Annotated in this window: 98 protein-coding genes and 1 other RNA gene (1 of these 99 only partly in view); 53 read left to right on the forward strand and 46 right to left on the reverse strand. The window is 39.4% G+C overall.

What is annotated here, in order from left to right; genetic code table 11:
- The 4 genes from O0V13_RS04405 to guaA form a co-directional block, all read right to left on the reverse strand.
- Positions 1–905: the 5' portion of a M14 family metallopeptidase gene (locus O0V13_RS04405; RefSeq protein WP_268033780.1), read on the reverse strand. Its footprint begins 1855 nt before the window's first position; the window shows 905 of its 2760 coding nt (coding positions 1–905); the start codon lies at positions 903–905; its stop codon lies beyond the left edge, outside the window.
- Between the two features lie 137 nt (positions 906–1042).
- On the reverse strand, positions 1043–2335 hold the full coding sequence (gene hemL, locus O0V13_RS04410) for a glutamate-1-semialdehyde 2,1-aminomutase (RefSeq protein ID WP_268033781.1): 1293 nt from the start codon (positions 2333–2335) through the stop codon (positions 1043–1045).
- On the reverse strand, positions 2332–3984 hold the full coding sequence (locus O0V13_RS04415; RefSeq protein ID WP_268033782.1) for an ABC transporter substrate-binding protein: 1653 nt from the start codon (positions 3982–3984) through the stop codon (positions 2332–2334). The genes hemL and O0V13_RS04415 overlap by 4 nt, the downstream gene beginning before the upstream one ends.
- A 148-nt stretch (positions 3985–4132) precedes the next feature.
- Complete coding sequence (gene guaA / locus O0V13_RS04420) at positions 4133–5662, reverse strand: glutamine-hydrolyzing GMP synthase (protein WP_073570495.1); 1530 nt, start codon at positions 5660–5662, stop codon at positions 4133–4135.
- Between the two features lie 253 nt (positions 5663–5915).
- Here guaA and O0V13_RS04425 point away from each other — a divergent pair, with 253 nt between their 5' ends.
- A complete protein-coding gene (locus O0V13_RS04425) occupies positions 5916–7628 on the forward strand; it encodes a M28 family peptidase (RefSeq protein ID WP_268033783.1) in 1713 nt (570 codons plus the stop codon).
- 118 nt (positions 7629–7746) lie between these two features.
- Entirely contained in the window at positions 7747–8148 is a 402-nt protein-coding gene (locus O0V13_RS04430; protein WP_268033784.1) for a DUF4174 domain-containing protein, read from the forward strand.
- A 4-nt stretch (positions 8149–8152) separates the two neighbouring features.
- Here O0V13_RS04430 and O0V13_RS04435 read toward each other — a convergent pair whose 3' ends face one another.
- Complete coding sequence (locus tag O0V13_RS04435) at positions 8153–9049, reverse strand: phosphotriesterase family protein (RefSeq protein WP_268033785.1); 897 nt, start codon at positions 9047–9049, stop codon at positions 8153–8155.
- A gap of 336 nt (positions 9050–9385) precedes the next feature.
- Here O0V13_RS04435 and O0V13_RS04440 point away from each other — a divergent pair, with 336 nt between their 5' ends.
- Entirely contained in the window at positions 9386–9970 is a 585-nt protein-coding gene (locus O0V13_RS04440) for a hypothetical protein (RefSeq protein WP_268033786.1), read from the forward strand.
- A gap of 3 nt (positions 9971–9973) precedes the next feature.
- Here the strand turns inward: O0V13_RS04440 and O0V13_RS04445 are convergent, their stop codons facing one another.
- The 4 genes from O0V13_RS04445 to O0V13_RS04460 form a co-directional block, all read right to left on the reverse strand.
- Positions 9974–11155: a hypothetical protein gene (locus O0V13_RS04445; RefSeq protein ID WP_268033787.1), complete on the reverse strand. Its 1182-nt coding sequence runs from the start codon at positions 11153–11155 to the stop codon at positions 9974–9976.
- Positions 11156–11163: 8 nt separating this feature from the next.
- Entirely contained in the window at positions 11164–12300 is a 1137-nt protein-coding gene (locus tag O0V13_RS04450; RefSeq protein WP_268033788.1) for a hypothetical protein, read from the reverse strand.
- A 124-nt stretch (positions 12301–12424) separates the two neighbouring features.
- Positions 12425–13129 carry a GTP cyclohydrolase I FolE gene (gene folE / locus O0V13_RS04455; protein WP_073570501.1) on the reverse strand — a complete coding sequence of 235 codons (705 nt, stop codon included), beginning with the start codon at positions 13127–13129 and terminating at the stop codon, positions 12425–12427.
- Positions 13089–13499 carry a 6-pyruvoyl trahydropterin synthase family protein gene (locus tag O0V13_RS04460; RefSeq protein WP_268033789.1) on the reverse strand — a complete coding sequence of 137 codons (411 nt, stop codon included), beginning with the start codon at positions 13497–13499 and terminating at the stop codon, positions 13089–13091. The genes folE and O0V13_RS04460 overlap by 41 nt, the downstream gene beginning before the upstream one ends.
- A 300-nt stretch (positions 13500–13799) precedes the next feature.
- On the opposite strand from O0V13_RS04460, the gene O0V13_RS04465 reads away from it, so the two are divergent.
- The gene (locus O0V13_RS04465; protein ID WP_268033790.1) at positions 13800–14480 is read left to right on the forward strand and encodes a murein L,D-transpeptidase catalytic domain family protein; all 681 of its coding nucleotides are present in this window, start codon (positions 13800–13802) and stop codon (positions 14478–14480) included.
- Here O0V13_RS04465 and O0V13_RS04470 read toward each other — a convergent pair.
- The 5 genes from O0V13_RS04470 to O0V13_RS04490 all read right to left on the reverse strand — a co-directional run bounded on the left by O0V13_RS04470 (position 14477) and on the right by O0V13_RS04490 (position 20944).
- On the reverse strand, positions 14477–16132 hold the full coding sequence (locus tag O0V13_RS04470; protein ID WP_268033791.1) for a L,D-transpeptidase family protein: 1656 nt from the start codon (positions 16130–16132) through the stop codon (positions 14477–14479). The genes O0V13_RS04465 and O0V13_RS04470 overlap by 4 nt on opposite strands.
- 206 nt (positions 16133–16338) lie before the next feature.
- Positions 16339–17937 carry a L,D-transpeptidase family protein gene (locus O0V13_RS04475; RefSeq protein ID WP_268033792.1) on the reverse strand — a complete coding sequence of 533 codons (1599 nt, stop codon included), beginning with the start codon at positions 17935–17937 and terminating at the stop codon, positions 16339–16341.
- Positions 17938–17998: 61 nt separating this feature from the next.
- Positions 17999–18850 (reverse strand): 3-deoxy-8-phosphooctulonate synthase, encoded by an 852-nt coding sequence (gene kdsA, locus O0V13_RS04480; RefSeq protein WP_268033891.1) that lies wholly within the window; start codon positions 18848–18850, stop codon positions 17999–18001.
- The gene (locus O0V13_RS04485; protein ID WP_268033793.1) at positions 18843–19421 is read right to left on the reverse strand and encodes a KdsC family phosphatase; all 579 of its coding nucleotides are present in this window, start codon (positions 19419–19421) and stop codon (positions 18843–18845) included. Before O0V13_RS04485 ends, kdsA begins: the two co-directional genes overlap by 8 nt.
- Entirely contained in the window at positions 19403–20944 is a 1542-nt protein-coding gene (locus O0V13_RS04490; RefSeq protein WP_268033794.1) for a bifunctional GNAT family N-acetyltransferase/carbon-nitrogen hydrolase family protein, read from the reverse strand. Before O0V13_RS04490 ends, O0V13_RS04485 begins: the two co-directional genes overlap by 19 nt.
- A gap of 169 nt (positions 20945–21113) precedes the next feature.
- On the opposite strand from O0V13_RS04490, the gene O0V13_RS04495 reads away from it, so the two are divergent.
- The 4 genes from O0V13_RS04495 (at position 21114) to O0V13_RS04510 (ending at position 26237) form a co-directional block, all read left to right on the forward strand.
- Positions 21114–22022, forward strand: coding sequence for a mechanosensitive ion channel family protein (locus tag O0V13_RS04495; RefSeq protein WP_268033795.1), 909 nt, complete (start codon positions 21114–21116; stop codon positions 22020–22022).
- A gap of 23 nt (positions 22023–22045) precedes the next feature.
- Positions 22046–23515 (forward strand): potassium/proton antiporter, encoded by a 1470-nt coding sequence (locus O0V13_RS04500; protein WP_268033796.1) that lies wholly within the window; start codon positions 22046–22048, stop codon positions 23513–23515.
- Positions 23516–23584: 69 nt separating this feature from the next.
- Positions 23585–24511: a hypothetical protein gene (locus tag O0V13_RS04505; RefSeq protein WP_268033797.1), complete on the forward strand. Its 927-nt coding sequence runs from the start codon at positions 23585–23587 to the stop codon at positions 24509–24511.
- A gap of 73 nt (positions 24512–24584) precedes the next feature.
- A complete protein-coding gene (locus O0V13_RS04510) occupies positions 24585–26237 on the forward strand; it encodes a Na/Pi cotransporter family protein (RefSeq protein WP_268033798.1) in 1653 nt (550 codons plus the stop codon).
- Here O0V13_RS04510 and O0V13_RS04515 read toward each other — a convergent pair.
- Positions 26234–27058, reverse strand: a complete 825-nt coding sequence (locus O0V13_RS04515; RefSeq protein WP_268033799.1) for a universal stress protein — start codon at positions 27056–27058, stop codon at positions 26234–26236. The genes O0V13_RS04510 and O0V13_RS04515 overlap by 4 nt on opposite strands.
- A 101-nt stretch (positions 27059–27159) precedes the next feature.
- On the reverse strand, positions 27160–27621 hold the full coding sequence (locus O0V13_RS04520) for a GNAT family N-acetyltransferase (RefSeq protein WP_268033800.1): 462 nt from the start codon (positions 27619–27621) through the stop codon (positions 27160–27162).
- 70 nt (positions 27622–27691) lie between these two features.
- Here O0V13_RS04520 and O0V13_RS04525 point away from each other — a divergent pair, with 70 nt between their 5' ends.
- Positions 27692–28201: a RidA family protein gene (locus O0V13_RS04525; RefSeq protein WP_268033801.1), complete on the forward strand. Its 510-nt coding sequence runs from the start codon at positions 27692–27694 to the stop codon at positions 28199–28201.
- Between the two features lie 48 nt (positions 28202–28249).
- A complete protein-coding gene (locus tag O0V13_RS04530) occupies positions 28250–28768 on the forward strand; it encodes a hypothetical protein (protein WP_268033802.1) in 519 nt (172 codons plus the stop codon).
- A 445-nt stretch (positions 28769–29213) separates the two neighbouring features.
- Here O0V13_RS04530 and O0V13_RS04535 read toward each other — a convergent pair whose 3' ends face one another.
- Together O0V13_RS04535 and O0V13_RS04540 are read right to left on the reverse strand one after the other, a co-directional pair.
- Entirely contained in the window at positions 29214–32051 is a 2838-nt protein-coding gene (locus tag O0V13_RS04535) for a PD-(D/E)XK nuclease family protein (protein ID WP_268033803.1), read from the reverse strand.
- Positions 32048–35299, reverse strand: a complete 3252-nt coding sequence (locus O0V13_RS04540) for a UvrD-helicase domain-containing protein (RefSeq protein WP_268033804.1) — start codon at positions 35297–35299, stop codon at positions 32048–32050. Before O0V13_RS04540 ends, O0V13_RS04535 begins: the two co-directional genes overlap by 4 nt.
- Before the next feature lie 196 nt (positions 35300–35495).
- Here O0V13_RS04540 and O0V13_RS04545 point away from each other — a divergent pair, with 196 nt between their 5' ends.
- The 9 genes from O0V13_RS04545 to O0V13_RS04585 all read left to right on the forward strand — a co-directional run bounded on the left by O0V13_RS04545 (position 35496) and on the right by O0V13_RS04585 (position 47140).
- The gene (locus tag O0V13_RS04545; RefSeq protein ID WP_268033805.1) at positions 35496–36026 is read left to right on the forward strand and encodes a GNAT family N-acetyltransferase; all 531 of its coding nucleotides are present in this window, start codon (positions 35496–35498) and stop codon (positions 36024–36026) included.
- A gap of 173 nt (positions 36027–36199) precedes the next feature.
- Positions 36200–36844: a hypothetical protein gene (locus tag O0V13_RS04550; protein ID WP_268033806.1), complete on the forward strand. Its 645-nt coding sequence runs from the start codon at positions 36200–36202 to the stop codon at positions 36842–36844.
- Between the two features lie 151 nt (positions 36845–36995).
- Positions 36996–38888 (forward strand): tetratricopeptide repeat-containing sensor histidine kinase, encoded by a 1893-nt coding sequence (locus O0V13_RS04555; protein ID WP_268033807.1) that lies wholly within the window; start codon positions 36996–36998, stop codon positions 38886–38888.
- A 27-nt stretch (positions 38889–38915) separates the two neighbouring features.
- Positions 38916–39725 (forward strand): creatininase family protein, encoded by an 810-nt coding sequence (locus O0V13_RS04560; RefSeq protein ID WP_268033808.1) that lies wholly within the window; start codon positions 38916–38918, stop codon positions 39723–39725.
- Positions 39726–39774: 49 nt separating this feature from the next.
- Positions 39775–40335 carry a pentapeptide repeat-containing protein gene (locus tag O0V13_RS04565; RefSeq protein WP_268033809.1) on the forward strand — a complete coding sequence of 187 codons (561 nt, stop codon included), beginning with the start codon at positions 39775–39777 and terminating at the stop codon, positions 40333–40335.
- Between the two features lie 450 nt (positions 40336–40785).
- Positions 40786–43755: a DNA polymerase III subunit alpha gene (locus O0V13_RS04570; RefSeq protein ID WP_268033892.1), complete on the forward strand. Its 2970-nt coding sequence runs from the start codon at positions 40786–40788 to the stop codon at positions 43753–43755.
- A gap of 74 nt (positions 43756–43829) precedes the next feature.
- Positions 43830–44288, forward strand: a complete 459-nt coding sequence (gene parS, locus O0V13_RS04575; RefSeq protein WP_268033810.1) for a type II RES/Xre toxin-antitoxin system antitoxin — start codon at positions 43830–43832, stop codon at positions 44286–44288.
- A gap of 5 nt (positions 44289–44293) precedes the next feature.
- Positions 44294–44755, forward strand: a complete 462-nt coding sequence (locus O0V13_RS04580) for an RES family NAD+ phosphorylase (RefSeq protein WP_268033811.1) — start codon at positions 44294–44296, stop codon at positions 44753–44755.
- 171 nt (positions 44756–44926) lie between these two features.
- Positions 44927–47140 (forward strand): adenylate/guanylate cyclase domain-containing protein, encoded by a 2214-nt coding sequence (locus O0V13_RS04585; protein WP_268033812.1) that lies wholly within the window; start codon positions 44927–44929, stop codon positions 47138–47140.
- On the opposite strand, the gene O0V13_RS04590 is transcribed toward O0V13_RS04585, so the two are convergent.
- From O0V13_RS04590 to O0V13_RS04600, 3 genes are all read right to left on the reverse strand, one after another.
- Positions 47115–48329 (reverse strand): S8 family peptidase, encoded by a 1215-nt coding sequence (locus O0V13_RS04590; RefSeq protein WP_268033813.1) that lies wholly within the window; start codon positions 48327–48329, stop codon positions 47115–47117. The genes O0V13_RS04585 and O0V13_RS04590 overlap by 26 nt on opposite strands.
- Positions 48330–48407: 78 nt before the next feature.
- On the reverse strand, positions 48408–49763 hold the full coding sequence (locus O0V13_RS04595) for a S8 family peptidase (protein ID WP_268033814.1): 1356 nt from the start codon (positions 49761–49763) through the stop codon (positions 48408–48410).
- A gap of 110 nt (positions 49764–49873) precedes the next feature.
- Positions 49874–50758: a PPK2 family polyphosphate kinase gene (locus O0V13_RS04600; protein ID WP_268033815.1), complete on the reverse strand. Its 885-nt coding sequence runs from the start codon at positions 50756–50758 to the stop codon at positions 49874–49876.
- Between the two features lie 94 nt (positions 50759–50852).
- Between O0V13_RS04600 and O0V13_RS04605 the strand changes: the two genes are divergently transcribed.
- From O0V13_RS04605 to O0V13_RS04615, 3 genes are all read left to right on the forward strand, one after another.
- Complete coding sequence (locus O0V13_RS04605; RefSeq protein WP_268033816.1) at positions 50853–51986, forward strand: acyltransferase family protein; 1134 nt, start codon at positions 50853–50855, stop codon at positions 51984–51986.
- Between the two features lie 77 nt (positions 51987–52063).
- The gene (locus tag O0V13_RS04610) at positions 52064–53629 is read left to right on the forward strand and encodes a DUF4287 domain-containing protein (protein WP_268033817.1); all 1566 of its coding nucleotides are present in this window, start codon (positions 52064–52066) and stop codon (positions 53627–53629) included.
- A gap of 97 nt (positions 53630–53726) precedes the next feature.
- A complete protein-coding gene (locus O0V13_RS04615) occupies positions 53727–56012 on the forward strand; it encodes a S9 family peptidase (RefSeq protein WP_268033818.1) in 2286 nt (761 codons plus the stop codon).
- Positions 56013–56019: 7 nt separating this feature from the next.
- On the opposite strand, the gene O0V13_RS04620 is transcribed toward O0V13_RS04615, so the two are convergent.
- Positions 56020–56583, reverse strand: coding sequence for a DUF3109 family protein (locus O0V13_RS04620; protein ID WP_268033819.1), 564 nt, complete (start codon positions 56581–56583; stop codon positions 56020–56022).
- 271 nt (positions 56584–56854) lie between these two features.
- Here O0V13_RS04620 and rnpB point away from each other — a divergent pair.
- Together rnpB and O0V13_RS04630 are read left to right on the forward strand one after the other, a co-directional pair.
- Positions 56855–57249, forward strand: an RNA gene (rnpB, locus tag O0V13_RS04625) — RNase P RNA component class A.
- A gap of 16 nt (positions 57250–57265) precedes the next feature.
- A complete protein-coding gene (locus O0V13_RS04630; RefSeq protein ID WP_268033820.1) occupies positions 57266–58423 on the forward strand; it encodes a sigma-54-dependent transcriptional regulator in 1158 nt (385 codons plus the stop codon).
- A gap of 185 nt (positions 58424–58608) precedes the next feature.
- Here O0V13_RS04630 and O0V13_RS04635 read toward each other — a convergent pair whose 3' ends face one another.
- A complete protein-coding gene (locus O0V13_RS04635; protein ID WP_268033821.1) occupies positions 58609–59604 on the reverse strand; it encodes an acyl transferase in 996 nt (331 codons plus the stop codon).
- 65 nt (positions 59605–59669) lie between these two features.
- Between O0V13_RS04635 and O0V13_RS04640 the strand changes: the two genes are divergently transcribed.
- On the forward strand, positions 59670–60341 hold the full coding sequence (locus tag O0V13_RS04640) for a hypothetical protein (RefSeq protein WP_268033822.1): 672 nt from the start codon (positions 59670–59672) through the stop codon (positions 60339–60341).
- 58 nt (positions 60342–60399) lie between these two features.
- Here O0V13_RS04640 and O0V13_RS04645 read toward each other — a convergent pair whose 3' ends face one another.
- Entirely contained in the window at positions 60400–62814 is a 2415-nt protein-coding gene (locus O0V13_RS04645; RefSeq protein WP_268033823.1) for an alpha-ketoacid dehydrogenase subunit alpha/beta, read from the reverse strand.
- Between the two features lie 431 nt (positions 62815–63245).
- Here O0V13_RS04645 and ald point away from each other — a divergent pair, with 431 nt between their 5' ends.
- The 3 genes from ald (at position 63246) to O0V13_RS04660 (ending at position 65393) form a co-directional block, all read left to right on the forward strand.
- Entirely contained in the window at positions 63246–64358 is a 1113-nt protein-coding gene (gene ald / locus O0V13_RS04650) for an alanine dehydrogenase (protein ID WP_268033824.1), read from the forward strand.
- A gap of 253 nt (positions 64359–64611) precedes the next feature.
- Positions 64612–65043 carry a hypothetical protein gene (locus O0V13_RS04655; protein ID WP_268033825.1) on the forward strand — a complete coding sequence of 144 codons (432 nt, stop codon included), beginning with the start codon at positions 64612–64614 and terminating at the stop codon, positions 65041–65043.
- Between the two features lie 107 nt (positions 65044–65150).
- Positions 65151–65393 (forward strand): hypothetical protein, encoded by a 243-nt coding sequence (locus tag O0V13_RS04660; RefSeq protein ID WP_268033826.1) that lies wholly within the window; start codon positions 65151–65153, stop codon positions 65391–65393.
- A gap of 29 nt (positions 65394–65422) precedes the next feature.
- Here O0V13_RS04660 and O0V13_RS04665 read toward each other — a convergent pair whose 3' ends face one another.
- Together O0V13_RS04665 and O0V13_RS04670 are read right to left on the reverse strand one after the other, a co-directional pair.
- The gene (locus O0V13_RS04665; RefSeq protein WP_268033827.1) at positions 65423–66415 is read right to left on the reverse strand and encodes an SH3 domain-containing protein; all 993 of its coding nucleotides are present in this window, start codon (positions 66413–66415) and stop codon (positions 65423–65425) included.
- 328 nt (positions 66416–66743) lie between these two features.
- Positions 66744–67133, reverse strand: a complete 390-nt coding sequence (locus tag O0V13_RS04670) for a DUF302 domain-containing protein (RefSeq protein WP_268033828.1) — start codon at positions 67131–67133, stop codon at positions 66744–66746.
- A 269-nt stretch (positions 67134–67402) separates the two neighbouring features.
- Here O0V13_RS04670 and O0V13_RS04675 point away from each other — a divergent pair, with 269 nt between their 5' ends.
- Positions 67403–68113, forward strand: a complete 711-nt coding sequence (locus O0V13_RS04675) for a DUF502 domain-containing protein (RefSeq protein ID WP_268033829.1) — start codon at positions 67403–67405, stop codon at positions 68111–68113.
- Here O0V13_RS04675 and O0V13_RS04680 read toward each other — a convergent pair.
- Complete coding sequence (locus tag O0V13_RS04680) at positions 68092–68712, reverse strand: LysE family translocator (RefSeq protein ID WP_326492706.1); 621 nt, start codon at positions 68710–68712, stop codon at positions 68092–68094. The genes O0V13_RS04675 and O0V13_RS04680 overlap by 22 nt on opposite strands.
- Positions 68712–70262 carry a GH3 family domain-containing protein gene (locus O0V13_RS04685; RefSeq protein WP_268033894.1) on the reverse strand — a complete coding sequence of 517 codons (1551 nt, stop codon included), beginning with the start codon at positions 70260–70262 and terminating at the stop codon, positions 68712–68714. The genes O0V13_RS04680 and O0V13_RS04685 overlap by 1 nt, the downstream gene beginning before the upstream one ends.
- A gap of 49 nt (positions 70263–70311) precedes the next feature.
- Between O0V13_RS04685 and O0V13_RS04690 the strand changes: the two genes are divergently transcribed.
- The 14 genes from O0V13_RS04690 to O0V13_RS04755 all read left to right on the forward strand — a co-directional run bounded on the left by O0V13_RS04690 (position 70312) and on the right by O0V13_RS04755 (position 82117).
- Entirely contained in the window at positions 70312–70989 is a 678-nt protein-coding gene (locus tag O0V13_RS04690; protein ID WP_268033830.1) for a YggS family pyridoxal phosphate-dependent enzyme, read from the forward strand.
- A gap of 4 nt (positions 70990–70993) precedes the next feature.
- Positions 70994–71389 (forward strand): DUF423 domain-containing protein, encoded by a 396-nt coding sequence (locus O0V13_RS04695; protein WP_268033831.1) that lies wholly within the window; start codon positions 70994–70996, stop codon positions 71387–71389.
- A 76-nt stretch (positions 71390–71465) separates the two neighbouring features.
- Positions 71466–72671: a D-alanyl-D-alanine carboxypeptidase gene (locus O0V13_RS04700; RefSeq protein WP_268033832.1), complete on the forward strand. Its 1206-nt coding sequence runs from the start codon at positions 71466–71468 to the stop codon at positions 72669–72671.
- Positions 72672–72742: 71 nt separating this feature from the next.
- Positions 72743–73597 carry an alpha/beta fold hydrolase gene (locus tag O0V13_RS04705; RefSeq protein ID WP_268033833.1) on the forward strand — a complete coding sequence of 285 codons (855 nt, stop codon included), beginning with the start codon at positions 72743–72745 and terminating at the stop codon, positions 73595–73597.
- Positions 73594–74100, forward strand: a complete 507-nt coding sequence (locus O0V13_RS04710) for an RNA polymerase sigma factor (RefSeq protein WP_268033834.1) — start codon at positions 73594–73596, stop codon at positions 74098–74100. The genes O0V13_RS04705 and O0V13_RS04710 overlap by 4 nt, the downstream gene beginning before the upstream one ends.
- Complete coding sequence (locus O0V13_RS04715; RefSeq protein ID WP_268033835.1) at positions 74090–74677, forward strand: hypothetical protein; 588 nt, start codon at positions 74090–74092, stop codon at positions 74675–74677. Before O0V13_RS04710 ends, O0V13_RS04715 begins: the two co-directional genes overlap by 11 nt.
- A gap of 79 nt (positions 74678–74756) precedes the next feature.
- The gene (locus tag O0V13_RS04720; RefSeq protein ID WP_268033836.1) at positions 74757–75797 is read left to right on the forward strand and encodes a S66 peptidase family protein; all 1041 of its coding nucleotides are present in this window, start codon (positions 74757–74759) and stop codon (positions 75795–75797) included.
- 83 nt (positions 75798–75880) lie between these two features.
- Complete coding sequence (locus tag O0V13_RS04725) at positions 75881–76492, forward strand: SGNH/GDSL hydrolase family protein (RefSeq protein WP_268033837.1); 612 nt, start codon at positions 75881–75883, stop codon at positions 76490–76492.
- 16 nt (positions 76493–76508) lie between these two features.
- Positions 76509–77192 carry a DUF4377 domain-containing protein gene (locus O0V13_RS04730; RefSeq protein WP_268033838.1) on the forward strand — a complete coding sequence of 228 codons (684 nt, stop codon included), beginning with the start codon at positions 76509–76511 and terminating at the stop codon, positions 77190–77192.
- Between the two features lie 127 nt (positions 77193–77319).
- Positions 77320–77931 carry a fumarylacetoacetate hydrolase family protein gene (locus O0V13_RS04735; RefSeq protein WP_268033839.1) on the forward strand — a complete coding sequence of 204 codons (612 nt, stop codon included), beginning with the start codon at positions 77320–77322 and terminating at the stop codon, positions 77929–77931.
- A 28-nt stretch (positions 77932–77959) separates the two neighbouring features.
- On the forward strand, positions 77960–79795 hold the full coding sequence (locus tag O0V13_RS04740; RefSeq protein WP_268033840.1) for a M23 family metallopeptidase: 1836 nt from the start codon (positions 77960–77962) through the stop codon (positions 79793–79795).
- Positions 79796–79821: 26 nt separating this feature from the next.
- The gene (bcp, locus tag O0V13_RS04745; protein WP_268033841.1) at positions 79822–80271 is read left to right on the forward strand and encodes a thioredoxin-dependent thiol peroxidase; all 450 of its coding nucleotides are present in this window, start codon (positions 79822–79824) and stop codon (positions 80269–80271) included.
- Positions 80272–80279: 8 nt separating this feature from the next.
- On the forward strand, positions 80280–81131 hold the full coding sequence (locus O0V13_RS04750; protein ID WP_268033842.1) for a transketolase: 852 nt from the start codon (positions 80280–80282) through the stop codon (positions 81129–81131).
- A 23-nt stretch (positions 81132–81154) separates the two neighbouring features.
- Positions 81155–82117 carry a transketolase family protein gene (locus tag O0V13_RS04755; RefSeq protein ID WP_268033843.1) on the forward strand — a complete coding sequence of 321 codons (963 nt, stop codon included), beginning with the start codon at positions 81155–81157 and terminating at the stop codon, positions 82115–82117.
- 52 nt (positions 82118–82169) lie between these two features.
- Here the strand turns inward: O0V13_RS04755 and O0V13_RS04760 are convergent, their stop codons facing one another.
- Positions 82170–83294 (reverse strand): pentapeptide repeat-containing protein, encoded by a 1125-nt coding sequence (locus O0V13_RS04760; protein ID WP_268033844.1) that lies wholly within the window; start codon positions 83292–83294, stop codon positions 82170–82172.
- Positions 83295–83400: 106 nt separating this feature from the next.
- On the opposite strand from O0V13_RS04760, the gene O0V13_RS04765 reads away from it, so the two are divergent.
- From O0V13_RS04765 to O0V13_RS04800, 8 genes are all read left to right on the forward strand, one after another.
- Positions 83401–83952, forward strand: coding sequence for a GNAT family N-acetyltransferase (locus tag O0V13_RS04765; protein ID WP_268033845.1), 552 nt, complete (start codon positions 83401–83403; stop codon positions 83950–83952).
- 22 nt (positions 83953–83974) lie between these two features.
- Complete coding sequence (locus O0V13_RS04770; RefSeq protein WP_268033846.1) at positions 83975–85513, forward strand: glycoside hydrolase family 99-like domain-containing protein; 1539 nt, start codon at positions 83975–83977, stop codon at positions 85511–85513.
- A gap of 79 nt (positions 85514–85592) precedes the next feature.
- A complete protein-coding gene (locus O0V13_RS04775; protein ID WP_268033847.1) occupies positions 85593–86033 on the forward strand; it encodes a hypothetical protein in 441 nt (146 codons plus the stop codon).
- Positions 86034–86133: 100 nt separating this feature from the next.
- Positions 86134–89361, forward strand: coding sequence for a S41 family peptidase (locus O0V13_RS04780; protein WP_268033848.1), 3228 nt, complete (start codon positions 86134–86136; stop codon positions 89359–89361).
- Between the two features lie 110 nt (positions 89362–89471).
- A complete protein-coding gene (locus tag O0V13_RS04785; protein WP_268033849.1) occupies positions 89472–89975 on the forward strand; it encodes a hypothetical protein in 504 nt (167 codons plus the stop codon).
- A 17-nt stretch (positions 89976–89992) separates the two neighbouring features.
- On the forward strand, positions 89993–90385 hold the full coding sequence (locus tag O0V13_RS04790; RefSeq protein ID WP_268033850.1) for a hypothetical protein: 393 nt from the start codon (positions 89993–89995) through the stop codon (positions 90383–90385).
- Positions 90382–90771 carry a hypothetical protein gene (locus O0V13_RS04795; RefSeq protein ID WP_073570558.1) on the forward strand — a complete coding sequence of 130 codons (390 nt, stop codon included), beginning with the start codon at positions 90382–90384 and terminating at the stop codon, positions 90769–90771. The genes O0V13_RS04790 and O0V13_RS04795 overlap by 4 nt, the downstream gene beginning before the upstream one ends.
- Before the next feature lie 466 nt (positions 90772–91237).
- Entirely contained in the window at positions 91238–92617 is a 1380-nt protein-coding gene (locus tag O0V13_RS04800; protein WP_268033851.1) for a glycoside hydrolase family 30 protein, read from the forward strand.
- Positions 92618–93081: 464 nt separating this feature from the next.
- Here O0V13_RS04800 and O0V13_RS04805 read toward each other — a convergent pair whose 3' ends face one another.
- The 8 genes from O0V13_RS04805 to O0V13_RS04840 all read right to left on the reverse strand — a co-directional run bounded on the left by O0V13_RS04805 (position 93082) and on the right by O0V13_RS04840 (position 103619).
- Positions 93082–94689 carry a hypothetical protein gene (locus tag O0V13_RS04805; protein ID WP_268033852.1) on the reverse strand — a complete coding sequence of 536 codons (1608 nt, stop codon included), beginning with the start codon at positions 94687–94689 and terminating at the stop codon, positions 93082–93084.
- Complete coding sequence (locus O0V13_RS04810) at positions 94683–96866, reverse strand: hypothetical protein (RefSeq protein ID WP_268033853.1); 2184 nt, start codon at positions 96864–96866, stop codon at positions 94683–94685. Before O0V13_RS04810 ends, O0V13_RS04805 begins: the two co-directional genes overlap by 7 nt.
- Positions 96863–98002: a BatA domain-containing protein gene (locus O0V13_RS04815; protein ID WP_268033854.1), complete on the reverse strand. Its 1140-nt coding sequence runs from the start codon at positions 98000–98002 to the stop codon at positions 96863–96865. Before O0V13_RS04815 ends, O0V13_RS04810 begins: the two co-directional genes overlap by 4 nt.
- Positions 98002–98868, reverse strand: a complete 867-nt coding sequence (locus O0V13_RS04820) for a DUF58 domain-containing protein (protein ID WP_268033855.1) — start codon at positions 98866–98868, stop codon at positions 98002–98004. Before O0V13_RS04820 ends, O0V13_RS04815 begins: the two co-directional genes overlap by 1 nt.
- On the reverse strand, positions 98858–99850 hold the full coding sequence (locus O0V13_RS04825; protein WP_268033856.1) for an AAA family ATPase: 993 nt from the start codon (positions 99848–99850) through the stop codon (positions 98858–98860). Before O0V13_RS04825 ends, O0V13_RS04820 begins: the two co-directional genes overlap by 11 nt.
- Positions 99851–99857: 7 nt before the next feature.
- A complete protein-coding gene (locus O0V13_RS04830) occupies positions 99858–100478 on the reverse strand; it encodes a DUF4159 domain-containing protein (RefSeq protein WP_268033857.1) in 621 nt (206 codons plus the stop codon).
- A 165-nt stretch (positions 100479–100643) separates the two neighbouring features.
- Entirely contained in the window at positions 100644–101960 is a 1317-nt protein-coding gene (locus O0V13_RS04835; protein ID WP_268033858.1) for a TldD/PmbA family protein, read from the reverse strand.
- A 15-nt stretch (positions 101961–101975) separates the two neighbouring features.
- A complete protein-coding gene (locus O0V13_RS04840; protein WP_268033859.1) occupies positions 101976–103619 on the reverse strand; it encodes a TldD/PmbA family protein in 1644 nt (547 codons plus the stop codon).
- A gap of 404 nt (positions 103620–104023) precedes the next feature.
- Between O0V13_RS04840 and O0V13_RS04845 the strand changes: the two genes are divergently transcribed.
- Positions 104024–104737 (forward strand): hypothetical protein, encoded by a 714-nt coding sequence (locus O0V13_RS04845; protein WP_268033860.1) that lies wholly within the window; start codon positions 104024–104026, stop codon positions 104735–104737.
- Between the two features lie 94 nt (positions 104738–104831).
- Entirely contained in the window at positions 104832–106325 is a 1494-nt protein-coding gene (locus O0V13_RS04850; protein WP_268033861.1) for a rhamnogalacturonan acetylesterase, read from the forward strand.
- Positions 106326–106353: 28 nt separating this feature from the next.
- Here the strand turns inward: O0V13_RS04850 and O0V13_RS04855 are convergent, their stop codons facing one another.
- The 9 genes from O0V13_RS04855 to O0V13_RS04895 all read right to left on the reverse strand — a co-directional run bounded on the left by O0V13_RS04855 (position 106354) and on the right by O0V13_RS04895 (position 115257).
- Positions 106354–107265 carry a mechanosensitive ion channel family protein gene (locus O0V13_RS04855; protein ID WP_268033862.1) on the reverse strand — a complete coding sequence of 304 codons (912 nt, stop codon included), beginning with the start codon at positions 107263–107265 and terminating at the stop codon, positions 106354–106356.
- Between the two features lie 106 nt (positions 107266–107371).
- Positions 107372–108001, reverse strand: a complete 630-nt coding sequence (locus O0V13_RS04860; protein WP_268033863.1) for a carbonic anhydrase — start codon at positions 107999–108001, stop codon at positions 107372–107374.
- A gap of 187 nt (positions 108002–108188) precedes the next feature.
- Entirely contained in the window at positions 108189–108530 is a 342-nt protein-coding gene (locus tag O0V13_RS04865; protein ID WP_268033864.1) for an L-rhamnose mutarotase, read from the reverse strand.
- 4 nt (positions 108531–108534) lie between these two features.
- Entirely contained in the window at positions 108535–109350 is an 816-nt protein-coding gene (locus O0V13_RS04870; RefSeq protein WP_268033865.1) for a sugar phosphate isomerase/epimerase family protein, read from the reverse strand.
- Positions 109351–109352: 2 nt separating this feature from the next.
- Positions 109353–110375, reverse strand: coding sequence for a zinc-binding alcohol dehydrogenase family protein (locus O0V13_RS04875; RefSeq protein ID WP_268033866.1), 1023 nt, complete (start codon positions 110373–110375; stop codon positions 109353–109355).
- Positions 110376–110438: 63 nt separating this feature from the next.
- A complete protein-coding gene (locus tag O0V13_RS04880) occupies positions 110439–111371 on the reverse strand; it encodes an aldo/keto reductase (RefSeq protein WP_268033867.1) in 933 nt (310 codons plus the stop codon).
- 107 nt (positions 111372–111478) lie between these two features.
- On the reverse strand, positions 111479–112735 hold the full coding sequence (locus O0V13_RS04885) for a M14 family metallopeptidase (protein ID WP_268033868.1): 1257 nt from the start codon (positions 112733–112735) through the stop codon (positions 111479–111481).
- A 98-nt stretch (positions 112736–112833) separates the two neighbouring features.
- Entirely contained in the window at positions 112834–113460 is a 627-nt protein-coding gene (locus tag O0V13_RS04890) for a hypothetical protein (protein ID WP_268033869.1), read from the reverse strand.
- Positions 113461–113916: 456 nt separating this feature from the next.
- The gene (locus O0V13_RS04895; protein ID WP_268033870.1) at positions 113917–115257 is read right to left on the reverse strand and encodes a Gfo/Idh/MocA family protein; all 1341 of its coding nucleotides are present in this window, start codon (positions 115255–115257) and stop codon (positions 113917–113919) included.
- Positions 115258–115343 lie beyond the last annotated feature (86 nt).

Raw genomic sequence — 115343 nt, forward strand, 5'->3', positions numbered from 1 at the left:
GCCATAATTTGCCACTCTCCTATAGTCACAGGATCTACTTGCTCATTATATGGGCCTGTCCCTGTCGATATATAAAGCAAAGGCACAGACTCATGTAGATCCAACATCACTGTCGGATGCCATTCGTAGAAAATGTTGAAAATCGCCTTCGTTAATTCTTGAGAAACCTGCAAGCCATCTCGGTTATTGTCATGGTAAACATATGTTCCCCAATAAGGCGCAGACCTAGGGAAACCATCATCCCATTCAGTTCTTGCTTTGCTATAGCGATAATACCAATCAACCACTTTGTCTCTGCCATCAGGTTCTGATACTGGATTGATCAATACGATTACATTATCCAATATTTTTTTGATGCTTTTACCCTCACTGGTTACGAGTCGATAAGCTAATTCCATCAACATTTCTGGAGAACCCATTTCAGTAGAGTGCAGGCCACCATTCAGGTAGTAAACAGGTTTAGCTTTCCCGAAAATTTCTTCAGCTTTTTCTGAATCAATCTTTCTTGGATCTGCCAATTGAGCCAAATACTCCCGATAGGTATCCAAATCCTCCATACTTTCATCACTTCCGATCACAACCATATAGATTGGTCTTCCTTCCTCGGTAGTCCCGACTTGCTTCAAATTCAAATTGGGAGACGCATCTGCCAAAGCCTGATAATACCCATAAATCGAAGTAGTATTGTGCATGACACCCGGAGTTCCGATTATCTGTCCAAAATGCTTGGAAGGTGAAGGAATCGTAGGGTGCTCAACAACTCCCAATACCGAACTGGGTAGAAAGCGCGTATCAGTAGTATATTCTTTGATCTTGGCATTATAATCCTGATCAACTTGTTGGGCTTGAGCGAAAAAACTACTCCCTAAGAGACAGAGTCCTGCTCCCAGAATTTTTGAGTTCATAATCTGAAGGGTTCGTGGTTGACTTAATAGTCAGAATATAAGCCAAAAGATTAAAAAGCCCTTCAAATTTTGAACAAAAGGACAATCTTTAGTTTGGAAGAGGATATAAAAAAAGGCCGAATCAATCGGCCTCAATTTTAGGAATGAATCTCAATCATGCTTTCGCGATGAGCTTCCAGTATTTTATCAATTAGTTCATCTTTCAAAGCGGTAGAAAGGAACAAACTTTCAAATTGACTAGGTGCCAGGTAAATACCTCTTTTCAGCATTGCTTGGAAGTATTTCCCGAATAAAGCGGTATCCGATTTTTTTGCAGATTCAAAATCATAAACAGGCTGATCTGTGAAGAAAAGACAATACATACTTCCCAAATGATTGACTGTATAATTATGTCCTAACTCTTTGTTTATGTTCTCGATTCCTTCTGAAACCTTTTTTCCGATCTCATTCAGCTTCGAATAAACAGATTTTTGAGCGTTCAAGTGTCTCAACATCGCCAATCCTGCAGCCATAGCTATTGGATTACCTGAAAGAGTTCCAGCTTGATAAACCGGACCTGCTGGAGACACGTGCTCCATAATTTCCTTTTTACCTCCATAAGCTCCTACAGGCATACCACCCCCAATGATTTTACCCAGAGTAGTCATATCAGGAGTCACTCCGAAAAGCTCTTGCGCACCTCCTGGAGCCAATCTGAAGCCTGTCATTACTTCATCAAAAATCAATACGATTCCTTCTCGCGAACAGATTTCCCTCAATCCTTCCAAATAACCTGGCTTCGGCAAGGCCAATCCCATATTTCCCGGAACAGGCTCTAAAATCAAAGCTGCAATTTCTCCTTTGTTTGCTTCAACCAACTCTTCGATTGCTTCCAGAGAGTTATAGGGTGCCAAAAGTGTATCTTTTGCAGTTCCTTTGGTCACACCTGGCGAATCAGGATTCCCCATGGTAATTGCACCAGAACCAGCTGCAATCAAGAAGGAATCACCATGTCCATGGTAGTGACCTTCCATTTTGATAAACTTATCTCTTCCTGTATAGCCTCTTGCTACTCGGATAGCAGACATGGTAGCTTCAGTACCGGAATTCACCATTCTGACTTTCTCTACAGAAGGGACCATGCTTATAATCAACTCAGCAATCTCAATCTCTCTAGCTGTTGGTGCGCCAAATGAAGTCCCATTTTCCATAGCTTGAATCACCGCTTCTCTAATCAACGTGTGATTGTGGCCAATAATCATTGGTCCCCAGCTATTGATCAGCTCGATGTAGCGATTGTCATCTTCATCAAAGATGTATGCTCCATCAGCTCTTTTGATAAAAATAGGTTCACCCCCTACGGCTCTAAAGGCACGTACTGGTGAATTAACACCTCCTGGGATAAAATTTTGGGCATGGGCAAAAAGCCGCTTGCTTTCAGATATGTTCATTGATTTAATAGTGGTTTCAGTTCACCTGTTTCAATAGTAAAAACAGGTACATATTGATTGGAATTGCTATTTTGGAAATTAAAGCCCCATGTCAGTTTTCCAGGTTCAAAAACCTGCTGATCCAAGCTTCGCCTCAAATCAAATCCAAATGTAGGTTTCAAATTTTCAGAGACCCAATAAACTAACTCCCTACCCAAAATCGCATTCATGGTTGGGAAAGCCAAATTCCTTCCATAAAATTCTGATTTAAAAGAAGTCATTGCTTCTTTATCCAATGCAGGCGAGTTATTTGAAATGAAATAGAAATTGGGAAATTCCAACATCTCATAATTCGCAAAATTGAAGCCTAACCAAGAGTCCATTACCAAAATCGGCAGAATAGTAGTCACGGATTCTATTAAAGCCAAAGTAGGCTGAGCTATTGAAGGATCATCTGTAAGAAATATAACCTGATCAACATCCAAATTGACACTGTCTTTACCAGGTCTTACTCCCAAATCTGTCAAAAATGTGGCTGCATTTCGAGGATCTAATCTTTGGCTATCTACTATTTGAAAACCTTCCTGAGTAAGTCTTTCATTTAGCAATGCTGCCATTTTTTCATCTCTTGAGCTTCCACTATATCCAATGGCAACTCGATTTCCCCAAGCTTTACCTTTCAGGTTTTTGATGATTCCTTCTACCAAGTTTTGAGCGGAAGGTCTAAACAAATAGCTGTATTGCTTTCCAACAAAACGCTCACCCAAATTCGAAAGTGGATGCACAAATGGAATCTTTGCATTTTCTGCAAATGCACTCACTAAGTCAGACTCATCCGGATAAATAGGACCTAGAATCACATCAGCTTTCGCAACTGCCGGTTCCTGCAAAACACTTCTCAAATGATTCATATCCCTTTGAGAATCAAATGTTGAAAGATTGACATTTGCACCCTCCCTCTTCATTTTATTGACCGCAAAGCGAATCCCTTGGAACAACTCGTAAGTAAATGATGATGGAGAAATCTGACCATTTCCAGTATCAGTAAATGGAAGGATCACTACAATGTCCAACACATCGTCTTTTAATTGACCTGATGAAGCGTTTGCTCCAATTCCCTGCATTTCATAATACAAAGCCTTTTCCTCAGAGGACAAAACAGTTTTGCTTTTCAGGACAGTGCCCAACGCAGCCTTATATGCTGATTGATTTTCAAATTCTTTGAGATTACTTATCAAAAAATTAGGGCTTGATTTACTCAAATATTCGAAAGAAAGATCCTGAGCTTTTTCCTGCAAGGCAGGATCTTCGATTTTAGCAATTGCTCTAAGAGCCTCTAAGGCTTGATTATTTTGAAAATATGCTGTTGCTAAAAGGTACTCGGCATCCTGACTACCTTTCCAATTTCTAGAAACTAAAGGCTGAAGAAACTCAATAGCTTGTGCAGGTTGATTGGCACCAATGGCAGCCTCCCCAGCATGAAATGAAGCGTAATTGGCCAGGTTGCCATATTTTTCTACACTTGTAAATTCTTTGAAAGAGTTTAATGCGTCCCAATAACTCCGGGAATTCAATAGGACTTGAGCCCGCTGATAGCCCTCTGGAACGGACTGGGACCATGCTTCTAGACAAATCAAAAATACTGGAAGCAAAAGGAATAATTTTCTCATGAATCGAGGGTATGCGTCTGACAAGTGAGGCAAATTTACGCCATTATTTTCAAACCCAAAGTTTAGGCCAAAATACTCCAAAAAAGAAGACCCAAAGATTTCTCTTTGGGCCCAATTTCAAATTTTGAATAACAAATTGTAAATCCAATTATTCCCATTCAATCGTTGCAGGTGGCTTGGAAGAAATATCATATACTACTCTGTTAACACCTTTTACACGGTTGATGATTTCGTTGGAGATTTTCCCAAGAAACTCATACGGCAGGTGGATCCAGTCAGCAGTCATTCCATCTACAGATCCAACAGCTCTCAAAGCGACAACTTTTTCATAAGTTCTTTCATCTCCCATCACACCTACAGATTGGATAGGAAGAAGCATTGCTCCTGCCTGCCATACTTGGTCATATAAACCATGGTCTTTCAATCCCTTGATGAAAATATAATCTACCTCTTGCAAAGTTTTAACTTTCTCAGCAGTGATATCTCCCAAAATTCGGATACCCAATCCAGGTCCAGGGAAAGGATGTCTTCCGATAATCGTTTCTACGATTTCTAAAGCTCTACCCACTTCCCTTACCTCGTCTTTGAACAAGGTATTCAATGGCTCCACAACAGAGAGCTTCATGAAATCAGGCAACCCACCTACGTTATGGTGAGATTTGATAGTTGCAGAAGGACCTTTTACAGAAACAGATTCAATCACATCAGGATAGATAGTTCCTTGTCCTAGCCATTTTACCCCTTCAATTTTATGAGCTTCGTCGTCAAAAACTTCGATAAAAACTCGTCCGATTGCTTTTCTTTTAGCTTCAGGATCAGTCAATCCTTCTAGCGCTTTATAAAATCTGTCCTTGGCATCCACACCAATCACATTCAATCCCATGTGCTTGTAGGAATCCAAAACTTCTTCGAATTCATTTTTTCGCAACAAACCATTGTCAACGAAAACGCAAGTCAACTGATCTCCAATCGCTCTGTGGATCAAAGTAGCTGCTACAGAGGAATCAACACCTCCAGAAAGTCCCATCACTACTTTATCAGCACCGATTTTCTCTTTCAAATCAGCTACGGTGGAATCGATGAATACATCAGAAGTCCAATCCTGAGAACATCCACAAATTCCAACTACGAAGTTTCTCAACAAATTCTTCCCTTCCGTAGAGTGAGTTACTTCTGGGTGGAATTGAATTCCATATGTCTTTTCACCTTCAACTTTGAATGCTGCCACTTCAACTGAAGAAGTACTTGCAATAATTTCAAAGCCAGCTGGCAATTTTTTGATGGTATCACCATGAGACATCCAAACTTGGGAACCATGAGTCATCTCTTTTAACAAGTCATGATGCAAGTCAATATGATCCAAGTTCGCTCTTCCGTATTCACGGATGGTGGAAGGAAGAACCTCTCCCCCATATTTATGAGCTAATAATTGAGACCCGTAGCATACCCCAAGAAGAGGTAGCTTTCCGCGCAATGCATCCAGATCCAAGTCAGGAGCATCCGCTTCGCGGACACTACAAGGAGATCCTGAAAGGATTACACCTTTGATGTCGTCGGTAATCTCTGGAACCTTATTATAAGGATGAATTTCACAGTAAACATTCAGCTCTCTAACTCGTCGGGCGATAAGTTGTGTATACTGAGAGCCAAAATCTAGGATGAGGATTTGTTCTGCCATGCGCAAAGGTAAGCAGGCTAGACAAATTGACGAAGTGTTCTGCTAAATTTTACAGAATAATGTTTGGTTCTAAGAAATTGAAAGATTAGAAAATTGAAAAATTGGAAAATTCACCAGTTTTTGAAATCATGCTTTGGACATTGAACCAGATAGCTTGAACCAAGTGGGGCCCAAAGTTAATTTTTCAAACGGCTTCCATTTTCAAAGAAGTTATAGGTATTTAGAGCTCCCAAAACAAAAACCAGGCTTTGCCATGTATCATAGATTCGTTCCTCTATTCGCATTCATTTTTATTTCTCAAGTAGTTCTGGCCCAAAAAGCCCCCATTTTAAAGGAAGTGGATCCCTATTTCAAAATGATCAGACAGGAGTTCAAAGGAGATTTGGCTTATGAAACAGTTGCTTTTGTAGAGCAATATTGGAGAATTGCAGGAAATACGGGATTCAATAATTCAGTGGATTGGATTACAGAACATTTGGATGAAGACGGATATGTTTTGGAAGAAAATGCAGGTGTAGAAAGCAAACTAACCTATCGAATCGAAAAAAGAGAAATGAACCGCCCTACTTGGGAGCCTGTTTCTGCCAGCTTGAAAATCGTAGGGGACAATACGGATTTACTCAATTCAGTGAGTAATCGAAACATGATCTACACCTATTCTAGCTCTACGCCAAAAAGTGGTGTTCTGGCGGAAATCGTTTATATCCCAAACAAAGAAGCTTTAGAAACCAAAGATCTGAAGGGAAAGATCCTTTTTTCTGATAGCCTGAGCTATCGAATCCTCCAGCCAGCTATCAAAGAAAAAGGTGCTTTGGGAGCATTGACTTATGACATGCCTTCTTACTTACAGCCTGAGAAAAACACCACTTCCATTCAATTTCGAGGCTTGAGATATGAAGCAGATTCTCCCGCATGGGCATTGGCACTATCCTTTCAGGCAAAAGAGAAATTGAAAGCAGCTTTGGACAAAGGGAAAGTAGAAGTTCAAGTCGCTATTGAAACCAAGATTTACGAATCAGAGGAATTGACTGTCGTAGCAAATGTTTTGGGTTCGGAAAAACCTTTGGAAAGCCTAGTCTTTTCTGCCCATATCCAGGAGCCTGGTGCCAATGACAATGCAACTGGAGTGGGAACCCAATTGGAGATGGCCAAAATCACTGCTCAATTGACTCAGGAAAACAAATTGAATTTGGATAGAACATTGACATTCCTTTGGGGAGATGAAATCATATCTACCAGAAGATATATTCAGGAAGAAGAAAAAAGAGAACCAGAAATCCTTTGGGGCATCTCTTTGGACATGGTAGGAGAAAAAACCGATGTAACTGGTGGTACTTTCTTAATTGAAAAGATGCCGGATCCTAGTACCATTTGGACCAGAGGAAAGGATCAGCATTCCGAATGGGGTGGCCGTCCTCTGAAAAAAGAAGATATGAAACCTCATTACTTCAATGATTTCATTTTAAATGTTTTTGAAGCTCAAGGAAGCTATGCCAATTGGACTGTTAAAACCAATCCTTTTGAAGGTGGGTCAGATCATACCCCATTTCTTCAAGCAGATATTCCGGGATTATTACTTTGGCATTTTACGGACCAGTTTTACCACACGGATCAGGACCGCTTGGACAAAGTATCTCAGGAGACCATGAAAAATGTAGGAACAGCTGCCTTGGCAAGTGCTTATACTTTATTGAATGGGGATAAAAAAACATCAAAGCTGATGGCTAAAACTATCTTGGAAGATGCAAAACAGCGATTGGAAACTGAATACCAATTAAGCCTGAAGGAAATCAAAAGTGGAAGTTCCAAGGAGGAGGAAATGGATATTATAAATACTTGGAACGATTGGTATCAAAAAGCCTTAATGTCCATTTCAGACCTTTCTCCTGAATCCAATCAATCAAAGTCCGAATCCAAATTGAATAAAATTTCATCTAGCCTTACCAAAAAATTGGGAAGCCAATAAATCCAGCAATGGATCCCACCTTTTTGTGGATAAAATCAATCTTTTTTAAACCAAATCTCTTTGGGTTAGTTAGGTTGATATGGTCAATCTCAGACTTTTCTTTATCGCTTTTTTATACATGATCATTTCCCCAAGTAATGCTCAGAGTCTTTCTTCACATCGATGGAAGGATAGAGTCTTAGTGATTTATTCAACTGATTCTTCCAACTCTACCCTCCTCAATCAAATTAAAGAACTGAAAAAAGATGAGAAAGGATTACATGATCGCAAAATAGTAATCTATCAATCCATCAAGGGAAAGGTCAAACAAGGGATGACGGAAAATGGCAATTTGGAAGTCATCGAATTTGAAGGACTAAAAAGAAGGAAACCCTCCTCCGAATTTGAAATTCATTTAATCGGATTGGACGGTGGAGTTAAGCTTACTAAAATAGAATTATTGACGAATAAGGAACTCTTTGGCACCATTGATCAAATGCCTATGAGGATATCAGAAATGAAGCGAAGAAAAGACAATTGAAATTTTAATTTGGATTCGTTTCCCCAATTCCAAATGCCTTTTTTGGGTTTTCTATTAAAAGTAAATTCCATTCTTTTTGTGTCCATCCCACCTCACTTAATGCTGGCATTAACTTTTTAAAAATGCTAGTGAAAGGTTGTAAATTTCCACCATCTGGCTTCCCTGGATCGTACCAACCAGCATCATGTGAAATCAAAATATGATCTAAAATTCCATTTTCCTTTGCAAATTGAAGCCTCTCCACATACTCATCAGTGCCCCATCCAATCCCATCTAAACTAATCCAAACACCTTTTGCGGCGGCGATTTGATAGTTCTGAAAGTTTTGTTCTGCCTGAGCATGCACCCAAACAAAGGCGGATGGCCTGACTCCCATTTCTTCCAAAATCTCAACTTCCTGACGGGCTGTATTCCAGCTTCCGGTATGTGAGACAATTTGAAGCCCTGTTTGCAGATGCGTGATTCCTGCGGCCTTCACCAATTTAGCATCTACATCTCTCAAGGGTTCTTCTTCATTGACAGAAATCTTAATAAATCCCGGTTTGATTCCTGTTCCCTCTATCCCCTTATGAAATTCTGAAATCCACCTCTTCGCCAATTCCTTTTCACTTTCTTCAAATACAAAATCCGGTAAATATTTCCCTCCCACGGCACCGTAAAATCCTGTATTGGTTACAAATTGAATCCCTGATTTCTCACTTAATTCCTTCAGCAATATGGGATCTTTTGCTAAATAAGATGGAGTACAGTCGAATATGGTCTTTACCCCAAATTGCTTCACTTCAAGCAGATATGGAAGGACTTTATCGACGACGGATTCACGATTATATCGATTCAATAAAACTGAGTCAGCTCCAATAAAATCTACCAACATATGCTCATGGATCAAAGTCAATCCCATTGAATCAATGGGAAGCTTTCTATCTACTGTGTGTATTATTCTAATTTCCTGACTAGGGCTCTGTAACAGGAAGTTGAGGAAAAAGAATAGAAATAAGCCGTAATTCAAAGTGTGTAAGGGAGTTTTCCAGTTTAATTAATTGAGTTTTTCTAACAAAAACAAGGAATCATAGATAAGCTGCAATTCACTATTGAATTTGATATAAATTTTAATTTACTGATAGTTAACCACTTAAAAAACCTCAAATAATTTAGAAATACGTTAAGAAAACTAAACCCTATTTCTTTTTATAAACTTCTTGGATTTTCTTGCTTTCATATTTTAAAACCAAAACTTATGAAAGCTAAATTCTTTTTTATTGCAGTTATTTCTTTTTTGTCAGCAGGTATTTTTGCCTTTGGACAAGAAACAGACAAACCTAAATTCTCTTTGGGGCTGGGAGGAACAGTTGATTCAAATGTAGATCTATGGGGATTCAATTTGGATGCTGAATACGATATCTCTTTAGGTAAAAGATTCTCATTTGTCCCAGGAATCTCATTTTATCATTCAGTTGGTCAAACCTTTAAATATCCAGAGGGATACCCAGATAAGAATGAAGATTATTCCAGAGGTATTTTTCTAAGTTCTCTACTAAAGTATGATTTAATCCAACACAGGTCGGGCTTCAACTTGTCTCTGGGCATGGGACCAAGCTATCAATTTGGTAAAGACTCATTTCTGCTGGATCTGAATTATACCGGTCAAGGAGACCCTAATTTGATGCGATTTACAAGAAATAGATTATTATTAAAAATAGAATTGGAAGCAGAATGGAAAACCAAGAATCCAAAAATACGAAACGGAATGGCCCTTGGATTAGTTGGCACTCCCAATTTCTTTCCATGGTATGCTTCAGCGACTTATAAGGTAAAATTTTAAAGGTTACCTTAACTCATAAAAATAGAAGGTCTGGACATCTCTTTCGATGGCGTCCGGATCTTCTCCCATCTTCGCATTTACCGAATACAAAAGTTCTTTCTTCGACTCCAATTTGATGGGCCAGTCCCCCTCCCAAAGTTTTTGATCTTTTTTGAATATTTGATAATACTTTTTGTCCTTATACTTTTTCTCCAAGGAATTAAATTCCTCTCCGCCTACGATATTTTTTGGCAATGCATCAACCTCATCTTGTGGCGCTGCACCTTCGTATTGGGTCAATAAATATCCATTGGAAAATGTAAAATCAACATATTGAGAACTTGCCAGTGCTTTAAAAAAACCATCAAAATTTCTTTCCTCAGTCATAGGCTGAATCTGTTTGTAATTATCCCCTGGATCCAGAGACAAATATTGATTTAGAGATAGACCCGGTAAATCATATATATATAGCTCAGGAGAATTTGGAAACAAAGCATACATTTTATCACCTTCGAACCTAATCAAAGGGTCCAAAGCAATATATTTCCCGGGAGTGATAGCCATTTGGCTTGATTCAGGAATAGAATCAGATGCTATCACTTCATAAGTTTCCAGATTTCTAAGAGTAATAAATGGATAGCCTACACTGAAATTTTCAGATTTGTATAAATCTTCCATACTTTCCAATTCAGCTGAAAAAGTATATAAATAATCCTTATAAACTTCCGCGGCATTACTTCCTCCAATTCTTCTGGTCACTAAACCAAAGTCTATTTTCTTCTCCTCTATCAAATTAAAATCGAGATCATAAACGAATGAAGATGGATTAGTAATAATTAAGATTTTATCATCTCCGAAATAATCAGCCGTCGTAAAATATCTCGATTTATAGCTATCCTTCCCATCTCCAGTTCTATTGGCTACTTTCAAAATTTCTCCTTTGGAACCAACCCTCAGGAGTTCATCTGTCTGAAAATCATAAAACAAATACTCTGAACCATCATCTTTTACATCAATCAGATAAGGTTGAACTAGCCGATCTATCACGAGGCTGTCAACCAGAACCAACTCTGGGATTTGATTTTCAGATGTTAATTCATCCTCTTCCTTTTGTCCGGTACAAGCAAATGCCAAAATCACCCAAGCCAGGGTTTGAGATAAGGAAAATGTGGATTTTAGGATTTGTGAAATCCTTTTAGTTTTCATAAAAACAATCATTTCAACTCATAAAAATAAAGTGTCTGAACATCTTTTTCGACTGCATTGGGGTCTTCTCCAGGTTTGTAAGATGCAAAAATCAAATCTCTAAAACTTGATAATCTTACTCCCCAATCACCTTCCCACAATAACTTCCTCCCTTTGTATACCTGATAATTATTATTGAAACGAAATTTTCTGATTATCGCCCCGCTTTCTTCACTTCCAATGTTTTCCATTGTGATTTTAGCTAGCTCATCCGTTGGAATTCCATTCTTATATGCAGCCAGCATATAGTCATTGGAGAAAACAAAATCAACATAAGGACTAGCCTTCATAATAGAGATATATGCAGTAGGATCCTTCGTTTCAGAGGGCTCAGCCTCTTTGAAATTTTCCCCCAGTGTCAAAGACCAGGAATCAATAAGTTTCAAACTTGGAATATCATACACATAAATCTCTGGTGAATACGGGTATAGCATAAATAGCTTTCCTTCATGCAATTTGACTGTCGGTTCCATAGACATATAGAATCCAGGATCCTTAGCCATTTTACTTTCCTCTGGGATTGTATCCCGGTTAATTATTACAAAATCATCCATATCACGGATGGTAATAAAAGGGTAGGCTATGCTGTAATAATCAGCTTCCATAAGGGTTTGTCTATCCATTTCCTCTACTGAAAAAGTAAACAAATAATTACCAATAGTTTCAAAAGCTTTGCTCCCACCGATTGTCCTTGTAGATAACTCAAAGTCATTTTTTTTCTTATTCTTCAAGTTAAATTCTGAATCATAGGTATAAATCCCAGAAACAGTATGAACCAAAACTTCATCATCAACTCCAAATTTGGCTGCTAAAAAATAGCCTGCATCCATGCTGTTTTTTCCATCTTTAGCCAAATCAGCTGTTATCAAAATTTCACCTGATTTGCTTATTATTAAGAATTCGGAAGTCTTCCAATCATAAAATAAAAATTCAGAATGGTCGGGTTTAACATCCAATAAATTAGGCAGTGTCAGCCGATCTATGACCAAACTATCAACAATAACCAGTTCAGGAATAGCATCAGGGTCTATTTCAGTAGAATCCTCTTTGGATTGACATGAAAAAAAAGCTAAAAAAACAATGAATAGTAAAGTGTAGTATTTCATAAAAGCTTGTTTCTTAAAACTAAAGAACTATCCAAATAAAACGTAAGAGTGCTTTCCTAAAAAATCTAAAAATAAAAAGCCAGGCATTCCTACCTGGCTTTGTCGTTGGTCTAGTATGTCCCGCTTATTTTTCGAGACTAATGTATTTCAAAAACTCATTTCGAGCTTGTTCGTCTTTTTCAAACTTTCCTGAATAGAAAGAGGTAACTGTTGAGCTATTGGTATCCTGAACACCTCTGGAGCTAACACACATATGGTAAGCATCCATGATCACCGCCACATCTTCTGTTCCCAAAGCTTCTTTCAACTCATTTCCAATTTGCATGGTTAATCTTTCCTGAACTTGAGGTCTTTTCGCAAAATACTGGACGATTCTATTGATTTTGGAAAGTCCAATCACATTTCCATTTGAGATATAAGCTACGTGAGCTCTGCCATAAATTGGCACAAAGTGATGCTCGCAATGTGAATGGAACGTAATATCCTTCTCCACTAACATCTCATTGTACTTGTACTTGTTTTCAAAAAGTTTGGCAGTAGGCTTGTTTTTAGGGTTCAATCCTGCAAACACCTCTTTCACATACATTTTTGCTACTCTGTGAGGCGTACCTTTCAAGCTGTCATCAGTCAAATCCAACCCCAAAATATTCATGATTTCTCGGAAATGCTTCTCGATCAACTCAACTTTAAGATCATCGTCCATTTCGAAAGCATCCTCTCTGAGAGGAGTTTCTAAGGAGGTTCCAACATGTTCTTCACCGATTTCCTCAAATGAAGCGCGGGAGATGTTAATTCCCATCGTATTCAACAAAGTTTCTTTCTGTTTCATAAAGTCGAATTATTAACTCGAGTTTCCGATCAATTTTTTCCCTTAGAATATTCCAAATAACCACTGCAATGTTCTCAGCGGTTGGGTTAAGATTCGTGAATTCATCGGTATCCAGGTTTAAATTTTTGTGATCAAATTTTCTTAAAACATGCTCCTTGATCAAATCGCTGAGCAGTTTCATATCATATACGTATCCTGTTTCAGGATTGATTTCCCCTTTGAGGGTTACAATCAGTTCGTAATTATGTCCATGATAATGAGGATTGTTACATTTCCCGAAAACGGTCTGGTTTTTCTCCTCAGACCAATTCGGATTGTTTAATCTATGCGCTGCATTAAAATGCTCCTTACGAAATACTTTTACTTTCATTTACCTTTCCTGAACAGCAAGTGGCTCTATTTTGTTTAATTTTTACTCATTAAAATCTAAACAAATCTTCAAGTCCTTGCTTTCCAACAGATTAATTTGATTTAAAGAGGCGCAAAACTAACCATATTTCTCGGCTGAGCCAAGAATCTGATTTTTTCACCAAGAATGGAACGAAAAGCACCCCATTCTTAGTTCCCCTAATTAGTAACCCGGAATTCTGACAAGAATCATAAACTTCTACTAATCAGAATTTTGATCAAAACAATAATTGGCTTTAACTTTGCTATTCACCCTGAGCATATGCTAAAACTACCTATTCTGTTTCTGGTCTTCAGCTTACTCACCCTATCTGAACCGGAAATTCCGACTCATACCTATACCCCATCTACAGAGAAATCTGAAGGAGTTTATGATAGACTTCTTAATCTTTCAGCAGCCTTGCCTTCCAAGCAAGTGTTTGATTTGGCAGCAAATGGTTGGGAAAAACTCCAAGGAAACATTAACAACCCTATTTTAACCATCATTGATTTCAGCTTGCCTTCTACCGAAAAGCGTATGTGGGTCATTGATATGAATGCAGCAAAAGTTTTGTTGAACACAGTAGTTTCTCATGGAAGAAATTCAGGTCAATTGATGGCCAAATCCTTTTCCAATCAGCCTGAGTCTTTTAAAAGCAGTCTGGGTTTCTATAAAACCGCTGAAACTTATTTTGGTAAACATGGCTATTCACTTCGATTAGACGGTTTAGAAAAAGGATTCAATGATCAGGCTAGAAATCGTGCCATCGTCATTCATGGCGCGGATTATGCCAAAGAGGAATTTGCAGCAGCTACAGGTAGATTAGGTAGAAGCCTAGGTTGCCCAGCCCTTCCCTCTGAGATTTCAAAAGAAGCGATCGATTATATCAAAGAAGGATCATTGCTTTTTGTATTTGGCAACGACCCTTCCTATCTGCAGGCCTCAGCTTTACTTCAGCCTTAAGCTTTCTTCATGGCTTCTAGCACTTCGGTATCTCTTTTATAAACATCAGGTCTAAAATGGGCTTTCCCATTGGAATCTGCCCAGAAGGTCAGGTATAAAAGTGTTACCGGAACTTCCCTATTTAGATTCACTACTTCTTCTCTATCCAAATGCATGGCTTCCTGAATTTTATCTGAAGTCCAGTCATCATCCTGCAATAAGGCTTGTGCGAATTGATCTGGATATTGGATTCGGATACATCCATGACTCAAGGCTCTGGTTTCCCTTTCAAATAGTCCTCTCGCAGGTGTATCGTGGATATAAATATTGTAATCATTAGGAAACATAAATTTCACTAAGCCTAATGAATTACCTTGACCTGGCTTTTGTCTAATTCTGTAATTATTCGCTTCGTTTCTGATCCAATTGATCTTTTGAGGATCCACAACTTCTCCAGAACTAGAAACGACCTCCATGTTTTTCTCTGCTAAATAATTCTTGTTTTTCTGCATTGCCGGAATGATTTCTCCTTGGGTAATGGAAGGTGGAATATTCCAATAAGGGCTGAATACGATATAGCTCATTGGAGCAGTAAATACAGGAGACTCATTGTATTCCTTCCCCACAATCACCTTGGCAGAAAGCGTCGTGTCTCCTTTGGTCAGGTAATCCAATTGGTAGTTAGCGATATTGACCAAGACCATTTCCTGATCCCAGTCCATTTCTGGCAACCACCTCATTCTCTCCATGTTGACAGAGGCTATTTCAATCAGTTTTTCAGGTGAGTCATTTAGAAAATCAGCCGTCAATTCACCAATTGCTCCATCAGGTTTCATCCCATTTTCAATTTGGTATTTTTTCAAACCATCCAGCATTACAGAATCAAACAAATTCGGATTATCTAATTTATATTCACTCAAATAACCCCAAAACTGAAGTCTCTTTCTTAAATCCGGAACAGCTGGATCTTCGTCACCCACTTTCAAAGTTTCTTCAAATCGAACCGGCTTCCAAGTCAAAGTATCTTCTTCATTGATTGCATAAAGTTCTTTCAAGACTTCTCTACCTTTTGTATACATAGCCAATTCAGGATAAAGGCTTTCCAAAAAGTCTTCAACATTCTCGCCATCTGCCACTTCTGCCAAAGCTTCCATTGGATTAAATTCCTCCTTTTTAGCCGGCAACTTCCAATAATTACCTCTTTGCTTTTCGGAAACAATCCCAAACTTCAGATCATAGACTAAATCCAAAAAGGCATCTGTCATGACCAATTCAAAATCCACCAACTCAGGAGAAGATTTAGGTTGTAGAATCTTCTTTTTATCCTGAATTTCCGTTTCTACTTTTTCAAGGAATTCATGATGATAATCGGAAGGTTTCAAACCATCATATTTTACTTCAGAGATGGCATTCAATAGATCTTCCCCCTGAGAATTGATCTTCCCATTTGTGGACCAAACCTCTTCATATCCTCGATTTTCATAAAACTCCTGAATTTCGGAAAAGTGAGTCAGCCTGATATCTTTTGATATCAAAACCTCATTTTCATTTTCCGAAATAAATCTTGATTCGATTGCTTCAGTCAAATCAGTTCTGTTCATTCTATATACCACCCAAATCCCTGCAGCTACCAGCGCAAAAACCAGAGTAAACAACAATGCTTTATTTTTCATATTCTAAAAGATTTTGCTTTTATCAACTGTCCTCTAGAATTCAAATCAAGTGCGGAATTTTGTAGAATATCAAAAAATCAGCCTCAGATCACTTGAAATGGATATTTTACTTAAAACCAACAAACCCACCCAAAAATCCAATTGGGTGGGTTTGCGAATATTTTTCCCAGCATTGTGGAAAAGCTACAACAGAAATTTAATGCAAATTACTTTCTCAAAGCTGTAAGAACTTCCTGATCTCTACCATAGATATCAGGTCGAAAATGACCTTTCCCATTTGAATCAGCCCAAAAAGTCAAATACAAAATCACGACAGGTATTTTCCGGTCCAAATTGACAATTTCCTCATGATCCAAATGCATGGCTTCATCGATTTTTTGGGGAGTCCACCCTCTATTTCCCTCCAAAAGGATCTGGGCAAACTTGGCAGGATCCTGCAATCGGATACATCCATGAGATAGAGCTCTGTCTTCTCTGGAAAACAAAGACCTAGCAGGGGTATCATGGATATAGACACTATGCTTATTGGGGAACATAAACTTCACCAGACCCAGGGAGTTACTTCCACCGGGCTTTTGACGAATCCAATATGGAAAAGATTTGGAACTGAAATCAACCGTAGAAGGATCAACAACTTTCCCCGCTGAAGTCACTACTTCCATGTTTTTGTCGCGAAGGTAGTTGGGATTCTTGCGAATCGAAGGCAAAATCTCATTTCTGGTAATAGAATAAGGAATATTCCAATAGGGACTAAAAACAATATAACTCATTTCTGCCATAAAAATCGGAGACTCATGATATCGCTTCCCAACTATAACCTTGGCTGTATGAATTGTATCCAGTTTATCAATCAGATCCAATTGAAAGTTGGCAATATTTACCAAGATAAATTCAGAATTATCAACAGTATCCGGCAGCCACCTCATCCTTTCAAGATTGACAGAAATCTTATCTATCAAATCTGAAGGTGACTGATTTAAGGAAAGAATTGAAAGATTCCCCAAAATTCCATCATCTTCCATTCCATTTTCCTGCTGAAATGATTTAACAGCTTCTACCAAAGCAGAATCATAGTTTTTGGAACTGATATCAGCCGAATCACTCAAATACCCCCAAAACCTCAACCTCTCTCGAATAACCGGAATATCCGAATTGGAATCTCCCGGCTTAATGGATTTATTGATTTTTATCTCTTTCCAATCCAGGCTGTCTTTTTCTTCAATATTTTCCATGGCTCGAAGGACTTCACGGCCATTTCTATACATCATAAACTTGGGATAAAGGCTCACCAAATAAGACCTTAATTGACCGCCTTTTGTAGCCTCGGTCAATAACTGTCCATAATCAGTATTCTTCACAATTGGGGGAATCTCCCACTCTGACTTTAGTACCGATGGATCAACTCTTCCTATCTCCAAATCTTTAGCAAGTCTGAAAAATGCATCAGTTAAGAAAATATCCAGATCAGCGACATCTGTAATCTCATTGGAACTTCCTGAATCTTTATTTTGCTCAAAAGTTTCAAAAAAAGCATCAAACAATTCCAAATGGTAATCTTTAGGGTTCAGTCCATCGTATTTTGCCTGCTTTATCTCAAAGCGTAATTCGTAAGCCATTTCCTTTAAAATCCCATTCTCGGACCAAACTGGAACAAATTCTCTTGTAGTATAAAAAGGAAACAATTCATCTCCCGATACGAGTTGAATCTCGCGAATTTCCAATTTTTCTTTCGGTTGGTCTGTCTCAAACCTATGCCTAATCTGATTAGCTATATCATCCTGGATTCCAAAGGAATATTGATTCATTAAAAAAAGAAAAACCGAGGTAACTAGCACTCGGTTTAATCTAAAAATGGTTAATCTCATATTAATCTTCAACTTTAAAATCCTGAAACTTTCTTCCCAAAGTCCATGCCTCTTTGAGCATGGGAAGAAATTCACTCATTTTTCTTAAAGGAATCAAATTAGGCCCATCACTTAATGCTTTAGCAGGCTCTGGGTGAGTTTCAATAAAGAATCCATCAATACCAGTTGCAGCTGCAGCTCTGGCCAGAATGGGAGCAAATTCTCGCTGTCCCCCACTGGTTCCACCTTGCCCTCCAGGTTGCTGAACAGAATGGGTAATATCAAATACCACCGGTGCAAATTGCCGCATAATCGGAAGCCCTCTCATATCTACCACCAAATTGTGGTAGCCTAGAGAAAAGCCTCTTTCCGTCAAGCAGACATTATCATTTCCGGCATTTCTTACTTTTTTGACAGCATACTGCATATCTTCTGGTGCCATAAATTGCCCTCTTTTGATTTTCACCGCCTTGCCTGTTTCTGCTGCAGCAAGCAAGAGATCAGTCTGACGACAAAGGAAAGCAGGAATCTGAAGTACATCCACGACTTCAGCCACATCTTTGGCCTGATAGCTTTCATGAATATCCGTAACCAACGGGACGTCCAATTCCTTTCCCACTCTTTGAAGAACTTCCAAAGACTTATCCATTCCGATACTTCTAAAAGATCCTGAGGATGTTCTGTTTGCTTTGTCAAAAGAGGCTTTAAACACATATGAAAAGCCATTCTTATCAGCTAATTCTTTTACCTGAGAGCCGATTTCCATACAGATATCGAAACTTTCTACAGCACAAGGACCAGCAAAAAGGACCGGTTTCTCGGATCCCAAAACAATCCCTTCACGGATTTGCATGTTGCTGGAAGTTCTATTCATCATTTTTTTCAATAAAGGTTTGAATCAAAGGAAGTAGCCTTCCTTTGGAATGTAAAATTAAATCCGCTGTTTCACGAAACACTCCTTTTCCCCCATCCAATGGAGACACATAATGTACGTAAGGTTTCACATAGGCCAAAGCATCTGACGGAGCTACTGCCAGTCCCACTTTAGTCAAAATGGGTAAATCAATCAGATCATCACCGATATAAGCCACTTCCTCCAATGCGATTTCCATGGTTTCCAATATCTCTGAAAGCTTTTTAAGCTTGTCTTTGATCCCGTGGTAATGAAAGTCAAAACGCAACTCCTCACAACGATTCATCACGACTTGAGATGATCTGCCTGTAATCGCACCAACCATGATATAGCTTCTTCGTAGGTGGTGGACAATCAATCCATCTTTGACATTGAATTTCTTGAATTCAATTTTATTGTCATCGTAGATCACCCCACCATCAGTTAAAACACCATCGACATCAGTGATCAGCAATTTTATTTTTTTTGCTCTTTCCCACACCTCTTCAGAGACATGTGAGTAATAAGCTTTTACTATTTCTTCTGCTTCCATTGAATTGAATAAAGGTCCAGTCTGCGCTGCTCCAAGTTACGCACACTACCTGCTTTTCTTTGTTTGGTTAATAAATCTAGATCCACGTCGGCAACGATGGTTGTTTCGGCATTTTCTGAAGCTTGAGCCACGATGGAATCATGGGGAAATGAGAAATCCGAAGGTGAATAAATTGCCGCCTGAGAATACTGAATATCCATATTTTCAACTTTTGGCAAGTTACCTACAGAACCTGTGATGGCTACATAACACTCATTCTCGATCGCTCTTGATCTTGCACAGGTATTGACTCTTAAAAACGCATTTTTGGTATCAGTCCAAAAAGGAACGAATAGAATATCCATATCCTGCTCAGCCAAGATTCTGCCCAATTCGGGGAATTCCACATCGTAGCATATCAAAATCCCTATTCTTCCAGCATCGGTATCAAACACGTTGATCCCGTTACCTCCTTGAAGTCCCCAATAGGCCGACTCATCAGGAGTAATATGGAGCTTGTATTGCTTGTTTTGGGTACCATCTCGACGGCAGAGATAACTCACATTTCGGAGTTTCTTCCCATCATATTCAGGCATGGAACCGGCAATAACATTCACATTGTAAGAAACTGCCAACTCACTCATTCTAGCAACGATTTCATCTGTATAATCAGCTAAATTCCGGATGGCTTCTGAAGCATCCATATCATTGAACTCAGCCAACATCGGTGCATTGAAGAATTCAGGAAATAGACAAAAATCAGACTTGTATCCTGAGATTGTATCCACAAAAAATTCCACTTGCTGCATCAAGTCATCCACATTGGCGAATCGGCGCATTTTCCACTGAACCAATCCCAGACGGACGATGGACTTCTTATTACCGATCAGCTTTTCATCTTTCTCATAATAGATATTGATCCATTCAAGCAATGTAGCATAAGCTCTTGAATCAGTATCTTCAGGAAGGTATTTGGTAATAACTTTCCTTACGTGAAACTCATTTGCCAATTGGAATGAAAGTACTGGATCAAAAATCTCTTTATTTTTGACCAAGTCGATGTACTTGCGAGGTGTCATCTCATCCGCATACTTGGAATATCCTGGAATTCTACCACCGGCAATGATTGACCTTAGGTTTAGATTTTCACACAATTCCTTTCTAGCATCGTACAGACGTCTTCCCAATCGCATACCCCTGTATTCATGATGAACAAACACATCGGTTCCATAAAGGGTATCCCCTTCTTCATCATGAGTATCAAACTTTCCAAATCCGGTAATTTGATCATAGGTATGGTTATCTCCAAACCGGGCATAGTCCACCACCAAACTCAAAGCAGCTGCGACTACTTTGCCATTATCTTCGATACAAATTTGTCCTTCTGGGAAAGCTTTGATTTGATTTTTCAGTTCCTCACGAGTCCAGGCACCACCTTTGTTTTTATAAATTGCCACCATGATTTCTCGAATATCATCATAATCAGATAGTTTGATATTCCGAAGCTTAAGCCGGTGTTCGAGTTCTTCTTTTTGCTTACTCATATTTCAAAATTACAGAATGTCCATTGAAAATTTCTGATTTTGGAGCTTTTGTCAAGCTAAACAAAATTTTCTTCCGAAATCACAACAAGTCTATCTTTAAAAGTGTTTTAGGTCTAGGTTTTTAATATTTTAAGCCAAAATTACAGAATTAAGTATCAATAATTACCGCATGCAAACAGATACTCTTGCAACTTCCACATCAAATAGCTTAGATAATTTTCATTTACTGGAATGGATAGAAAAATTGATGAATCTAAGTCTTTTTAGACTGGGAGAATCGCATCTAACTCTAGGTTTGCTCTTAGTATTGATCATTTCTTTTGTCGCAGTTTTTCTCATTTCAGAGCTATTTAGAAAAATCCTTGTCAATAAAATCCTGACCCGATATGAAATCAACATCGGGACGCGCCAGACGATTGGAATGCTCGTCAAATACATTCTAATTATAATTGGTGTATTTACCATTCTCCAAACCAATGGAATTGATTTGAGTGCGTTGGGAGTACTTGCTGGTGCCGTCGGTGTTGGTATTGGTTTTGGTTTGCAAAACATCACAAACAACTTTATTTCTGGATTGATTATTCTATTTGAGCAACCAATCAAGGTTGGAGATAGAATCGAGGTCGGTGACGTCAATGGAGATGTAATCAAAATTTCGGCTCGATCAACCATGATCGTTACTAATGATAATATAACCATCATCGTTCCGAATAGTCAGTTTATCGACAGCCAAGTAATCAATTGGTCACATAGTGATAGAATGGTAAGGTTCAATTTCCCTGTAGGAGTTTCCTATAAGGAGGATCCAGAAAAAGTCAAAAACATACTTTTAGAAGTTGCCAAAAACAACCCAGGTGTAAGAAACACTCCCGAGGCCGATGTCCTTTTTGATGAATATGCCGATAGTAGTATTAATTTTACACTTCGGGTGTGGACCTCTGAATACATCAATAGACCTAAAGTCTTGAAGAGTCAGCTCTACTTTGAAATCTTTAAAAAATTCGGTCAAGAAGGCGTTGAAATCCCATTCCCTCAAAGAGATATCCATATTAAGTCTAGTATGGAAAAAGTGGATTAAATCATACCTGACCATTTCCTCACATGGAATTAACCAGTGAAAACATACTTTTAATTGGCTCCAGCCTATTAATCATCAGTATTTTAGTCGGAAAAACCTCAAATAAATTCGGAGTCCCAACGCTCGTTTTGTTTTTGGGTTTGGGTATGCTAGCTGGTTCTGATGGGTTAATTGGAATTAGGTTTGACAATCCCGGTACTGCTCAGTTTATTGGAATCGTATCTCTGAATTTTATCTTGTTTTCCGGAGGCTTGGAGACGGATTGGAAAACTGTCAAACCTGTTTTAGGTCAAGGAATCTCACTTTCCACAATTGGAGTTTTGCTCACAGCACTTTCGCTGGGGCTTTTTATACATCTAGTCACAGACTTCACCCTTTTTGAAGGACTTTTGTTGGGATCTATTGTCTCTTCTACAGATGCAGCAGCCGTATTTTCAATCCTTCGTTCGAAAAGCATTGCTTTAAAAACCAATTTGAGACCAACGCTCGAACTGGAAAGTGGCTCCAACGATCCGATGGCTTATGTCCTGACAATTTCCTTTTTGTCATTGGTTCTACAGCCAGAAAAATCAGTTTGGGAGATCATCCCATCCTTTCTGGCTCAGATGATTATCGGGGGATTGCTTGGTTTTCTATTGGGAAAATTCGGTAAATACCTGATCAATCTAATCAAATTGGGATTTGAAGGATTGTATCCCGTCTTGATGATTGGATTGATGTTTTTCATCTTTTCGGTGACCGATTTTGCAGGCGGAAATGGTTTCTTGGCGATTTACATTGCGGCAGTTTATTTGGGAAATCAGGACCTGATTCATAAGAAATCCATTCTTAAGTTTTTTGATGGTTTTGCCTGGCTGATGCAAATTGTCCTTTTCCTTACTCTGGGTTTACTTGTGTTCCCTTCACAGATATTGCCTTTTATGGGAATTGGGATTTTAATAGCTATTTTCCAAATTTTCGTTGCCAGACCGCTTGGAGTTTATTTGAGTCTTTTACCCTTCAAAATGAAAAACCGACGCAGGCTTTTTATTTCATGGGTAGGATTAAGAGGGGCTGTTCCTATCGTTTTTGCCACATATCCTTTGATAGCAGGAATCGATAAAGCCAATGCAATTTTCAATATTGTATTCTTTATTTCTCTTATTTCCATACTCCTTCAGGGAACTACGCTAGGCCTTGTAGCCAAATGGCTTCATGTGGCACTTCCTGAAAAAGCGAAGAAAATCCTACCCATAGATTATCTGCTGCAAGATGAAACCAAAACTGCGATGGAGGAAATCCAACTTTTTCCGACAGATGCAGTAATAGGCAAACGCATCGTAGAAATTGGCTTTCCCACAGGGGCAATTATCGCGATGATTAAGAGAGATGGACTCTACATTACTCCCAATGGCTCCACAGAATTGGAAGGAAATGACCTCCTGATTGTTCTATCAAATAACCAAGAAGGAATCTCAGCTGTAAAAAAATGTCTTTCAAAGGAACAGGGATAAAGTTCACATATCTTTGATAGTTTATTGATTAAGAGTATTTTTCGAAAAGTTTAGGCATATAGCTATAGAATGAGAAAGGTTTTACTAGTTTTTCTTTTTTTCCTTTTGGGCAGTGAAGCTTTCTCGCAAAGTTTTTACCGCTACCGCTTTGAGGAACCATGGTCTTTCTCAGCCAGCATTGGCCCTTCTCAATACTTTGGTGAGCTTTATTCATTTTGGAAATACAATGAAGGTGTTCAGCCTGACTGGAATGCAAATATTGCTTTTCACTATACCTTCGGAACTCATCTGCGGGCAAGAGGAGATTTTTCTTACATTAAAATATCTGGTCAAGATCCTCCTTCCGACCCTAGAGCTTATAGAACACCAAGAAATCTAAATTTCCGAGCCAAAAACTGGGAAATGGCTGGAATCATCGAATACTATTGGCATCCAGTAAAGGTTCCAAATATCCATAGACCCCTATGGAATCCATATATCTTCTTCGGTGTTGGGATGACCACCAATAATCCTGAAACTCAACTGGATGGAGAATGGGTGGATTTGAGACCACTCCAGCTTGAAAACAATCCCTACGAGCGATATATCATCACTTTCCCAATGGGTTTGGGATTTAAGTACAAGCTCAATGTCTATATGGACTTGACTTTCGAAGGAAACTATCGATTCACATTGTCAGATTACATGGATGATATTTCTGCATATAATGTCAGTGAATTCTATTTGGATTTGGTGGAAGACTATGTCAGCGGAAACAATCCTGATCGACTTCGTCTAGCTATCAGGAATCCAAACTTCATGGATGATAATGGATTGCCAGATGTAGATAAAATCCTTAGAAATGGAGGCCGAATTCGTAGAGGCTCAGGTTTGAGACATCGATTTGATGGCTATATGACCGTGAATGTTGGCCTGGAAATCCACTTCTCAGAAGATATCTTCCAGAACTGGATCTTCCGAAATCGAATCTATGAAAAACGATTCCGATTCTGGTAATCCTGAATTTTATCATTTTTCAAGAATAGGATTTCCCTTATTTTCCCATAAGATTCTACTTTGAGAGCAAGGAATGGAAACATTTAACTATTGGGAGTTTGTAGCCGGATTGGGAATTTTCCTTCTAGGGATGAACCAAATGGAAACTGGGTTGAAAAATTTGGCAGGTCGCTCTTTCCGAAACTTGCTTCAAAAATTTACCAATAAACCCTGGAAAGGAGTTCTTACGGGAACTTTCATAACCGCAATTCTTCAGAGTAGCTCTTTAGTAACCTTAATGGTTTTGGCTTTTTTGGGAGCTGGATTGATCAGTTTAAAAAACACTCTTGGAGTAATCCTGGGAGCCAATTTAGGCACCACTTTTACAGCCTGGATAGTAGCGACATTAGGTTTCAAAGTCAGCATTGCTTCCATTGCACTCCCCTTTATTGGTATTGGTGCTCTGGTTTATATTTTCTTTACCAATCGCCAAATATTAAAAAACATCGGCGTTCTCCTGCTGGGATTTGGATTCCTCTTTTATGGAATCGAATTGATGAAAACTTCCATCGAGGAACTTGCCAACCAAGTCGATTTAAGCCAGTTCTCAGATGTCCCTGCTTTCGTTTTCTTTCTTGCTGGTATCGGTTTAACAGCCCTAATTCAATCAAGCTCGGCCACTTTGGTGATCCTATTGAGTGCCCTTCATTCTGGATTTATAGGTTTGGATCAAGCGGCAGCAGCAACCGTTGGTTCGAATATAGGAACTACTATCACTGTTATTTTTGGAGCTTTTCAAGGTACTCCTGATAAGAAACGGTTGGCATCATTTCACTTACTTTTCAACCTCACAACCGGGATTTTGATTCTTCCATTTTTGCATCTGATTTTGAATTTTCTTCAAACTCTCGCTTTTGGAAAAGATCCATTGATCGACTTGGTGATCTTCAATAGCTTTATGAATCTAGCTGGAATTCTTCTTTTCTACCCATTCTTGGGAATCATCAGAAAGTGGCTCAAAAGAAGATTTGTCAAGGAGAAAGAACACTTGACGGTCTATATTCAAAATGTGGAAACTTCCATTCCAGAAGCTGCTTTGAAGGCTTTGGAAAAGGATTTGGATTTGGTTTATGAGAGAGTAAAGCAGTTTATCCTTCAGGTCAGTGGAAATATTCAGGAATCCCCCATGCAAGTCTCTATATGGAAGAGGGTTCTGGGACATCCATTTGAAATCATTGAGGAATACAATGAAATAAAAGTTATCGAAGATGAAATAACGGCTTATCATATCAAGCTTCAAAGCGAATCCATGAGTGAATTGGAAGCAAAAAGACTCACCTCTTTGATGCTCTCTCTACGCATGATGGTGTATGCAGCAAAGGCTTTCAAGGGAATAGCTCAAAACTTGAAAGATATTGATGATGCCGAAAGAAACCTTCCAAGAAACCTTTATAAAACTATTCAAAGTAAGATTCAGGATACTTTGGAAAAGATCGATGAACTGAAAGCTCAAGAACTGGAAAATGAGCAGATTCCAGAATGGATCAAGCTTTTGGAAAGGGACAGTGAAAAAGAGATTGAGGAAATCTATATCGAAGCTAAAAGTCATAAAACGGATATCCCTTTTTCAACATTATCTAATGTGATTAAAGAATACATTCGGGGATTATACAATTTGGGTGCTTCGGTGATTCATGCAAAGCACCCAATTCAGGCTGTTATGGACTCTCCAGAGCCAAAACCTTAGATTTTCACGCTCAAGACTCCCAGATCGCTTTTAAACAAAACTGTTTCTGTTACCCCTACTTGGTACGCTGGACTTGTTTCATGGTGACCAGAAACCACCACCAGCCATTTGATCCCATGTTCTTGAGAAAAATTAATTAATCCACTTTCTACTTCATTGGCATTGTAGATATGCTGGTGAAACACGATCTCTTCATGTCCTTTTTGGAAGGAATCCATCCCAGTTTTGATGACATCAGATGCGGTAAAATGCTCCGGAGTATTCACAAAAAGCAAGTGAACGCTGCATTTGAAAGGTTTGATCAAGGATTTTAGAATCTCAAAAGCTTTCTTAGATCCTTCATTGAAGGTAGATGCAAAGGCTACTTTTCGGAGGTCATTTCCATCCAATGCTTCCTTCACTCCCAAAACTGGGCAGATGGCATTTCTCATTACTTTTTGTAAGGTCGAACCGATAAACTTCCCTTCGGCAAAACCTTTTCCATGGGCTCCCATCACCACCAATTCTGCCTCAAATTCTTGGATTGCTTTGAGGATTCGTTCACTAGGAGTTCCGACTTTTACAACAAATTCAATTTCAGATTTGGATGGTGCTACCTCATCGATGTATTTAGGCAATATGGATTGGGCTTCTTCTTTCTCCTCAGCGATCTCGGTAAACTTCTTTTTCGCTTCCTCAGTCAGATTTTCATAATCCAAATCTGAAGGGATAACTGTGACAGCAATAATTTTAGAACCACTCTTATTCGAAATCTTTTGGGCAGTCTTTAGGGCTGCCAAGGAGTAGGTCGAAAAATCAAAAGGTACGATAATGGTTTTCATGGCTATTTTGTTTTTGTTTTAGCCAAGATCCAAAAATTCCACAAATTAATATCTAAAGGAATATCAGAGATTAAGCTGATAAATATCAGTAAATCAGACAACTATAAATCTAATTCCATAGCAAGATCACAACGAACATATTTATCATTACAAAGTTGCACCTCTTTGAAGCCCAATTTCTCATAAATTGACAAGGCAGCTTTTAACTTAGAATGGGTAAATAACACCACCTTTTCGGCCCCTTTCTCTTTGGCAATTTCCAAAATAGCATCTCCTAAAATCCTTCCAACACCTTTGCCTTGTGCGGACCTATCTACACCCATTTTAATCATTTCATAGGTTTTCTCATCCACTTTGGCCAAGCCAACAGTACCTACAACTTGATTTCCAATTTTTGCAAAAATGATTTCCCCTCCTTTGTCCAAAACATACTTCTCAGGGTTCTCCAATTGTTCCTTGTCGAAGGGTTCAATTTCAAACAACTCTTCGACCCACACTCTATTGATGGAATCAAAATAGGGTTTCAATTCAGGTGAAAACGGGAGAATTTCTACTTTTTCCATGGGTGACAATGCTTGTAAACAACTTTTTAATATTATTCTGCTAGATTAGTTTCATACAAGCAAATATCCAATGAAAAACATCCTGATTTTATCTTTTTTAATCCTTGGCTTCAGCCAAATCTCATTTTCTCAAACTCAAAGCCCAGAAGCAAAGCTCAAAGAACTAGGCTATGAACTTCCAGAAATCTCCGCTCCCATCGCCAATTATGTAAAGTGGAGACAGGTAGGAAATATGTTATATCTAGCGGGAACAGGTCCGGATGTATTTGGAAAAGTAGGTGCAGATCTGACGAAAGAAGAAGGATATGAAGCGGCCAAAGAAACAGGCTTGGAAGTAATCGCTGTCCTGAAAAAAGCTACGGGAGATTTGAGCAGAATCAAGCAATTCGTAAAAGTATTGGGAATGGTCAACTCAGATCCTGATTTCACTGCCCAACCAGCTGTAATCAATGGTTTTTCAGACTTGATGGTCGAAGTATTTGGAGAAAAAGGAAAACATGCCCGTTCTGCTGTCGGAGTAGCTGCCCTACCTAATAATATGGCGGTAGAGATCGAGGTGATCGTGGAATTGTATGATTAAAGTGGCATACTTTTTACATTTTTTTTCATCCCATAAACTTTTAAAACAATGTCAACAATTATCCTTTTAATATTCTCTTTTTTAACATCAAATCTCCAAGAAAAAACAACTTTTGATGCCTCCAAATTCACCTTAGATGGGATTTCTTGTTTTCAGACAACGGAGGCAGAAATCAAGAAGACTTATGGAGATGTAGTTCTTACCGAAACAGACTATGAATGTGGCTTTTTCTCAGTTGATCAGCCTGGAAGCCCTTATTTTCAAATGATTTATCCTAACATCAATTGGATAGGAAACTCAAAAGAGGGGTATCAAATCGATGAAATCAAATTCGATCCAGAGGGAAAAATTCAGTTGAAATATGAGGATTTTGTTTTCTCAGGTTTGAATACTCAAGAAGAGTTGGAAAGTTTTATGGGGGAAAAATCAAATTCAATTCAAATTCATCAAAGAGATGATGAAGTTTTAAGGAGTTTATTCAATTATTTTGACAAAAGTGATGATGCATTAATGCTGATTTTAAAAGGTGGAAAACTTATTGAATTTCATTATTGGAGCCCTTGTTAAGGATTATTTGATTTTCCTGAAAAAGCGGAATTAATAACTCGAATATCAATAGTTCGACCCGCTTCGGGGTCGTTGTGTGTAGCTTAGCTTTTACCCCCGGTTTCACCGGAGGTTATTGAAGGTTCGACCACTTTGTGGTCCAATAACAAGAATATCCTCAATTCAACACAGATACCATTCCTGCTCCACCAATTTCTCTAATCTCCAATCGCAATTCTCCAAACTCCTTCCATCAATGCCCATGATCCTGAAAGGATCAAACCATTAATAACCATGGGTGCAACCCACGATTAACAAAGCCCCAGAACTCAGCCGACTTGGTACTTTGTACATGGTACTTGGTACTCACAGTCCTAAATATCGAACAGTGAATGCCGAACTTCGAATAACGAAGCCCCAGCGTTCGACCTACTTGGTACTTTGGACCTGGTACTTAGGATAATCCTCACCGCCCACAAATCTCCTTAAAAGGACAGAACTTACACTTTTCCTCATCTTCTGTCTGCGAGAATGGAACCTCAGGATCTAGGATTTCTCCCAGCATACCTGACAATCCCTCCCTAAATTCTTCTTCAACTGCTTTGTAATCCTGAATCTCCTGCCCGTTCATCTGAAGGAATGGATTGAACTTGGGATTATAGATTTCCCGGATATTAAAAATCCCCGGTTTCAATGGCTTTTGATTCTCAGGATGCTCGAACTGATAGAAATAAGCATACAATAAAGTTTGCATAGCTGCCTTATTTCTTTTCTTTTCATCTCTGTCAAATAAGGACTCAATGGAGAGGACTTTCTTATCGTCTTTCCCGGTTTTATAGTCAATCAATCTGACTACTCCATCCTTCAAATCAACCCGGTCGATCACCCCTTGAAGAGCAAAGTTGACTACCCCATCTTTCGTTTGGACAGGAATACTTGCAGGTACATCCGCTTCCACTCCTAAAATCGTAAACTCACCATTTTCCTGATCGTATTTCAAAATGGCCTCGAGGTACTTGATAAAAATCTCTCGAGCAATCTGTAGCTGACCAGAATACTCCATGGATTTCCCTTCTTCTACCTGATAGAAATTTCGGATGGCTTGATCTACAGCTTCAGTTGCCTGAGGCATCAATCGATCAATTTCATGGGAATCAATTTTCCTTGGAGTCTTGGATTCGTCCAGGCCATAGATGGTCTCAACCGCATTATGCAAAATCGTCCCAAAAGTAGAAGGATCAATCTCCGTGACTACCTCCTCTCTCTCCTTCAAACCAGCCACATAGCGGAAGTAAAACTTCAATCTGCAATCCAGATACATATTTAATGCAGAAGCAGATAGAGGGCGGTTTTTGGACACCGGATGCTCTTTGGCCAAAAAGATCTTCATATCATTCAGTACTTCTGGAGTCTTCTGAACCTGAATTTCCTTGGCAGGTGTCAAACCAACAGGGACCATGGATATTTCCGGTCCAGCCACTCCCATTTCTGCTTGCATTTGCTGAAGAAAACGGCTCATTTCCCCTGCTTTTCCCTGATCTGCGGCGGTGGTATAAATCAAATGAACTTCTTCAGCTCGATGCAACAATCTATAAAAAGTATAGGCATAGATTGCATCATTTTGCTCCTGAACTGGCAAACCAAAAGCTCTTCGAAGATTGAATGGAATCATGGAATTGATCCCGCCACCAGGAGGAAAACTTCCTTCATTTAGATCACAAATGATCACTCTGCGAAAATCCAAGTTTCTGGATTCAAGCACACCCATCATTTGAAGTCCCTGCAAAGGTTCCCCCTCAAAGGGAAGTTTCAATTCTCTGAAAATCTGACGAAATAGCTTCAGTACAAAATCAATTTTAAGAGTCTTGGAGTTATTCCCTTGGAAAATTTCCTTGATTCGATTCAGTTGCTTGAAAGCTTGAAACAGATAGGATCTTTGAACTTCATCATCCTGGAGATCCTGAGCCAAATGCTCCATCAATTGTCCCAGATATTCAAAAACTCCAGATGGATCTACCTGTTGAAAAACCAATTCCGAAAGCTTGGACTCACCAACTAATTGACTTGCTGGAATTTCTAAGAGGTTTTCACCTTTGATTTTTTCCAATAAAGCCTGAAAATGAGCCTGATCCTCTTTCAATAAATAAGGAAATGAAAGCAAATCTGTAACCGGCTTATGGTAAAAATTCACAACACCTTCCCGAATTTTCACATAGCGCTGAAGGTCTAATACCGCATCCAAAAAAGCATAAACTGGCGCATTTCGGACCGGATAGCCCATGGTCACATTCAGCTTGTCTATATCCGATGGCAATGAATGCAAAACCGGAAACAGCAATTGCTCATCAGGCAAAATGATGACCGTTTCTTCTAATTTCTCATCAGAAGGAAGCTCTTCCAACAGCTTCCCAACTAAATTTGCCTGATTGGTTTTTAAGGGAATGGAATGAACGTGAATATCATCTTTCTTCAGTCGAACTTCATCTGGGATTTCTTCAGGAAAAGTTTTTCCAAAAATTGAATCCTTTTGGTAATCTCTGAAAAACAAACCGGCTTCTTGAATGGGATCTTTGAGATAATATTGATCAACATCCCAAAAGATCTCCGCTCCAAATTCTTTGACGAAATGCCCGATCAACTTTTCTTCAGTAAGAGTAAAGGCATTGAAACCAATGAAAACGTAATGTTTTTTGGGTTTTCCGATTGCCTTCAGGTTTTCTGCAACTTGCCTGTACAATTGGCCTGAATAAGCCAATCCGGCAGTTTTTAGTCGATGTTGGAAGTCTTCATATAAGCGACCCAAAATCTGCCAAAATCTCAGAAATTTCTGTTTTTCCTGATCATTCTGCTTCTCAAAGGCCAACCAAAACTGAGAAATCAGATCTTTTTGTTCCTCCGTCAGGAAACTTAAATCAGATTCAAATTCCTTGATTTCGGCCAAGTCTTGATACAAGACTTTTGCGGGAGCCATAAATTGGTCCAAATCATTGAAATCCTTGAGAATCAACTCGCCCCAGAAATAAAAGCGATCAAAGTCTTCCGGCTCCTCCTGAATCTGTCTATACAGTTCGTACAATTCAAAAATCAGGGTCAATTCATCGGCTGGAGCCTTTCCTGCCAATCCATAAAACACCTGCTCAATCGTTTTGACCTCCGGCATCCAAACAGGGTTGTCGATCAATTCACCGAGATATCTGGTAAAGAATAAACCTGCTCTTCGGTTTGGCAATACGACCACCAAGTCCTCCAATTTTCGGGGAGAATCCAGAAGCTTTTGTGCTGTTTCTTTCAAAAATGGGATCATACTTCGATAATTTCAGTGGGTTCCAAATAGCACAAAAAGCCTTTTACCGGTTTTTGGCTCAATTGATGGACTAATCCCATGTATTCTTTGACTTGTTTTGGATGAGAAGCGTATTTTTCTCCTGTTTTAAAATCAATGACCAAGACTTCATTTTCGCCTATCAGGACACGATCTGGCCGCTTTTGATGTCCTCCAGGCAATAATATCCCTTGTTCTGCCAAAGTCAGATAATCTCCGCCAAACCAACTTTGGAACTGCGGCAATTCAAATAGTTTTTTCAATTGCTCGCTTACTTCCTCAGCTGTTTCACGATCAATTCTACCTTCAAAAGTGTATTCTTGAAGAAGCAATTCAGCATCTTTTTGAGTTTTCGAAGCTGCCAAAAGCTCATGGACGATCACTCCCAATCTCCTCTGAGCTCGAGCATTCAAGCCATCTCCTGAAAAATCCCAAGCGATGGTTTTGGTTTTGAGCTTCGATCTCCAATCCTGCGTTTGCCATCGCAAGGGTTTGGGCTTAAAGGTTGATTTTTCCTTTTCCACCTCGATAGTTGCCCATTCACCAGCTTCAAAGACTAGATTTTCTGCATCCCAATGTTGACTTGAACCAAATTCAGAAATTTGAAAACCTGAAGAAAAAAGGCTATAAAGGATATTTCCGGTAGATTTTTGACTGACACCTTTTGATTTGCTATTGGTGAAATTGGAATAGCCCCAAATCACTTCCTCGGCGCGAGTAAAAGCCACATAAAGCATATTCAAGGAGTCCAAATAGGCCAATCTGACTTCATCTTCATAGGCTTTGGAGAAAAAGGAATCCTTCAAAGTGCTGCCATGCGTCAGAGGAACGATGGTTTCCAAACCTGTATCGGTTGCAAAAGGAGACCAAATAATAGGTGCCTGCAATCCGTCTGCAACCACTTTCCAATCCAAAAACGGCATGATCACCACTTTGTATTGAAGGCCTTTGGACTTATGAATTGTCAAAATCCGCATGGCATCATGATCTTCGGGAATTTTCACTGTCCTCTTTCTGCTATTCAATTCCCACCAGTCAAGAAAACCAACCAAGTCCGCCCGATTATTTTTCACAAAATCAAAAACAGCCTCTTTGAATCCGGATATATAGGCCAAATCTGCCTGGAGCTTCATCAAATCCAAAAACTCAATGCTTTCCTCCATCAACTCCAATAATGGCAACTGCAAGAATTCATTCAATCTGGATTGAAGTTCTAAATCCTTGTCTTTGAGCTCAGGAACTTGCTTGAACTTGTGGAAGAGTTCGTGAGAAAATGAAATCCCGTGAAGCAAAGCAAAATAGTACCAGGCTGTTTTCAGGGCCACCCGGTCGGCAGGATTACTTAGGTAGTTCCATAGTGCCAACAAGCATTTGACGGCTGCGGATTTATCCAAAAAGAGAGATTCCTCGGAAAGAACATCAAATCGATAGCCTGAATCAGGATGATCTCTGTCATAAGCCATCAAATGATCTGCTATTTCTACTCCTTGAGAATTCTTTCGAACCAGAAATGCGATATCTTTCAACTGATAGCCTTTCTCTTGCAGATCCATCACTACTTGAGGAAGTTTCCCCAAAACCCCTTCATCATCCTCTTCCTCCTCTTCTTCAGATTGATAGGGAGAACGAGCGGGTATTTCCCTAAACTCAAGGCGGATTTTGCCTTGGAAGTCCAATTGGAATTTACCCTGTGGAATTTCTTGAATGGAATCATCAAATGCTTTCGTCAACAATGATTCAGATTCAAAGCCAAACTCTCTTTCCATCCCTTCCTCCATCAAAATTGGAAGTGTCTGAAAAAGGGAATTATTAAACTGGATGATTCCTGGAAGACTACGGTAATTGGTTGCCAGGTTTTTCTCCTGGATATAGGAAACAGGAATCTGGGCTTGAACCTCGTTCAACAACAATTCAAGCTTCCCTCCTCTCCATCGATAAATCGACTGCTTGACGTCTCCAACCAACAAATTTGTATTTCCTGAAGCTAATGAGTTTTCCAATAATGGCTTAAAGCTAGACCACTGGAAATCAGAAGTATCCTGAAACTCATCAATCAGGTAGTTTCGGTATTGATTCCCGATTTTCTCATAAATAAATGGAGCTTCATTGTCTTTGGTGATTTCCTGCAAAAAGTCATTGACATCCGAAATCAAGAGAATACTTTCTTCATCTTTCAATTCCCTGAGTTCTAATATCAGGTCTCTAAAAACTCCAAAAGCATTGAGGTTTCTGTGTAATGCTTCTAGAGTGTTCCAATGCTTTAGTTTTTCAGGTAAGGATAAAAGTAAATCTCTTAACCCAGCATCAGCTGAAGCACATATAGAGGATGCATTTGGATTCTTTTTTCCTGTAAACCAGGTTTCAATACCATTAATTTTATCCCATTGTTTTTCAGTTGGCTGGGTAAAAGGTTCTTCCTCTTTTCCTAATTTTGATAGCCGAATTACAAAGTTAGAAGTCCCACCTCCACCAGAAAAATCAGTCCACTCTAACCCATGAGCAACTCGGATTTCATCGGCTTTTTGCCGCATGGTTTCTGCCTCGGCTTTTAATTTGGCTCGTTCATCACGAATGTATTTTCGGAATTCTCCCAAAAAGCCTTCCTTTGCTACACTTTGCTGAAAGAGTAATCGGTATGCTTTGAAGCCTTCTTTGAAGATTTCTTTTCCCAGACTTTTGATACCATTCCTGATATCCCAGGACTTTTCATTTTCGATCTGTTCTTTGGCATAGTCCACTAGCCAGGCCCTCAGGTTTTTATCCTGACTGACCTTCTCTACGATCCGATCCACCAACCTCTCCAAAACAGCATCTGTATCCATTTCAAGATCAAATTTGGCCTGTAGATCCATTTCTCTTTCAAAGGACCGAATAACACGCTGGAAAAATGAATCAATCGTACTGACTGCGAAATAACCGTATCCGTGAAGAATGTGAAGAAGCGTTTCTTTTGCTCTGGACTGAAGCTGTTTTGGGTTCAAATCCAAAGATTCCATCAAAACTTTCTCTAGATCACCTTTCGGATTTACCCTTTGACTCAACTGACTCAAAACCTTCAAAATACGCTCCTTCATCTCCTGAGTGGCCTTATTGGTAAAGGTTACAGCTAAAATCTGCTTGTATGCAGATCGAGGGTTTTGAAGTGCCAGTTTTAAATATTCCAGAGTCAAGGTGTAGGTTTTTCCTGACCCGGCGGAAGATTTATAAATTATAAAGGGTTTTTGCTCCATGATAAAAAGTCTGAGCCCGAAGATAGAAAACCTCCCTTACTTTCGAATTCCAGACTGGTCTAATTGACAAAAAATGTCGCTTTTAAACTTCAACTAAATTCACTCAATTGGAAAAAGAAAGATTTTTGAACATCTTACTTGTGTAAAGTTTAGAGTACCCATATCATCCTTACTATTTCTAGCTTTCTGATCAACGATGAAAACCTACATTTTTAAAAGTGATCGGCTCGGATTTCGTATATGGAATTCAGCTGATTTGGAGGCATTTGCTGCAATAAATCAAGACGCTGAAGTGATGCATTTTTTCCAAAACCCATATACTGTTGAAGAAAGTAGAGATAGGATGAAACTGATGAATTCCAATTTTGAAAAGGACAATTTCTGTTATTTCGCGGTTGATTTTTTAGAAACTGGCGAACTAGCGGGAACACTAGGAATGGGAAGAAAATCCTTTCCAGCAAGTTTTACTCCCTGTATTGATATCGGATGGAGATTTGGTAAAAATTATTGGAATCTTGGATTAGCTACTGAAGGCGCATTGGCTTGTCTGGAATATGCCAAAACACTTGGAATAAAAGAAGTTCATTCTTATGCATCTACCTCTAATAAAGCCTCCACTCGAGTCATGGAAAAAATAGGAATGGAATTCCTAGAAGAATTCGTCCATCAAGAACTACAGGATTCTCCACACCTTCAACCTTTTAGTGCTTACAAGATAACTTTGTAAAGTACAATCTAGTTGGTTTTTATTCAGTGAAAAATTAGAATTTTTATATTATTTAACTTATTTTCAAGTAGTTAAGAGAATTTCCAATTTTGTAATCTCCGATTCGGGAAGTTTTTTGGTCTCCATACTGGAGTATTTTTCGATTTCGATTATCAACCCAAAATATTTTAACCATGAAAAATTATTTAATGAGCAATTCCGCAAAATTGGCGGGTTGCTTTAGCATCATTTTCCTTATGTTCGGATGTATGGCAGAGACTTCTGAACCATCAATCCAATCAGATCAACTAACAGAGGCAAGCTTGGATAATGACTTTTACACTTATCCTCTGGAAAATATGAGGATGGATCCGGGAACCTTAAGCATGGTTGCCACCCTCAGAGCCACTACAGCAAAGTATCATCGAATTGAAGTTGCAATGGAAGATGGATACTTTCAAGGGACACCCTGTGTATCAAGTCCAAATGGTGGAATGGGATATCATTACATCCGGCCTGACAACCCGGAATTCAACCCAGAGGAAGAGAATTCAATTCCATTTGATGGTACCTTTGATCCAACTATGCCAGAAGCCATCCTTTATGAAATGGACAAAAATGGTAAAATGAAATTGGTAGGGATCGAATTTATTATCGATGCAGAAGCCTGGGATGCAGAAAATGAAATGCCTCCTTATTTCGGAATGCAGGAGTTCGATGAGCCTGATGAAGTACACAACCCGCTTCCATTTAGAAACTATCAAATACACGTCTGGGCATGGAAGCACAACCCATCAGGGATTTTTACTCCATTCAATCCAAACGTCAAATGTGAATAGTAAAAAGGCCCTTCTCAAAAAGGGCCTTTTTCATTGATTATCAATTAATTCAACTATTCGTTCACTAAAAAAAATTTAATAGCATTATTTTAATATTTGTCTGAGTAGGCTATCTTCCCATTCTAAAAGAATCTTTTCAAGACATCACCTAATGTCAAAATTAATATTATTGATTTCTATGGCCTGGGCTTTCTTCCCATTTCAGGAGGAAAGTTCCGTCCAAAATGAATCAGAATTTTTATTGGACTCATTGATCGACAAAGGGGAAAAATACCTTTATGTTGAATGGGACAGTGCATTTCATTATTTATCTCAAGCAGATTCTATTGCGCGCCTTCAACATGATGAGAACAAAATTGGCAAAATTGCTAATCTATTCGGGACGCTTTATTATGTGGAAGGAGACTATGTAGAATCCATGAAGCATTATACTGCTGCCAATGAAATTTTTAACAAAACTCAAGATGAATCGGGGTTAAGTTATGCTCTAAATGGGCGAGGACTCATTTATCTAAGCCAAAACGAACTTGAAGGAGCTATTGATATTTTCAATCGATGCATTAATATCAATAAGTCTTTGGGGGATACTTATGGAATTGGAAAGAATTATTTCAACAGAAGTATTGCAGAGTCAGATTTAAGGCAATTTGATAAAGCGCACAAATCCATAAATCTGGCACTTGAGTATCTAAACGATCATAGAGATCGCGTGATATACACGATGACACTGAATAGAGCTGGAAAAATCTATTTTGACGAAGGTAATCTTGAGGAATCTGAAAAATATTACAAACTCGTTCTAGATTATCCTGGAACATTGACCAATTGGGCTAATGCATTTGCATATTCCGGACTTGCCGAAATTGAATTAGCCAAAGGGAATAATAGAAAAGCATTGGAGTTTGGGGAAATAGCTGAAAATTATGTCAATAAAACCAGAGGATATTGGGATAAAGGAAGGTTAGCCAATGTAATGATGTCTATCTATGAAAACCTTGGACGATACGACCAAGCTCTGACTAATTCAAAACTATTTAAAGCCTATTCTGATAGCCTATATAGCGAAAACAAAAACGCTGAAATCAGCTATCTTCAACTCCTTTTGGCGAATGCTGACAATCAAAATCTTCAGCAGGAGAAAGAGTTAGCAGAAAACAGCGCTGAGTTCAACAGGAAGTTTACAATTATTCTCACCATCGTTCTTTTTGGCCTAATAGTAGGATTTATCCTTTATGGGAGAGTCATTAAGCAAAAAGAAAAAATCAATCAGGTCCTACTTGAAAAACAAAACCAAATCCAAATCCAGAACGATAAGCTTGAAGCAATCAATGAAGAGAAAAACAAGCTATTTTCTATTCTTTCCCATGATTTAAAGGCTCCTATCAACTCTGTAAAGCAACTTTTGGAACTGGAGGAAAAAGGAGTACTTGATGAAGAAGAACAAAAAAATGCCCGTAAGCTTTTGATCAAACAAGTATCAGACACAGATCAGATGCTACGTAAACTACTTAGATGGTCCCATGCTCAACTGGACGGAATTCTCACTAATCGAACTCCAACCAATTTATCAGAAATCATTAATGAAGAAGTAGATCAGCTAGATTATCAAACTATTTCTAAGAACATTAATATCGATGCTTCGATGACATTTGACAGTCTACATGTTCTTGTAGATCCACAGCAAGTTCGAATCATTCTTCAAAATTGCCTTCAGAATTCGATCAAGTTCTCTAATCCAAATAGCGAAATAAAAATATGGAATTCCCAACATGATGAGGATGAATATGTAAACCTCCACATCAAAGATGAAGGAATAGGAATTTCAGAAGAAAAATTGTCTGAAATATTCACTCAGGTTGTACGCGTAAAATCCACAGAAGGTACACAAAAAGAGAAAGGTACAGGATTGGGATTGCTATTGGTGAGGCAGTTTATGGAAAAAAACCAAGGCCATATCCAAATCCAAAGTAAACCTGGTGAAGGAACAGAAATCATTCTTAGTTTTGAGAAAATCAATATTCCACAAGAAAAAATTGATTCCTAATTCAAAATTATCGCCAGCTCTTATCCCATGAAAAAACTTTTTGTCCTTCCTATTCTTTGCTTGTCTTCAATAATAACTCTGGCTCAAGAAATATCTACCCGAGAAATGGATAGAATCAACTGGATGGAGTTTGCAGAGTTTGTTCCTGAGAAAATCAATACTGTATTACTTCCCACAGGTACCTTAGAGCCCCACGGAGTGATCAATAATGGCGCTGACAATACTGCTCCTGCCGCCATGGCTAAAGATCTCGCTGCTGACCTTAATGCCATGATTGCCCCTACCCTGAACTATGGAATTACAGGAAGTATGGCTGCTTATCCGGGTGCATTTCAAATTACCGAAGAAGCCTACGGACCATTTATCCGAGATATTTTGAAAGGTCTGGCGAAAAACGGTTTCAAAAACATCATTATCCTCAATGGTCATGGAGGCGGACAAACTGCCGTTTTACAAGATATCGCCGGAAAAGTGGCCAATGAACTGGGAGTAAGAACTTTGGTGATCAATTGGTGGACCTATGCTTCTGATGTCACTATGGAAGTATTCAAAGAAGATGGCGGACATGCTGGACTCAACGAAACAGCCTACATTCAAGCAATCGATCCCACTTTGGTTCACAAAGAGCGATACAAGCCTGAACAAGCTACTGCTTACCCACAAAACAAAGCTTGGTCTGCAGTTCCTTTCCCTTCCTCCATAGGTCTTTATCAGGAGGGACAAGGCTATCCAAACTTTGATCAGGCTCAGGCAGATGAATACTTTGAGAAAGTAAATGAAAAAGTCCTAGAACTGATTCAGGATACCATTGCCAAATGGGACCTGGCTGGACTTTAAGTTTCTACCATTTATCAATTCAAAAAATTAGTTTCTATACTTAGTCTTCATGTCTTATTTCTCAGATCAGACTTTCAAAAATCTTAATCAAGCAGACTTTCAAGCGGGAGAATATGAATCCTGCATTTTCGAAGGCTGCAACTTTTCAAGTTTAGATTTTAAAGGTTGCTCTTTTGAAAATTGTGAGTTCAAAAACTGTGATCTAAGCAATATCAAAGTCAATCAGGTTTCCTTTCGGGAAGTCAACTTTGATACCTGTAAAATCCTAGGGGTACACTTCAATACTGCTAACCCATTTTTGCTGGAGTTCAGCTTTAGAAACTGCCAGTTGGATTATTGTAACTTTTATAATCTACAGCTTAAGAAATCCAGCTTCATTGACTCTCGGATGCTGGAAGTAGACTTTTCCCAATCCAATTTGACAGAAGCCAACTTTCAGGGTTCGGATTTGAGTGGAGCTGTCTTTGATCAGACCACTTTGGTGAAGGCTGATTTCCGAAATGCCCAAAACTACCGAATTGATCCTGAAATCAACCGAATCAAAGGTGCACGATTTGACTTAGATGGACTTCCGGGTCTGCTGGGTAAATATGGGATTAAGATAGGATAGTCTTCTATTCCTCTCCCCGACATTTTTCTACAAAATCAATCTAACTACTTGATTGATGAATTTCTTTTTGTTTAAATTATAAACACTCAAATGTTAAAATAATTGACAATTTAGCAGAGATACAATTGAAACTTGCTCCATCCAGTCGTAAGATAGCTCTGTAAGCATATATAACTAAGATAGCCTAAAGGCAGATAGTGCTATTGAAATAATTGGAAATACAGTTGAAATAAACCTCCCTCCGGTAGGTGATATACTGTCTCGTTCTATTTCGCCGAAGGCTTACTAGGAAGCAAAGCGACCTTATTTCAGCAAAGCTTTATCTCGGATGACAAAGGAATTATCTCACCTAAGGCATATCTCACGGGTGAAGCGAAGTTTATCTCGAGCGAAGCTTGTATGTCAGACAACGGAGGAGTCTATATCTCAGCGCAGCGAATATTAAAAATCATGTTTATCAATTGCCATTCCCACTTTAGTTTCAAATACGGTACTCAGTCCGTAGACGCTCTTATTTCCGAGGCAAAGAGCAAGAAACTGGATGCTTTGGCTCTAACTGACATCAATTGCACGGCTGGCGTATTTCCATTTATCCGAGCCGCTCAGAAAGCCGGAATCCATCCAGTCATAGGGATTGATTTCCGCAATGGAACCAGTCAGCAATACATTGGGTTGGCAAAAAATCAGGAAGGGTTCTTTGAACTCAATGAACACCTCTCCCACCATCTGATTCATAAGAGGCCCTTTCACTCAAAAGCTCCGGCTTTCGAACATAGCTTTGTAATCTATCCTTTTTCGGAGAAGCTCATTCCCCTTCGGGAAAATGAATACGTCGGCATTCATCCCAGCCAACTCAATCGTCTGCTTACCTCCCCTTGGTTTCGGAAGAAGGAAAAATTGGTATTACTTCAGCCAGCCACCTTCAGCTCCAAGATCCAGTTCAATGCGCATCGGCTTTTGCGAAGCATAGATCTTAACACACTCCTCAGCAAACTCCCTGTAGAGGAACAAGCAGATCAGACGGATCAATTCTATTCCTACGCGGATCTGATAGCTCGATGCGAAAATCACAGTTATCTCCTGGTCAATGCTCAAAAACTTCTCGAGCAGTGTCAGTTTTCGTTCTATTTCCAAGCCGTCAAAAACAAGAGAGACATTCTAGGTTCGGATTGGGAGGATTTTGATTTTCTCCGACAGGAAACTTTCAAAGGAGCCATTCGACGCTATCCCGACCTGACACCGGAGATTCACAAGCGAATCGAAAAGGAACTGGAACTAATCCAGCAAAAAGGCTTTGTCTCCTACTTCCTGATCAATTACGACATCGTCACTTTCGCCCAACACCGTAATTTCTACCATGTGGGGAGAGGTTCCGGCGCCAATAGCATCGTCGCCTATTGCTTGGGAATTACAGACGTAGACCCCATCGAGCTGGACTTGTATTTTGAGCGATTTATCAATCTGTACCGGGAAAACCCTCCTGATTTTGACATTGATTTCAGCTGGACAGATCGGGACGAGGTGACAGATTACATCTTTCGAAAATACAATTCTGGCAAAAATGAGCATGTCGCTCTACTTGGCTCCTACAGCACCTTTCAGTACAATTCCATGCTTCGGGAATTGGGTAAAGTCTTTGGCCTTCCCAAGACTGATATCGAGTCTTTGATCCACTTTTCCGACAAGGATGACTATCAGCCAGACCAATATGGCAAACTGATCATCAAGTACTCTCAAGTCCTTCATGACATGCCTTCTCACTTGACCATTCATGCCTGTGGCATATTGATTTCGCATAAGCCCATTCATTACTTCACTGCCACGGAGATGCCTCCCAAGGGCTTTCCTCTTGCTCATATCGACATGCATACAGCAGAGGATATCGGTTTACACAAGTTTGACATCCTCAGCCAGCGCGGATTGGGACACATCAAGTCTTCACTGGAGATCATCTATCAAAATCAAGGCATCAAAGTCGATATCCGTGAAGTGGAGAAGTTCAAAAAAGACCCCAAGATCAAAGAACATCTCAGCACCGGACATACCATCGGGGCATTTTATGTGGAATCTCCTGCCATGCGCATGCTCTTGGCTAAAATGAAAGCCAATACCTATCTGGAACTTGTCGCTGCCAGTTCCATCATACGCCCAGGAGTAGCCCGTTCTGGTATGATGCGGGAGTACATCCTTCGACATGTAGATGAAAACCGCAGAAAGGTCGCTCATCCAGTCATGTGGGACATTATGCCGGAAACCTACGGAATCATGGTTTATCAGGAAGATGTGATCAAGGTAGCTCACTATTTTGCAGGTTTGAGCTTGGGAGAAGCCGATGTCCTGAGAAGAGGTATGAGTGGAAAGTCACGCTCCAAGGACGAGTTTCAGCGAATCAAAGATCGCTATTTCAACAATTGTAAAGAGTTGGGACGAGAAGAGCATGTTGCCAAAGAAGTATGGCATCAGATCGAGAGTTTCGCGGGCTATTCCTTTGCTAAGGGACATTCAGCTTCCTTTGCCGTGGAAAGTTACCAAAGCCTCTATTTGAAAGCCTATTTCCCTCTCGAATTCATGGTGGGAGTAATTAACAATTTCGGAGGCTTTTACCATACTGAGTTTTATGTTCATGAACTCCGAATGAATGGAGCAAACATCCAGGCTCCCCACCTCAATGAAAGCGAATACTTGACCCGAATTACAGGTAAAACCGTCTTTCTGGGCCTGATTCATATGAAATACTTGGAAAAGAAGACCGTTGAGAAGCTTCTGACTGAACGAAGGTCAAATGGTCCGTTTCTGAGTTTAGAAGAGTTTGTTTCCCGTGTAGAAATCAGCTTGGAGCAGTTGATCATCTTGATTCGGGTGACTGCTTTTCGCTTTACCGGAAAAACCAAACAGGAACTTCTCTGGGAAGCTCATTTCCTTCAAAATAAGCGAAAGGCTGTCGTGGGGCCTCAAGACCTATTCCGAAGTCAAAGGACTCCAATTGTTTTTGGTAAAAAACCACCCGAAGTTCCGACTCTGGATGAAACTGACATCCGACAGGAGATTCTGGATCAAATCGATATTCTGGAGTTCCCACTGGAATCCCCTTTTCATCTGATCAAAGATCAAAACACCCAAGGAATCAAAGCCAGGGAGATGACTCAATACTTGGGAAAACAGATTACAATTCTCGGCTATCTAGTGACTGTCAAGTACACCAGGACTGTCAAAGGTGATGTGATGCATTTTGGAACCTTCCTGGATCGGGATGGAGACTGGATTGATACCGTACACTTCCCTCCCGTGGCTAAAAAGTTTCCTTTCAAAGGTCGGGCGATCTATAAAATCCAAGGCAAAGTCGTGGAAGAATTTGGATTCTATTCGATCGAAGTGAATGCTTTGGAGCGGATGGCTTATTGGAATGCTGGGGAGGATTAAAAATAAATTAACTCAAACGAATCAAAAAAGGACAATTTACGTTATATTAAAGGACATTTTACCCTTTTAGTATCATGAAACATAAAGATGCCAAAGTCAACGAACCAACTGCTGAATATCAAATATCTCCCGTATCCATTCCAGTAATCCTCAAAGTTGGAGCAGATCGATTGAAAGAGCCACTGAGCAGATTGGAAATTTTCCGAGATGGCTTGCCAAAAAAATCATTTGAAAGTCTCAAAGAGCTATCAGGTTTAGACTATAATACTTTAGCCAATGCACTTGGAGTCTCATCTAAGACACTTCAAAGAAAAGACACGTTTGATACAATTCAATCAGAGAAAATCTACGAATTGGCAGATCTCTATACAATAGGGGTAAATTATTTTGGCCGTGAGGGCTTTAGGAGATGGATGGATAGACCCCTATTTTCCCTCGGAAATCGCCGCCCATTGGATTTGATTGATGTTTCGGAAGGTATAGATCTTCTAAAAATAGAAATAATGCGTCTACAGCACGGAGTTGCAATTTGACGAACATGAAAGTTTACAGAATAGCATTAACCAAGTATACTGATCTCAGCGGTGAAGGGGCAAAACTATATGGAGGAAGGTGGAACCTCCCAGGTTATCCTGCAATTTATGCCGGATCCAGTATCTCCTCTTCCCTATTAGAACGACTCACAATAGACCCAGAACTATTCTCTTCAAACCGCTATGTATTATACTCCGTCATGGAGATCAATTTACCGGAAGAATTGATATACTTCCCGAAAATTGAAGACTTACCTTCAAAATGGAACCATATCCCATCGACACTTGCTTCACAAATGTTCGGAACGGAGTTCTTGAAATCCGGAAACCTTTGTTTTTCAGCACCCTCTATCATAGATCCTACCTCAAAAAATTTCGTAATAAATCCACAATCAAAAGATTTTCCTTCCATTAAGTCTAAAATTTATCCATTGCAACTAGATGAAAGAATCATCAGAAACGGTTAAAATCATTAAACTTTACAAATCCAGCTTATAATTATTCCAAGAAATTTGAAAGCAATAAATTTTCATACAAACCTTGTCCTAAATCTTAAAGAATATTTTTTTCCAGTACTTTTTTGACTAGTTTAAAAGAGCATATCAACAGCCCGAAAGAAATTTTCCATTTGGAAATCTATGAGCCAAGATCATAACAAAAAACAGTCTGTAGTATTTTTCTCAGATATCGTTGGATACACCCGTTTGATGGGTAAAGACGAAGATCGGGCTTTTGCTTTGATGAAAAAAAACTCGGAAATCCATACGGAGGTTCTCAGCAAATTCAGAGGTCAAATCATCAAAGAATTGGGAGATGGCATTTTGGCCACATTTGAGACCGTCCCAGAAGCAATACAAGCCAGTATCGAAATCCAGAAGAAAGTCCAAAAAATGGATAATGATGTCCGTATCCGAATCGGACTTCATTGTGGAGAAATCATATTTGATCATGGAGATGTATTCGGTGATGCTGTAAACCTGACCTCACGAATACAAGGTATTGGTATCCCATCCTGTCTATTGATCTCAGAAAAGGTCCAAGAACTCATTCCAGAAGACTCTGAATTCAACACACTCAAGTTAGGCCCTTTTCATCTTAAAAACGTAGAACAAGCAGTACAGCTTTATGCTGTCACCAATAAACCTTGCGCTGTACCTAAGCGCTCTGAAATCATCCAAAACATCAATTACCAAGAGAAAACACCTTGGAAATTCTGGACAGTCCTGAGCATCACTTTTATTCTATTAGCTTATTTGATTTACTCGATCTTTTGGAATCAAAATATATGGGAAAAAGAAAAATCTGTGGCAGTTCTTCCTTTCAAAGATATCATAACTAATCCTGAGCATGAATTTTTTGCAGAAGCACTAACAGAAGACATCATCTCCCATGTTTCTAAAATTGAAAGCATTAAGGTCATTGATAAAAACGCAGCTTATGAATTCGAAAACAAAGAATCGGATCTAGATTCCATTGCCGAAGTATTAGATGTATCTACAATATTAACTGGAACTGTCCAGTGGATTGGTGAAAGGATTCAAATCAATGTTCAACTGGTTGACCCAATAGAAAACAAAAATCTATGGACCGAGACCTATAATCGGGAAGTCCAGGACCTTTTCAAAGTTCAAACAGAGATTGCTTCCAAAATTGCCACTATTCTCAATAGCAAATTGAGCACTCAAGAGCGCAATCAAATATCAAAAGAGCAAACATCTAATTTTGAGGCCTATAGTCTATTTCTGAAGGGAAAAGAGTATTACGATTACTACGATGGCGACTCATTGGAGAAAGCTGTACAGCAATTCAAAAAAGCAATTGCACTGGACCCAAATTATGCACAAGCTTATACAGGATTAGCAAGCTGTTATTCTCAATACGCATACTATGGCAAGAAAGGATCTTGGTTGGACTCCAGCTTATTGATTAGTGAAAAAGCACTCGAAATTGACCCATATCTTGAAGAGGCATATGCAGCCAGAGGTTCGGCTTATTATTACAAAGGCCAAATTGGCTTAGCTCAGATCTCATTTGAAAGAGCAAGGGCAAATAATCCAAATTTTAGCCCGGCAATTGGGAATCTTGCGACAGTCTACATGACTCAGGGAAAATTAGTCGAGGCAATTCAACTCCAGGCAAAATCCGCATCATTGAATCCAACAAGATTTATTCCTATTCAAATCACAGGTTGGATCTATAGGATCCTAGATCAACCAGATAAAGCTATGGAATGGCTTGAAAGATCAAATTCTGTATATCCATCGGCTGTTACCAATGAACAAATGGCCTATGTCTATTTAGAAGAAGGAAACAAAGAGAAAGCATTAAAAGAAATAGATGAAATACTCAAAATTCAAAATGATACTTCTGGATATGGTTATATGTCGGCTGGTTACGTTGCCTTTTTCGCAAATGAAGTTGAATATGCCGAAGAGCTTTTAGAAAAATCGTTCAATAAAATCCCAGATAGTATGGACGATCCCTATTACTCTGCCCCTATCTTTCTAGCATATTGCTACAAAGTTTCCGGAAAAGATTCATTATATCAGGCCTTTGTCAATCATTCTTTGGAAATAAGACAACCTGCAAACCAAATTACAGATGATGACTCAAACCTTTGGTTTGACCTTGCTCAATTAGAAGCAATAAAAGGCGATAGAGCCAAAGCTCTATCTTATCTGAAAACTGCAATAAATTTTGGCTATAGGGATGATTTCAACATCCTTTTCAATCCAATTTTCAAAGACTGGATCACAGATCCTAAGATGATTTCATTGTTAAATGAAATTGATGAGAGTATAGTCGAAATGAATAAAAAACTTCAGACTATCGACCTGCAACGAAATAGGTAACACCTCCAAATTGGACAGAAACTCCCCGATTAGGGAGACCTCCTTTCGAATGGATCAATCCAGCCACAAGGGCACCAGCCATCGATGTACCAGACATTACATTGTAGCTATTCCTAGGAAATGTAGATACTAAGGCATTACCTGGAGCTACCCAATCGATTGGCGGAATTCCCATATTTGAAAAAGCACTAAAACCACCAATCTCCCCACAACTGAAATCTACGGATGCTACGGTGACTACATTGGGTCCATTTATGCAACCCGGTAAGTTGGAATTGGCAAAAGCTGTCTCATTCCCTGCGGACATTACCACAAAAACTCCCTTATTACCCAAATCCAATATTATATCTCTTAAAAAAGGTTCAGAATTCTCACAGTCCATAACCTCGGAAGCACCCAAACTCATCATTACCACATCCCCAGCAACACCAAATTTCTCAACATGATTTAAAGCCAAAACTAAGTCAGACCAATTCCCAAATCCATTCCTGTCCAATACTTTGATCGGAATAATCTCAGCTCCTGGAGACATCCCGGTTACTCCAGGATTTCCTCGTCCCATCCCAGCAGCTAATCCTGCACAATGGGTTCCATGCCCTGCAAAGTCCTCTAATGGGCTCTCGCCTGAGATAAATGATGCTGAAAAATTTGGATTCGTACTAACATTTAGATCTGTATGAGTTCCTTCTACACCCGAATCAATAATCCAAATCGAAGATCTGGATGACCCAGTCGATGATCCTCCCATCAATGGGATTGCGCAGCTGGCTTTTATTGCAGGATCATATAACCAATCCCCAAAATTTTCACCTTGCATTCTAGGTCTGGTTCCCTGCATGCGGGGACGACTTTGCATTTGGAAGTCCTCAAGTACAGATTGTACATTTGGGTCATTTCTTAGATTCGAAACCTCATTAGAATTCAGTGAAGCGACAAATCCCACAGCCCCATCTACAAACTTTTTTGCTTGACCTTGCTGTATATTCCTTTGCCTTAAAAACTGATCAAGTTTTGCTATTTTTTGATTCCTACTGGAAGCATTCGAATTAGCTTGCTGCCCTCTATTTGGATTCCTGATTTGATTTTTCCTAATAGGCGCTTCAAAGCTATCCTTGAATACCACTACATAGTTTTTATTTTGTGCAAAAATCAGGGTTGACACCATGATCAACCCCAAAACTAACAGCATTTTTTTCATTATGATCAGCATTAAGTCGTATTCAACTTAATTATAATCATCAAAAAATCCAATAGTTACTTAGAAAAATTAAAAGTTAATTTTCCCTATTTTATAAATAGGGTCTGGTCCACCTGTTCCGTCATTTCCCCTCCTTGTATACCCGAGAATACCTACCTCTTGATTATGGTATAAAATACCAGAAAATATAGCCGCCGAAATAGATGTACCCGAAACAACAACATATTTTCCTCCAGGTGCTGTTGTAAATATTTGTTCCCCCGGTTCCAAATAATCTATCGAGGGGATTCCATAATTTGAAAAACTTGAAAACCAATAAGTTCCCATTAATGGCATTTCTATAGATCCAATAGTATAGGTCTGCGCTTCGATTCCTGATTGAGAACTGCTTAAGTTTACACATCCCAGAAAGTTAGTTGTGGATGAATTCCCATCATTTCCCGCAGACATTACAATGGATATTCCTTTACCCACCAAGCTGGCCAAAAATGAAAGTATTGGTCCGTTATTACATGGTGCTGATTTTAAATCATACCCCAAACTTAAATTGACTATATCTCTTTGAGTACCGTATTGATAAACATATTCAAGGGCTGATTTCATCAAGGAGGTATTTGACTTCCCCTTTTTATCAAAGACTTTGAGTGACACCATTTTAGCTCCAGGATACACTCCATTCACACCATACCCTTCTTCAAATTCTGGCTCACTAGATGCAATTCCACCTATCACACCTGCCAAAAAAGTCCCATGTCCAATACTATCAATAAATGGATTTTTGCCGCTGTTCGCAAAATCTTTTGATAAAGTATCTTCTGGAAAAAATATATTAATATCCTGATGAGATGAATCTATTCCAGTATCGATTATCCATACTCTGTGACTCGGATTATCTCCTTGTGGCTCTCCCCCGCCTATTCGCTGAACCATGATACTTGATTTTCCAATCGAATCATACCTCATCTGTTCCTGCATCTGTGGCCTCTTGGCTTGTTCCAAATACTCAGTCTGCATGATCGGACGCTTGGCTTGGATTTCAATACTCTGAGTTAGTTCGTATTCAGAGCTATAAGGACTATTTATTAACTTATTTAATTGATCCAATTTCAAGCCCTTTAAGTAAACAGATACTTCAACTAAAACTCGAATTTGATCATCAGAAACATTTATTGAACTATCAATTCTTTTTATGTATTTCCTTATTGAATCCTTTTTTTGCAAGATTTTTTGGTTGCACTTTGAGTCAGCAAAGCCATTTTGACAATCATCATTTTCTGTAATTACTTTAAAGCCTGAATTTGACTTAAAAACCATTTCATAGTCATAAAGTAGTTCATCTGGAAGACTAACTTGACTTATCCCTGATTGACCTTTACACGAGAATAGTACAAAACTAACGCAGAATGAAAGAAACAAAGTTTTCATATATTCAAAAGTTAAATGTTTAAAAATCAATTATTTAAAAGCTAATGAATATACAAAAAATCTAATTAGAATTCTTTAAAAAGCACAAAAACAACCCTTATAGTCCAATATTAATTTTCAGGTTTTGATAGCATTTCTCGGTATTGGCCCAATTTTGCTTTAATCTCATCATCCAATTCAGGTTCTTGAATACCTTCTAATTTCATCATGGTCTCGTAGATGACTTTTGCTACCAAAACTCTTGCAGCCTCTTTATCATCCGATGGGATAATGTACCAAGGAGCATATGGTGTGGAGGTCTCTTTGATAGCTTCCTCATAGCATTCCTGATACTTGTCCCAAAGCGCTCTTTCTTTTAAGTCTCCAGGCGAAAACTTCCAATTATGCTTTTCATTCTCCAACCTTCGAAGCAATCTGTTTCTCTGCTCTTCTTTACTGAGATGTAAAAAGAATTTGAGAATTACCGTTCCATTTTCAGATACGTGCTTTTCAAAATTTCGAATCTGCTCAAATCGCTGAGTCCAGAATTCCGGAGTGATGTCTTCTACAGAATCTATCCCTGGAATATTTTCTGCCATGATATATTCTGGATGTACACGAGTCACTAGGACATTTTCATAGTGAGTTCTATTGAAAACCGCATATTTTCCTCTTGCTGGCAACGCTATGTAATGCCTCCAAAGATAATCGTGCTTCAATTCTAATGAGGTTGGAGTTTTAAAACTATGGACAACCACTCCTCTTGGATTAAATTCCTGGAATACTTCTCTAATCAAACTGTCTTTTCCGGCTGTATCCATGCCTTGCAAACAGATTAATACGCCGTACTTGCCATGCGCATACATGGTATCTTGATGTTCGCTTAGTGCTTCTCTCAGATCATTTAATTCCTTTTTTTTCTTTTTTTCTGAAGCATCAAGGTCTAAGTAGGTAGGCCTTTCTGATAGTTTGACAGTAGTATTAGCGAGAAGAGTTTTTATTTCCACTTTTTTCATAAGTAATCTATTCGATGGCAATTTGAATTGAAAACAAGATAATATTTTATCTTCAAGACTTTAGAAGTAAAAAACTAATTACAAACCACCAATAATGACACAAATCCCTATCAGGTCAGGCCTAGGTAATCGCTACCTTGCTTTAGACGTCCTGCGAGGAATGACTATTGCATTTATGATTATAGTCAATACTCCGGGTTCTTGGGCCAACCTTTACGCACCCTTAGCCCACGCCCATTGGCATGGCTTCACCCCAACAGACCTAGTTTTCCCTACATTCCTATTTGTGGTAGGTAATGCTATGAGTTTTGCGATGAAAAAGCTCAATGAGATGGAAAGCTCACAGTTTTTCAAGAAAGTTGGAAAACGTACCCTTCTTATTTTCTTGATTGGATGGTTATTGAATGCCTTCCCTTTCTTTGACTATAATGAAGCCGGTGAAATGGTCTTCAAAAATCTAGCAGAAGTTCGTCTTCTAGGCGTATTACAGCGAATTGCATTGGCGTATTTCTTCGCTGCGCTTATTCTTTATTATGGCAAAGAAAAAGGTGGATGGATATTCTCAGGAATTGCTCTTCTGGGTTATTGGGCGATTATGGCTTTGTTTGGAGACTATACATTGGAGGGAAATGCAGCGATCAAACTGGATAAAATCCTAATCGGTGAACCTCGCATGTATATGGGAGAAGGACTTCCATTTGACCCTGAAGGCATATTAAGTACACTCACATCCATTGTCAATGTAATTGCCGGCTATCTAGCGGGAAAATACATCCAGAAGAAAGGAAATACCGCCCAGACGGTTAGAATGCTTTTGGTTACTGGAGTAGTTTTGATCGCAGGCAGCTATTTATGGGACGTAGTTTTTCCTATCAACAAAAAGATTTGGACTAGTCCTTATGTGTTATTAACCGTGGGTTGGGACTTGATCATTCTTTCTATTTTGATCTTCTTTATTGAGGTCAAAGATTTCAAAGGCTGGACTTATTTCTTTCAGGTCTTCGGTCGAAACCCATTGATGCTTTACATCATGGCTGATTTGGTCATTACAGCTGCTTCAATGATCAGTATTGGTGATACTACCTTAAGAGGAGCTATTTATGCAAGTTTGTATACCTCATGGCTAAGTCCAAAATTAGCTTCATTCTTATTCGCAATAAGCTATATGCTGGTTATCTGGCTTATTGGACTTTGGATGGACAAAAAGAAAATCTATGTAAAAGTCTAAAGCACAACCGATTGATTTTAAGCTTTTGAAGTAATTGATTATCTTATTGAATAATTTTTACTTCAAAAGCTTTTTTTATGGACTTAACTTTTGGTGTTTACAACGTAGAGTGGATGAGAGATCTTTTCGATCTTGATGGAATTCCACGAATGACACATCAGGAAAAAGAACGAAGCCAACAGCTGGCCGAAGTCATTCAGACAATTGACCCTGATTTTTTAGGAATAGTTGAAGGTCCAAATACGCTGGTGGACCAAAGCAAAACAGCTAGTCAGCAATTGGTCACCTGGACTCAACAATTCATTCCCGATTCCAATTACCAAGCTATCCATGGCTTCCCCTCTCCTGGCCAACAAGAGCTCTGTGCCATTTATAAACCTGACAAAGTAAAAGTTCTTTTCACACCTGAAAATGATGAAAAGAAGAGCTTCAAAGAACCATTCTTAGTGGATACCACCAACCGTTTAATTCATGAGCAATACAAGCATTATCGCCCACCTTTGGAATTGAGTATTCTAGACTTAAATGATCAATTGATTTCAAGAGTTATTGTGGCACACACCAAATCAAAAGGGATTTTTGACCGAGTTGATTATGCACGCTTTGAGCAGCTGTCAGCGAGGGATCGACTAAGACTATTTGCCGAATGTACCCATATCAGATCCCGCTGTGATGATTACCTTGAAAAAGGCCAACCTGTGATCGTCATGGGAGATATCAATGATGGTTTTGAATTGGATTTCTATGAAAATAAATTCAGCAAAAGTGCAGTAGAAATCCTTTTGGGTGATCCTTGGAAACCTGAGTGGATTTTAAAATCAGTACTACCCAAACCCAAGCTGAATTCTTATGGTTGGGTTCCCAACTCGGGAAGATTTAGAGACAGAATCACCGGTGACGAATTCAATGTATTGATCGACCATATTTTGGGTAGTCAAACTCTCAATTTTAGTAATGGCAAAGTTTGGAATCCTTATACCGAAAAGAACGATCCGGAAATCCAGGCAATTTCAAATTCACTAAAAAAAGGATCAGATCATTTCCCTATTTCAGTTACCTTAAGCATTTATTCAACCCAAAATAGTATGGATGCAGCAGCTCAAACCATGATAGCCAATCTGGAAAAAAACACCGGCAAAAGCCTCGACGAATGGGTATCCATTGTCAAAAAGGAAAACTTCCAAAAGCATGGAGAGATTTTGAAATTCCTAAAAGCAGATCATGGATTTACTCATGGGTTTGCCAATTTGGTCGCTCATAAAACCCTGAAATCAGATGCGGGATCCGTTTCTGATACGGATGAATTAATCACCAAACAATATAAAGGAAAAGAGCACTTTTTACCCCTTTTCGAAAAATTGAAAAAGGAGATTTCAGCTTTTGGAAAAGATGTGGAATTTGCCCCAAAAAACGCCTATGTGAGTGTTCGTAGAAAGAAACAATTTGCGCTTCTCATTCCCGCTACAAAGACAAGATATGAAGTTGGAGTCAATCTGAAAGGAGAAGAACCCTCCGGCATTTTGGAAATAGACACCAAATCCAATGGGATGGTCAGTCATAGAATCATGATCGTCAATCCTGAAGAACAATATTGGAGGGAAACTATCGATTGGCTCAAAAAAGCCTATGATGCTGCTGGATAAATAATACCATCTACAAAAACACACCACATTCGGTCAATTTCGAGGATGTATTCTTAGGTATTTGGGGATAAATTGTCTTAAAATTGAACCTCGACCTATGCTCAAGACTCAGACTTTCAAACCTTTTCAGTTCATTCTTTGGATAAGCTTGTCCTTTTTTAGTTTTCAAGCCTTTTCCCAAATCACAGAAAACACCTATCATCGTGCCGAGTATTTTCTCAGTAATAATATCCAAAGGGAAGTGTATCATATGGAAGTCATCCCCAATTGGATACAAGGCACTGAGAAATTTTGGCATGAAACCTTTACCAAGGATGGAAAAAGGTTTTTTATCACTGATATTTCAACCCAAAAAACAGAGGAGCTTTTTGACCATGAAAAACTGGCAAAACTGCTTTCAGACCACTCTGGTGAAGAAATTGATGCAGGGAACCTTCCTTTGAATCGATTGAGTGTCAAGGAATCCGGAGAAATTAGCTTTAACTTTCAGAATAAAAGCTGGACTTATACCCCTGAAAAAGAGGAGCTTTCCTCCTCTCCTGCCAGAGACTTTCCAAACAGGGATTATGCTATCTCTCCTGACGGAAAATGGAAAGCATACACCCAAAATTTCAATCTGTATGTAGAAAACCAGGAAACCGGGGAAGTGACTCAGTTAAGTTTTGACGGGCAAAAAAACTATGAATACGCATCATTTTGGGGATGGTCAGATATGCTTTATGGTGAAAATGGTACAAGACCAGAGCATTTTACAGCCCGTTGGTCTCCAGATTCCAAGTATATCCAAACTCAGATTGTTGATCTGAGATTAGCAGAAAAAATGTTTCTCCTTGATTTCAGCCAGGAGGACAAATTCAGACCACAGTTGATGGCCTATTACAGAGGTTCGCCGGGTGATTCCACCGTGGTTAATTACATCCCGGTGCTATTCGATGTGGAAAATCGAACAGAGAAGAAATTCCCGAAACTAACAGGAACGCATTTTACAGGCCTCAACCTAAGATGGAGTCCGGATAGCCAAACACTCAATGGACTTTATTTTCCAAGAGGTTATAAGGAAATGAGTTTGATTGAAATGGATAGAGAATCTGGAGATGTTCGAAAAGTCTACGCTGAATCTTCAGACACACATATCAATAATGGCCCAATCCTGAGAAGATTGGAAGATGGCAGATTTATTATCAGTTCTGACAAGTCAGGATGGAACCATCTTTATCTTTATGATTGGAAAAGTGGGGAGGAAATCAATCCAATCACAAGCGGAGAATATGTCGTGAAAGAACTTGTCTATCTAGACGAGGAAAATGAAGTTTTGTACTTCATGGGTTCCGGTAAAGAAAAAGACATCAACCCTTACTATTCTATGCTATACAAAATTGGATTGGATGGATCAGGACTGACACTTTTAACACCTGAGAACTCATTCCATTCTGTTTCCTATCAAGACGGGAAAGACTATTTTATCGACAATTATTCTAGAGTTGATCAGCCTACCGTTTCGGTAGTAAGGGATTTAAATTCAGGAGAGATTCTTTTCAAAATCTCAGAAGCAGATATTTCCAACCTGAAAAAAAGAGGCTATCAAAGTCCTAAGCAGTTCACTGCAACTGCCAAAGACGGTAAAACCACCATTTACGGAATCTATTATCTTCCTACCACTTTTGACAAAAAGAAAAAGTATCCGATCATCGATTATACCTATACCGGGCCACATATAGATATCACTCCTAAAACATTCAAATCAGCTTTGATTGGACTTCAGCAACCTATGGCTGAGTTGGGATTTGTGGTGGTAACAGTAGATGGTTTGGGAACTGCTGGCCGAGGCAAAGCTTTCAATGACGTTTCTTATAACAACCTTGGGGATGGAACGACAGATCATGTATTAGCAATCAAAGAATTGGCTTCTCAAAACAAATTCCTGGATGTCAACAAAGTAGGAATTTTCGGACATTCCGCGGGAGGTTATGACGCTGCCAGAGCCATGCTCCTTCATCCGGACTTTTACAAAGTGGGAGTTGCTTCAGCGGGAGATCATGATCATCGAATGGAAAAAGCCTGGTGGCCAGAAATGTACATGGGTTATCCGAGAGGAGATTTCTACCACGAGCAAAGTAACGTCACCAATGCAGCAAACCTAAAAGGTCACCTTTTATTGGCTCACGGAGGAATAGATGAAAATGTGAACCCTTCAGCAACTTTCAAGCTTGCAGAGGCTCTGATCGCTGCTAATAAAGATTTTGATTTGTTTATCTGGCCAAGTCGAAATCACAGTTTCGGAAGAACTAACGGGGACTATTTCACTAAAAAGCGGTGGGATTATTTTATCGAGCATCTTTTAGGGGAACAACCTATTAGACACTACAAGATTAAGACTGACTAAGATTCAATTAGCCTTCAATTTCCTTAACCAGTTCCTCATACCATGCCTCTCCGTACTTCCTTACCAAGGCATCTTTGAGAAAGCGATATAAAGGAACTTGAAGGCTTTTCCCTAACTGACAAGCAGGATCACAAATGTGCCAACGATCATAATTCAATGCTTCAAACTGATCGTATTTGGTCACGCGAATAGGATACATGTGGCAAGAGATCGGCTTTTTCCAAGAAATCTTTCCATCCAAATAAGCTTCTTCAATCCCACATTTTAGGATTCCTCTTTCATCATAAAGCGCATAAGCACACTCCCGGTTATCGCCGATTGTAGGAGTTCCTTTGTCTCCATCTTTATCAAATACCCACACGCCCTGTTTTTCGATTACATCGCGCCCTTCTTGAGTGATATAATCCTTAACAATCGGATAAATATCCTCCAGAATTTTAGTCTCATCATCTTCTAGTGGAGCTCCCGCATCACCTTCCACACAACATGCACCTTTGCATGCTTCTAAGTCGCAAACGAAAAAATTTTCCTTGATATCATCCGAAAGGACTGCATTGCCCACCAAAATCATAGCCTATTTTTTTTGACAAAGTTAAGCATCCTTTTCGATTGTAAAGGGTAAAAAAAGAACCGCTCCCTTTTTATGGAGAGCGGCTCAACCCAGCACTATGAAGAAAAGCTATTATTAGCTTTCAAATACAGAAACATAAGTTTGGGTAAAAGGTTTACAGACAGAGAGTTTTTTTAGATTTTTTTACAATTGAGGTGATTTTCCTACACATGGATTCTTTCTGAACATAAAAAAATCAGAACTCATTATTCCAAAATCACGTACTTTGCAAAGTGCAAGTCGGCTTGTCGCTGCAAATCTTTTGGATTTGGAGAGGAAAGTCCGGGCAACATAGAGCGCCATACTTCTTAACGGGAAGGGTGTCAACTGGCGACGGTTGGCATACAGAAAGTGCCGCAGAAAATATACCGCCCCTTTGGGGTAAGGGTGAAAAGGTGGAGTAAGAGCCCACCGCTTCGGCAGTGATGTCGAGGGCATGGCAAACCTTATGGGTTGAAAGATCAAATAGGCCTCGGGCAAAGAGCTGCTCGTTCGATTCTCGATTTTCGGGATTCCGGGGTGGGTAGATCGATGGATCCTGCTTGTGAAATCAGGACTAGATAAATGACAGGCGTCTTCACTTTTTAGTGGAGATTACAGAACCCGGCTTACAGACTTGCACTTTTTCTTTTAACTTAGACCTATGTCAAAAATTCTGATTATCGATGACGAAAAAGTCATCAGATCCACCCTGAGAGAAATACTCGAATACGAAAAATTTGAAGTCAGTGAAGCCCAAGATGGGGAACAAGGACTTGCCAAACTCAAAGAGGAAGATTTTGATTTGGTACTTTGTGATGTGAAAATGCCCAAAATGGACGGAATTGAGGTGTTAGATCAAGCCAAGGCTTTAGACAAGTCGCCTCAGTTTATCATGATCTCTGCGCATGGGAGCATAGAAACTGCAGTGGAAGCAACCAAGAAAGGAGCTTTTGATTTCATACCCAAACCACCGGATCTCAACAGATTGCTTTTGACTGTTCGCAATGCATTGGACAAAAACAATCTAGTAACAGAGACAAAGGTTCTCAAGAAAAAGCTTTCCAAGAAATTTGATATGGTAGGTGAATCCAAGCCTATTCTTCAAGTCAAAGAAACTATTGAAAAAGTAGCTCCAACTGATGCGAGAGTATTGATCACCGGTCCAAACGGTACTGGAAAAGAATTGGTAGCTCATTGGATTCACCAAAAAAGCAATCGTTCCTCAAATCCATTTGTAGCCGTAAACTGCGCTGCAATTCCTTCTGAATTGATCGAATCAGAGCTTTTTGGTCATGAAAAGGGAGCATTTACCTCCGCACACAAGCAACGCGCAGGTAAATTTGAACAAGCTCAAACTGGAACTTTATTTTTGGATGAAATCGGAGACATGTCCCTTTCAGCTCAATCCAAAGTATTGCGAGCCTTACAGGAAAACCTGATCAACCGTGTAGGAAGTGACAAGGACATCAAAGTAGATGTTCGAGTCTTGGCAGCAACCAACAAAGACCTTAAAAAGGAAATCGAAGAGGGGCGATTCAGAGAAGATCTTTATCACAGATTGAGTGTGATTTTGATCCAGGTTCCAGCTTTGAAAGACAGAAAAGATGACATACCTCTATTGATCGAGAAGTTCCTATCCGATATAGCTGCAGAAAGTGGAGATTCGAAACGTGGAATTACCAAAGAGGCATTGGCAAAACTTCAGGAATTTCCATGGACCGGAAATATCCGAGAATTACGAAATGTAGTAGAAAGGCTAGTGATCTTGGGTGAGCCCACGATCAGTCTGGATGATATAAAAAAATATGCTGACTATTGATAGTCAGCATTTTTTTATCCGTTTGATCTTTGCTCAACCGAAGCCTTTGCGTAAGCTGGGCAAGGTTTGCTAGAAGCGCAGGCTCCTAATGCTAATACTCCGATCAATAATGCGATAGTGGCTAATTTTTTCATGAATATATGTTTAGGCTTTTCAAATATGTTTAATTAATCCTTTTTAAGCAATTACTGAACCAGAAGATTGCAGCCTCTGATCTCTGAATTATCAAATCTACCCAAGACTTCAAGCATTCCATTTTCATCATATTTCCCCAAATCTTGGGTTTCAATAAATGAGCAGGAATGAAAATTCCCGAGATCAATCACATTGATACCACCCTGGGATCTATTGGACCAGGAAAATGGATCATTGACATCTCTCAATAGAACGCGCATACAAGTCGGTAGCGTATACTTTCCTTTTCCCTTTGAGTATGCTTGAGACATCAATTCAGTCATTCCGTACTCAGAATGAATCGCAGGGACCTGAAAATAAGATATCAAAATATCATGAACTTCTTCTCTGATCATCTCCTTTCTTCTCCCCTTCATACCACCTGTTTCCATGACGATGAGATTTTCCATAGGAAAAAATTTCTGACCGGATTCTGCTAAATCCAATAGAGCAAAAGTCACTCCCAGCAGCAAAACTTTCTTAGGGCCATTTGCTAGAAGCTTCATTTTATCCAAAAGTTCTTCCTGATTATAGAGGTAAAAGCCTGAATGGTCAGATTTGGATTCATGAATAAAATAATCAGCCATGGCGACAAGACTACTTCCCTTCCTTTCCAGATACGCCGGCAATAAAGCCAACACATGAAAGTCCTCTAAACTACCGTACAAATTTTCAAAAAGCCGCTTTGAATGCTCCAAATACCATTTTTGAGACCAGAAATAATGCTTACTGGTAATCATTCCTGTAGTTCCAGAACTTGAAAAGAATCCTTCAAACTCTTCTTTTGCCCCTGAAAGGACATGAAAATCCTTAAAAAAACGAATTGGTAAAAAAGGAATTTCTTGTAGCGAATGGATGGATCGAGGCGTTATATTTCTAGCATCCAGATACGCTTTGTAGATTGGGTTTCGAGAGGATTGAAAATAAAAAATTTCTAAAGCTAGGCTTTCAAAGTCTTCTGACTTTAAATTTGACACCTTACTCGAAAAACTTTTAAAATCCTGCATCGTTTTATATTTTGCATGTACCCAACCGGGCAAACCTTTTTCCGGTTGTAAATTTAACTCACCATATGCGATTGAAAAGTTATTTAGGACTATTCTTTTTAAGTGTTGCCGCGGCATCCTGTGTCAACCCACCTGAAAATTTCCCTTCTACCCCATTAATAACTTTTGAATCCTTAGAATATGTACCTACTTCAGGTGCAGATTCTTTGATCGTCGGGATTGATTTTCAAGATGCAGAAGGGGATTTGGGATTGGCAGCAACAGAAATCGACCCTCCCTTTAATTCCGTAAATTATCAAAGGGATGCTGCGGGAAATTTAATTACTTATGGAAACCGACCAACTGAAGCGCCTTCCTATAATCCAATTGACTGGGTAGTAGACCCAATTGTAAATAACCAGATTGTGAAAGACACGATATGGGTCGTTCAAAACCCAGATCAATACAATATTTTCGTAAAGTTTTTCATAAAGAAAAATGGAACCTTTACTGAGTTCAAATGGCAAGACCCTCCTTATTATACCACATTTAACGGTCGCTTCCCTAGAATTCTTAATTCAGATGAAGGTCAGGCTGTAGAAGGGAATATAAGTTATGGCATGCTTTCTTCAGGTTGGGAAGCTATTTTTAGAAATGACACCATCCGAGTAGACGTCCAAATTCAGGATAGGCAACTCAACCGAAGCAATGAGGTATCTAGTCAAGAAGTTACTTTAAAGCAGATCACAAGAAATTAAAACATAAAAAAAGAGGCTTTGAATTAATTTAAAGCCTCTTTTTTATTTATCTCTTCCTTTAAATAGCTGGGAATTTTTTAGGATTAGATTCATGCATAATGGCATATACTTTTTCTACCACATCATCTGTACTTGGCTTTGAGAAATAATCTCCATCCGAAGAATAGGCAGGTCTATGTGCCTTAGCAGGTAAAGTCTGAGGTTCTGAATCCAAATAGGAGAAAATTCTCTGCTCATCCATTGCTTGCTGAAGCATATAGGCAGTGGCACCACCTGGTACATCCTCATCTGCAAAAATAACTCTGCTCGTCTTTTTCACAGATTCTCCTATCACACCATGAACATCAAAGGGAACTAAGGTTTGTACATCTATGACTTCCACTTCAATTCCGATTTCAGATAATTCTGCTGCTGCTTCCAACACTATTCGACACATGGAGCCATAAGTCACAACAGTAATATCTGATCCCTCACGAAGAATATCCGGCTTACCCAAAGGAACTGTAAATTCATTCAAATTTGCAGGAAGCTTTTCTTTTAATCTATAGCCATTTAGACACTCGATCATAATGGCCGGATCATCAGAGTTTAAAAGCGTATTATACATTCCTGCTGCCTGAGTCATATCTCTAGGAACACAAACCACCATTCCTCTCAATGAGGAAAGAATCATTCCCATCGGAGATCCGGAGTGCCAAACGCCTTCTAATCTGTGGCCACGGGTTCTGATAATTACAGGAGCTTTCTGACCGCCTTTGGTTCTATAATGAAGAGATGCCAAATCATCGGAAAGCATTTGCAAACCATATAGCAAATAATCCAAATATTGGATTTCTGCGATAGGTCTTAAACCTCTCAAAGCAGCACCTATCCCCTGTCCTACAATGGTACATTCACGGATACCGGTATCAGCTACTCTCCATTCTCCATGCTTAGCTTGAAGGCCCGCAAAAGCCTGATTCACATCTCCAATTTTCCCTACATCCTCACCAAAAGCGAAGAATTTGGGTTCATTTTCCAGTTTGGCATCAAAATATGCCTGAAGCACTTCTCTACCATCTACTGTTGGAGAGTTTTCTTTGAACTCAGCAGGTACTTCTTTAATATTTAAAACTGACCACTGCGACTCAGAGTAAAGGTGACTATTGTATCTGTCATGAATATCCTTTTGTCTCTCTTCATACCAGAATTTCAAAGCATCTTTTTCAGCATTTTGATCATATCTCAGAATCAATAATGCCTTTCGAACTGTAGAAATCACATCCTTTCTAATTGGATTGATTGTCTTTTTCAGTTCTTCAGCCATTTGGTCCAAAACCACTTTTCTAGTGCTTCCATTAGCTGCAGACTTGATCAGTTGAACGGCTTCAGCCAATTCCTTTTTGATCTCTGAACTAAAAGCAGTCCAAGCAGCTTCTTTCTCTTTTCTGGCTAAAGCCTTCGCCTCAGATTCTATTTTATCTAAGGTATCTGCAGTGGCAATACCATTTTCAAGAATATACTCTCTAAACTTTTTGTTACAGTCCCAATCCTTCTCCCACTGCAATCTTTCAGCAGATTTATATCTTTCATGGGAACCAGAAGTACTGTGACCTTGTGGCTGAGTCATTTCTTCCACATGGATCATGACAGGAATATGATCCTTCCTTGCCAATTCACCAGCTTCGAAGAATGCCTCCAATAGACCTTCATAGTCCCAACCTTTGACATTTATTATTTCAACACCAGGTTTTTCTTCAGTTCTCTGAAAACCAGCCAAAACCTCAGAAATACTTCCTTTAGTCGTATGAAACTCTTGAGGAACTGAAATTCCAAATCCATCATCCCAAATGGCGATCACCATTGGAACTTGCATCACTCCTGCAGCATTGATACTTTCAAAAAACATACCCTCAGAAGTGGATGCGTTTCCGATCGTTCCCCAAGCCACTTCATTACCATGGATTGAAAATTGAGTCAGGTGTTTCAGCCCCTTATTTTCTCTATATACTTTGGAGGCATATGCCAATCCCAAAAGCTTGGGCATCTGTGCAGCTGTCGGGGAAATATCTGCAGCAGAATTATACATTTTTGTCAACTCCTTCCAAGAACCATCTTCATTCAATGATCTTGTGGCAAAATGACCATTCATCAACCTTCCTGCACTTGCTGGCTCTGCTTCTACATCGGTATGGGCATACAATTGAGCAAAATATTGCTGAACTGAAAGCTCACCCAATGCCATCATGAATGTCTGATCCCGATAATATCCAGATCTAAAATCACCGATTTGGAAAGCTCTGGCCATAGCAATTTGAGCAAGCTCTTTTCCATCTCCGAAAATTCCAAACTTGGCTTTACCCATAAACACCTCTTTTCTACCCATCAAAGAGGCATGTCTGCTAATCATAGCAACTCTAAAGTCCTCTAAAACAGATTGATGATCCCCGAGGTATTTGGGCCGGTTTTTTCTACTGATATCTAGTTCTGCCATTTGAATTGTTTACTAAAGTTACTTGGGTCTATTTGGGCACATTTTTCTATGCAGATCAAAAATAGCCAAATACTTTTTTTTTGCAAATTTAATCTAGACATATTTTCAGACTAAAATTTTGATTTAACAAGAAAAAACAATCTAAAAACAAATATTATTCTGTTAAAGCGTTTTACACCTCTAAAATATTTGAAAACATAATAAACTTATTCTACTGTAAACCAGCTTTTTAGCCAAAATTAATTCTCAGAATTTTCCTCTTTTAAAATTTGAATTTTGAAATTTTCATCATCCTCAAAATTAATAATAGAATATTCTTTTGAAAAACAACTTTTTTCAAAACGAGACCAAATACTATTCTAAAAAATGCATTTAGAATCGTCCCCCCTTACTATCTTTGCCCGCATAATTTAAATCCAAATAGACTAGCCATGATTATAGGTGTTCCTAAGGAAATTAAAAACAACGAAAACCGTGTCGCCTTAACCCCAGCGGGTGCCAAAGAATTGGTCAAAAGAGGTCATACAGTTTATGTACAACATACAGCTGGTGAGGGAAGTGGATTCTCTGACGAAATGTATGTAGAAGCTGGCGCTAACATCCTTCCTACAATCGAAGCAACTTACGAGATCGCTGAGATGATTATGAAGGTAAAGGAGCCAATTGAACCTGAATATAAATTGATCAAAGAAGATCAATTGCTATTCACTTATTTCCACTTTGCTTCTTACGAGCCTTTGACCAAAGCGATGGTTGAAAGCAAATCTGTTTGTCTTGCCTATGAGACTGTAGAAAAAGCTGACAGAAGCCTTCCTTTGTTGATCCCTATGTCTGAAGTGGCTGGTAGAATGTCCGTACAAAAAGGTGCAAACTACTTGGAAAAGCCTTTGAAAGGACGTGGAATTCTTTTGGGTGGTGTACCAGGGGTTCTTCCTGCCAAAGTTTTGATCCTAGGTGGTGGTATCGTAGGTACCCAAGCGGCATGGATGGCAGCTGGCCTTGGAGCAGATGTTACAATTATGGATGTATCTCTTCCTCGCATGAGATATCTTGATGACGTAATGCCTGCAAACGTTAACACCATGATGTCAAACGAATACAATATTCGCGAAATGATCAAATCTGCTGACTTGATCATCGGAGCTGTATTGATCCCAGGTGCTAAAGCTCCTCATTTGATCACTAAGGACATGTTGAAAGACATGAAGCCAGGTACGGTATTGGTAGACGTGGCTGTAGATCAAGGTGGATGTATCGAAACTTGTAAGCCAACTACTCACGAAAATCCTACTTTCATCATCGATGATGTAGTTCATTATTGTGTAGCCAATATGCCGGGTGCTGTACCTTATACTTCTACTTTGGCTTTGACTAATGCTACTCTACCTTATGCAATCCAATTGGCAGATAAAGGATGGAAAAAAGCAGCTCAGGAAAACAAAGAATTGGTTCCAGGTCTTAATGTGATCCAAGGTGATATCGTTTACAAAGCAGTGGCTGAAGCATTCGACTTACCTTATGTTCCAGTTGAAAAATACCTTTAATCAGGTCTTGAAATAATTGAAAAGGTTGCCTTCGAAAGAGGGCAACCTTTTTTTATACATCTGAAAAAGCCTAATCCACTCAAATTTCAATTATCTCCTGTCTATTTATGAATTAAATTAAATACCAGTTTTTGAAAAATCGTGAAATACTTAGATGGAATCGTTATTTTTATTTCTTGACTTTTAACTACATTCAGTGATAAAAAAACCGAGTATTCAATGGTGTGTTTTAGGAAAAACAGCACCATTCATCTTGCTAGTTTTATCTTTATTTTTAACTCCGAGCTTCCTCAAAGCCCAGTCAGACCCTAAATACAAACTGGGGTTTATTCCAGCAGCTATTGCAGAAGTAGATGTTGCCTTTCCAATTCAGGAAAAATGGAACCTATCAGGACAAGTGGATCTCCAGTTAGTCACCCAAGGAGCCTACACAAATTCAAATCCATATGCCTATGTCCAACGGTTTGTAATCAGGCCATGGCTAGTTTATTCCGGCTTGAAACACATGAAGCTATATGTCAGCTACGCCAGAAATAAGAAATATGAAATCGAAGAGGCTGGAAATCCTGAAATATTAGAAAAACGCATAATTGTAATGGGCACCTACATGCAAAACATGCCGAGAGGTAGCCTATTTGAACAAGTGAGATTCGAAACCAGTTTTTTGATGATAAGGACGGTATAGCCAGAACCATCCCAAGATTAAGAGGCAGATTTGGTGTCAATCATTTTTTACCTCACAAAGAAAATCCGACTTTCAAAACTCACAACCTCTCCTATTATACTGAGATCATGTTCAAATTTCCCTCAAAGGATTATGCCAAAAGCAGATTTGATATATTCAGACAATCGGTATATTATTCAGCCACCGTCACAGATAATTTAACTGTGTTAACTGGAATTATTGCGCAAATGCAATTAAGAACTAATGGAACTCAATTGGATGTCTATTATGGACCGACTATAGCCCTAAAGTGGAATTTCAAACCTAAAGTCCGAGAAACTTTTGATATGATTAGTAATGATATCGATTAGAAATTGGATATATATTCACCTTGAAAAGGCTATTCACTCACAAAATCTAAAAAACGTTTACTCAACCATTTTTCTTCCAGAGCCAATCTGCACCAATCTTCGCTTTCGGTAATGATAAATACCTCTTCGGTTTTTGGCAAAGTTCCCACTACTGAAAAATTCGTACCTGGACCACTTCTGACATTGAGTACATTGGCATTGACAGTAGCTCGCTTTACTGGTTCGGTATATCGCCCATAAACCCAGTGAGATTGGCTTTTGGAGATTTTCAGCCATCCATTTGACTCATCATATACTCTCAAAACAGCGCCTCTTTCAACGGGTTGTCTATCCGAGGCTTTCGAAAAACTACTCGAAGCTCCTACCCTCACATTGAGTCGATTTGCAGTCACGATTGCATAACCCAAATCCTTTGGAATTTCAGTCACAACATTCCCTCCTACCTCAGCAGCTACTAATGGAGCAAAATGCTGAAGGAAATCTTCCACTTTATTTCCGCCAAAGAAATTGGTTCCAGGGCAGGATTTATTGGTACCTGTTCCATTATTTCTTTTCCCTGTACTCAAGTCAAACCAATGATGATATATAATTCCAAATTGATTGACTGGAAGATTAAATTTGGAACAAATCAATGCAGTAGCCTTGACAATCGCCAGTAATTGTTCCTGACTCATTTGGTCACCACCTGTGTCAAAATTCCCAAAATGCTCAAAACAAATGGAATGCTGATTATTTCCAAAAATACAAGCTGGAGTTGCTTCCAAGGACCTTCCAGTGACGATCATTCCATCTGGAAAAATGGTAAAATGCTGTCCAATATCACTCCAACCATTCGAGCCAACATGGTGATTCTTCATCGCCTGTTGCCTTTCAAAATGATTAGAGCCATTGAAGTGTGAATAATTCGGAACCCAAGTATGATGCTGTTGCACGGTAAGTATGGTTCTGGCTACACGCTGACTTGCTAGCCATCCACCAAATTCCTGGATATTCATTTTCAAAAAACCGTATTTCGATTCCATAGTAGATTGTATTAAAAATTAAAAAGGATAGGAATGAAACCAATTTACTAAAAATGAAGGAGTAATAAAGTTTTTGTAACAGATTCAAAAAGTACTATCCTATAAATAAAAAATATGATTGTTTGCATTCTTGCCAGTAGCCAGATTCCCTTTGCGAATCGAGACGGATGACCGATCACCGATAACCGAAGTTTGCTTGAATTGAACCATTTTGCAGCTTTTAGACTGATTAAAATTCTTACTGGCAGAAAAGCGGAAATACATAATAAAAAAACAACGCCACTAGGAATGGACGTTGCTCTTTCACTTTTTATAAATAACTATTCAATTAAATCGAATTCAGTGCTCTCTCTAGCTTTTCTTTTACCTCACCTGCCAAGGGTTCAATCTCGGGATTTTGTACTGCAGCCATGGCAGATATCGGGTCCATGATAGCCACTTCAAATTGTCCATCCTCCAAGCCACGGATTGTAACATTACATGGAAGTAAAGCACCGATATGAGGCTCTGCCTGGATTACTTTGTCTGCAAAAACAGGATTACAGGCTCCTAAAATCAAATAAGGAGGATAATCTTTATCCAGTTTCTTTTTCATAGTAGCCTGCACATCGATCTCAGTGAGGATACCAAACCCTTCCTCCTTTAGCGCTGCTTCTAATTTTGATCTCAACTCTTCAATAGATGGTGATTTAAAAATTTTCTCTTTGTAATAGCTCATCTCTTTGACATTTATTTGATTACCTAAAGTACAAAATCTAAGTATTTAGATTCTGTGATCAATGACACAGAATACTTTTTCCTGATTCAAAATAGGCTTAATGCTTTATAGCCTTTTCATAAATCTGTGGAACTGGAGAAGAAAATACACATTACAGCGCATTTTTTACACATTCTATTAGTCAAAATCCGCCTCCTAAAAGCTTTTTACCTATGGCATAGTATTATCTAATTAATTAGGCATTAATCTGTTATAAATAAAAAAGGGCTATGGAAACTGAAACCAATTTAAAGGAAGAATCTGTGATAAGAAGTAAAAGAGGTTTTTTGATAGATACATTGATTCAAGGATTCATCATCCTTCTACCCTTGAGTATCGTCCTACTTCTATTGTCCTTCCTCTTTAACTTCATTTTCAAAATTGTAGCCCCCATCAGTTCCATTTTGGATTCGAGCACCGGTGAACCCCATTGGTCTATCAATTTTCTTTCATTGGGAATCTTGGTTTTTTTCATCTTCATCATTGGAGCTATCATCCGAAATAGACTGGGTAAAATCTATTTTTCGATCCTTGAGAAAAAGTACCTATCCAAAGTCCCATTGTATAGCATGATCCAACAGACAGTTTTACAGTTCGTTGGACTTAAAAAACTTCCATTTTCAGAAGTTGTTTTAATCGATCCATTTCAATCCGGAACAATGATGACAGGCTTTATCACAGACAGAATCAATGATGACTTAATAACTGTATTCGTCCCAACAGCCCCCAATCCTGCTAATGGAAATATTTACCATGTACCCAAAGAAAAATTGGTTTTGCTTGATGTGAGTACACAAGATGCCATGAAAACAATCATGGGAATGGGAACAGGAACCTGCAGCATGTTGGCAGGAAATCAGGATAATTTTAAAACCAATTGCTCAGAGGAATCTCGCATACAATTGGAAGGTGAAGAAGTTCAAACAAACCAAGTTAAATAGAGCATCCTGAGGCCAAATCCGATCAAGATAATTCCTACGGCCTTATTCATATAAAAAGTAATCTTTGGAGTAATAAATTTTGCAAGCTTCTTGGCGACAAATGCTTTGATCAAATCAATCAAAAACACTGTCCCAAGAATCCCGAAGTAATAAAGAAATACACTAGTTGGAGAGAAATTCTGCTTGGAACCAACCAAACTGGCAATTGAAATCCAAAAAAGAAGCACAAATGGATTGATTCCATTGATGCTAAAGCCTTTGAGGAAAGCTGTTTTCTTTTTCCCCTTCGCAACTGGTAATCCTCCGGAATTCGGTCGAGGTTTATCTTTTTTCACAAGACTTCCGACTCCAAAACCAACTAAAATAAACCCACCTCCAAATCCTAAAATTTGCTCAAATGAGGGAAATTGGACTAATAGACTAATTCCAAAATAGGTCACCAAAACATAAAAAGTATCCGATACCAGAATTCCAAATGCCAAAGCCATGGCATATCGAAAGCCATGCTCCAAGCTACTTTGGATTAGGGTAAAGAAGACAGGACCGATCATCGCCGAAAGCAATAATCCCATACTGACTCCCTCCAACCATGCTCCCATCAGCTTCCGACTCCTTTCTCTTTTAGAAATTGTTGCCAGTCCAAAGCCTTTTCTCCTTTCAAAACTCTTGGAAATTTATTCTGACCACCTTCTTTTCCTTGAGACCTCATCCATTCATAGAAAACATCTGCTGACAATACATCACAAAAAACCGATTTCAAGGCATGCCTTCTTTCCACCGCATAGTCATCATTGAGCTCTTTGAGGTATTTATCAATCAATTTTGAAAACTCTCTAGAATCCACTTGAACCTTGGTTCCGATGTACCAATGATGTGCAAACAAACTCCCATGAGGAATTCCCAAGACCGTAAATTCCTTCACATTGACATCCAATTCCTCAGCCGCCAATTCAACAGCTTTATTCATATTATCAACTGAGAGATGTTCACCACAAAGACTTAAAAAATGCTTGGTTCTACCCGTGATGATGATTTCTGATTCTTCTTTGGAAATAAACCTAACCGTATCTCCAATCAGATATCTCCAAGCTCCAGCGCAGGTGGAAATCAAAATCGCATAATCCTTCCCTATCTCCACCTCATCTATTTTCAAAGTTTCAGCTCCCGGCCTAATCGCTCCATTTTCATCAAAGTTTTGGTCATTGAATGGAATAAATTCATGAAAGATCCCATTGTTCAAGACCAATCGCATGGATTTGCGGTTAGGTAATGCCTGAAAAGCCAAAAAGCCTTCAGATGCTAAATAGGTCTCAATATAAGTCATGGGTTTCCCCAAAAGCTTTTCAAAACCCTTTTTGTAGGGTTCAAAAGAAACTCCTCCATGAACGAAAATCTGCAAATTCGGCCAGATCTCATGGATATTTTGGACTTGATATCTTTCGATGATTTTCTCTAAAAGAATCTGAAGCCATGCAGGAACACCTACAATGATCCCGATATCCCATTTGTGAGCTTTTTCGACAATCTGCTCCAGCTTATCTCCCCAGTTTTTGTTTCTGGAAATCTTCTTTCCAGGTTTATAAAATCGCTGAAACCAAATAGGCAATCTCCCAGCTGTAATTCCACTCAAATCACCGGAAAAATAAGTCCCGTTGAATTCCAGATCGGTACTTCCCCCCAACATCAAGATCCCTTTGGTAAACAAAGATGGCGGAAGGTCATATTTTGACAAGCTCAAAATTTGCCTCACTCCGGTTCGACGGATGGCTTTGACCATGTCTTTGGTGATCGGAATATATTTGGAAGCCGCTCCAGATGTCCCAGAACTTAAAGCGAAGTACTTGACTTTTCCCGGCCAGGTGACATCCCTTTCTCCATCCATTAACTTATGCCACCACTCTTGATGAATACTGTCATAATCATAAATGGGAACCTGATCCTTGAACCGTTCATAAAAAGTATGATTATCCTGCTTGAATGATTTCAATATGCCATTGAAACCATATTTTTCAGCTATTTGGGTCCTATTTGCATGAATGAGCAGTTTTTTCAATTCATGTTTTTGAAGCTCTAATGGTTGAGAATGCTCTTGTTCCAAACTTTCTCTCAACCGTATGCCTTTCTTTAGTAAAGTACTGATGATCGCCATATCTTTGTCTTGGCTGTATTTCAAAAATGATTGACTATAAAAATAGAGAATGGAAATCAAAGCGAATCTTGAAGTGGTAAAAAAAACCTTTAAAAATTCTGATTGCCTATTGGTGGCTGTAAGCAAAACTAAACCATTGGAAGATCTAAAAGAGGCCTATGAAGCTGGTATTCGGAACTTTGGAGAAAACAAAGTTCAGGAACTACAAGACAAGCAGCCTCAGATGCCAGAAGATGTCAAATGGCATATGATCGGACATCTTCAGAGAAACAAGGTTAAGTACATTGCTCCTTATGTTCATTTGATTCACGGAGTAGACTCATTCAAACTTTTGAAAGAAATCGATAAGCAAGGAGCCAAAATTGGTAGGACCATCCCTGTATTGCTTCAAATGCATATTGCAGAAGAAGAGACTAAGTTTGGGTTTGACCGAACAGAATTAGATGCGATGCTTTCTGATCCGGACTTTCAAAGCATGGAACATGTAGCAATCAAAGGACTTATGGGAATGGCAACATTCACTGAGAACACCGATCAAATCCGAAAAGAATTTCGAGGATTGAAGAATCAATTTGAGGAGTTGAAAACACAGCCTTTGCCTTCCTTTATGAAAATGGAAGAGCTATCCATGGGAATGAGTGGAGATTATTTAATCGCACAGGAAGAAGGCAGCACCATGGTGCGAATCGGATCAGCAATTTTTGGAGCAAGAAATTACCAACTTTAAAAAAATGAACGGAAAGCAGATTATTATGATTGCAGGTTTATCCGGGGCAATCGCCGTTGGATTGGGAGCATTTGGAGCCCATGGTTTAGCAGGAATCCTTGCAGAAACAGGAAGAACGGACACATTTGAAACCGCTGTCAAATATCATTTTTACCACACATTGGCTCTTTTCCTAATCGGAGTTTTGTCAATTGTAAAACCTCAATGGAAAAGCCTAAGCTTTGCTACCTGGTCCCTAGTTTTTGGAATTATTGTATTCTCAGGATCTCTTTACATTCTTTCCCTTTCAGGAGTGACTTGGTGGGGAGCTGTTACCCCACTGGGAGGAGTTGGCTTTATTTTGGGATGGTTAGGATTGTTTTATTCCGCGTTGAGAAATGACCAAATTGTTGCAGACTAGAATTACGCTTCTTTTTACATTTTTCCTTCTAAGCCAAGGAGTATTTTCCCAAATCTCAAGGGATCAATATATCAAGTTGGAAACAGCACTTGGTGAAGGAAGTTTTTTCTCAGGCCACATGACTGGTTTTGTATTGTATGATCTAGATTCTCAGCGGGTCATGTATGAAAAAAACTCCCAAATCCGCTTCACTCCTGCCTCTGTCACCAAGCTTTTCACACTTTTTTCAAGCATACTGATTCTCAATGACAGTACCCAGACGCTACGCTATGTCCCTGCTGGCGACACCTTAAAAATCTGGGGCGCTGGCGACCCTTCCTGGAAATACCTCGATCTTCCTTCACCAGATTTCCAAAAATTCTTAGCTCCCTATAAAGTCATTCAGTTTTCTGATGCCAACATGAAATCCACGCCTTTTGGAGATGGCTGGCAATGGGATGACTATGCTTATTATTATTCTGCCGAAAGAAGCTCTCTTCCTATTTACGGCAACTTAATTCATGTTTATCCAGGGAAAAACAACCCTAAAGTTTCTCCTTCAAGATTTCAAAGCTCAGTCTTCAAAACCGAAAGGGAGTTGAAAGACATGGAGAGAGATTTTCATGAGAATGAATTCTACTATAATCCTTTGACCTATAGAGGAAGAGAAGATTATCTTCCATTTATTACTTCACCTGAATTATTGATGGAATTGGCTTCCGATGAAACCAGAAAAACTTGGATTTATCAGCCAGATTCACTTCCAGAAAATCATCAATTATGGAGAGGAAATGCTTTGTTTCCTTTGCTAAAAGAGATGATGTTGGAAAGCGATAATTTCCTTGCAGAACAACTGATGATGATGGTTTCTGATCGCCTTTTTGGAGAATTGGATTCAGAGCGAGCGATTGAATATATGATTAAAACCTACCTCTCAGACCTACCGGACGAACCGATTTGGGTGGACGGAAGCGGCCTGAGTAGATACAATCTTTTCACTCCAAGAACCATGGTAAGCTTATTCGAAAAGCTCTACCGGGTAGTTCCTGATGAAATGTTATATGAACTCCTTCCAACAGGTGGAGTTTCAGGAACTATCAAAACTAATTATCAGGCAGCCACACCTTATATTTTTGCAAAGACCGGTACGATGAGCAACAACCATAGCTTGGTGGGTCTGATAAAAACCAAAAGCGGCAAAACTTATTGCTTTTCTTTTATGAATTCCAATTACCCCTGGAAAGCAAGTGTGATCCGACGTGAAATGGAAAAAGTGTTGATTTCTGTGAGGGATAATTTTTAACTCTTTCATTTTTTTTCTGAAAATCTGTAAGGTTTCAGTAATCCCTTTGTCTAAAGAAGAAAAAACTAACCATGAAAAAGTTGATTCTTCTTTACCTTTTAGCCTGGTGCATGTATGTTCCGGCGAACTCACAGAATTTGATTTCTGAAGTAACAGGAAAGGGCCAAAAAATTGTTTTAATTCCTGGCCTTGCATCCTCAGGCGAAGTTTGGAAAGAGACGGTTTCTGGCCTTTCCAAAAACTATGAATGCCATGTTTTGACTCTTCCCGGATTTGCGGGAAATGCTCCAATTAATTTGGAAAATGGCTTTATGGAGCCCGTCCAAAACATGATAAAGACTTACATTCAGGATCTAAAAAGTCCAGTTTTACTGATGGGACATAGCCTTGGAGGATTTCTTTCACTCAAACTGGCTTCCGAAATACCCGACCAAATCCAAAAAGTAATTATTATCGATTCCTATCCTTTCTATTCTGCAGCTTTAAATCCAAATGCGACGGTAGAATCCATGAAACCCATGGCCAATCAATTGAAAAACAACATGATTGCAATGTCATCTGAACAGTTTCAGTCACAGCAATCCATGGGAAAGGCAACAATGACTTCCAGTCAGGACCGAATTCCTACTTTAATGGATTGGTCCAATGAAAGTGATAGAAAAACAATAGCTCAAGCGATTTACGAATTGATGGTTTCAGATGCCAGAGCTGAATTAGAGGAAGTTAAATGTCCTATCTTGGTATTGGGGGCCTGGTATGCCGGAAAAGATTATGGAATGACAGCTGAAAGCGTCAGCAAAAACTTTCAAAATCAATACAAACTGGCCGAGAATGTTCAAATAGAAATGGCTCCTACTGCCTACCACTTTATCATGTGGGACAATCCAGAATGGATGATGGAGCAAATCAACAACCTCCTTCAATGAAAAGTAGAAAAGAACTGGAATTTGAGAGAATCTATGAGAGCCACAAAGACAAGATTTTCCGCCTTTGCTTGGGATTCTCAGGAGATCACAGCGATGACCTTTTCCAGGAAATATTGATCAAGATTTGGAACAATTTTGAGGGCTTCAAAGGCAATTCGGAAATTAGCACCTGGATTTATAGAATAGCTTTTAATACGGCTATTTCATTTTCAGCAAAAGAAAAAAAGAAATCACAAAACCAAACAGGCTTGACTTTCCAAATGGACATTCCTGAGGCTGAAAACAATTCAAATGACCAGGAAAAACAGATTCAACTCCTTTATCAGGCTATATCAGAACTTTCGGAAATCGATAGGATTATTGCTACCCTACTACTGGAAAACACTCCATACAAAACCATTGCTGAAATCAGCGGAATTACCGAAAACTATGTAGCCGTAAAAGTCAATCGGATCAAAACCGTCCTTTCCCAAAAGCTAAACCCCCAAATCCATGGAAACTAATTTCGATCATATACAACAATTATGGCAGTCACAAAAATCACAGCCTTTCGATTTAGAAGGTTTGATAAATGGGCTTAAGAAAACAGAAAAGAAACAGAAGCGTGAGTTGATTTTCATGGCAATCATCACCCCATTGACACTGGGAATTATCGCTTGGTCACTTCCTTGGGAAGAATCTCCTGTTTTATTGCTGAGCTGGTTGCTCATTGCTATCGCAATGGTTGGAATTTTCGGATTGACTTTCAAAGCAAAATTGAGCAAATCCGATAATACGGAAAGCTTGAGTAATCGGGATTTTATTCAAAACCAGATCAAAAAGCTCCAATCGAGATATAAGATTGCAAGTACCTATATGTATGTCTATACTTTGCTTTTGATCATGGGGCTAAACATTGCCTACTTCATATTAATGGAACCATTTTCTACTTCAACCCGATTGATTATCCATATCAGTCTAAGTGTAGCGATCCTTGTCTTTATGCATTTCAGTATCAAAAAGAAAATCAAGAAATACGATAAAACACTGAAACCCTTGATTGAGCAAATGGAAAACTTACTGGAAGAATCAAAAAATTGATTCTCCATTTGTCAAATGGATTGATTTCTGCTTCAATTCCTTTCTAAAAAGTCCCTATTTTCAAGAAAATTTAGAATCAATGCAGAAAAGAGAATTCCTCAAATCTTTGGGACTCCTTGCCGGTACTGCTCCTTTTATGGCATTTACCGGTTCGGCTTCCTCCCCAAAAAACTCAACTTTACTTCCAAAAGCCCTTCAAAAAGGCGATACGGTGGGATTGATTTCCCCCTCAGCTGCAACAGCAGATAGAATGCAATTTACCTTTGCAAAGGAGGCATTGGAAGCATTGAGATTTCAGGTAAAACTGGGAGAGAATCTTAAAAACAGAAGAGGTCATCTTGCTGGATCAGATGAAGAGCGCGCTGGGGATCTCAATGCAATGTTTGCAGACAAAGATGTAAAAGGAATCGTCTGCATTCGCGGTGGATCAGGTGCAGCGAGAATTCTTCCTTTGATCGATTATGACCTTATCAAAAAGAACCCAAAGCCTCTGATGGGTTACTCTGACATCACAGCTTTGCATTGTGCCATCTATTCACAGACAGGCTTGATCACTTTCCATGGACCAAACGGAAGTGGTAGCTGGAATAGCTTCAACGTTAAGCGATTTGAGGAGCTTTATTTCGAACAGGAATTGGTCGCTTTTGAAAATGAAATCGTAGAGAGTGATGACCTGGTAATCAAGGCAAATAGGATTCAAACACTGTTTCCTGGCGAGGTCGAAGGGAAACTATTAGGCGGAAACTTAACTGTATTAACAGCTTTAAGCGGTTCTCCTTATTATCCTGATTTTAAAGACGCCATCATATATATTGAAGACGTTGGTGAGGATCCCTATCGCATCGACAGAATGATGAGCACTTTGAAACTCAATGGAACATTGGATGCTATCAAAGGTTTTATTTTCGGGCAATGTACCGAATGCGATCCCGGAGGAGGATATGGTTCTTTGACTGTAGATCAAGTTTTGGATGATTATGTTCTTCCTTTGAAAATTCCTGCTTACTCCGGAGCCATGATTGGTCATGTTTCCAAGCAATTTATCATTCCCAATGGGGCTAAGGTTCGATTAAATTCAGAAACAGGCAGTTTTCAACTAATTGAAAAAGTATTTCAATGAAAATCAGTTTTCTAATCATATCAATATTTTCCTTTTTGGCCTGTAATCCTAGCGGACCCAACAGTACCAACAATGACATAAATATGAATCAAGAATTCAAATCTTACCTAGCCCTTGGGGATAGCTATACGATTGGAGAAGGGGTTTCTGAAGAAAATAGATACCCCAATCTATTGGTTAAAATGCTCAATCAAAATGCTGAGATCCAATGGCGAGATCCTGAAATCATTGCCAAAACAGGTTGGACGGTAGACGAATTGGAGGCAGGTATCAAACAAGCAGCTCCAACTGGTGAGCCTTATGATTTGGTCACCCTATTGATCGGTGTCAATAATCAATATAGAGGCAGATCAGTTGAGGAATTTCGTGCCGAATTCGAGCAAATGTTACTCAGAGCCATCGGATTTGCAGGAAATCTTCCTGACCATGTCTTTGTCTTATCAATTCCTGATTGGGGTGTGACTCCTTTCGCAAAAGAAAAAGGAACTGATTCGGAGAAAGTTGCTAGAGAAATCGATTCATACAATCAAGTAAAACAAGAAATCTGCGAACAATATGGTATCAAATTCATTGATATTACCACGAATTACCGTTTGATTGGGGGAAGTCAAGATGCCGTTGTTGCTGATAACCTTCACCCAAGCGGAGCAATTTATAAGCAATGGGCACAAGCTTTGCACGAACTTCTTAAGTAAATTAAAATACATGCTTATGAAAAGTCTTATTGCAATCCTTTTTGTTGCCCTTTTGGGTATATTCTCGTGCGAACCTGTAGAGCAAGAGCAAACAGAAATCTGGTGGATCAATAGTGCCAAAGTAGAATGTGTTGGTGTAGGTCCGATGCAGTGTCTTCAAATCCAAAAAAACCAGGACATTGACCCAACTAAATGGCAAATGTTTTATGACAAAATCGAAGGTTTTGATTACCAGCCTGGGAATATTTATCAAATAGAGGTAAAAGTTGGTGACAAAGAAGAACCTATTCCAGCAGATGCATCATCGAAAACTTATAAACTCCTAAAAGTCATGTCTGAAGAACCAGACCCTAAGTTGAGATTAACCAATATCTGGAATTTGATCAAAGTGGGTGAATTTAATAACCCCACCCTGCCCAACAGCGAAGAACCATTGACCTTTGAGTTTAATGCGTCTGAAATGTCTTATTTAGGAAATACAGGATGTAATTCTGTCAGAGGTAAAATTGAAGAAAATGACGGTAGCAAGCTGAGGTTGGGACCCGGAGCAATGACCAAAAAAGCCTGCATGGATATGACTGTTGAAAATGCTGTCACCACAGCCTTGAATCAGGTCAGTTCTTATTCAGTAGCAGACAGAACCCTGATTTTGTTTGATTCTTCTGGAAGCATTCTGATGGAATTTCAGGCTGCAGATTAAGGAACAATCCTCTAGAAATTAGTGACCATAAATCAGAAAGCACCATTCTTCATAAAATGGTGCTTTCTATGTTTTCTGCCAATCAAAACCCTTATTTTTACCCAACAATTGCAATTCCCGTTTATCCATGAAAATAATCTGCATCGGCCGAAATTATGCGGCTCATATTGAAGAACTGAAAAACGAAACTCCGGGAAACCCGGTGGTATTTCTAAAACCAGATACGGCTTTATTGAAAAACGGAGCAGCGTTTTTCTATCCTGATTTTTCTAAAAATATCCACCATGAAGCAGAATTGGTTTTGAAAATCTCCAAGGAGGGAAAATACATTCAGAAGCAATTTGCTCATCGTTATTTCGAAGAAATTGGATTGGGAATTGACTTTACAGCGCGAGACCTTCAGGATCAATGCAAAGCCAAAGGACTTCCTTGGGAAATCGCAAAAGGGTTCAATGGCTCTGCACCTATTGGAGATTTTTTACCTGTTTCAGAGTTCAAGGATATGAAGGATATTGACTTTCACTTGACTATCAATGGTGAAACTCGTCAAAAAGGAAATACCAGCATGATGTTGTTTGATTTCGGAACTATCATTGAATATGTTTCTCAATTTTTCACGTTGAAAAAAGGTGATCTCATCTATACCGGAACGCCAGCTGGTGTTGGACCTGTAAAGATCGGAGATCATTTGGAAGGCTATATCGGAACCCAAAAAATGTTGGATTTTGAGGTTAAATAATTTATTTCTCTATTTCATTCTTTTCTTCTTGATTCTTTCACAAACTTCTTTTTCACAGGGAGTTATACAGAATCATTTTCGCTCTCCGGTAAAGCCAGGAGGAAGAAATTATCTATCCGGTAATTTCTCCGAACTTCGTCCCAATCACTTTCATACAGGTTTGGATTACAAGTTTGGAGGAGTCGAGGGAGAACCAATCTACGCCGCTGCTGATGGATGGATTCACCGGATCAAGATTTCTACCTATGGCTATGGAAATGTCATATATATGAAGCATCCGACGGGGCATATTACACTGTATGGACATTTGAGAAATTTCAATCCAAAGCTTCAAAAATACATCATCCAAAAGATGTACGAAGCCAAAGAGAATGATTTGGAAGTCTATCCAGAGCCCGGAGAAATCCAGATAAAAAAGGGAGAGCGAATTGCAGATGGAGGAAACTCAGGAAGCTCAGGAGGTCCACACCTTCACTTTGAAATCCGCGATAGCTTGGATAGAGCAATGGATCCATTGCTATTTGGATTCCCTGAAATCATAGACAAAACCCCACCTACTCCACAAAAAGTGGCTTTGGTACCTTTGGACATCACTTCAAGAATCAATGGGAAATACCAAAGAGAGGAATTTTCATTGAGTCCAATCACAGGTGGGTATAGGATTCCCGCTACTGTTGAAATTACCGGAAGAGTTGGAGTTGAATTTCAAGGCTTTGATCAATTGGATGGTGCCAGCAACAGGAATGGCTTCCCCACTTTTGAAATTTATGAGGAAGACAGTTTGAAGTATAGTTTGGTAGTGGATAAGGTAGATTTTAATATCTCTCGTCAATTCCTACTTCACACCCACAACAACCGATTCACCAAGCTATATTTTCAGCCCAATCTGAAATTTGATTACCTCCATCCTCAAACTTCCACTGCAGGACATTTGGAGTTGGAATCTGGTGTCAAAAAAGATTACCAACTGAGGCTTAAAGACGCATACGGTAACCTTCAAAGAATCAATTTCACATTGGTTGGGAAAGACCAGGATTTTACGGTGAATGATGGAGCAGCTCCTTCCAAAGCTCAAGTAGACTACATCGGGAATATTTTGAAAATCAAAGCTCCCATCACACCGATGGGTGGATTGGCCAAGTATTATGTAGGCACTCAAACTTTTGAAATGCTTCCAGCTTATCAGGATGCAAATTCCAGAACCTACCTATGGGACATGAGATTTGGAGTGCCTGATCAAATTGACATTTGCTCAGAAGTCATCCAAACTCCTTTGAAAGCGATCATTCCGGCAGGAGAAGAGAAATTATATGCTGAAAAAGGTGTTCAGATTCATTTTGAGGAAAACACTCTTCTGGACCATTTATTCCTAAGAATTGAAGAAAGTGGGACCGTGACCTCTCCCCGATTGACAATCAATGATCCATCTGAATACCTTTGGAATTCAATGGAAGTCTTATGGTATGCCAACCCCGGGAATTTGAACAAATCCAGAGCCCATGTCTATCAGGTAAATAGTCGTGGAAGTAAGTCATTTGTAGGTGGAACATGGGAAGATGGAGCAATCCGCTTCAAAACCAGAAATTTTGGTACTTTTATGCTCGCCGAGGACGAAAAAGCTCCTTCGATTACACCGATTCGAGTTAATAACTCTGAGATCAGATTTACCATCAAAGATGATTTATCAGGCATTCAAAGTTTTGAAGCCATGGTAAACGGTGAGTGGGTTTTGATGAGATATGAGCATAAAAAAGCTCAAATCTGGTCTGAAAAATTAGAAGAAAAAGCTTTTCGGGGTCCGGTTCTACTTCGGGTAAAGGACTCCGCAGGCAATGTAGCTGAATGGAAAGGTACTATCAGTTAATTATTCACATTCAAAATTATTGATTTATGTCACTAGAAGTTGGTCAAAAAGCACCTGAATTTGAAGCAAAAATTGAAACTGGAGAAACTATCAAGTTATCCGATTACAAAGGCAAAAAGGTAGTTCTTTATTTCTATCCAAAAGACAATACTCCAGGCTGTACTGCAGAGGCTTGTAATCTAAGAGATAACTATGACACATTGCTAAAAGCAGGATATGTAGTTTTGGGAATTAGCTCAGATTCTGAAAAATCTCATCAAAAATTTATTGAAAAACAATCTCTTCCCTTTTCTTTGATATCCGATCCTGATTTGACAGTTCATAACCTGTACGGTACATGGGTCGAAAAACAGATGTATGGAAGAAAATACATGGGAACTGCCCGTACCACTTTCATCATCGACGAAAATGGAATGATCGAGGAGATCATCGAAAAAGTAAAAACTAAAGAGCACACTGCTCAAATTCTTAAATAATCTCCGTAATGGAAAAACAATCAGTAGAACAACTCCAAAAGGTCTGTACCCAACTCAGAAGGGATGTTTTGAGAATGGTACATGCTGTACAATCCGGTCACCCGGGAGCCCCATTGGGCTGTGCAGAATTTTTTGTCGCTCTGTATTTTGATCAGATGACACATAATCCAGATTTCCAGATGGACGGAAAAGGTGAAGATCTTTTCTTCCTATCCAATGGCCACCTTTCTGCAGGTTGGTATTCAGTATTGGCTAGAAGTGGATATTTCCCAGTTGAAGAATTAGTGACATTTAGAAAGTTGAATTCAAGATTGCAAGGACATCCAGCAACTCATGAGCACCTTCCGGGAATCAGAATTGCTTCAGGATCTTTGGGTCAGGGACTTTCTGTGGCTTTGGGTGTTGCTCAAGCTAAAAAACTCAACAATGACGATAAACTTGTTTATGTATTGATGGGTGATGGTGAATTGCAGGAAGGTCAAGTGTGGGAAGCGGCCATGTATGGGGCTCATTATGGAGTTGACAATATCATAGCTACTGTAGATTACAATGGTCAGCAAATTGACGGTCCTACTGAGAAAGTAATGGATTTGAAAAACTTGAAAGCCAAGTGGGAAGCATTTGGTTGGGAAGTGATCGAAACCAAAAAAGGAAATGATATGCAATCCGTAATCGAAGGATTGGAAAAAGCAAAATCATTAACGGGTAAAGGAAAGCCAGTTTTGAACCTCCTTTATACCGAAATGGGCTATGGAGTTGACTTCATGGTAGGCACTCACAAATGGCATGGTTCTCCTCCAAATGACGAGCAACTTGCTGATGCTTTGAGCCAACTACCAGAAACCCTTGGCGACTATTAATCCAACCTTCCAATCGACTTATCATGGACTTAGATTTAAAATATAATTACACAGAAAAAAAAGATACCCGTTCTGGATTCGGAGACGGATTTTTGGAAGCAGGTCGCAAAAACCCCAATGTAGTTGGGCTTTGTGCTGATTTGATTGGTTCCCTAAAAATGGGAGCATTCCAAAAGGAATTCCCTGAGAGATTTTTCCAAACAGGGATTTCCGAAGCTAATATGATCGGACTTTCTGCAGGATTGACAATTGGTGATAAAATTCCTTTCGCTGGAACTTTTGCCAATTTTGCGACAGGTCGTGTTTACGATCAAATCCGTCAATCTGTAGCCTATTCCAACAAAAACGTAAAAATTTGTGCTTCTCACGCAGGTTTGACTTTGGGAGAAGATGGTGCTACTCACCAGATCTTAGAAGACTTGGGGATGATGAAAATGCTTCCTCACATGACTGTAATCAACCCTTGTGATTACAACCAAACCAAAGCAGCTACTTTGGCTATCGCTGAATACGAAGGACCGGTTTATTTGAGATTTGGCCGTCCTAGCTGGCCGATCTTTACTCCTGCTGACCAGAAGTTTGAGATTGGAAAAGCCTGGAAAATGATCGATGGTACTGATGTAACCATTTTTGCTACCGGACATTTGGTTTGGGAAGCAGTGGTTGCTGAAGCGATCTTAAGAAAAGAAGGAATCTCAGCTGAGGTAATCAATATCCACACCATCAAACCTTTGGACGAAGAAGCTATTTTGGATTCTGTAGCAAAAACTGGTTGCGCAGTCTCTGCTGAAGAGCATCAAATCAATGGTGGTTTGGGTGATTCAGTAGCTCAGACATTGATTCGTCACAATCCAGCTCCTTTGGAATATGTAGGTGTAAATGACAGCTTCGGTGAGTCAGGAACTCCAACCGAATTGCTTGAAAAATACGGCCTGAATGCTGCAAATATCGTGGCTGCTGCTAAAAAAGCATTGGCAAGAAAATAAGATTGAATATTTACAATCATTGAAACCGCAAGCTTTCAAGTTTGCGGTTTTTTTATTTCCCATCCCTACTGATTCTTCCCTCATCCAACTTTTCATCTGCATTGGCATTTTGCTTCGAAAGCTCTTCCAAATACTTTTCTGCTTTGCCAATAACTTTATCTAATTGTCCGGGAAGATCTGAATGTTCCAAATAGGTGAAATATTGAACATTCTTTCTAGAAATAATATCCTTGAACATGGCATAGACGGAATCATGTTTATCATCATGGATCCAGGCTATGATCGGCGTATTGTAATTGGAAGATATCCTTCCCAATTCTGCAGGAACCGATCCCCCTTCCAAATTGGCAAAAACATACCTACTCAATCCAGCCATGGTAGTGACGTTTTCAATCAGATTTGTTTCAGCGTTTGGAACGAAATCAAAAATGATGGGAACAAAGCCTCTTTCTCTCAACAATTCCCCAACCAACCTCAACAAGTCCAATCCACCTTCACGAAATTTCCCCAAAAGCAAAACAGTCTTTTCATTCAGCTTTTTAAGTGATTTTCCAAATCCGTCTTCTTGGTTGATGAAGTAAAAAAACTGCGCTAATGCTAAATCATCTACATAAATTACCTCATGGTGAGGACCTAGCATACTTCGGGAAAAGTTATCCCGATGGAGAAAAAGCTCCTGTTGTACCGTTCTATCAGTGATATGTAAATCCCATGCAGAAACCCCATAAACATTGCATCCCTCTATCCTGGCCCCATCAAAATTGGCGCCGATGAAAGTCGAATTATTCAAAGCACAATCCACTAATTGAGCACCAGAAAAATCAGTGTAAGCACAATAGGCTTTCCTCATCATACATCCAGTGAAATTGGCACCTGGAAAACCGGCTCGACTCATATCCACTTCATACAAATAGCAATTGGAAAAATCAGCTCCTGGGAAAATTGCAGATTCAAAAGAGGAATTATGAAAATCAGTATTGCTGAAATTATAGGGATGTTCTGACCCCGATGAAGCGATTGCTCCTTTGGTCTGAATCGAGGTTTTATCTTTTCTCGCGAATTCAGGATAAACTGAAATCTCACTTAAGTCAGGATGAATTAGTGGATTCTCTTTTCTCCATTGATTCCAAACTTCTGGACCTTGATGAAAAATCTCTAAATGTTTAGGATGTGCCATTTTCTGACATTTAAATTGAAAAATTCGATGAATTCAAGGTAATAATTTAACTTTTTAGAATGGGATAAACTATTTTCCCGATTCAATCCGAGTATCACCCTTTCTTATGAAAATAGAATTATCTCCTCAAATCAACATCCTCCCTATTCAAGCCGGGGATGCAGATTTCCTGATCGATTTGATGTGTAAAGTTTATAAGGACTCTTATCACGATTTCTGGATTGATGGCGGAGATTGGTATACCCAAATGATTTATAACACTTCAAACATTCATAAAGAATTGAAGCGCGTTCGATCCCATTACTTTTTTGTTGAAGTTGAAGGTGAAAAAGTCGGGATTCTAAAATATGATTTCCCTTTCTCACCAAGAGAAACCGAGATCCCAAACGCCATGAAACTGCATCGACTTTACCTAAGCCCAAAAGTCCATGGCAAGGGAATTGCAGTTGTTTTGATGAAGCACATTGAAACAGTGGCTTCTGAAAATGATTTGGATTGGATTTGGCTGGAAGCAATGGATGCCAAGCCACAAGCGAAAAGGTTTTATGAGAAAAATGACTATCAAATAGCCCATACCTATGTTTTGGACTTTGAACACCTAAAACCAGAATATCGTGAAATCCACATCATGAAGAAAAAAGTCCCCAAAAGGATTTAAATTCAAAAAGACCAACATGACTATGAAGCATCTTTTACCTCTCTCTGTTTTTATTTTTAACCTAACATCTTGCCAGCCTGTTCATACCTCAAATCAAGCAGCATCTTTTTTCCCAGAATCCTTAAACCCTTCAACTGCCATTTCTGAAGAGGATGAATTAGTGGGTGTTTACTACATGCCATCTTGGGATACAGATCCTGACCCAAATGTGGATCGGGATAGCTTTTGGTCCTGTATTCAAGATCCTGAAAACTGCGCTAGTTTGAAAAACACGGGCATTTGGGGTCCAAAAGGAAGAGTCTATAATAAAAGATATCCGTACGAGGGGCCTTATTTGGATAGAAAGCCCGTCAAGGAATTGAAAGGTTTTTACAATAGAACTGATCCTGAAGTCATCAAAAAGCAGTTGCAGCTGATGAAGTCGTATGGCATTGATTTTTTTGCCTATGACTGGTTTTACGGAAGGAATTATTACTATCATCTTTACTTCGGTCCGCAATCCAAAATCTTTTATCCTGAGGGATGGAAAATCGATCCCAATCGTGATGGCCGCGTTGCTGTTCCGGGATTGGAAGAATGGAATGAGCAGCTTCAGGTCATGCTGGATGTGAATGCCAAGCTCCCTGCCGATCAGCAAATGAAGTGGGCGATCAATTGGTGTGATGATAGTCATGAAAGATGGATGGCCTGGCTAAAGATCGGTTCTCCGGATGAAATGGCGAGAAAGGCTAATTATGATGGAGAAAAACCTGACAAAGCATTGTACCTGAAAGTTCATGAGAAAATCACTCGTCAATGGACTGATAAATATTTCAAAAGAAAAGACTATCTCAAGGGAAAAGACGGGAGGCCTATCGTGTATTTCTATTTTCCTCAAGATGCTGAATCAAGGGCTGCCTATTATGGTTTGGAATTAAAAGACCTGCTTGATCTTTCCCAGAAAATCGCCAAAGAACAGGGCTTCCCGGGAATCAAATTCATAGCAGTGACGGCAGGCCCGATGCTTGAACGTGAAAGAGCATATGGATTGCCGACTGTTTGGAAAGCCAATAACCCCAATCGTCCTTGGGAAGGTGGCGTTTATCAGAAGAAATTATTGCTACAGGAATATGTCCCAAGACTCAAATCCATGGGTTTTGAAGGGATGACTGCCTATGTTTACCATAACTTCATGGAGAAAGACAACCGCTCTTATGCCGACATGAGAGAGACATACAAAGGTCATTGGAACAAATGGAGTGAGGAATTCAAATCCGACCCAAAATTTGAATACCAAGTTCCTGTAGCGATGGGATGGGATATGAGACCTGCTGGAGGCACCTGGCCACAACCTTCAGGCTTTCCTTCCGAACCCTATAAAGACAAAGTCCATAGCGATAAAAAATCTTTCACAGCGATGCTAAGAGACGCAATGGAAGTTTCGCAGAAATACCGAAACTCAAATGGCAATACTGTGATGATCTGTTGCTGGAATGAATATTTGGAAGGGAATTATATCGAGCCCACACAAGGTCATGGATATGACTATTTGGAAGTGATCAAGGAGGTTTACGGAAATTGATAAAACTAAGTCAGGGACTTGACCTTTATCATGTTTTAATACAGGGAATAAAAGTAGGTTTGAAAAAACCATCAACCCAATGAATAACCTTCTACGCCTTGGAAGATTTTCCCTCTTCGTAATCTATTTCTGGTTCGGATTTCTCAAAGTATTGGGCATCTCCCCTGCCGAACCGCTTGTTCACAACCTCTTTGATCAACTCCTGGTTGGGTTTATCCCATTTGAGCAGTTTAGTTCACTATTTGGACTTCTGGAATGCTTGATTGGAATCGTCTGGCTTTTTCCCAGACTAACCCGAATAGCAATTGCTGCCTTGTTAGCCCATATGGTTGCCACTTTTCTACCCGTCTTTTTCCTTCCCAATGATACCTGGCAGACATGGTTTACCCCTACTCTTGTCGGCCAATATATCATCAAAAATTTTGCTTTGATATCCTTGGGATTGATCATTTTCAAGTTAGATCCAGGATTTGTTTTAGAGGAAAAAAAAGAAAACTCAAAACAGTTGGTCAACAGCTAATCAACCCTCCTATTCTTTTCATTTTTAGCAGATTAAGTGACCATTGGCTAGTTCCAATGGTCACTTCTTTTTATTTTTAGAAAAACCACTTAACCCAAATATGAAAAAACTACTTCTTTCTCTTTTAGGATTGGGAATTTCAACTTTGAACTATGGTCAAGGGACCCAATTATTAAGACAGCCCACTTTAAGCCAAACAGAAATCGTCTTTGTCTATGCGGATGATTTATGGAAAGTTTCCAAAAATGGAGGCACAGCGACTCGACTTACCTCAAATGAAGGTGAAGAAAGTTTTCCGCATTTTTCCCCAGATGGCAAATGGATAGCATTCACAGGTGAATACGACGGGAACACCGATGTATACCTAATTGCAAGTGATGGAAGTGAACCCAAACGATTGACTTGGCATCCTGGAAATGATCAAGTCACGGGATGGTCACCTGATGGAAAAAAAGTAATATTCTCCTCAGGCAGAGAAAGTCATCCTACTCAAGAATCCAAATTTTTTGAGGTATCTGTTGAAGGAGGAATGCCAAATGCCTTAGCAATTCCAAGAGCTGTCAATGGTGAAATTTCGCCAGACGGAAGCAAAATCGCCTATCAACAAATCGCATTTTGGGACCCCGAATGGAGAAATCATCGAGGAGGACAGGCAAAACCGATCTGGGTGGTTGACCTCAAAAATTACAATTTGACCATGAGCCCCCAACTGGATGGAGAAAGGCAAACTGATCCAGTTTGGTTGGGAGATAAGGTTTATTACATTTCTGAAAGAGATTATTTAGCCAACCTCTGGTCTTTTGATCCAGCAACTGGCGTTGAAAAACAAGAGACTTTTCTTACTGATTTTGACATCAAAAATATCGATGCCGGTCCAGATGCCATTATTATCGAACAAGGTGGATTTCTACATATATTCAATCCCGCTGATCAAAGTTTAAAGCAGGTACCAATAGAAGTGAAGGGCGACTTTTTTTGGGCAAGGGAAAGATGGGTGGATGTATCTGCCAATCAACTTTTAAATGCTCAACTATCTCCGACAGGACAAAGAGCAATTTTCGAATTTAGAGGAGAAATCATCACTGTTCCCAAAGAAAATGGGGCAGGAAGAAACATCACCAACTCGTCGGCTTCCGCAGAAAGAGCCCCTATTTGGTCTCCGGATGGAAATCATATCGCCTATTTTTCAGATGCTTCTGGTGAATATCAATTAATGATCTCCGATCAGACAGGTTCCAAAATTGAAAAGACTATTTCAATTCCTGATCCTAGTTTTTTTTTCAAACCGGAATGGTCACCAAATGGCAAATACATCAGTTTCACAGATACCGACTATAATATCTGGATAGTAGAATTTGAATCGGGTTCAGCCAAGATCGTGGAAACAGATAGGTTTGCTCATCCAGACAGAACCATGAATCCTGTTTGGTCTCCAGATGGAAATTGGATAGCCTATTCGAAATTGATGGACAATCAGTTCAAATCAATTTTTGTCTTCAATGCCGAGACAGGTAAGAAAATTCAAATTACCGATGAAATGGCTGATGCTATCACTCCTGTCTGGGATGAAAGTGGAAAGTATTTGTATTACTTGGCAAGTACAGATTACGGTTTAAGTTCTGGTTGGTTAGACATGAGTAGCTATGATCATCCAATCAATAGATCACTTTATTTGACTGTGCTCAATCCAAAGGATTCCTCCCCTCTTTTGCCAAAAAGTGATGAAGAAAAAGAAGAAGAGAAGGATTCTTCGAAAGATGAGGATGTAGAGACCATCATCGATGAAGCCGGAATTATGGAAAGGATTGTTGCCATAGATCTGCCTGCAAGAAATTATACAGGTTTGGCTTCTGCTCCGAAAGGGTCAGTTTTTTATATGGAAAGCATCCCTAATGAAGGAACGGTTCTTAAAAAATATGATCTTGCAAAAAGAAAGTCCGATGATTTCCTTCCAAAAGTAAATCAGGTAATCGTCTCCAAAGACCGTAAATCCTTACTCTATCAAAGTGGAAGTACATGGGGAATTGTGGAAACTTCCGGAGCAGGCAAAAAACCGGGAGATGGAAGTCTAAAAGCTCTATCATCCATGAAAATCAAAGTTAATCCACAGGAAGAATGGCAACAGATCTATCGGGAAGGCTGGAGATATCAACGTGACTTTTTGTATGTCGACAATGTCCATGGAGCTCCTTGGGATGAAATTTACCAATGGTATAAACCTTGGGTAAGCTCAGTTCGCCATCGAAGTGACATGAATTACATCATTGATATCATTGGTGGAGAAGTAGCTGTGGGACACTCTTACACAAGAGGTGGAGACTTTCCTGATGTCAAACGAATTCCGATTGGGCTCTTGGGTGTTGATTTTGAGTTGGACAAGGGGAATTATAAAATCAAAAAAATCTATAATGGTGAGAGTTGGAACCCAGGTTTATCAGCTCCTTTGGCCCAGCCAGGCAATTCTGCAAAAGTCGGAGAATACATTGTTGCAATCAATGGAAAAGAAATCCAACCTGGCACCAATATTTACTCTTATCTCGAAGGTACTGCTAATCAATACACTCAAATTCATGTGAATACCAAACCCGGTATCGAGGGAGCCAGATTGATTGGTACCGTTCCTGTTTCGAATGAAAATCAACTCCGCATGATGGATTGGGTGGAAGGAAATAGAAGAAAGGTAGATGAACTTTCAGAAGGAAAAATTGCCTATGTCTACCTTCCTAATACTGGAGGTCCAGGTTACACCTTTTTCAACCGGTACTATTTTTCGCAGCAAGACAAAAAAGGCGCAGTGATCGATGAACGTAACAACGGTGGTGGCTCAGCAGCTGATTATATGGTAGACATCATGGCTAGAAAACTCCAAGGATATTTTAACTCAAGAGCAAATGACCATCGACCATTTACGACACCTATTGCAGGAATTTGGGGTCCCAAAGTCATGCTAATCAATGGAAGGGCCGGTTCAGGAGGAGACCTTCTACCTTATCTTTTCCATCAAATGGAAATAGGTCCTTTGGTCGGAGTGAAAACTTGGGGAGGTTTAGTGGGTACATGGGATACTCCTCCTTTCATTGATGGTGGACGGATGGTGGCTCCTCGAGGAGGATTTTATGATCTCAATGGTGAATGGGCAGTCGAAGGAGTTGGTATATCACCTGATATCCCTGTTGAACAAACACCAAAAGATGTCATAGCTGGCAAAGATCCCCAATTGGAAAGAGCAGTAAAAGAGGCCCTGGACAGATTAGCCACAGAAGGTATAGAACTGAAGCCAGAACCAGCTCCTCCTATCCGTTATTTCAGACCTAAAAAGGGAAATTAACCTATATCGAAATGCTACTCCCTTTCCATCTTAACCCAATATTAACCTCAATTAATTAGGATTAAAATCCCAAAATCATAAACTTAAAGTCTAATTTAATTTTAAGTACTATGATTGATCAGTTATTGAAAATGGCGGAGGGGCCACTAAAGGATGTTTTGGCAAATTCTGGAATGAGCGAAGGCCCAGGAACGGCAAATGCCATTAAAGAAACCTTGAGTTCGATTTTACAGAGCAAAGCCCAAAATGGTGACATGGCTGCGATCAAAGAAATGTTCTCTGGTAGTGAAACCCATAATGACAGTCCGGTTGTCCAGAATCTAGCAGGTGATTTGACAGGCGGTTTAATGGATAAATTAGGTATATCCAAAGAACAAGCTATCGGTCTAGCAATGACAGCTTTGCCTTTGATAATGAATTATTTCAACAAAAAAGTAGATAGCGCTCCGGGAGCAAACAATGATATCATGAACTCAGTTGCCGATGCACTTCAAGCTGGCGGCGGTTCAGGAGCAGCAGATATTTTGGGAAGCCTTTTGGGAGGTAACTCTGGAGGTAAAGGCGGAATGGACCTTGGAGGCCTAATGGATTTAGGTAAAGGGTTATTTAAATAAACTTAAAAACAATTGTTATGAAACGGATTTATGCTTTTCTCCTTGCGGCCTTTGTGGTAGCAAGTTTTTCTATTCAAGCTTCGGCACAAAAGATATCTCTCCCCTCTCCTGACTTCAAAAAAGACATGTTGGGGGCATTTTCTCCGGGAAATGACATGGACATTGACAATTCGAAAAAAGATGAACTGAAAGCTTCCAATGAGAAATTTCTGGATGATGTGCTCAAGATTGCAGGAGGTTCAGGGTCTGATGAAGAAAAGAAAAGCTCACTCTTAAGCTTAGGTAAAAAGCAATCAAGTACCTTCTCAAAAATCTTGGGTGAAGACAAAGCCAAACAGTATAAGAAAAGCATCAAAAAGAAAATCCGACCATTTAAAACCAAGTATAAACTAGCCACTCTTATTTTATGAGACACTTAAAAATCGTAGCCTTTTTAGGCTTATTTGTTCTCCTTGCAAACACTTCTTTTGCGCAAGGTCTGAAGGTTCCAAAGATGGATCTTTCCAGCCAGGTATTAGGTATTTTGAATAATACCAGCGGATTGGGACTGAGCGATGATCAGGAAAGTAAACTGAAAGTTGATAATGAGAGCTTTGTAGACCAGTTGATGAAAATCTCCAACAGCACTGCTTCTGACGATGACAAAAAAGCAAGCTTCTTAGGATTGAAAAATACCAGAACCAAGTTCCTAACCAGCTTATTGGGAAATGAATTATTCCAAAAATACTCCGGTCAAATCTTAAAGAGTATCAATCCTCTCAAATCCAAATTGGGACTGGCCGCACTGGCCTTCTAGTGAAAAAGATAAATCAATAAGAAAGCCTCTGTAGAAATGTGCAGGGGCTTTTTGATTTGAGATCTGAGATTTGAAAATTGAGATTTTGGGTAAAGCATCATTCCCATTCAATTTCCTTCTGAATCTCATTTCCTATTTGCCATGAATGGGCAAAACTTGAATAGGCCCGGGTTTTAACCCGGGTTTATTAATAGAAAAACCGCCTTCTCCCTCGGCCCTCCGAATATCTTTTGTAGAAGTCACTCCATGCCGAGGAGGTATCGATAAATAAATATTACCACAGAGAATGCAGAGGATTTAAAGGTTTGAGATTTCTGTATTTAGAATTCAACATTGCGAACGGTTCCTTTTCAATCTATCCATGAAATTAGAAATTCCATCAGACAGGGACTAAAGGAAGATAAAAAAGCCTGTTTTTTTCACTAGCTTTCATTCTGATAATCCCCAATCACTCATCTATTCTCCCATGAAAAAGATTTACCTCTTTCTTCTCCTACCCTATCTGGCCTGTACCACAGAAAAACCAAACATCGAATTCTGGTTGACTGATCCGGAAGCAGGAATCCTTTTTCAGAAACAAGAGATAGAATTTACTGATTCTTCCCCCATTGAAATCCTAATTGATCCAGAAACCACCTATCAAAGCATGGATGGTTTTGGTTTTACCCTTTCTCAAGGAAGTGCCCGGCATCTACTGGGGATGAGTGATTCAGCCAGGTCCAGCATATTGAAAGAGTTATTTTCAGATGAGGATAATGCTATTAGAATATCCTATTTAAGACTTTCTGTTGCTGCTTCAGACCTGAATGAATTTCCTTTCTCCTATGATGATTTGAAGGATTCTTTAGCCATAGACCCCAATTTGGAGCATTTCAACTTAAGCTATGATACGCTTGATGTCATACCTGTCCTGAAAGAGATTCTTTCCATCAATCCTGACATCCAACTTATGGCCTCTCCTTGGTCGCCTCCCTCTTGGATGAAGGACAATAAGGATACTAGAGGGGGATCACTTCTGGAAGATTATGAACCTGTGTATGCAGACTATCTGGTAAAATACATACAGGAAATGGAAAAGCTTGGAATCGTGATCGATGCATTAACTATCCAAAATGAACCACTTCATCCTGGCAACAATCCTTCTCTTTTAATGCTTCCTGAGCAACAAGCACGGTTTATAGGAATGGACTTGGGACCAGCATTTCAAAATGCGGGAATCACTACCAAAATCATTGTCTACGACCACAATGCGGATAGACCAGATTATCCAATTACGGTATTGAAAGATTCCCTTGCTTATCCTTTTATTGATGGATCAGCTTTTCATCTCTATGGAGGGGAAATCGAAGCATTATCTGAAGTTCATCAAGCTTTTCCTGATAAGAACATTTACTTCACCGAACAGTGGGTTGGCGCACCAGGCAACCTTCCTGGAGATCTTTCTTGGCATGTGAAAAACTTGGTCATAGGAGGAAGTAGAAACTGGGCTAAAACCGTCTTGGAATGGAATCTCAGTTCCAATCCTGCTTTAACTCCTCATACTGATCGAGGAGGCTGTGATCGTTGTTTGGGAGCAATTACCATTGATGGGGATGTGGTAACAAGAAATCCCGCCTACTATATCATCGCCCAAGCCAGCAAGTTTGTCGATCCGGGATCTGTGAGAATGGATAGTTCGGAACCTGAAGGCCTGGCAAATGTAGCTTTTGAAAGACCAGATGGTAAAACAGTGCTAATTGTCCTTAATGAATCCTCCGCACAAAAGTCTTTCACAATCAAAGAGGGAGATCAAAGCTTTTCGCTTAGTTTGAATTCTGGAGCAGTGGGGACATTTGTGTTGGAATAATAGGGTGATTTTACCACAGAGACCACGGAGGAATTAGAGATTTGAAATTTGAGATTTGGGCTAAAGCCCTTTTACACACTCTTTCATTTACAGAATGGGCTAAAGCACCATTCCTATTCAAGCCTCAAAACAAATCTAGCCCTAGCAGGGCTTTTTGATATTAACCCGGAGTGAAACTTGGGGACTAATAACCAGATTCTCCTCCCTCGGCCCAGCGAATAACTTTTGTACAAGTAATTGATTGCCGAGGAGGTATCGAAGATCCAAATTGAACCTCCGACAAATTGGAATTGCAAATTCCGGAAAGCAAAGAAAATTAGCAATAAATAGCCTTAGACTCCGCTCAGGCTGACAAAGGCGGGTCAAATGCCTTCAATTTCATAAAATTATCGGTACGCTCAGGCTAACAAAAAATCGTCCTTACGCATTGAACCAATATCAAATCTTAAATTTCGAATTTCAAATCAACTCACTTTCGGTTCCAACCACATTCCTCCTAAAAACAATAACATCCCCACCAGTCCGATCCAAGGAGATAAAGGCTTTTTGATTTGTTGAGAAGAACCGACTTGATTTGGATTGCTTTCTTGGATCTGATGAACTCGGTTAGTAACATGCATCAAAGGCAGTTCAGAGGGTCCATAGCTATAGAATGAAAAACCCCGGTCACCTTCTATCCAGCCAGATTCGGATGTCTGAAACTCTCCCTCCGCTAAATATGGGTTAATTGCACTCTTCCTGAGATGGACTGTATCCATTCCTCCCAGCAAATAGCTTGGCAAGCTATCCTGATCCGTCAATCGGATTCCTTGATTAACTCCAAGCAATACAGGAGCTCCTAGCTGAATGGAATTGGATTCATCAGGCTCCAATTTTCCTAAAAGCTCTGACCAGATTTGCTCATATTCCGACTCATTCCCCTCCAGCATCAAAGGAAAGCTTTCCTGAATCAAACTGATTGCAACTTTCACTCCCTCTATTTCCTGAATCGCAATTGATCTCTCCTGGATTAATTCCTGACCAGACATTTCCTTCCATTGGAAAGGCAAAGCTTCTACTCCTGAACTTAATTGTCTTGAAATCTCGGAACTGATTTTATCTACCTGAAAACCTGTTCCAAACAGTTTATTTACTTGAGAGGCCACAGAAGCCGGATCTGACACATTCAAAACTACCAGCGAACCTTTTCCCTCTTTCACCCAATCCTGAATGGCTTTTTTACTGAGTTGGCCTGGATCAACCAATTGGATTTCCAAAGAATCAGAATCCGGACCACTTTGTAAAAAGGTTTGCCTAGAAAGCTGAATTTGTTCTGTCACGGTTTCTCCTTTTCCTCTCAACCAATTACTCAGGGTTCGAATTTCCGCTCCTGGGAATCCAACCTGAAAATGATATTTCTTAGGCTGTGAGGCTTGAGTAAAAAAGCGGATCTGAGCGAGTGTATCTAGATCCAGAATCAGCGGAAGGGAGATTTTTCCAACTCCAGCAGGAAGGAATTCAACAGCTCCGGAATTCCAGCCTTTTTCCAAAAGTAAAGTATCCGAAATACTTCCCACGCGAAGAATAGATTCCTCTTGGGGAGAATAAACGGAATAGTTCAGTCTTTGGATTTCTCCTTTACGAATGGCTCCTTTCCAATGGATAGACTTGATTTGAGTTTTATTTTGGGGAATAATCCATTCAAAATCCAAATCCTTGAATTGATACAAGTGATCCAATTCGAAGTCATTACCCAACAAATAGACTTTTTCAGTTCCTTTCTGGTATTGATCCAATCTTCTGTTTTTTTGGATGGCTAGGCTGTCTTTCCAGAAATTCAATTGATCACGATCTACTGAGTCGGAATAGACTAAAACAGCATCATCTCCTGCCTCTTTCTGTCGATTTGGTGCCAAAACAATCCAGGAAAGACTCAACCAAAAGCCCAGAAACAATAAGCCTTTGACTAGTAGTCTTGAGCTCGAGACTCCTTTTTTCCAATAGAAATACAAAGGAAACAAACCAGCAATCAACAGGATCAAGAGAACCAAAATGGCAATTGGCCATGAAACAATTGGGTCCAACTCTACCATGATTGACTATTTTTCTGGAATGCCTTTTTTAATTCCTGATTGGAGAGGTATGAAGTGCCGACAGACTTATAATTTTTGGCAAACGGGTATAACTTTTCTTTCAGGATATTCCTGCCTTTTTCATTCAATTTTCCAGCTTCCAATTCCTGTAGATGCAAGAGTAAATCCCAATCCTGCAATCCGCTGTTTTGCATTCGCTCAGTCCATAATTTGCCAAGTTCCTGAACCTTTGATTTTTCCTCAGAGTTCAAGCCATTTTGTACCAAATATCCTAAAACCAAAGAAGCCAAAGGCTCTATTCGTTCTTCCAATTCAGCCATTTCTTTCTGAATCCCAAACTCCAATTCTTCAAGATCTCCCGTCAATCTCTTCTCTTCTTCTTTGATTGGAGGAGGATCATAACCGGTTTTTTTAATATACACTCTGGACTTTTGCTGTACGGTTTTCAAAAATTCCAATGCTTTGTATTGATATGAAAGGGATTCCTCGGGTTCAAACAATCTCAAATGCAATTCTGCCTGCCACATTTGCTCCAATGCAGACTTCAACGCTCCTCTTGTACTTTGCTCGAAATAGGTATTCATTTCCTCCGAATCATGGGCATGCATATAATCACTCAATAGGCTTTCGATTCCACCTCCTTGGGATTCTTCAGTTTCTTCATGGGCATGTTTTTCCTCATGAACTTCAGCTGGCTTGAAATCTGGATCATGTTCCCCTTCCTGATCATGTAAATGCATGTAGCTGCTAAGCAAATCTCCCTCTTCTCCTTCCATACTTGCTCCTCCTGCATCCGATTCAAACTCCTCACCCATGTATTGCCCGTATCGCAGACGCAAAAGCTTTTGATCATACCCGATCTCATTGGAGGTATAATTGAATTCTTGCTCTGCTTTAGTTTTTCGCTCAGAAATTAGTTTTTCCGTATCAATAATAATCTGTCTTTGGCTTCTGAAATATTCCGGCAAAACATTGATCGCCATTCCTTCCATAGCTGCATCCGAATCATCCGATTCATCAAAATACTTGATAAAAAACGTGTCAGTTCTGGATGAATTAGGTTCGGGAGATTTGTTATCGTTTGCTGACCAATAATAATACAGTTCATCCCCTGGCTGAAACTCTAATTGGGAAACGTCTAAGATAAAATTGCTCTGCTTGGATTGAAAGGCCCTGGTTTCAACAGGAAAACGCATTTCCCGAAACTTCACATTTTCTCCTTTTCCTCGGGCCATGGTAGCTACCAAAACAACTTCGGTCACTTGAAAATCATCAGAGATTTGTGCTCCCAAATTGAGTTTGGGATTATTTCCTGGGAAAAAGAATTTATAGGTTTCTTTTTCGGTAGGGATGATTTGAGGGCTTTTATCCTCAATGGCTTCTATGGAATAAAAATCCGATTCAAACACGGGACTTTCACCTGAGAAAGACTGAATGGAATAAATTCCGGAACTCACCAGATTCTCTTGTAGTAAATAGCGTCCATCCCTTTTGGAAAATGGAAGTTTTTCACCCAATGAATTGACGATAAACACTTCCGCATTATCAGAATTTTTAAATCCCAGGTCCCAGGTAATTTGAGAACCCTTCAAGGCTTTGATGTCCAAAGATTCTTGGGATTTCAAGGAGATTCCCGTGTAGGCAGGAGATTGGATTTTGACCGAACTAGCACTTAAAAGAACTTCTTTTTCAGCAATCGAATCAGATGAAACAGAAATAATATTTTCAATATATGGCTCTTTGTTTTCGGAGCTGAAATCTGTCTTGCCAATCAGATAAATTAATATTGTAATCAAAATCAAGGCGATCCCATAAGGCAAAAGTCCTCTTTGAAAAACGAAAATTCGATTGGGAATTTGTTTGGAAATCCTCTCCAATTGCAATCGCTCGACCAAGCTTGGATTCTCTTTTTCCAATAGCTCAAGGCTAAACTCCAAATTTCCGGATTGCTGATGAATTGCCTGTAACGCTTCCTTTTTATGTCTTTTGAAAGCCCCCAAATAAAATCCAAAAAGGATCGCTATTGGTGCAATAAATAGAGCCCTCAGCCAAGTATTGTCCGGAAGAATCAAATTCATCACAAGTGAAGTCATGACTCCTACAAGGATCGCTTTGATCCATATATTGAACCAAATCTGCCATTCTACCGAAGCGATATGTTTTTGCAGGCTTTTCACAGGTTCTTTTGATAAGCTAAATAGCGCTCAGAAATAAACACGAGAATTAAAAGGATCAAAATGATCTCTGTGCTTTTTGCTTCCTTGGCTTTTCCAAAATCAGGAATTTTCTGAAACTTCCCTGCCCATTGGCTTTGGGTAATTACTGATGGATTTTCGATAGAAGTTTTTGCCAAAATCCTTTCCAAAATCATCTCCGGAAGGATGCCTTTTTCCACAAGTTCGTCGAAAGAAAGCCCAGAAACTCCTGAAATCAATTGTTGGCTACCCTTCCAATTTTCCTCTAGACTTGTTGATAAAACCCAGGATGAAGATTGATTTTCCATGGAGTTTGAAAAAATCAAATTTGCTTGATCCAAATTCGACTCTTCATAAGCCAATCGATAAACTTCCTCGATGGCATTCAATGCAGCAAGAATGGATTCCTTGTCTTCCTCTACACTCTTAGAAAAATAAACTTTCAAGGGACTTTCAAGTACGATTTGAGAATTTCCTTTTTGCTCCTGGATTTGCAAAACTCCATCTTGACCTAAGGTCAAATATCCAGCAGAATCTAATTTAATCGACTTAGACCCCCCAATTAAATACTGGTTTTCAGACAAATGTATAATCGGTTCTTGAGGAAGCCACAAGGATTCTTCTGGAAATTGGTTGGACACTGAAGGAAGATAAAGATGAATTGAATCCATTTCCTCTGACAACTCATCCAAATAGCTTTGAAGGTTCTCTAACTCGAATTCAGGAGAGTTTCCTTCAAGTTCTGGAAGACCATCTGCCAACCAAAACACCTCTTCTCCTCTCGCACTCGCCTGCTCCAATTCAAACCTGAATTCTGATTCCAAGTCTTGACCTTGAATCACTAAATGAACGATTTCACTACCCATTACTTGTTTTTTACCTTCCCACCAAATCCCTGCAACTAGCATTACCAATAAAACCCAAAGGAATATTCTTAGGAGCAAAAGCCACCATTGCTGAATTTGTAGGGATCTATTGGATTGGGATTCTTTTGGATTCAACCAAGCTGAGGCAGCCCATGCAATCACCTTTCCTTTTCGACCATTCCAAAGATGTATCAGGATCGGAACTCCAATCCCCAGCAAAGCCCAAAGGAATTTTGACTGCACCCACTCCATCAGGAAAGCTGTTTACGGTTTAAAATAGATCGAAGAACCTCAGTCAAAGGCTCTTTCATGGATACCCGCAGCAAGTGAACTTTCGGTAGCTCCAGCTTTTCTTCCAACTGATTCAGATAGGCTTGAAAGTTCTTTCGAAAGGTTTCCTGAACAGATTTTCCATCCTGAACCAGTTCCTGACCGGATTCCAAATCTCGAAAAATGAAGTTTCCATTCAATTGAAAGTTCAATTCCTGCTCACCCAACACTTGAACCAAAACCAATTCTTTTCTCGGATGGCGGAATTGCTGAACCAGGTATTCCCACTCATTTTCTTTTTGCAAAAAGTCAGAAACCCAGATAATCAATTCCCGATTCCTTCCCTGGACCATTCCCTCAGGTATGTATTCCAAAGGCCAATCCCCGGATGCTTTTTCATCTTCTAGGTAATATAGAATTCGTTGGAAGCTTTTGGGAGTTGGGGATACTTTTTGGTTGATTTTCCCCTCTGATAGGGTATAATAACTCATGGAATCTCCCTGCAAATAGCCAATATAAGCCAATGAAGCCAATAGGTTTTTGGCATAATCGAGTCGGGTAAATCCACCCTCCTCATAATTCATGGAACCAGAAAGGTCCAGCATCATTCTAATATGCAGATTGCTTTCTGTGGTAGATTCTTTTACCATGTATTTTCCAGATCGAGAGAAATACTTCCAATCGATCCGCTTGAGATCATCACCGGGCTGATAATGCCTGTATTGCTCAAACTCACTCCCAACACCAATCCGGATACCCGAATGGATGCCTTGTCTCATTTGCTCAGAAACCAAGCGAGCCGACAAGCGAAGATCTTTGAGTTTGATGATCTCTAGATTACTTGGCATGGACCGGTACGAGTTCTAGGATTTTGGAAATGATGTAATCGGTATCCAATTGCTCCGCTTCTGCTCGGAAATGCAAGGAAATACGGTGTCTCAATACAGGGTAGATCAAGGTCTGAATATCCTCAGGAATGACCGAATACCTTCCTTTGATAATAGCCCTTGCTTTTGCACACAAAACCAAGGCCTGTCCAGCTCTTGTCCCTGCCCCCCATTCCACATAGGTTTTTACCTCAGGAATAGTCGTATTTTCCAATCTCGTAGCACGAATTAATCGGGTGATATAATTCAATAGCCCGGAGTCCAAATGGACCTCTCTGGTCAGTTGCTGCAGCTGCTGAACCTCCTCACCTGAAAGAATTTTCTCAGGTGTTGCTTTATAAGTTCCTGTAGTCTTTTCCAACACTTCCAATTCCTCCTGTTCGGATGGGTACCCCAGTTTGATATACAATAGGAAACGGTCCAATTGAGCTTCAGGAAGCGGATATGTACCACTTTGCTCGATTGGGTTTTGGGTTGCAATGATTAAAAATGGGCTGGGAAGTTTGTAGTTTTTACCTCCATAGGTCACCAACTTCTCCTGCATGGCTTCCAAAAGCGCTGCTTGGGTTTTTGGAGGAGTTCTATTGATCTCATCTGCCAAAACCATATTTGCGAAAATAGGTCCATGATTAAATTGAAAAAATTTCTTTCCGGTGCTGTGATCCTCTTCCAGAATCTCGGTGCCCAAAATATCTCCAGGCATCAAGTCCGGTGTAAATTGAATCCTTTTGAAACTCAATTCCATCACCTCTGAAATGGTTTTCACCATCAAAGTTTTTGCAAGGCCAGGAACACCTTCTAATAAACAATGTCCTCCCGCCAACAAGGTAATAATCACCTGATCCAGGACTTCCTCCTGTCCGACAATGACTTTGGCAATTTCTTTTTTCAGCAATGGAATCTTATCCACTAGTTGCTGATATTGAGTTAGTTCTGTTTCCAAGGTTGGTCTAGGTTAAGGCATATACAATGATATTCACTCCAAATCGAGTGTTATCAATTTTATTGAATCGTTTGTTTCGAAAATCATAATCCCACTCACAGCCATAGTCTTTATTGCTGTAAAGGACTCCTATTCTCCCATTGATCTCGATGGCTTTGAGATAATCATGAACTAGGTCATCTCCCCAACCATTCAATTCAAAGGAGGTTGCTGGTGGACCATCTTCAAAATCAAAAAAGCATCTGTATAAGTAATGGTCATTGGGGATTTTTTTCAATGAACCTTCCCCAAAGGTTCTTGTCATTTCTTCTTCAAATGACTTGGCAAACAGCCCATCAATATCATGGTTACAGTCATCTACAAATACAAATCCTCCCTGTTCCACATAGGTTTTGAAAACCTTTCTTTCTTCTTGTGAAAACTCCACCAATTTATGTCCACTGAGGTAGCAAAATGGACTTTTGTAAATCTCCTCACTACTCAGCTCAATCACTCGCTCCTTTTCATCCACCGGAATGGTGGTATATTCCACCAAGCTATGAAGCAAATTGGATGGCATACGCTGATCAGTGTCCCAGTTTCCTGAGTTGTACTTGATTCGGGTGAAAAAGAAGTTGGTAGCTTTCATAATGGGGATCTGTCACCCTGAGTGAAGTGGAAGGGTCATCGACTCCGCTCGGACTGACACGATATATAATCTCAATTTTAATCAACGAATCCACAGACCAGAATTGACCAAATCCCTAAATGATTAAGAATCTGTCGACCATGGTCTGTGGACGGTTGACTAATTTTAAACTGCGTCAGACAAACTGGTGAAGGTAAAGTCTCTGATTTTCATCGGAGGCACCATATTTCCGTTTGTTCTTTCCGGTTTACCCATCGCCTCGATGTTGTTCAACATGATGATCGGGCTTTCATTGAATCGGAAGTTTTTCACAGGGAATTTGATCTGTCCATTTTCAATGTAGAAAGTACCATCACGAGTCAATCCGGTATACAATAAAGTCTGAGGATCTACAGATCTGATATACCAGAAACGGGTAACTAAGACACCTCTTTCCGTATTCCGGATCATATCTAAAAGCGATTCATCACCACCCTCGAAGATCATTCCTCTTGGTCTTGGTACTGGCTGAACACCTTGCTTCTCTGCCCAATAGCGAGAGTAGTACATGTTTTTTACCACTCCGTTTTCCACCCAAGTGGTCTTTTCCATAGGAAGTCCATCTCCGGACCAAGGAGCGGAAGGAATATCTGGATGATTAGGATCAGAATAGATGTTGACTCTTTCGTCAAATAGCTTTTCGCCCAACTTGGTACCGCCTCCCCTTTTACTTAGGAAGCTTCTACCTTCATCTGCATTTCTAGCATCCATTCCAAAAGCCATCAACCTAAGCAAGTCATTGGCTGCCATTGGCTCCAATATCACAGTGTATTTCCCTGGTTCGATTGCTTGTGCATTCACAGAGGCTTTCGCTTTTTGAACAGCGATATTGGTCACAGGGCCTGATTTCAAGAGGTTTACATCATTGAAATCCTTACCGGCATAACCCGAACCTGTTCCATCTGCAGTTCTTACAGTAACTGTAAAATCAACTGAAGTGGATTGATTGTAACCAAACAGACCTTTGCTATTTCCCGTGGCAACAAAGCCTGAGAAATCCTCCAAATAACCAGCAGCAGTCAAATTATTTTCTTCACATGGCTTGATAGAATCTATCGCCACCTGAGCTCTGTAATCTGGATCAATAGCATCTGTGGATGACACAAAAGTTTTGGACTCTCCATAGTTCTGAGGACCCAACATTGGCATGTATTCAGGGTTTTCTGGAGCCAACTTTGCAATCTCCTCAGCTCTAGCCACCGCCTTCTTCAAAGATTCATCATCCAATTCATTGATAGTGGTCGATCCTGATTTTTTTCCATAAACGGAAGTGATGCTCAACCCAATTTCATTGGTCTCTCCACTAGTATTTACTGTATTTCTAGCGTATCGAATATTTCCTGTTCGTCCACCACTGATGGTGACTTCCGTCTCATCTGCTTTTGCATAAGACAATACCTTGTCAATAATTGCCTTTGCTTCTTCTTTCGTTAGTATAGCCATGATGTTGATTTAGAATTAAATGGATCTACCTGTGTTAATTACATTGACACCGTCAAAACGGGTAGTTGAACTACCGTGAGAAACTGCAGAAGCCTGAGATGGCTGACCTTTTCCATCGAAGAAGGTTCCAAAAAGCTTATAATCATCCTTGTCGCAAATTGCCGAACAAGAGTTCCAGAATTCCTGAGTATTGGATTGATACGCTACATCTTCCAGCATTCCTGCGATTTCACCATTCTTGATTTCGTAGAATACCTGACCTCCAAACTGGAAGTTATATCGCTGCTGATCAATAGAGTAAGATCCTCTACCCAATATGTAGATTCCCTTTTCAATATCCTTGATCATATCATGGGCACTCATTTTTTCCGAACCTGGCTTCAAGGAAACATTCGCCATTCTCTGGAACTGAACAGAACTCCAGTTATCCGCATAGCAACAGCCATGAGATTCCTTTTCGCCAATGATCTTGGCTTGATCACGGATAGCCTGGTAATTGACCAATTTGCCATTTTTGATCAAATCCCATTCTTTGGTTTTCACACCTTCATCATCCCAGCCAACATAGCCTAATGAATTGGGTTGAATCTTATCGGCAACAATATTCACTTTATCAGATCCATATTGGAAATCTTTGGTTTCCCATTTATCCAAGGTTGCAAAGCTGGTTCCAGCGTAATTAGCTTCATAACCCAATACACGATCCAATTCCAATGGGTGACCCACTGATTCGTGGATAGTCAAGCCCAAATGATCTGGATCCAACATCAAATCGTATTTCCCAGGCATGACAGATTTAGCAGACAGCTTTTCTTTTGCATGATTGGCAGCAGCAATTGCATCTTCTACCATATCATAGCTATTTCTATAGCTGTTAAACCCTGCTGGATTCATGATTTTCTCAGACTCTAATCCGTCTAGATATTCATAGCCCATACCCATCGGTGCACTTAATGCCTGACGAGAACGGAAAAGACCTTTTTCTCTATCTACTGCAGTGACAGTGAAGTTTGGCCAAATTCTGTGAACATCCTGGTCGATGTATGATCCATCTGTAGATGCGAAATACTTCTGCTCATTCACCATGAAAAGTGCTGAGTTTACAAAGGCAGCTCCGTTATCCAAAGCAGCATTATTTACAGATAGAAGCAAGTCAATTTTATCTTTAACTGGAATCTCCATGGCATTCTTTTGAATTGGAGTCTTCCAACTCACTTCACCATAAGATTCAACCGGTGCCAATTGCACTGGTTCTTTCTGAAGTTTGGAGTTTGCTTTAGCAATTGCTACAGCAGTTTCAGCACATTTTTTAATTCCGTCAGGAGTCACATCTGAAGTTGCTGAAAAACCCCAAGTTCCGTTTGCGATAACTCTAATACCAACTCCAAAGGATTCAGCATTGGTGATCCCTTGAACATTTTTTTCGCGGGTGAAAAGGAACTGTTGTAGATACCTCCCGATTCTGACATCGGTGTAAGTTGCTCCAAGGGATTTGGTTGTATTTAGGGCTACATCTGCCAACAATTTCTTTGCAGCTACGTCAATGCCCGGAGACATCAATTGTGCTTCTTCGATTGGCTTACTGTGAGCTACTAAACCAGGAACCATCATGGCTCCCAAACCTAATCCCGATAGATGAATAAAATCTCTTCGTTTCAATGGCTTGTTATTTATGGTGATAGTAATTCTCTCTTTTTTAAATGTAAGATGAATATTACAGCTATTCAATGATAATGTTATAGTGACGGTTAAATGCTTGTTTTTGGGGAGATTTTTCCGTTTTGATTTAAAAAAATCAGAAAAGCAGGGTAAAAAATCATCAAAATCGAATTAAAAAGTGTCCGTTTTTGATAAACATGGTTTATCGAGATTGATCAAATTCTTTTATCAAGGAAAAACTTTAATGGAAACCTATTATTTATGAGGACCACAAAAAAACAATTTGACAATTGCCTCAGCTATACATTTGAGTTCAATTTCAAACACTCAAAAAAATGAACGGTAACCACCTGATTATTAAGTTTTAAATATTTAAATTATCATGAAATCAACATTTTAATCTCATGAAAAATTTAGCCATTACTTTTCTGTTTCTTTTGTCGGTTTCTTTTTCCATTCAAGCTCAGATAAAAAAGACTACAGCAATTCCAAAAACAACTACAGTTCAAAAAATTGATACGAAAGCCCTTACAAAAGCTACTCAAATACAGGCAATCGAACCAATTCATTTAAAGGATATGCCCTTTTTTGATGGCATACAACCAATTGGAGGAAGTGCCTCTTCGCTTCCTGTTGTTGATAAAGATCTATTGACCAACAACCAATATAGACCAGTTGGGGCTACAGTCACTCTTCCAGAGATCTCAGCAGCTCCAGCCAATGTAAATGGAGAACTAACTGCCAGAGAAAATTACATGGGTTCACAGGCATATTTGACTTTTATAGGAGCAGATGTTGACCCTAGAGCTAATAAAGTTGATTGCAAATGTGGGTCTGGCCTTACCTATGTAATAGTTAATTTTTTGGCTGAAGAAGGTAAGCGATATTTATTGACCTATAACTTATCTACAAAATACAGAGACAGAAATGCTCGAGTGGGTGTTTTCACCAATAATTTCCTGCAAAATTTTGTCATAGATCAGGAAAATGAACTAATCGATATAGTCGTAAGACCTGGAGCCTCCGGAATGGTACAAATGTGGATGCAATGCACAGACCCCAATAATAGTCCCACTCCTTGGGTGTTTAACAATGTAACTATTCAAAAGGTAGATTGATATATTTAAAGTCATTCATTAGGCAGCCGGGACAATCCCGGCTTCTGCTTTTATATGATTTTATTATCTTACTCGACAAACCTATTATCTGAGTATGAAGTCTATTTTCCTATCCTTCGCTGGAACCTTAATCCTTTTTTTTACACTTATTGAAACCCAATTATTTAAAGAAGAAAAACCTACGATCTATCTAATCGGGGATTCTACTGTCAGAAATGGAGGGGATGGAAATCTCCAAAGAGGTTGGGGCAATTTTCTTCAGGATTTTTTTGACAGTACCAAAGCTGTTGTGAGCAATCAGGCGATGGCCGGTCGAAGCACCCGTACTTTTATTAAAGAAGGTCGCTGGGTTCGGGTTTTGGAAACTTTGAAACCAGGAGACTATGTCTTCATGCAATTCGGGCATAATGAGGGAAGTGAACCAGATACGACCCGATCTGGATATAGGGGTGTTTTGAAAGGAATGGGTGAGGATACCAAAGAATTGATTTGGCCAGATGGAGCCCTCGAAACAGTTCATACTTATGGTTGGTATTTGGAGAAATTTATCCGAGACACCAAAGAGAAAGGAGCGACTCCGATTGTAGTTTCTATGATCCCAAGGAATAAATTCCAGGATAGAGATGTTGAAAGAGCCAATCAGGATTACGGCAAATGGGCAAAAGACGCTGCTAGAAGACATGGAGTTCCTTTTATAGATTTAAATACTTTGGTCGCTGATCAATATGATTTATGGGGACCAGAAGTAGTAAAAGGATTATTTGAAAGAGATCATACGCATACCAATGAAGCAGGCGCACGAATCAACGCTTGGAATGTGGTAGAAGGCATCAAAGGGCTTGAAATTCCTGAATTGAAGGTTTTACTAATCAAAGACAAGCCTACCCTATTTTTAATAGGAGATTCTACTGTGAAAAACGGGCAAGGTGATGGCGCAGGTGGTCTTTGGGGTTGGGGTGATTGGATTGCCTCTTATTTCGATTTGGATAAAATCAAGGTTCAAAACCATGCTTTGGGAGGCACTTCAAGCCGGACTTTTCAAACTTATGGACTTTGGGAAAAAGTCAGAGAAAAGATAGAACCAGGCGACTTTGTGATCATGCAATTTGGGCATAATGATTCAAGTCCATTAGCTGATACTTTGAGAGCCAGAGGCACGATAAAAAGTGCAGGTTTGGAGGCTGAGACAGTCTTTAATCCTATCACCAATAAACAGGAAACCGTTTATTCCTATGGCCAATATCTGAGACAGATGATTTGGGATACCAAAGCCAAAGGTGCCACACCAATTGTTTGTTCTCTGATCCCAAGAAATCAATGGGAAGATGGTAAAGTGAAAAGATCTGACGATTCTTATGCGCTTTGGGCTGAGGAAGCTGCAAATGATACCGAAACCGCCTTTATTCCTTTGAATACTCTAATCGCTGTAGAGTATGACAGCTTAGGAGAAGATTATGTTCGAGCACATTTTTTCAATGACAAGGACCACACTCACCCGATCTTAGACGGAGCTAAGTTCAATGCTAAAATAGTGGCAAAGGGAATCGAGAGTCTTGAAAAGAATGACTTGAAAGATTATCTAAAGTGACAGCTGAAAATCTATATTCGTCATTAAGTTATTGGTTTATTGAATTATTGGGGTGAGATTCTTGAACTGAAATCGTTTTATCAAAAATATTAACCCCTCCTTTTACTCCAAAATCCAAAGTGGTAACTGGATAAGCGATGGAGATATTTTCCTTTTCAAATCTCTTTTTGATCCGAATGATCACATCACTCATGGCTCTCTGGTAGTCATTATTGGTCGTAAACTTAATCCAAAATCTCAGCTGAAAATTATACGAACTACCTCCAATAGAAGTAAAGTAAAAATCCATATCCTGGTCAGCCAATACTCCAGCAACACTCTTTACTTCATCCAAGGCAACCGCTCTCACATGCTCTAGATCATCCCCATAAGAAACTCCGGTTTCTAAGACAATTCTTCTCCTATGAAGTGTTGAATAGTTTTTGAATGTAGTATTATAAATCAGCTGATTCGGTACAAAAACCTCTTGCCCAGGCACTGTAATGATTTTGGTGGTAATCCATCCAACATCCACAATGAATCCATAATTATTGGCAATTTCCACCCAATCACCTTTGTCAAATGGGTTTTGTGATTTCAATAAAAGCCCTGCAAAAATATTGGACGCGATATCTTTAAAAGCAAAACCAGCGACAATACCAACAATTCCTGCCCCTGCCAACATATGAGACAAGAATCGCTCTAGTCCCAAAACTTGTAAGGCCAAAAAGACTCCTGATAAAACGAAAAAGAAATAAATGATTGAAGAGACAATTCCAGCAATGACAGACTTTCTCTTGAATGCTCTTTTATAAAAACCTAAAGTAGAACGCTTGAGAATATTGGCTATCAAAAAGAAAATCGATAACACCAGAATCGCCATAAACAGTTTGGGTAAAATATCCATCAAGGAACTCTCCCAACGCAAAAGCAATTTTTTCAGCCCTTCTACAAAATCCATTAATTCAAATTTTAATGATACGAAGCTTAAAAAATCCAAATCAATCAAATAAAATGACAGCATCAATATCCTAAAAAAATCGATGCTGTCATTATAGATAACTAAATTAGTCTTCGAGCTTGTAGATTTCCATGATTTCCTCAAGTACTTTTTGGAAATCAAATTTCAAATCAATCAATTTCCCTGTTTTGATATCGAAAACCCACCCATGGATTTTCATTCCTCTTTTTCTCATGGCCTTTTGTACTCCGGCCATCTTCACCACGTTGATCGCTTGTTCTTTGACATTTAATTCCACCAATCTATCATAGCGCTTTTGCTCATCTTCGATGGAATTTAACTCATCTTTATGAGCTCTATAAACGTCGCGAATATTTCTCAACCAAGGGTTTAGAATCCCCAGGTCTTTAGCTTCCATCGCAGCTTTGACACCTCCACAAGAATAGTGACCACAAACTACCACATGATTCACTTCCAGATGAGTCACAGCATAGTTGATTACACTTTGTGCGTTCAAATCGATAGCATTCACCACATTGGCTACATTTCTATGGACGAATAGCTCACCTGGCTTCATTCCCATCAAATCCTCTGCAGTCACCCTAGAATCTGAGCAACCGATATAAAGAACTTCCGGCTTCTGCCCTTTATTCAGATTTTCAAAATAAGCCGGATCATTTTGAGTCTTATCCTCAATCCACTTTTCGTTGTTATCAAATATCTTTTGTAAATCCATTTTCTATATTTTTTTTTAAATAATGCGTTCTAAAGCTGAGTTTTTCAAACCCAAGATATTGTTTGACTTTACTACCCAGCCAATCATAACTTGGGTCAAAAGTACCTGTTGAATGAAAATAAAATAGTTAAAACTATTCTTAAAAATTAGACTTTATCCAAAGCGTCTCAAAAATCATAGTGATAAACTACAATCCTGATTTAAATATCCTATCCATCAACACCCATTTTTGTCCAGGTTTTGCCCAAGGAAGCGGTTGTTGATACTTCCACATCAGCTCTTCCCATTTCGCAATTATCGGATTGGAAGAGTCCTTTTTTGCCTTTTCCTCAAAGGTAAAATCATCACCTGTTTCCAAAATCATAAACATCCGATTTCCAGTCCGGAAAATCTCAATATTTAATATTCCACAATCAATATCATGCTGAGTTACCTCTGGCCATGCCGCTCCTGGTGCATGATATCCTTCATATTCTTTAATTGATTCTGGATCATCAATAAGGTCTAAAGCTAGGCAAAAGCGTTTCATATCATTATTTTAAATAAGTGTTAAATGCCTGGATGGTTTGATTAGCTGCAGCATCTGAATTGGGCCAGGGAAACGCTTCTGCAGACACATAACCAGTATAGTTTATAGATTTCAAAGCCTCAGCAATCGCTTCAAAATCTGTATGCCCACTTCCCATAGGCCCACGATGGCTATCTGCCATATGAACATGACCGATATGCTTTCCATTCGCCAGAATACTTTTTGGCAAATCAACTTCTTCGATGTTCATATGAAATAAATCTGCCAAAAGCTTCACGTTTTTGGTATTCAAAGTTTCCAGAAACTCTGAGCCAGCCTCCAAAGTATTTAATAGGTTACTTTCGTAGCGATTGAGTGGTTCATAAATCAAAAACACTCCTTTGGATTTTGCTACCTCTCCCAATTCCTCCAAACCTTCTTTCAACCAACTTAATGTTTCTTCACGATTTCCATTTGACAATACATTCCCTTGCATAGATCCGATAATAGCAGGAGCACCGAACTTTGCTCCGAAAGAAATCATCTCTGAAATGAAGGCTATCGCTTTCTTTCGAATTTCAGGATCCGGATCCGTTAAAGTCAATCCGTGGATTACCTTCCCAGCCCCTGTACCTACTGCCGAAAGCTTCAATTGATGTAAATCCAATTTTTCTTTCAAAAAATCAGGATCCAATGCATCTGCAGATGGAGTGAATAACTCAATTCCATCAAATCCTAAATTGGCGGACTTGCAAATTCCTAATTCTAAATCCTCCCAATAAATCCATGGGCCTTTCTTAATTTCTGGTACTAGGGCTATTGTTGTAGATGAAAAAATCATTTCTATTGAAGGTCTAACATTATTTTGATAATTCCCCGAGCGTCTTTCGCCCAAGCATCCATGGTTTCAGGCCCCTTGTCGATTCTAATGATTTTACTGACCACATCCTCTACAGGAAATTTACCTTTCTCCAAATAATCAATCACTTCTGGGAAATCTGTCCTGCCAACGCAGTTTCTGGACCCTAGGATTTCTATTTCTTTCTGGACAAAAAGTGAAGTATTAAAGGCCACTTCAGATTTGGCATAACCGATACAAACCACTCTCCCCAAGAATGCCACTTCGTCCACTGCATTTCGGTAGGTTACTGGATTACCCACTGCTTCAATGATCACATCAGGACCATCCGAGCTCGTATACTCCTGAAGCTTTTCATGCAAGTTTTCTTTGGAAGGATTGATTGTATGAGCCACTCCTATTTTTTTGGCTATTTCCAATTTGGAATCATCCAAATCAACAGCAATCACTTTTGCTCCTCGATTGACCGATGAAGCCACAGCTCCCAGTCCTACAATCCCACATCCGATGACTGCGACGGTATCTTCCGAACCTACTCTTCCTCTTGACGCAGCATGAAACCCTACAGTCAAAGGTTCTACCAAAGCCAATTCTTTATAACTCAATTTTTCTGAGACAAACACATCTTGCCATGGAGCTGTCACATACCGAGTCATGGCTCCTGGCCTTCTGACTCCCATGGTTTTATTCGTCTTGCAAGCATGTGGTCTACCTTTTCGACAAGCGACACAGGTACCACAATTTTGGTAGGGATAAAGAGTTACTTTGGAACCTAACTTTACAGAATCTGGAACACCTGCACCTAATTCAACAATCTGTGCTCCAACCTCATGCCCCAAAACATTTGGGTATTCTTGTAAAGGAAAAAGACCTTTAAACCCATTCAAATCACCTCCACAAAATCCAACCATATTCACTTCCAAAAGTACTTCTCCAGCTCCAGGAGAAGGTTTCTCTATCTCTCGAACCTCAGTTTTCCCAACCTCAGTTAAAAACAATGCCTTCATATATTCTTTATTTCAATTAAAATCTATCTCCAGGAAAGCCTTTCCAAATCTGCTTTCAGACTTCTAAATATTATTTTCTTCTTTCCCTTCGAACCACATTCGGTTTTTAAAAGGGCCTGTTAACTCTTCAATTTTTTGAATCAATTCCTTTGGGAAATCCTGCCCCAAAACCGCTACATTTTTCTTCACAATCTCCAACTCACACATCCCTACTATGGTGGTCGCTATTTTCGGATGCTGCATAGCATAGTGCAAAGCCACATCACTCAATTCTTTTCCATAAGATCTACACAATTCCAATAAAGGCTTTTGAAGGTCTTTCACCTCTTGAGGAGATCTATGCCATTCGGGTAATTTGGCATCAGAGAGAATTCGCTGCATCAATGGCGCTGCATTCATCAACCCAAAGCCCATTTCTTCCGACAAAGGAACCAGCTCATCATTGATCTCATTTTCCAGTAAATTGTAGTGCGCCCAGGACAAAACCGTATCGGGATTGGTTTCTCGGGCTATCTGTGCCAAATAGCGAACAGGTAAACCAGTGATTCCCCAAAATCTAGCTTTCCCTGACTGAATCACCTCTTGTACAGCAGGAACTGCTTCCTCCAGGATGATTTGCTTGTCCACAAACTCAATATCATGCAACTGAAACAAGTCCAAATGATCAGTTTGAAGCCTTTGAAGACTTTCATCAATACTTTTCAAGATTCTTTTTCGTGAAAAGTCAAAATCAGTCAAATCATATCGACCGCACTTGCTAGCCAAAACAACTTGGTCCCTTTTCCCTTTGAGTGCCTTTCCAAGACGCTCCTCAGCTAAGGTCAATCCATAAAAGGGTGAAACATCAAAAAAATTAACACCATGATCCAGTGCGTAATGAACTGTAGCAATCGCTTCGGATTCATCTACAGGGTCAAAAACATTTCCCATAGGGGAAGCTCCAAAACCTAATATGGAGACATTCAACCCCGTTTTTCCTAAGGTTCTATATTGCATGGAATATTTTGGGTAAACTATTAATTGAAAAAAATCAAAGAATACTCTAAGATAAAAATTCAATTTCAAACCCATTAACCGATTATCCTAAATGGGTTAAAAGCTTTTTACCACTTTTTCTTATTTAAGATTTTCATTAATTCCTCTGCTAGAAATTGACCTTTCATTTGAATCACATCACGAGGAGTATTATCTCCTACTTCGAAAGTCATCGATTCGGCTTGATGAACGAAAAAGAAATAGGAATTGGAAGTCACACTTCTTTCATTCCCTTCATTGGGACGGATATTGGGAATATACCCTGGAATTCGCTTAGAAGAGCTTTTGATCACTTTGGGAATCAGGCCTGGAAAATTGCCTTCTAACTCCTCATTGTTGGTATAAAAGATATCTTCCCAAGTGGAATGAAAATCCGCAGCGAATATGAATTCTCCTCCACTTTCGGCTACTTTTTTCTCCATAAACTGTGAAAGAGCTTTTGTTTCTGGCTGATTAAAATTGACCCAATCCCTATTCAGGTCAATCCCACCCACATTATGTCGCCAATGTCCATTTGCTACTCCATCAGGATTCATCTGAGGCATCACATAGAGGTTGTATTTTTTTCGAAACTTCCTGGCTTCAGGACTATCCTTAACCAGTTCTTCGATAAAAGCTTCCATTGCTAAATACCCTGTTAATTCAGGTGGATGCTGCATAGAAATAACCATTAACATTTGCTGATCATCTGCCTCTCCAATTTTCAAAACTTCCAGAGGCCTTCCCTCCTTGCTTTTCCCAATGGTTATTTTTGACACAAAATCTTTTTTCAAAAGCTCTTCCTTCCACTGCTGAACATGCGCCGTTCCCATTCTATCCTGAGCAGCAATCCATAAGGTATCTTTTGAACTATTCACTTTCAAAAAGCCCAATTCAGGTCTTCTTTCTTCAGTTTTGGGTTGGAAAAAGTCTGTTGAATCCACATTCACATAGTCAATCCCGTCTAAACTGGATTTTGGGAAATAGCGATGAAAGCCTATTCCTCCATAACTAAACTGAATCCAAAATTCCTGAGGCTTTTCTGACCAAATTTTAAATCCATACCAAGGACTTGGATTGACGGGTTGATTTTCAGGCAAAATCGTCACCTGAATCAAAGTATCATTCATTCTTTGAACTTCATTCAGGCGAGCTCCTTCCAGTTCATTGGAGAAATAAACGCCTTCTCCAGCATCAAATGTTTGCTTGGTTTGGATAGTAACAGGTTTATCATTCGTCTCAATGATTTGGATTGGTCCCTGTCCTTCCCACTGTGCAGTGGATTTACAAGAAAAAAGGAATACGAGGGCAATCAGGATCCTGCTAGGTTTGGAGGGAATATTCATGAGAGAAAGATAATTTAAATCAATTCTAATTGAGAATTTATTTGATTTATAAAATGATTAAAAACCAATTTCAACACCTTCAAACCTTACAAGACGAATTAGACGAACCTCCTTAAGCGTTCAAGTTCTTTTTTAAGCTCTTGGATTTGCTCATAGTTATCAGAAATTCCAATGTATTGAATTAAGGTTAAGAAAGAGATTTTATCTTGAATGTGATACGAGATCAAAAGGTCTCTCATTTTCTTCTGAAATTCATTTTCATAGTTCAATTGAAAATTGAATTTCTCCTCAGTTCCGTCATTCATTTTCAATCTAATTGAATTCTCCACTCCATTAGAAACTTTAGGTATTGGAGAATAGCCTAGGTAACCATGTTTCAATCCATCATAATCATCAACAAAAAATTCCATTTTTAAAACATCTTTTAAATCATACCCTTTGTCTCCTACCGAGATAATTGATTTGGAAAAAATTAGATATCCTGTAAAGTTTCCATTCAATTTCTCTTTTTCTGAAAGCGAATAAAAACTTAAAAACGAATAAGCTATTCCAGTACATCCTAAAACAAAAAATCCAATTGATTCAAATGCTTTTACAGCAAAAAATTCCTTACCCCCCAGCAATAAAAAGGCAAAACCTACAGCAAAACCAGTAATAAAAAGTAAATCACGACTCACTTGGTCCTTTACCTTTTTTTCAAAAATTAAAAACTTAATACTTTCCATAAACAAATCCTTCTAAATCTTTTTGTAGGATCATTATTTCAAAGTTAGTTCTATCTATTAACAACTCTCTTTTTAAACAAAAAAATCACTAAATACCTCAATATCCAATTATTGATTTTTACTAAAACCCATTTTTGAATTGGTGATTATTGCGGAATTTACTTTTCCTCCAATAGAAAGTTAACCGTCCAACAACCCTAACTTTATGAAGATCAAAATCATGGGGGAAAGGAAGGTAATTTTTCAATCTGATTTTTATTTGATTAACAGAAGTGATAAACTCAATTCTTTTTAGATGCTTTTTAATTCCGTGCCTTCCTATCCATCATTTTTCAATCACTTAATAGTTTAAAAAAATAAAACCCTCCAAATCTCTCTGGAGGGCTCGTAATTCTTAAATCAAATATCTTAAATATAGATTGCTTCTCCCAATGAAAAATCGGGATCGCAATGACGTTAAACCTTCGGCACTTGCCAGCCATTGTGATAATGCGCTCTCATTAATTGATTGGCTTCTGAGTCGGTAAACTGATTTTTCGTTGCATCCCAGTACACCTTTTTACCAGTCTTATAGGCAATATTTCCCATCTGAGCATTAATCGCAGCTACCGAGCCAGTTTGAATTGCACAATTCAACATACTTGGATCGTTGGCCATGACAGAGTCTACAAAGTTCTTAGCGTGATGATCCAAGGCATTACCTTCGGGGCTGATATGAGGAACAACCTCAATTTTATTTCTTCTTTCCCCATCCACTGTTTCTGTTTCAGGGATTACTTTCCATCCGCCTCTATTCACTACTAATGTTGCATTGTTTCCTATAAATGCAATGCCTTCAGTCGTGCCATAGTTACCGCCATCAATTCCAGTTGCATGCTCCCAAAGCATATTGAAACCATCGTATTCATAGACAGTCTGAAGGGTATCAGGAGTCTCTGAAGCATCATCTGGATAAGCAAATTTACCACCCGAAGCCATTACGGATTTCGGAGCACTCACTCCCATAGCATAAAGGGCAATATCAATTTCGTGTACACCCCAATCTGTCATCAAGCCACCTGCATAATCCCAAAACCATCTGAAATTGAAGTGGAATCTATTCGGGTTAAATGGTCTTTTTGGAGCTGGCCCCAACCACATATCATAATCCACTCCAGCCGGAGGTGGACCGTCTGGCAACACTGGAACCGGCTTCATCCATCCTTGATAAGCCCAGCATTTGACCAACCGGATCTGACCTAGTTTTCCAGACTTGACATAGTTGATCGCCTCATCATATTGAGAGCCTGATCTCTGCCATTGCCCAACTTGAACTACTTTTCCGTAGCGCTCCTGGGCTTTCACCATGATTTGGCACTCCTCAATGGTATTCGCAATCGGCTTTTCTACATAGACATTTTTTCCCGCAGAAACAGCATCTACCATCGTCAGGCAATGCCAATGATCCGGCGTCCCGATGATCACTACATCGATATCTTTATCCTCTAAAAGCTTGCGATAATCCTTATACTGCTTTGGACGAGTGCCTCGAATTTTATAAACATCCTCTGTTCTTTGATCCAAAACTGACTGATCAATATCTGCCAAAGCCACACAATTCACATTTGGAATCTTCAGGTGCGCATTCATATTGGACCAGCCCATTCCTTTACAACCAATCAATCCATAATTGATTTGGTCAGAGGGTTTTATTTTTCTGGTAAACGTACCGAAATCAGCTGCTGTCAAAATGCTTGGCATACTTAAGCCAGCTCCCAGCAACATTGTATTTTGGATAAATCTTCTTCTTGAGGACATAATAGGATAGGTTGGGTTAAAGTTTTAAAAATTAAGATTTTTGAAGTACGATTTACGGGAACCTTCAGAGTTATTTGTCTAAAACA

Source organism: Algoriphagus sp. PAP.12 (assembly GCF_026652115.1).
Lineage (GTDB): Bacteria > Bacteroidota > Bacteroidia > Cytophagales > Cyclobacteriaceae > Algoriphagus.

Coding starts and splice junctions, on each gene's coding strand:
- O0V13_RS04835 (WP_268033858.1), bottom strand. CDS start 101,960: ATGGCTATACTAACGAAAGAAGAAGCAAAGGCAATTATTGACAAGGTA.
- O0V13_RS04505 (WP_268033797.1), top strand. CDS start 23,585: ATGAGAAAGGTTTTACTAGTTTTTCTTTTTTTCCTTTTGGGCAGTGAA.
- O0V13_RS04770 (WP_268033846.1), top strand. CDS start 83,975: ATGAAGCATCTTTTACCTCTCTCTGTTTTTATTTTTAACCTAACATCT.
- O0V13_RS04550 (WP_268033806.1), top strand. CDS start 36,200: ATGAAAAATTATTTAATGAGCAATTCCGCAAAATTGGCGGGTTGCTTT.
- O0V13_RS04540 (WP_268033804.1), bottom strand. CDS start 35,299: ATGGAGCAAAAACCCTTTATAATTTATAAATCTTCCGCCGGGTCAGGA.
- O0V13_RS04675 (WP_268033829.1), top strand. CDS start 67,403: ATGGAAACTGAAACCAATTTAAAGGAAGAATCTGTGATAAGAAGTAAA.
- O0V13_RS04820 (WP_268033855.1), bottom strand. CDS start 98,868: ATGCCAAGTAATCTAGAGATCATCAAACTCAAAGATCTTCGCTTGTCG.
- O0V13_RS04415 (WP_268033782.1), bottom strand. CDS start 3,984: ATGAGAAAATTATTCCTTTTGCTTCCAGTATTTTTGATTTGTCTAGAA.
- O0V13_RS04725 (WP_268033837.1), top strand. CDS start 75,881: ATGAATCAAGAATTCAAATCTTACCTAGCCCTTGGGGATAGCTATACG.
- O0V13_RS04895 (WP_268033870.1), bottom strand. CDS start 115,257: ATGTCCTCAAGAAGAAGATTTATCCAAAATACAATGTTGCTGGGAGCT.
- O0V13_RS04565 (WP_268033809.1), top strand. CDS start 39,775: ATGTCTTATTTCTCAGATCAGACTTTCAAAAATCTTAATCAAGCAGAC.
- folE (WP_073570501.1), bottom strand. CDS start 13,129: ATGAAACAGAAAGAAACTTTGTTGAATACGATGGGAATTAACATCTCC.
- O0V13_RS04865 (WP_268033864.1), bottom strand. CDS start 108,530: ATGAAACGCTTTTGCCTAGCTTTAGACCTTATTGATGATCCAGAATCA.
- O0V13_RS04630 (WP_268033820.1), top strand. CDS start 57,266: ATGTCAAAAATTCTGATTATCGATGACGAAAAAGTCATCAGATCCACC.
- O0V13_RS04870 (WP_268033865.1), bottom strand. CDS start 109,350: ATGATTTTTTCATCTACAACAATAGCCCTAGTACCAGAAATTAAGAAA.
- O0V13_RS04535 (WP_268033803.1), bottom strand. CDS start 32,051: ATGATCCCATTTTTGAAAGAAACAGCACAAAAGCTTCTGGATTCTCCC.
- O0V13_RS04440 (WP_268033786.1), top strand. CDS start 9,386: ATGAAAGCTAAATTCTTTTTTATTGCAGTTATTTCTTTTTTGTCAGCA.
- O0V13_RS04595 (WP_268033814.1), bottom strand. CDS start 49,763: ATGAAAACTTTGTTTCTTTCATTCTGCGTTAGTTTTGTACTATTCTCG.
- O0V13_RS04470 (WP_268033791.1), bottom strand. CDS start 16,132: ATGAAAAATAAAGCATTGTTGTTTACTCTGGTTTTTGCGCTGGTAGCT.
- O0V13_RS04530 (WP_268033802.1), top strand. CDS start 28,250: ATGTCAACAATTATCCTTTTAATATTCTCTTTTTTAACATCAAATCTC.
- O0V13_RS04510 (WP_268033798.1), top strand. CDS start 24,585: ATGGAAACATTTAACTATTGGGAGTTTGTAGCCGGATTGGGAATTTTC.
- O0V13_RS04475 (WP_268033792.1), bottom strand. CDS start 17,937: ATGAATCAATATTCCTTTGGAATCCAGGATGATATAGCTAATCAGATT.
- O0V13_RS04435 (WP_268033785.1), bottom strand. CDS start 9,049: ATGGGATTGACTTTGATCCATGAGCATATGTTGGTAGATTTTATTGGA.
- O0V13_RS04855 (WP_268033862.1), bottom strand. CDS start 107,265: ATGGATTTTGTAGAAGGGCTGAAAAAATTGCTTTTGCGTTGGGAGAGT.
- O0V13_RS04555 (WP_268033807.1), top strand. CDS start 36,996: ATGTCAAAATTAATATTATTGATTTCTATGGCCTGGGCTTTCTTCCCA.
- O0V13_RS04460 (WP_268033789.1), bottom strand. CDS start 13,499: ATGAAAGTAAAAGTATTTCGTAAGGAGCATTTTAATGCAGCGCATAGA.
- O0V13_RS04730 (WP_268033838.1), top strand. CDS start 76,509: ATGAAAAGTCTTATTGCAATCCTTTTTGTTGCCCTTTTGGGTATATTC.
- O0V13_RS04755 (WP_268033843.1), top strand. CDS start 81,155: ATGGACTTAGATTTAAAATATAATTACACAGAAAAAAAAGATACCCGT.
- O0V13_RS04620 (WP_268033819.1), bottom strand. CDS start 56,583: ATGATTTTGGTGGGCAATGCAGTCCTTTCGGATGATATCAAGGAAAAT.
- O0V13_RS04635 (WP_268033821.1), bottom strand. CDS start 59,604: ATGCAGGATTTTAAAAGTTTTTCGAGTAAGGTGTCAAATTTAAAGTCA.
- O0V13_RS04800 (WP_268033851.1), top strand. CDS start 91,238: ATGAAAAAGATTTACCTCTTTCTTCTCCTACCCTATCTGGCCTGTACC.
- O0V13_RS04560 (WP_268033808.1), top strand. CDS start 38,916: ATGAAAAAACTTTTTGTCCTTCCTATTCTTTGCTTGTCTTCAATAATA.
- O0V13_RS04885 (WP_268033868.1), bottom strand. CDS start 112,735: ATGAATATTCCCTCCAAACCTAGCAGGATCCTGATTGCCCTCGTATTC.
- O0V13_RS04735 (WP_268033839.1), top strand. CDS start 77,320: ATGAAAATAATCTGCATCGGCCGAAATTATGCGGCTCATATTGAAGAA.
- O0V13_RS04710 (WP_268033834.1), top strand. CDS start 73,594: ATGAAAAGTAGAAAAGAACTGGAATTTGAGAGAATCTATGAGAGCCAC.
- O0V13_RS04640 (WP_268033822.1), top strand. CDS start 59,670: ATGCGATTGAAAAGTTATTTAGGACTATTCTTTTTAAGTGTTGCCGCG.
- O0V13_RS04720 (WP_268033836.1), top strand. CDS start 74,757: ATGCAGAAAAGAGAATTCCTCAAATCTTTGGGACTCCTTGCCGGTACT.
- bcp (WP_268033841.1), top strand. CDS start 79,822: ATGTCACTAGAAGTTGGTCAAAAAGCACCTGAATTTGAAGCAAAAATT.
- O0V13_RS04605 (WP_268033816.1), top strand. CDS start 50,853: ATGACACAAATCCCTATCAGGTCAGGCCTAGGTAATCGCTACCTTGCT.
- O0V13_RS04425 (WP_268033783.1), top strand. CDS start 5,916: ATGTATCATAGATTCGTTCCTCTATTCGCATTCATTTTTATTTCTCAA.
- O0V13_RS04695 (WP_268033831.1), top strand. CDS start 70,994: ATGAACGGAAAGCAGATTATTATGATTGCAGGTTTATCCGGGGCAATC.
- O0V13_RS04525 (WP_268033801.1), top strand. CDS start 27,692: ATGAAAAACATCCTGATTTTATCTTTTTTAATCCTTGGCTTCAGCCAA.
- O0V13_RS04850 (WP_268033861.1), top strand. CDS start 104,832: ATGAAGTCTATTTTCCTATCCTTCGCTGGAACCTTAATCCTTTTTTTT.
- O0V13_RS04785 (WP_268033849.1), top strand. CDS start 89,472: ATGATTGATCAGTTATTGAAAATGGCGGAGGGGCCACTAAAGGATGTT.
- O0V13_RS04610 (WP_268033817.1), top strand. CDS start 52,064: ATGGACTTAACTTTTGGTGTTTACAACGTAGAGTGGATGAGAGATCTT.
- O0V13_RS04465 (WP_268033790.1), top strand. CDS start 13,800: ATGCTAAAACTACCTATTCTGTTTCTGGTCTTCAGCTTACTCACCCTA.
- O0V13_RS04450 (WP_268033788.1), bottom strand. CDS start 12,300: ATGAAATACTACACTTTACTATTCATTGTTTTTTTAGCTTTTTTTTCA.
- O0V13_RS04795 (WP_073570558.1), top strand. CDS start 90,382: ATGAGACACTTAAAAATCGTAGCCTTTTTAGGCTTATTTGTTCTCCTT.
- O0V13_RS04875 (WP_268033866.1), bottom strand. CDS start 110,375: ATGAAGGCATTGTTTTTAACTGAGGTTGGGAAAACTGAGGTTCGAGAG.
- O0V13_RS04805 (WP_268033852.1), bottom strand. CDS start 94,689: ATGGTAGAGTTGGACCCAATTGTTTCATGGCCAATTGCCATTTTGGTT.
- O0V13_RS04445 (WP_268033787.1), bottom strand. CDS start 11,155: ATGAAAACTAAAAGGATTTCACAAATCCTAAAATCCACATTTTCCTTA.
- O0V13_RS04665 (WP_268033827.1), bottom strand. CDS start 66,415: ATGGAATCGAAATACGGTTTTTTGAAAATGAATATCCAGGAATTTGGT.
- O0V13_RS04890 (WP_268033869.1), bottom strand. CDS start 113,460: ATGGAAAGTATTAAGTTTTTAATTTTTGAAAAAAAGGTAAAGGACCAA.
- O0V13_RS04815 (WP_268033854.1), bottom strand. CDS start 98,002: ATGGAGTGGGTGCAGTCAAAATTCCTTTGGGCTTTGCTGGGGATTGGA.
- O0V13_RS04490 (WP_268033794.1), bottom strand. CDS start 20,944: ATGAGTAAGCAAAAAGAAGAACTCGAACACCGGCTTAAGCTTCGGAAT.
- O0V13_RS04715 (WP_268033835.1), top strand. CDS start 74,090: ATGGAAACTAATTTCGATCATATACAACAATTATGGCAGTCACAAAAA.
- O0V13_RS04860 (WP_268033863.1), bottom strand. CDS start 108,001: ATGGATTTACAAAAGATATTTGATAACAACGAAAAGTGGATTGAGGAT.
- O0V13_RS04790 (WP_268033850.1), top strand. CDS start 89,993: ATGAAACGGATTTATGCTTTTCTCCTTGCGGCCTTTGTGGTAGCAAGT.
- O0V13_RS04600 (WP_268033815.1), bottom strand. CDS start 50,758: ATGAAAAAAGTGGAAATAAAAACTCTTCTCGCTAATACTACTGTCAAA.
- O0V13_RS04495 (WP_268033795.1), top strand. CDS start 21,114: ATGCAAACAGATACTCTTGCAACTTCCACATCAAATAGCTTAGATAAT.
- O0V13_RS04750 (WP_268033842.1), top strand. CDS start 80,280: ATGGAAAAACAATCAGTAGAACAACTCCAAAAGGTCTGTACCCAACTC.
- O0V13_RS04760 (WP_268033844.1), bottom strand. CDS start 83,294: ATGGCACATCCTAAACATTTAGAGATTTTTCATCAAGGTCCAGAAGTT.
- O0V13_RS04845 (WP_268033860.1), top strand. CDS start 104,024: ATGAAAAATTTAGCCATTACTTTTCTGTTTCTTTTGTCGGTTTCTTTT.
- O0V13_RS04765 (WP_268033845.1), top strand. CDS start 83,401: ATGAAAATAGAATTATCTCCTCAAATCAACATCCTCCCTATTCAAGCC.
- guaA (WP_073570495.1), bottom strand. CDS start 5,662: ATGGCAGAACAAATCCTCATCCTAGATTTTGGCTCTCAGTATACACAA.
- O0V13_RS04590 (WP_268033813.1), bottom strand. CDS start 48,329: ATGCTGTTAGTTTTGGGGTTGATCATGGTGTCAACCCTGATTTTTGCA.
- O0V13_RS04500 (WP_268033796.1), top strand. CDS start 22,046: ATGGAATTAACCAGTGAAAACATACTTTTAATTGGCTCCAGCCTATTA.
- kdsA (WP_268033891.1), bottom strand. CDS start 18,850: ATGAATAGAACTTCCAGCAACATGCAAATCCGTGAAGGGATTGTTTTG.
- O0V13_RS04685 (WP_268033894.1), bottom strand. CDS start 70,262: ATGGCGATCATCAGTACTTTACTAAAGAAAGGCATACGGTTGAGAGAA.
- O0V13_RS04780 (WP_268033848.1), top strand. CDS start 86,134: ATGAAAAAACTACTTCTTTCTCTTTTAGGATTGGGAATTTCAACTTTG.
- O0V13_RS04615 (WP_268033818.1), top strand. CDS start 53,727: ATGCTCAAGACTCAGACTTTCAAACCTTTTCAGTTCATTCTTTGGATA.
- hemL (WP_268033781.1), bottom strand. CDS start 2,335: ATGAACATATCTGAAAGCAAGCGGCTTTTTGCCCATGCCCAAAATTTT.
- O0V13_RS04520 (WP_268033800.1), bottom strand. CDS start 27,621: ATGGAAAAAGTAGAAATTCTCCCGTTTTCACCTGAATTGAAACCCTAT.
- O0V13_RS04580 (WP_268033811.1), top strand. CDS start 44,294: ATGAAAGTTTACAGAATAGCATTAACCAAGTATACTGATCTCAGCGGT.
- O0V13_RS04645 (WP_268033823.1), bottom strand. CDS start 62,814: ATGGCAGAACTAGATATCAGTAGAAAAAACCGGCCCAAATACCTCGGG.
- O0V13_RS04570 (WP_268033892.1), top strand. CDS start 40,786: ATGTTTATCAATTGCCATTCCCACTTTAGTTTCAAATACGGTACTCAG.
- parS (WP_268033810.1), top strand. CDS start 43,830: ATGAAACATAAAGATGCCAAAGTCAACGAACCAACTGCTGAATATCAA.
- O0V13_RS04880 (WP_268033867.1), bottom strand. CDS start 111,371: ATGCAATATAGAACCTTAGGAAAAACGGGGTTGAATGTCTCCATATTA.
- O0V13_RS04485 (WP_268033793.1), bottom strand. CDS start 19,421: ATGGAAGCAGAAGAAATAGTAAAAGCTTATTACTCACATGTCTCTGAA.
- O0V13_RS04515 (WP_268033799.1), bottom strand. CDS start 27,058: ATGAAAACCATTATCGTACCTTTTGATTTTTCGACCTACTCCTTGGCA.
- O0V13_RS04690 (WP_268033830.1), top strand. CDS start 70,312: ATGGAAATCAAAGCGAATCTTGAAGTGGTAAAAAAAACCTTTAAAAAT.
- O0V13_RS04680 (WP_326492706.1), bottom strand. CDS start 68,712: ATGGGAGCATGGTTGGAGGGAGTCAGTATGGGATTATTGCTTTCGGCG.
- O0V13_RS04670 (WP_268033828.1), bottom strand. CDS start 67,133: ATGAGCTATTACAAAGAGAAAATTTTTAAATCACCATCTATTGAAGAG.
- O0V13_RS04705 (WP_268033833.1), top strand. CDS start 72,743: ATGAAAAAGTTGATTCTTCTTTACCTTTTAGCCTGGTGCATGTATGTT.
- O0V13_RS04660 (WP_268033826.1), top strand. CDS start 65,151: ATGTTCAAATTTCCCTCAAAGGATTATGCCAAAAGCAGATTTGATATA.
- ald (WP_268033824.1), top strand. CDS start 63,246: ATGATTATAGGTGTTCCTAAGGAAATTAAAAACAACGAAAACCGTGTC.
- O0V13_RS04830 (WP_268033857.1), bottom strand. CDS start 100,478: ATGAAAGCTACCAACTTCTTTTTCACCCGAATCAAGTACAACTCAGGA.
- O0V13_RS04545 (WP_268033805.1), top strand. CDS start 35,496: ATGAAAACCTACATTTTTAAAAGTGATCGGCTCGGATTTCGTATATGG.
- O0V13_RS04775 (WP_268033847.1), top strand. CDS start 85,593: ATGAATAACCTTCTACGCCTTGGAAGATTTTCCCTCTTCGTAATCTAT.
- O0V13_RS04585 (WP_268033812.1), top strand. CDS start 44,927: ATGAGCCAAGATCATAACAAAAAACAGTCTGTAGTATTTTTCTCAGAT.
- O0V13_RS04430 (WP_268033784.1), top strand. CDS start 7,747: ATGATCATTTCCCCAAGTAATGCTCAGAGTCTTTCTTCACATCGATGG.